Raw genomic sequence first — 114191 nt, forward strand, 5'->3', positions numbered from 1 at the left:
GATGATCATCATCGTGGTCTGGTCCTGCACCGGCGCGTTGATCGCGGTGCGCGGCACGTCGACCAGCACGACCCAGGTCGCGCCGACATCCGGCAGGGTGAAGGGGTAGACGATGCGGTCGAAGTTGGCGAGGTCGTCGAACGAGAGATTGGCGATGCGGTCCGGCTTGCCGGTGGCGAGCGCCTGCTTGACGACCTCGCCGCCATCCCCCTCGTAGTCCTTCATCAAGAGGTCTTCCGTCGGCCCGACGATCCATTTGCCGGACTGCGAAAGCAGCGTGACGCGGCCGGTTCCAAAGGGTTTCAACTGGATGAGCTTGTCGTGGAACGTCTTCAAGGAAATGTCGACGCCGGTCACGCCGATGAGCTTGCCGTCGGCTTTGACCGGATAGGCAATGGACGCCATGGTGAAATCGACACCGGTCGAGCTTTCCACATAGGGCTGGGTTATGTTGCCTTTGCCGGTCTTCGCGGCCAGCGCGTACCATTCGGCCGCATAGTCGGACTTGAAGGTCGAAAGCTTGGCAGAACCGTCCGTCTGCCGGGTCCAGAACAGGTTGAACGAACCGTCCGCATAGGTGCCGTTTTCAAGCTGCTCGGGCGTTTCGCGCGATTTGCCGTCGAAGGCATTCGGTTCCTCGGCAAACCACGCGCCGAAGGCGAAGCTGTTCTTGTCGAGGCTCGATCTCGTGATATCGACGACTTCCCTGCGATCGAGATGCCCGCCGGCACGCCCCAGCTCGATGACGCCCGACATGGAGCGGGCCGCGCTGACGATCTGGCCGACATCGGTCGCGATATCGGCCGCGATCGCCTTCGCCTCGGTACTGGCCTGCGCATAGACGAGATCGGAAACGCGGTTCTGCGTCTGGTCGATCAGCACGGTATTCGAGGCGAGCATCACCAGGGCGATCGTGCCGCCCGTGACCACGATGAGCTTCGTCGCGAGCGACTTGGCCATAAGCTTGAGCATGAAATCCTCACCATGAAAGACGTCTGCGGCGATGGCCGCGACGGGACACGTTCGTTGCAGAGGTCTCCATCATGGAGGGAGAAGCGCACGACCGGCGCCGGAGTGGGAGCAGCTTCCAGAAGCCTGCCGCCAAATTCGTTTATTGTCTAAAATTATTAATAAACACCAAGTTTCAGGCTGTAGAAAAGGCGGAACGCAACCGCACGCCCGCCGAGGAAAGGGGCAGCGATCGGCCGAGAACCCGCGGACATCAGCCGGAACCGTTTGGCCTTGAGGCGAGCCCCTTGCGCTTGCCTCGATAACGGCCTATAAACTGAACCATATGGTTCAGTATTCAAATCCTCCGCTCGACCTCTCCTTTGCCGCGCTGTCGGATGCGACCCGCCGCGGGATCATCGACCAGCTCGGGCAAGGCAACGCGTCGATCACCAGTCTGGCGGACAGGTTCAAGATGACGCTGACCGGCATGAAGAAGCATGTCCAGGTTCTCGAGCGAGCGGGGCTCGTCGTCACGCACAAGGTCGGGCGGACAAGGACCTGCCAGCTTGGACAACGCGGGCTCAAGGCGGAGGCGGAGTGGATCGAGGCGCATCGCCGGCTCTTCGAGGCCCGCTTCAACGCATTGGACGACATCATCCTTGAAATGAAACAGGAGGGAAGCGATGAGCCAGCAGGGTAAAGGCGCTGGTGGCGCACACAACCGCACCGCGGTCGAACGCAGAGGCGATCGCGAACTCGTCGTGACGCGGATATTCGATGCGCCGCCGAGCATGGTCTACAAGGCGTGGAGCCAGCCCGCGCTGTTCCAGCGCTGGTGGATGCCAAAATCGGTCTCCGGCATATCCCTCGTATCGTGCGACATGGACGTTCGCACCGGCGGGAAATACCGGCTGGAATTCGGCGTCGACGGTTCCGAGACCATGGCCTTCTACGGCAAGTATCTCGAAGTGGTGCCGAACGAGCGCATCGTCTGGACCAACGACGAGGGCGAAGAGGGTGCGGTCACGACCGTGACCTTCGAGGACCGGGGCGGGACGACGCTGCTGACCTTTCATGAGCTCTATCCGTCCCGGGAGGCGCTCGATGAAGCCCTCCAGGGCTCGGCCGCCGCAATGCCGGAGCAGCTCGAGCAGCTTGAAGAGCTGCTTTCCGGCATGGGCGCGTAGCGGATCGGAAACACACGCCCGGGCGCGCGTTTGCTCCCGGAGGAGCTTCTGAAAACCGGCCGCTCGCGGGCCGTTTCCCGGCCGGCGGAAACGGTCCGGAGAACATCCTTCACAAAAGCTGCCGCCTGAGCAGCGCCTCGAGCCAGTCGGCAAAAACCTGCAGCCGGCGTGAAAGATGCTGGCGATGCGGATAGAGAAGGGTCATCGGCATCGGTTCCGCGCGATAGGAAGGCATCACCTCGACGAGTTCGCCGGCGTCGAGATGGTGCCGGACGTCATAGGCGGGAATCTGGATCAGACCCAGGCCGGCCACGCAGCAGGCGATATAGGCTTCGGCGCTGTTGACGGCGACGCGGCTGCGCATCGGTCTTGTCCTGCGCGCACCGTCTTCGACCCATTCCCAGGCCTCGATACGACCGCTCGATGGCGAGGCGTAATTGATCGCCAGATGATCGTGCAGCGCGTCCGGCATTTCTGGCACGCCATGGCGCCGGAGATAGGCGGGGCTTGCGACATTGATCAAGGGAAGGTCGCCAAGCGTACGCGCGATCAGGCCGGAATCGGCGAGCGGCCCAACGCGCAGCACGCAATCGACACTGTCCTCCACCAGGTTCACCGCGCGGTCGGTGACGCCGAGATCGATATCGATCTCGGGATAGGCATCGAGAAATTCCGGAAGGGCCGGTGCAAGGACAAGCCGTCCGATGCGGCCCGGAACATCGATGCGAAGCCGGCCCGAAGGGGCGGCGGTCTGGCGGAAGACGTTCTCGGCCTCCTCGACATCCGCGATCAGCCGCAGGCAGCGCTCATAGAAGGCCGCGCCGTCCTGCGTCGGCGAGACCACCCGTGTCGTCCGGTGCAGCAGCCTCGCGCCGACACGGCCTTCCAGCTCCTGCACCGCCGCGGAGACGGACGAGCGGGGCAAGCCCAGCATATCGGCTGCGCGCGTGAAGCTCGAACAATCGACGACACGGACGAAGATGCGGAACAGGTCGATACGGTCCAAGCAAGGCCCCCTATTATCCAGAAATGACGACAGGTGATTTCAGAACGGTTGGCTTTATAGGACTGTTCTAGACGATATCGTGCAGCCTCGAAAGCGGTCGCATTGGCGCGACCGCAGACAGCACGGAGGCGCACGCCATGACCGACCACAGCATCAAGGGCAAAACCGTTATCATCGCCGGAGGCGCAAAGAACCTCGGCGGGCTGATCGCGCGCGATCTCGCTGCGCACGGGGCCAAGGCAATCGCCATCCACTACAACAGCGCCGCCACCAAGGCCGACGCGGACGCAACCGTCGCCGCCGTGAAGGCCGCGGGCGCAGAGGCGGTCGCCTTCCAGGCCGATCTCACCACGGCCGGCGCAATGGAAAGGTTCTTCGCCGACACGCGCGCCGCCATCGGCAAGCCGGATATCGCGATCAACACCGTCGGCAAGGTGTTGAAGAAGCCGATGGTTGAAATCTCGGAAGCCGAATATGACGAGATGAGCGCGGTCAACGCCAAGTCGGCCTTCTTCTTCATCAAGGAAGCCGGCAGGCACCTCAACGACAACGGCAAGATCTGCACGCTCGTCACCTCGCTGCTCGGAGCCTTCACGCCCTTCTATGCCGCCTATGCCGGCACCAAGGCGCCCGTCGAGCACTTCACCCGTGCCGCGTCGAAGGAGTTCGGCGCACGCGGTATTTCGGTGACGGCGATCGGTCCCGGACCGATGGACACATCGTTCTTCTATCCGGCCGAGGGCGCCGAAGCGGTTGCCTATCACAAGACGGCGGCCGCGCTCTCGGCGTTCTCCAGGACCGGGCTTACCGATATCGAGGATATCGTCCCCTACATCCGCTTCATGGTTTCCGAGGGCTGGTGGATGACCGGCCAGACGATCCTCGTCAATGGCGGTTACACGACCAAGTGATAGTATCGGGCGGCCTGACGACGCATTGTCAGGCCGTCGACCGCACGCGATCGGGTATCAGGGGGTTCTCATGCATATGCTTCTCGTCATCGTCGGAGGCGCCGTCCTGCTTGGCGTCTTCCTCCTGTTCGGAAAACTCTGGGGCGGCGATCCTGCCGGCATGGCCACCGGGGCCAGGCTCTTTGTCCCGGCCTGGCTGGTCGTGGCGCTGGTCAATATGTGGGTCGGCGTAAACAGGGCCGGCTACACGGTCGCCGAGGAACTGCCGATCCTCCTCGTCGTCTTCGCGGTGCCGGCGGGCCTTGCCGCCCTTATCGCCTGGCAACTGGCGCGCGGCTGATCCATGGCGAGGCCGGGACGTGACACGGCGGAAAACTTCTTTCATAAGAACGGGATCCGAAGCACCTCCATCGCCGAAAGCCCCTCTTGAGCCCCGAAGACGATCCGCGCGCCGATGTGCCCACCCCGCGCATGTTCTCCTGGGCGCGCAATTCGACGATCTATCGCATCGAACGGCGCATGCACACGGAAAAGCAGCTCTTCGATGCCGTCGCCCGCAAGGCGCGGGAGAAATTCGAGGATATCAGCGACGCGCAGGTCAAGGCGCTGGCCGATGCCGCGGTGAAATTCGCCTATGACAACAAGGCCCTCGACGATACGGCCTTTGCCGAAATGAGCAGCCGCTCAGGCATGCGCAGCGGCCGGTCGAAGCGCGCGGTCGTGCAGAGGCTGTCGCAGAAGGGCATTGACCGCGAAACGGCCGCCGCCGCCGTGGCCGAAATGGACGACCTCTATGCCGCCGTCGTGCTCGCCCGCAAACGCGCCTTCGGCCCGTTCCGCAAGGTCGAGCTGGACGACAGGCGCAAGGCCAAGGAACTCTCCGCCTTCACCCGCGGCGGCTTCAGCTTCGAGACCGGCAAAAGGGTCCTTGCCATGACGCTGGAAGACGCCGAGGCGGCGCTGGACGCCGGCCGTCATCTCTGACGGCCGACGGCAGGCCTCAGGTCACGCGGTAGAAGGTCGCCCTCGCCAATGTTCCTGCCCCGTCGGTCAGCAAGGTGCCGACGAAGGCCGCATCGCGCAGCCACGCATAGGGACCGTCCGCCACTTCGAACGTCGGCACCGTGCGCCCCCGGAAATCGCCATTCTCGTCGGCGCGCACCGTGCCCGCATTGATCAGCGAGATCAGCACGCCGTCATCGGTGCGCAGCGTGTAGCGCGCCCAGATTTCACTGACGCCGTCCGGCCGGGTCAGGCACCAGTCGGCGCCGCCGGGCAGGACCGCGCCGGCAATCCCGGGTCCGGTGAAGCGCCCGCCGGTGATCGGAATGATTTCGCGCACGCCGCCGCCGACTTCGCCGACGACAAGGGCCGGCGCGATCTCCGCCTCGATGCGCATGACAAGGTCCAGCCCCGGCTGATCCGTCTCCGCCATGATCTCATCCCCCTCAAAGCCCGAGCGCTATGCCGTCCTTGCGCGATTCCGACCCGCCGGTCAGCGTGCCGTTTTCCCAGTCGACGCGGATCGCCTGCGCCCCGCCGATCGGCCCTTCGGCGGCAACGAGCGAGAAACCGCGCCGTTCGAGTTCGCTTGCCGTCGCGGCCGGCAGCGTCTGCTCGGCTTCGACAAGCGTGCCGTCCGATTTCGGAATGAGGCGCGGCAGGTCGATCGCCTCCTGCAGATCCATGCCGTAGTCGAAGACCTTGGAAATGAGATGGGCATGGCCCATGGCCTGATAGTAGCCGCCCATGACACCGAAAGGCATTTCCACGCGGCCGCCGCGTGTGACCATGCCGGGAATGATGGTGTGAAGCGGTCTCTTGCCCGGCGCGACGACATTGGGATGGCCCGGCTTCAGGGAGAAACTCTGGCCGCGATTGTGCAGCACGACGCCGGAGCGCGGCGCGACGAGGCCGGTGCCGAAACTGTCGAAGACCGAGTTGATGAAGCTGACGGCATTGCGGTCACGGTCGACGACGGAAATATAGACCGTGTCGCGGTGCAGCGGCATGTCGAAGGCCGGCAGGTCCGTCAAGGCGCGGCGAAGATCGATCATGCCGGCCAGCCGGTCGGCAAGACCGTCCGACAACAGGTCCCCGACCGGCACATGCGCCTTGTCCGGGTCGGCGATCCAGGCGTCGCGCGCGGCATAGGCAAGGCGCGTCGCCTCGATTTCCAGATGCAGTCTATCCGGCGATTGCGGATCGCCCTTGGCCTCGAAGCGGCTCAGGATATTGAGGATCAGCAGCGCGATGATGCCCTGGCCGTTCGGCGGGCATTCATGGATGGTGTAGCCCCGGAAATCCGTCGTGACGGGCGTCACGTAGTCGCCGCGCGCCTCGGCGAAATCCTCCAGCGTGTGCAGGCCGCCGAGCGAGCGGAGGTAGGACACCATGTCCTCCGCCACCGCTCCCGTATAGAACCCGTCGCGCCCTTCGGCCGCGATGCGCCTCAGCGTCGCGGCAAGCTCCGGCTGATGGTGCACCTCACCGATTTTCGGCGCACGCCCCCTGGGCAGGAAGATGCGCGCGGCGGTCGGCTCGGAACCAAGCAGCTCCTCCTCCAGCAACCAGTCGCGATGAACGCGCGGGCTGATCGCATAGCCCTCCTCGGCAAAGCGGATGGCCGGCGCCAGCACCTCGGCAAAGGGCATGCGGCCATGATCGGCATGCAGCCGCGTCCAGGCATCGATGGCGCCGGGAATGGTCACGGCCGAGGGCGATTGCCGCGGCACTTCGGCAAGGCCCCGTTCGGTGAACCAGTCGAGCGTCAGCGCCGCGGGCGTGCGCCCGGACCCGTTATAGGCGACGACCTTGTCGGACCCGCCGGGCGCGAACAGCACGAAGCAATCGCCGCCAATGCCCGTCGAGCCGGGCTCGACGACGCATTGCACGGCCGAGGCGGCAATCGCCGCATCCATCGCGTTGCCGCCGGCCTCGATGATCTGCAAGGCGGCGAGCGTCGCGGACGGGTGCGACGTCGCCGCCATGGCGTGGCGGGCGACGGCGACCGAGCGGGTCGGCCTTTCGAAATTGCGCATTCTTTTCGTCCTCCTCGAATGTCTCTTTGCGCTGCCGGTCGGCACGCCTTTTATCTTGACGGTCAGGGCACCGCGTTCACGGCAAAGCCCTTGCCGAAGCGCTCGCGGACCTTGCGGGAAAAAGCGGAGACGGTGGCGTGGTCAGCGGAGCTGGCCGTAACGAGCACGAATTCCACGTCCTCCAGCGCCGGCAGCAAGGGCGGGGCGATCTCGCGAAGGCCCGAAGGCGCGAGGCTGCGCGGCTGCACCAGCGCGCCCATGCCCGCGCGTGCCGCCGCCGTCAGCCCGCTCAGGCTCTGGCAGGAGCAGACGATGCGCCAGGGCGTGCCCGCACGTTCCAACGCTTCCATCAGCAGTATCCGCGTGAGGCTCGGCGGCGGAAAGACGATCAGCGGCAGGACGGGCTTGGCCAGGATCGCCTCGGGGTCGCTCGCCAGCCACACCAGCGGTTCGCGCAGGATGGCATCGCCGCGCTGCTCGCCGATCCGGCGTTTGGCCATGACCAGATCGAGCTCGCCGCGATCCTGCATGTCGGCCAGCGTCTTGGAGAGCGCGACGGAAAGCTGGAGATCGACGGAGGGATGATCGGCAATGAAGTCTTCCAGCAGGCCCGGCAGCTGCCCGCTTACGAGGTCCTCGGAAATGCCGAGGCGGAAGGGGCCGCGCGGCGCGTCGGCATCGAAGCGCGCCACGGTCTGCCGCTCCAGTGCGAGAAGCTGGCGGGCGTTCGGCAGCAGCGCCTCGCCATCGCTCGTCAGGCGCACGGCATGCGTATCGCGGTCGATCAGCCGCCGGCCGAGACTGCGCTCGAGGCGCTGGAGATGCTGGCTGACCGTGGACTGGCCGAGATTCAACCGCTCCGCCGAAAGCGTGAAGCTTTTGGTCTGGGCCACCATGACGAAGCTGCGGAGCTGGGCGAGGTCAAGCATATCACGTTTCTCGATAATCATTATCGATTGCATCGCAAAACAGGATAGCGCATTTTAAAGGCCTGTCGAGACCTCCCCGGACCGTGACCGATGAAACGCTTCCTCCCCGATACATTCACCCTGCTGCTTCTCGGCGCGGTGCTGCTGGCATCGCTCCTGCCGATTTCGGGCGAACCGGCGGCGTGGTTCGGCATTGCCACCAATATCGCGATCGCGCTGCTGTTCTTCCTGCATGGCGCGCGTCTTTCGACGGACACCGTCGTCGCCGGCTTCCTGCACTGGCGTCTGCAGCTCTTCATCCTGGTGACGACCTTCGCGATCTTCCCGCTGCTCGGCCTCGGGCTCGGCCTGTTCTCGCCCTGGCTGATCGACCAGCCGATCTATCTCGGCCTGCTCTTTCTCTGCGTGCTGCCCTCCACCGTGCAGTCGTCCATCGCCTTCACCTCGATTGCCGGCGGCAATGTACCGGCCGCGATCTGCGCGGCATCGACATCGAACATTCTCGGGATTTTCCTGACGCCGGCGCTGATGGCGCTGCTCTTCTCCACCAGCGGCAATGCCGGCATTTCCTTCGACATGATCTGGAAGATCATGCTCCAGCTGTTCCTGCCCTTCGTCGCCGGCCAGGTGCTGCAACCCTTCATCGGCAACTGGATTCGCTCGAAGAAGACGCTGCTCAATCCGTTCGACCGCGGTTCCATCCTGATGGTCGTCTACCTCGCCTTTTCCGAGGCGGTGACGGAGGGAATCTGGCACCGGCTGGCCATGGAGGATCTCGCACTCCTCATCCTGGTCGACGGCCTGCTGCTCGCCGCCGTGCTCCTCATCACCAGCCTCGGCGGCAAACTCCTGGGGTTCAGCCGGGAAGACCGCATCACTGCCGTCTTCTGCGGTTCGAAGAAGAGCCTTGCCAGCGGCGTGCCCATGGCGAGCGTCATCTTCGCCGGCCAGTCGATCGGCGCCATCGTGCTGCCATTGATGCTGTTCCACCAGATCCAGCTCATGGTCTGCGCCTGGCTGGCGCGCGTCTACGCCGACCGGCACAAGGCCATCACGGCCGAACCCGCCGAGGCGCGCTGACAGAGAAGCGTCAGGCGCTCAGGAAATCCGCCATTTCGGCGTGGTAGAAGGTCTTGGTGCGCGGGCCGGCGAGGATCGGGTCGATCCTGCGCACGCATTCCTGATAGTGCGGGGTCTTGCGGTGTTCGTCGAGCGCTTCCGGCGACTTGAAGACCTCGTAGATGATGAAGCTGTGGTCGTCTTCCGGGCTGCGCAGCACGTCGAAGCGCAGGTTGCCCGGCTCCTGCCGCGTGCCCTCGTAGTTGATACGGAACGCCTCCAGAAATTCGGCGGCATGGCCCCGCTTGACGTTGATGCTGACCATCTGGATGAGCATGTCTTGATCCCTGCTGTGTTGAATCTCGGGTGAAGAAGTTAGAGGCCCGGCGCTTTCCACATCGCCGTGGTGACGCCCTCGTCGACGAGCTGGCGCTGCAACGCATAGGCGCGCGCCCAGCGTTCGCCGGCTTCGTCGTAGATGGCCTTGTGCTGGGCATTCGGCTCGAAATGTTTGTCCCAGCGCACCCAGGCCCCGGCCGCCTCGACAAAATCGTGGCAAAGGCCGATGCCGATGGCGGCGGAAGCCGCACATCCGAGCGCGGTCGCCTCCTTGACAACGGGCGTCACGACCGGAAGCCCCGTCGCGTCGGAAAGAATCTGCGACCAGTGGGCCGACTTCGATGCGCCGGCGGCGAAGACGATCTTGTCCGGCGTCTTGCCGGACAGCGTGAAGATGGCCGAAAGATTGCGGGCCGCGACGATGGCGGCATTTTCCTGCAGCGCGCGGAAGATCGCGGCCTTGCCCGACTTTTCCGGATCGATGGAGAGGTTCAGCAGCGATGGAGCGGCGTGATACCAGTTGCCGTAGTGCATGACGTCGGAGAAGACCGGGATGATGCCGTAAGCGCCGATGGGCACACCCGCCGCCTTTTCCTCCAGCAGCCGATAGGCATCGCCGCCCGGCCCCGCGGCAGCCACCTCTTCCGCGCCAAAACTGTCGCGGAACCAGCGCATGACAATGCCCACGAAGAAGCTGATCGCCTCGGCCTGGTTGAGACCGGTCACGACATGCGGATTGATGCGCAGGTCCATCGACGGATCGGAGATACCGGGACCGACATTGACCACCTGCTGCCAGAAGGTGCCGCCGAGCACGGCGCAGTCGCCTTCGTTGACGACGCCGATGGCCGCCGCGCCGCTCTGGCAGTCGCCGCCGCCCATGACCACGGGCGTACCGGCGGCAAGGCCGGTCTCGCCCGCCGCTTTCTGGGTGACGCGGCCGATGACGGCGCCCGGTTCGACGCTTTCGGGAAAGATGTCGTCCCGCATGCCGGCCCTTGCCATCGCTTCGGGCAGCCAGTTGCGCTTCGCCAGACTGTAGAGCCCCGTCGTGCCGGCATTGGAGGGATCGCTGGCGATGACGCCGGAAAGGCGCGCCAGCACCCAGTCGGACAACATGCTGATCCGGTCGATGCGGGTATAGATGTCCGGCAGATTGCGCTTCAGCCAGAGAAGGCGCGGCAGCGCGCCGAGTGCGAAGGTCTGGCCGGTCTCGGCATAGAGGTCGCGTTCCAGGCCCGGGAATTCGCGCTTCAGGTCGCGGACCTCGCTGACGGCGCGGCTGTCGACATTGGCACAGGCCCAGATTTCCCGGCCGCTGCGATCGTAGGCGACGATGGCCTCGCGCATGCTGGTGGCGCTGACGGCGCGAATATCGCCCGCGTTGATGCCGGCCTCGGACATCGCCTGCCGGATGGCGCGCGACAACAGCGACCAGTTGCCTTCCACGTCGAAATCCATCGAGCCCGGAAAGCGCGGATCGGCCTTGTGCCACCATTCGTGCTGGGCGCTGGCGATCTGGTTGCCGTTCTCGTCGAAGATGACGGCGCGGCCGCTGCCGGTGCCGGCGTCGACGGCCAGCAGGTAGGAAGTCGTCATGGGTCAGTCCTTGATCTCGATGAGGCCGGCGGCCGTCGTTTCGTCGGTGATGAGAATGCCGACGAACTTCCCGCGCAGCGCCGCATGGATGGCCTGCACCTTCTGGATGCCGCCCGCCGCTGCCACGACCTTCTCGGCGCGCGACAGCGCCGCGAGCTTCACGCCGATCACCCGGTCATGCAGCGGCAGGTCGAGCGGCTCGCCGCGCTCGTTGTAGAACTGGCAGAGGATATCGCCGACCGCGCCCTTGCGGCGCAGCGGCTCCACCTCGTCGGGACTGACATAGCCGGACCGCACGACGGTGGACGCGGCGGAAAGCTCGCCGATGCCGACGAGCTGATAGGTGGCGTTGAGCGCCATGTCGAGCAGGTTGGCCACGGCGGGCTCGGAGGAAAGGTTGCGCGCCACATCCGGATCGCGCACGACGAGCGGCGCGGGGACCAGATGCACGCCGCTGCCCCAGTTGGCCGTGCGCATGCCGTCGACATAGGTGCCGACGCCGCCGGTGAGGCTGACGAGACCGATATTGCGTTCGTTGGCGAGATGGCCGAGCCGCTGGATAGTGTTCGAGACCGTGGCCCCCCAGCCGACCGCGAGGAGGTCGTCCGTCTGCAGCCGCTGCATGAGGAACTGCGCGGCCGCCTGGCCGAGCCGGTCGCTCGGGTCCTGATCGGGGAGCTGCGGCACGACATAGGCTTCGAGCAGCGCGTAGCGTTCCTTGATCTGCCGCTCCAGCGCAAGGCAACCCTGGTAACGCGAGTTGATGCGAACCTGGATGATGCCCGAGCGCCGGCCACTTTCGAGCAGGCGCGAGACCTTTATGCGCGACATGTTGAGCTTTTCGCCGATCTCGTTCTGCGTCAGCCCGTCATTGTAGTAATACCAGGCGATGCGGGTGAGGATCTCCTCGTCCGTATCGGCGTAGCTCCATTCCCCGTTGTCCGTCGCCATGCAAGCGGCCCCCTCGGTCAATTTCTGATCATTTGAATAACAAAAAAACTTTTGATACGTCAACGGACCCGTGCGACGAAAAATTCTTCGCGACCGCAATCCATTGATTTTCGCCGATAAATCATATTTTGCAGCGCAATATCCGCCGATCGCAGCTTTGTTGTGCGATTTGAGCATATTGACGGCCGCAGATCACTATGATCACATGATTGCCATGAATTACATATGAACAGGTGCAGCATGACGGGTAGCCCGGCGGCCGGGAGGGTCGCGAAGCTGACGGACATCTGGAAGTCCTACGGCGCCGTTCCAGTGCTGAAGGGCGTTTCGCTCGCCTTGCAGGCCGGGGAAGTGCACGCGCTTCTCGGCGGCAACGGCGCAGGCAAGTCGAGCCTCATGAAGATCATGTCGGGCATCATCCCGGCCAATTCCGGCGCGATCGAGATCAATGGCCGGGCGCTTGCCCATGCCTCGCCGGCGCATGCCCAGGAACTCGGCCTCTATCTGGTGCCGCAGGAAGCGCATATCCTGCCCAACCAGAGCGTCCTCGAAAACATCTGCCTCGGCCTCGCCGCCTCGCCAAAAGCCCTGCGCCCGCGCGTCGAGCAGCTTGTTGGCGAGCTCTCCGTCTCGCTCGATCTCGACGCCCAGGCCGCTGCCCTGGAAATCGCCGAACGACAGATCGTCGAGATCCTGCGCGGCCTCGTGCGCGATGCGCGCGTGCTGATCCTCGACGAGCCCACCTCCGCCCTCACCCCGTTCGAGACAAGCGCTCTCTTCCAGCGCATGCGCAAATTGCAGGCGCAGGGCGTCGGCATCTTCTTCATTTCGCACAAGCTGCGCGAGATCCGCGAGATCTGCGGCACGATCAGCGTGCTGCGCGACGGCGTGATCGTGCTCTCCGGCCCGCTAGACGGTTACAGCGACGCCGAGATCATCGACGCGATGAGCCGCGTGCAGATTACGGAGGCCTCCGGCAAGGACCGCAGCGGCCGCAAGGTTTCGCAAATCGGCCAGCCGCGCCTCAGCGTGCGCGGCCTCAGCGGCGAGGGTTTCCGCAACATCAGCCTCGATGTCCGTGCCGGCGAGATCCTCGGTCTTGCCGGCGTCGTCGGCGCGGGACGGACGGAATTCGCCGAAACGCTCTTTGGCCTGCGCCCCCAGTCCGGGGGCAGCGTCGTCTTCGACGGCGCGGAACTGAAGAAGCGCTCGCCGCGCATCTGCATCGACCGCGGCCTCGTCTACCTGCCGGAAGATCGCCAGCAGCATGGCCTCTTCCTCGAAGCCCCGCTCTTCTGGAACGTCTCGTCCTACCTCGTGCACCGCCTGCCGTTTTTCCTGCGCCCCGGAGCGGAGCGGAAGGCCTTCGATGACTTCCGGTCCAGCATGGGCATCAAGTGCACCGGCCCCGGCCAGGAGGCACGCGGCCTTTCGGGCGGCAACCAGCAGAAGGTGTTGCTGGCAAAATGCCTGTCCGCGCGGCCGAAGGTGCTGATCCTCGACGAGCCGACCCGCGGCGTCGACGTCGCGGCCCGCAACGACATCTACGATCTGATCCGCAAGCTCGCCGCCGAGGGTGTCGCCATCGTCCTCATTTCATCCGATTTCGACGAGATCGAACAGCTCGCCGACCGCGTCGAGGTCATGGCCTTCGGCCAGTCCGGCGGGGAGTTGACGGACGACATTTCGGTCGACGCCATCGCCCGCCTCGCCTTCGGCGCCGCGGAGGTCCGCCATGCTTGACCTTTTCGCACGCAACCGCGTCGCAACGCTCATTGCCGTTCTCGTCGTCGCCTATGCTGCGATCGGCGCCGTCGCGCCCGGCTACCTCTCCGGCGCCACGGCCTCCGTCATCCTGTCCAACAGCCTCGTTCTGATGCTGATCTCGCTCGGCACGATGATCGTCATCCTGACGCGCAACATCGACGTTTCCAGCGGCTCGGTGCTGGGGTTGAGCGCCGCCGTGCTCGGCCTCTCGCTCAATGCCGGCGCCAGCCTGCCGCTGGCCGTCGCCCTCTGCCTGGTGACGGGAGCAGCCGCCGGGGCCTTCAACGGGGTGATGGTCGCCTATCTCGGCATTCCCTCCATCGTCGCTACGCTCGGCACGCTCGGCCTTTATCGCGGCTTCATGCTCGTGCTGACCGGCGGGCGCTGGATCGAGGACCTGCCGCAGAACCTGAAGACCCTCGCCGGCAATCTCGGCCTTGGCTTTTCGGCGCTCACCGTCGTCGTGCTCGCGCTCGTGGTGGCGGTCTGGCTGGTGCTGCGCAAGACACGCTTCGGCCGCTATTTCTACGCCGTTGGCGACAACCGGGCCGCCGCGCACCATCTCGGCGTGCCGGTGAAACGCGTGCAATTCGTCGCCTTCGTCGCAACCGGCATCTGCGCCGCGCTTGCCGGCCTCGTCTTCGCCGCGCAGATCGGCTTCATTCCCAACCAGGCCGGCAGCGGCATCGAGTTGAAGGCCATCGCCGTCAACGTGCTCGGCGGGGTCAGCCTGCTCGGCGGCACCGGCTCGGTCGCGGGCGTCTTTTCGGCGGTCGTCTTCATCACCTCGATCGACAGCGCGCTGGTCTTCCTGAAGATCCCCGCCTACTGGAACGACTTCATCGCCGGCGCGATCCTGCTCTCGGTGCTGCTGCTCGACGGACGCATCCGCCAGATCATCGACCGCCGCATCCGTGCCCGCCGCTACGCCGTGCACGATCGCAGCTCGGCTCAACCCGCGGAACCGGCAACGGCGCGTAGCGTGGAGGCCGGCCGATGAAGAAGCTCATCTTCCGCTGGGAGAGCGCGCTCCTTGCCATGCTCGTCGCCGAGCTTGCCATCTTCGGCTTCGTCAACCCGCGTTTCCTCAATGTCGCCAACCTGATCTACGGCACCTCGGACTTCGTGCAGATCGGCATCGTCGCCCTGCCCTTGACCCTCGTCATCATTGCCGGCGGCATCGACGTCTCCTTCGCCTCGGTGATCGGCCTTGCCGCAATCGTCTTCGGCGTCGCCACCTTCTACGGCGTGCCGCTGCCGCTTTCGATTGCGCTGGCGCTCGTCTCCGGCGCGCTCTGCGGCCTCCTCAACGCGGCCGTCATCCATCTTTCGAAGATCCAGCCGCTCGTCGTCACGCTCGGCAGCCTCTATCTCTTCCAGGGCACGGCGACGGTCGCCTCCGGCCTCGTCGGCGCGGGCGGTTATGAGGGCATCGGCAATTTCCCGGAAGCCTTCAACGCTTTCGGCTATGCGGAATTTCTCGGACTGCCGGCCCCGCTCGCGCTGTTCCTCGCGCTCGCCGTCGTGCTGGTCGTGCTGCTGCACTTCACCCGCTTCGGTCGCGCCGTCTTCCTTTCCGGCCAGTCGGAAAGCGCCGCGCGCTTCGCCGGCATCCCGGTCGGCCGCGTCCAGACGATCACCTATGTCGTCACGGGTGTTTCGGCCGCCATCGCCGGCCTCGTCATGTCGGCCTATTTCGGCTCGGCGCGCGTCGACCTCGGTTCGGCGACGCTGCTGCCGGCCGTCACCGCAGCCGTGCTCGGCGGCGCCTCCATCTACGGCGGACAGGGCTCCATCCTCGGCACCCTGATCGCCACCTTCGTCATCGGCTACCTGCAGCAGGGCCTGCAGGCGGCCGGCGTCCCCAGCCAGATTTCCAGCGCACTTTCGGGAGGGTTGCTGGTTGTCGCGGTCGCGTTGCGCCACGCAAGCGCAATGCTGGCCGATTTCATCGCCGTCGCCCGGCAAAAGAGACAGAACCGGGCGGCAGTCACTTCAGGAGGAGAATGAGAATGATCAAGACTGTTCTGAAATCCGGCGCCATCGCTGCGGCGCTTCTTGCCGGCACCATGCTCGCCTCGGGCGCAGCACGTGCCGAAAACCAGATCGCCTTCATCCCCAAGCTGGTGGGCGTCGGCTTCTTCACGTCCGGCGGCGCCGGGGCGACCAAGGCCGGTGAGGAACTCGGTGCGAAGGTCACCTATGACGGCCCGACCGAGCCCAGCGTTTCCGGCCAGGTGCAGTTCATCAACAACTTCGTCAACCAGGGCTACAACGCACTCGTCGTTTCCTCCGTCTCGCCGGACGGTCTGTGCCCGGCGCTGAAGCGCGCCATGGAGCGCGGCGTGCTCGTCATGACCTGGGACAGCGACGTCAACCCGGATTGCCGCAGCTACTACATCAACCAGGGCACGCCCGAGCAGCTCGGCGGCCTGCTGGTCGACATGGCCGCGGAAGGCGTGACGAAGGAAAAGGCCAAGGTCGCCTTCTTCTATTCCAGCCCCACCGTGACCGACCAGAATGCCTGGGCGGAAGCCGCCAAGGCGAAGATCGCCAAGGAGCATCCGGGCTGGGAGATCGTCACCACCCAGTACGGCTACAACGACGCGCAGAAGTCGCTGCAGACGGCGGAAAGCATCCTTCAGACCTATCCGGACCTCGACGCGATCATCGCGCCCGACGCCAATGCCCTGCCGGCCGCCGCGCAGGCTGCGGAAAACCTGAAGCGTGCCGAAGGCGTCACCATCGTCGGCTTCTCCACGCCGAACGTCATGCGCCCCTATATCGAGCGCGGCACGATCCAGCGCTTCGGCCTGTGGGACGTCACGCAGCAGGGCAAGATCTCGGTCTACGTCGCCGATCACGTCCTGAAGAACGGTCCGATGAAGGTTGGCGACAAGCTGGAAATCCCCGGCGTCGGCACCGTCGAGGTTTCGGCCAACAAGGTGCAGGGCTACGATTACGAGGCCGACGGCAACGGCATCATCCTGCTGCCCGAGCGCACGGTCTTCACCAAGGACAATATCGCAAACTTCGACTTCTGATCACGCAGGAACGGCGGGCGGCTCCGGCTGCCCGCCGCACGCATTTCAAAAAGGCAGGACATCCGCATGAAAAGCCGCTGGAACGACGAAGACGCAGCCCGCTACATGGAGGCCGCGCGCGCCGCGGGACAGAACGAAGCGCTCGGTCTTCGCATCTACACGTCGCGTATCATCGGCGGCGACCCGGACCTCGTCCTGCACGGCGGCGGCAATACCTCCGTCAAGGTGACGGCACCCGATGGCACTGCGCTCATGCACATCAAGGGTAGCGGCTGGGACCTCGACACCATCGAGGCGCCGGGCCTGCCGGCCGTGCGCCTCGCCCCGCTGCTTGGCGTGCGCGACGGGCCGAAGCTCTCCGACCCCGACATGGTCGCCCTCCTGCGGGCAAACCTCGTCGAGCCGGATGCGCCGAACCCCTCGGTCGAAGCGCTGCTGCACGCCTTCCTGCCCTTCGCCCATGTCGACCATACCCATGCGACGGCCATTCTGGCGCTGGCGGACCAGCCCGACATGCAGGGCGCGGTCAAGCGCATCTACGGCGAGCGCCTCGCCTATGTGCCCTATGTCATGCCCGGCTTCGATCTTTCCATCGTCGCCGATCGCATCTACCGCGACCATCCGGGCTGCGAGGGCCTCTGGCTGGAGAACCACGGCCTCTTCACCTTCGCCGACGATGCCCGCGTCTCCTATGAACGGATGATCGAATTCGTCACGATGGCGGAAGACGAACTCGCCGGCGCCGGCGTCAAGCTCGCCGGCCCCCAGCAGAGCGACGGCAGGGAAGACACCGCGCTCACGGCACGCTTGGAGAAGGCGCTTGTGCGCGACGGCTCCCCCTTCGCCAAGGGCGTCGTCCTCGATTACCGCTCCACGCCCGCGATCCGCGCGCATGCCGGCAAGGAAAATGTGGAGGCCATCGGCCAGCGCGGCACCGTCACGCCGGACCACGTCATCCGCATCAAGCCCTGGCCGATGGTCATCGACGCGGATGCGGACGATGCGGCCATCGACGCGGCGCTCGCAGCCTATGCCGAGCGCTACCGGGCCTACTTCACCCGCAACGCCGCCCGCAGCAACGAGCCGAAGCGCATGCTGGACCTCTATCCGCGTGTCGTTCTGGTCAAGGGCCTGGGTCTCTATGCGCTGGGCGCGACCGCCAAGGCCGCGAAGATCGGCGGCGATCTTTGCGAACAGGCGACGCGGGCGATCAATGCCGCCGAGGCCTATGGCCGTTTCACCCCCATCGGCGAGGCCGATCTCTTCGACATGGAATACTGGTCGCTCGAGCAGGCGAAACTACAGGTCGCGGTCCGGTAGAACCGGACCGCGTGCCGCCAACGATTCAAGCCTTGCCTGCGGAGCCGTCAAGGTCGGAAACATCGTGTTGAAAGGACCCGGCTCAATCGCGAACCGAGTCCTCCCTGCAGCGCCCACCCCCGGATCGCTGCGGCAGGTTCGCATTGGCGGCGGTCGCTCGCTATTAAATTTGACACAGCGCATGCGTGCTGAATCCATCGCGCGCTTGCACCGGCCTGCAGCCGGATATGCCGACGCTTTCCGGCCTCAACGGCCCGGCAGCGGACAGGCTTCCCCGCCGCCAAGGATGCGCGACCGGGTGAGGAAGCGTTTCTCCCGGCCGTTGTCGAGGGAAAACATGCCGCCGCGGCCAGGCACGACATCGATGATCAATTGCGTGTGTTTCCACGCAGCGAACTGGCTTTCGCTGATATAGACCGGCACACCGCCGATCTCGCCGAGCTTCACGTCCCGGTCGCCGACGATGTAGTCGTCCTGCGGATAGCACATGGGCGAGGATCCGTCGCAGCAGCCGCCCGATTGATGGAACAGGATTTTCGGATGATCCGCCTGGATCTCCCGGATGAGAACAAGGGCGGCATCGGTCGCCACCACGCGCGGCTCGGTCAGGCCATCGGACATAAACCCCTCCATGACGATATTTCCCTCTCTCCGGGGAGTGGAGAGAGGGAGGGCGAGAGCACGGCGGACAAACCGCTCCCACCCGCAGACGCCTTCTCCGCCGCGGGCGGAGAAGGCAGGCGGTCGCGGCTCAGAAGAAGCCGAGCGCCTTGGGAGAGTAGCTGACCAGCATGTTCTTGGTCTGCTGGTAGTGGTCGAGCATCATCTTGTGCGTTTCGCGACCGATGCCGGACTGCTTGTAGCCGCCGAAGGCGGCATGCGCCGGATAGGCATGGTAGCAGTTGGTCCAGACGCGGCCGGCCTGGATGTCGCGGCCGAAATGGTAGCAGCGGTTGGCATCGCGGCTCCACACGCCGGCGCCGAGGCCGTAGAGCGTGTCGTTGGCGATGGCGAGCGCCTCCGCATCGTCCTTGAAGGTCGTGACCGAGACGACCGGCCCGAAGATCTCCTCCTGGAAGATGCGCATCTTGTTATGACCGTGGAAGACGGTCGGCTTGACGTAATAGCCGCCCGCAAGATCGCCGCCGAGATCGTTTCGGCCGCCGCCCGTCAGCACTTCCGCGCCCTCCTGCCGGCCGATGTCGATATAGGAGAGGATCTTCTCGAGCTGCTCGGAAGAGGCCTGCGCGCCGATCATGGTGGCGGTGTCGAGCGGGTTGCCCTGCACGATCTTCTCGACGCGCCGGACGGCCTTTTCCATAAAGCGGTCGTAGATCTTCTCATGCACCAGCGCGCGGCTCGGGCAGGTGCAGACCTCCCCCTGATTCAGCGCGAACATCGCAAACCCCTCGAGCGCCTTGTCGAGATAGTCGTCGTCCTCGTTCATGACGTCGGCGAAGAAGATGTTCGGCGACTTGCCGCCGAGTTCCAGCGTGACCGGAATGAGGTTCTGGCTGGCATATTGCATGATCAGCCGGCCGGTCGTCGTCTCGCCGGTAAAGGCGATCTTGGCGATGCGCGGATTGGAGGCCAGCGGCTTTCCGGCCTCGAGGCCGAAACCGTTGACGATGTTGAGCACGCCCGGCGGCAGCAGGTCGCCGATAAGCTCGGCCCAGACAAGGATCGACGACGGCGTCTGCTCGGCCGGCTTCAGCACCACGCAATTGCCGGCGGCGAGCGCCGGAGCGAGTTTCCAGGCGGCCATCAGGATCGGAAAGTTCCAGGGGATGATCTGGCCGACGACACCGAGCGGCTCGTGGAAATGATAGGCGATCGTGTTGTGATCCACCTCGCCGATCGTGCCTTCCTGGGCGCGAACGCAGGCGGCGAAATAGCGGAAATGGTCGATGGCGAGCGGAATGTCGGCGGCGAGCGTCTCGCGCAGCGGCTTGCCGTTGTCCCAGGTCTCGGCCCGTGCCAGGAGGTCGAGATTGTCCTCCATTCGCTGGGCGATCTTCATGAGGATGTTGGAGCGCTCGGTCGTCGAGGCGCGGCCCCACTTGTCCTTTGCGGCATGAGCGGCATCCAGCGCAAGCTCGATGTCGGCGGCGTCGGAGCGGGCGACCTCGCAGAGCTTGCCGCCGGTGATCGGCGTGATGTTGTCGAAGTAGCGCCCGGAAACCGGCTCCTTCCATTCGCCTCCGATGAAGTTGCCGTATTTCGCCTTGTACGGATTCTCGACGATCTTCTGATGCAGCATGTCATTCCTCCCGTGAAGGACCCAGGATGGGCCGTCGGGAAGGATGGTGCTCTGCGGCGGCGGATCGCGGTAGGGGCCGAAGGACGACGGCGGCGGCAACTGTCTCAGAATTGAGACAGGCTGACGCATGCAGGCATGCTGCGTCGCAACATCAGTTGATCGAGAGCTTCTTCATCTTCCGGTACAGCGTCGCACGGCTGACACCGAGCAGATCCGCCGCGCGGCTGACATTGCCGCTGGCACGGGTCAGGACACGCCGCAGCGCCGCCCGCTCCGCCTCGTCCAGGTCCCGGCGCCCGTCCGCCCGATCCTCCTGCAGCAGATCGGAAGCCGCGATACCCCCGGCGATACGCCGGTCATCGAGGTCGAGCGCCTGCCGAGCGGCACGGGTCGCCCCGAGCACGAGGTCGTCACGGTCGACGGCCAGCAAGGCCGGCATGGTCCGGTTTCCGCCCGGCACGAGCAGGATCCGGGCCGCGGAGAAGGCGCGACGGAAAAGCCCCGCCTCCACGCGGGCCGCGGCATCGCGCACCGCCTGCGAGAGGATCGACATGGTCATCTCGTTGGCATCGTCACGGCATGTGGAAATGTCGAGCGCTGCGGCAATGCGGCCCGTATGGTCGCGGATCGGCGCCGTCGTGCAGGAAAGGCGGGTATTCTGCGACAGGAAATGCTGGTCGCGCAGAATGACGACGGACCGCTCGTCCGCGAGCGCCGTACCGATGCCATTGGTGCCGACGCTCGCCTCGCTCCAGACCGTGCCGGACCAGAGGCCGACGCCGCGGAAATCCCGGTCGTCGCCCACCGCCCCTCGCCGCTCCAGCGCGATGCCCCTCTCATCCGTCAGAAGCAGGCAGCAGCCGCCCTTGCCGACCAGGGCGAAGAGCCGGTCGATTTCGCCGCCCGCCTCCTCGATCAGGACGCTGGCGCGCGCCCGGGCCTGCCGAAATTCAGCCTCCGTCAACCGGCCCGGCGTCCGGTCCTCCTCAGGAGAAAGACCATGAAGGGTGAGGCAGCGGCGCCATGAGGCCGCGACAGGGGAACTCGCCGCCGCCGAAGCATCGGCCGCAACGGTATGCACATGGTCCGCGTGAAACCGCATCGACATCCGCTTTCCTCCTGAACGTCCGCCAGGCCAAAAGACCGGACGAGATGTGGAGCGCTCGACGCTCTGCTGCCGGCAACCAGTCCGACAGGGAAAAACGAGGAGCTCCCGACGGGAGCAGCATTGAGGTCCCGTCCGATCGGGCAAGCGCTCGTTTCGCCAGACTAAGCCGATCCGACAGCGAAAGTCCATTGATCGAAGGTATCAGGGAGAAAGACGGACGTAGGAATGCAGGCGGCGCGGCGCGGAGACTTCAAAGTCGCACGCATGGATCGGCACCGCACGGGCGACGCCCGGCGGTGCGACAAACGCCGTTGCTTTTTGTTTTACCGCATTATCCGACGCCGAAACGACCCCGCTTCGGCTGGAAATGCTCTAGAGATCGTAACGACGCAGGATTTCCGCGATCCGGGCGTCCTGTTCGTCGTTCGGCAACAGCGCCGGCTGGCGGCTCGCCCCAACGGACGAATCCTGCAGGAAGAGGGCGCGCTTGACCATGGCGGGGGCAAAGCCGAGGGCGTAAAGGTCCGTGCGGAAGGCGGCAAAGATGGCCTGCTGCCTTTCCGCTTCTGCGAAGTCACCCGCATTCACCGCCTTCAAAATCCCCGCCAGAACCTGCGGCATGGCATTGCCGAGGCCGGAAATGCATCCCGCGGCGCCGTTCTGCAGCGCCCAGAGCACCAGGTGGTCGGGGCCGGAATAGACCTCGAAGCCATCGATGTCCCTGGCGACGGCGAGATAGGCCTCCAGTGTCTCCTTCGCGCCCCCTGAATCCTTGATGCCGGCGATGTTGCCGTGACCGGCGAGCGTGCGGGCGGTTTCGGGCTCGATGTGGTTCTGCGTGCGGGCCGGAATATCGTAGAGATAGACCGGCGTCTTCACGGTATCGGCGACCGTCGAGAAATGGCGGATCAGGCCATCCTGCGTGCAGGCGATGAAGAAGGGCGTGATGACGGCGATGCCGTCGACGCCGATGCGGTCGAATTCGCGCGCCAGCTTGATCGTCTCGAAGGTCGCGGGCATGCCGGCATTGACGATCACCCGCGAGCGGCCGCCCACCTCGTCGACGACCTCTTCCGTCAGCCGCACCTTTTCCTCGAAGGTCAGCGCGCTGAAATCGCCGTTGGTGCCGGCGCACATGATGTTGTTGCCGGCCTCGACCTGACGGCGGACCTGCGCGCGCGTCGCCGCGTAGTTGATGGTCTCGTCCGCGTTGAAGCAGGTGACGAGGGCGACGAAGGCTTGTTTGCTCATGGGTATTCCTTTGTTCTGGCGCGCTCAGGAGACGCGTTGAAGACGGGCGGCGCGATGGGCGGCCTGGACGTCGGGATCGGGATCGAGGCCGGCGGAGAGCAGGGCGCGGGTGTAGTCCTCCCGCGGCGTCTCGAAGACCTGACGCACCGTGCCGAGCTCCACGACGTTCCCCTTCTGCATGACCATCACATGGTCGGCGAAGTCGCGCACGACGGGCAGATCATGCGCGATGAAGATGAAGGCGATGCCCATCTCCTTGCGCAGCTTGTCGAGCAGCGCGATGACCTGCGCCTGGACCGAAACGTCGAGCGCCGAGACGGCCTCGTCACAGATGATGAGCTGCGGTTCCAGTGCGAGCGCCCGGGCAATGGCGATGCGCTGACGCTGGCCGCCGGAGAACTGGTGCGGATAGCGGCCCATATGTTCCGGGCCGAGCCCCACCTGCACCAGCAATTCGCCGACGCGCTCGCGCCATCTGGCCTTGGGCAGGATATCCGGGTGGATGACCCAGGCCTCGGAGATGAGCTGGTAGACCGTCATGCGCGGGTTGAGCGACTGTGTCGGGTCCTGGAACACCATCTGCAGGTCGCGGCGCAGCTTGTAGAGTTCGGCCGGCGACAGGGTGAACAGATCGCGGCCCTTCCAGTGCGCCGTGCCGCCGTCCGGCTCGTCGAGCCGGATCAGGATGCGGGCGAGCGTCGACTTGCCCGAGCCGCTCTCGCCGACGACGGCCATGGTCTCGCCGGGCATGAGATCGAAGGAAACACCCTTCAGCGCGTCGAAGGAACCGTAGCGCTTGCGCACGTCGCGCACCGACAGGACCGGCTCGGCGCGGGCGACCGGCGCATGCATCTCGCCCTTGCCGGGCGCCGCGCCGATCAGCTTCCTGGTATAGGGATGCTGGGGGTTCTTGTAGACCTCGCGCACCGTGCCGGCTTCCACCAGCACACCCTTCTCCATCACCACGACACGGTCGGCGATTTCGGCGACGACGCCGAGATCGTGGGTGATGATCAGCACGGCCATGCCGGTCTCTTGCTGCAACTCCTCCAGAAGGGCGAGCACCTCCGCCTGGACGGTCACGTCGAGCGCCGTCGTCGGCTCGTCGGCGATCAGGAGATCCGGGCGCAGCGCCAGCGCCATAGCGATCATCACACGCTGGCGCTGGCCGCCGGAAAATTCGTGCGGATACTTGCCGAGCGAGCGCTCGGGATCGGGAATGCCGACGCGGCCGAGGAGGCGCAACGCCTCGGCCTGCGCCTTGGCGGCATCCGTTCCGTGCGTGGTGAGCGCCTCGCGGATCTGCCAGCCGACGGTATAGACCGGATTGAGATGGCTCAGCGGATCCTGGAAGATCATGGCGATGCGCCGGCCGTTCACCTCCCGCCGCCCATGCGCCGGCATCGTCAGGAGATCGACGCCGTCGAGCAGGATTTCGCCCGAACTGATGCGGCCCGGCGGCATGTCGATGAGGTTCATGATGGCGGAGGAAGAGACCGACTTGCCCGATCCGCTCTCCCCGAGGATCGCCAGCGTCTCGCCGCGGTCGAGGTGATAGGAGATGTCGCGCACGGCCTTCACGACGCCGGCGGCGGTATGGAACTCGACCGAGAGGTTGCGCACTTCCAAAAGATGGTCAGCCATTCTTGCGGCCCTTCATTTCGAGGCGCCAGCGCTGCACCGGATCGAGCGCGATGCGCAGCCAGTTCGAGAGCAGGTTGAGCGACATGGTGGTCAGGATGATCGCAAGCCCCGGCCAGAAGGACAGCCACCAGGCATTGGTGAGATATTGTCGGCCCTGCGAGATCATCAGGCCCCAGGTGATTTCCGGCGGCTGGATGCCGATGCCGAGGAAGGAGAGCGCGCTTTCGGCCAGCATGACATAGGCGAAATCGAGCGTCGCCAGCGTCGTCAGCGTCGGCAGCACGACGGGCAGGATGTGGCGGAAGAGGATGCGCTTGCTCGATGCGCCCATCACGCGGGCGGCCTGCACGAACATGCGCTCGCGGATTTCCAGCACCTCCGCCCGCGTGGTGCGCAGATAGACCGGAATGCGGGTGATCGCGAGCACCAGCATCAGGTTGAGGATCGAGGAACCCAGGATGTAGAGCACGATCACGGCGATCAGCAGCGAGGGGAAGGACATGATGACGTCCGCGAGCCGCATGATGACCTGGTTGACGCGCGGCGAGGAGAAGCCCGCGACAAGCCCGAGCAGCGTGCCGATGACGGCGGACAGCGCGACGGCGCCGGCGGCGACCATCAGCGTGTTCTGCGTGGCGACGATGATGCGGGCCAGCAGCGGCCGGCCGAGCGCGTCGGCGCCCATCCACCACACCCAGCCGCGCTGCCAATCGAAGGGCGCGGCATTGCGGCCGCGCAGATTCTGCTTCGTCGCGAGATCGCCGAGCCATGCCGGGCCGACAATGGCGAGGATCAGGACGACGATGAGGAAGATTGCCGCGCAGAGCGCGAACCTGTCGGCCAGCAGCATGCGGAGCATGCGCCTGGCGAAGCTCGGCTCTTCGACAATGACGGTGTCGGAGGTCTGAAGGGTCACGGCCGCCTCCTCAATGCCGGATGCGCGGATCGAGCAGCGCATAGGCAAGGTCGATCAGGAGATTCATGAGGAAGATCGCCAGCGCCGTGACGAGGATCGCGGCGAGAACGACGTTGAAGTCGCGTTGCAGGATGGAATCGATCATCAGCTTGCCAACGCCCGGAAAGCCGAAGATGGTCTCGACGATGACCGCGCCGTTGAGAAGGCTCGCCGCCTGGTCGCCGATGACGGTGATGACGGGCAGCATCGCATTGCGCAGGGCATGGACGAAGATGATCGGGCCCGACCTGACGCCCTTGGCACGCGCCGTCTTCACATAGGCCGACGAGAGCGCGCCGATCATCGAGCCGCGCACGACCTGCACGATGATGCCGAAGGGGCGGATGAAGAGAACCGAGATCGGCAGGATCCAGTGCAGGATCGAGCCGGTGCCCGACGTCGGCAACCAGGCGAGGTTCACCGAGAAGACGACGATCGCCACGACCGCCAGCCAGAAATCGGGAACGGAGGCGCCGACCAGCGAAATGACGGAGGACAGGCGGTCGAAGAAGCCGCCGGCGCGGAAGGCGGCGAGCGAGCCGACGACGATGGCCGCGCCGGTGACGAGCGTCATGGTGATGAGGGCAAGCCAGAGGGTCCAGACGAAGGCTTCCAGCACGACATCCAGCGCCGGGCGCGCCTTGCGCAGGGATTCGCCGAAATCGCCGGTCGCGACGTCGCCGACATAGCGGACGAACTGCGTGAGCAGCGGGTCGTTCAGACCGTGCAGTTCACGGAACTGCTGCTTCATTTCCGCGGAGGCCTCGACCGGAAGGAACAAGGCGGCCGGGTCGCCCGTCAACCGCGAGAGGAAGAAGACCATGACGATCAGGCCGACAAGCGAGATCAGACTGGCCACAGCGCGTTTTCGAACGAATTTCAGCATGGCGCCCTCGGGGGAATCCGGCGGCGGGATCATCCCGCCGCCTTGATTGCTGTTGTGGCTGGCAAACGCGGCGTTCGCCAGCACCGGCTTACTTGATCTTGATTTCCGACAGCTGGAGCGTGCCGTTCGTCGCCATGGTCGGCTTGAAATCGAGGCGTTCGGAAACGCGGGAGAAGCCGACCATGTGGAACAGGAGGACGTCGGCGACGACCTCGTCATGCACATAGGCGATCACTTCCTTCCACAGCTTGGCGCGTTCCTCGCCCACGGCGGCCGAAGCGCGCTTGATCAGGTCGTCGACCTTCGGGTCGGAGAAGCCGGACTGCGTGCCCTCGGTCGCATATTTGAAGAACATCGAGAACGACGGATCGCCCTTCGCGTTGTCATGCATGGCGGCGACGATCTGCGGGCCGCGGCCTTCCTTGAAGGGCTTGGAATAGTACTGCTCGTGCTCGGCGACCTCGACGAATTTCAGTTCGACCTTGAAGCCGACATCCTGAAGCTGCGCCTGGATGGCTTCCATGATCTCGGTGACGTTCGGGAAGTTGGCCGAACGGGCGATGATGGTGATCGGCGTGTCGACCTTGACGCCGGCGGCCTTGGCTTCTTCCAGCAGCTTCTTCGCGCCTTCGGGGTCGAAGGGGAAGACCTTGACGTCGGGGTTCCAGCCGAGCGTCGGCGGCGGCACGATGGCCGTCGCCAGCAGCGCGCCCTCGGGAACCAGCGTGCCGATAAAGGCTTGGCGATCGATCGCAAGGTTCAGCGCGCGGCGCACCCGCACGTCGTTCAGCGGCTCGATATTGTGATCGATGCGCAGGTACACCGTCTCGCTGTCGAGATAGGAGAAGTCGGTCGCCGGGTTGGTGGCGTCGAGCTGCGAGATGGACGGCGAGAGATCGGCTTCGCCGGTCTGCACCATCGCGGCGCGAACGGACGGATCGGCGCGGAAGAGATAGGTCGCCTCCGTCACTTCCGGCTTCTCGCCCCAGTAGTCGTCCCGGCTCGTCAGCACGATCTGCTGGCCGGGCGTCCAGTTGGTCAGCTTGTAGGGGCCGGTACCGACCGGCTCACGCACGAATTCGAGCGGCGTTTCCTCGGGTACGATGGTGACGAGCGACATCAGCAGCGGCAGGATCGGCTGGGCCGGATCGGCCTTGAAATCGATCGTGTAGTCGTCGACGATCTCGGGCGTTACCGTCATGCCGCCGAAATAGCGGCGCGATTCACAGGCGTTCTTGTCGCTCATGATGCGGTCGAAGCTGTGCTTGACGTCCTTCGCATCGAAGCCCGTGCCATCGGAGAACTTGACGCCCTGGCGCAGGTGGAAGCGCCAGCTTCCGCCGGCGTTCTGCTCCCACTTTTCGGCAAGGCGCGGCATGACGCCCTTGTCGCCGCGCACGTCGAGCTCGGTCAGCGTCTCGCTGACATTCTGCATGATGACGCGGCCGATATTCGAGCGCGTCGCCATGCAGGGCTCCAGGAGATCGGCCTCCTCGGGCAGGACGATCTTGATGGGGCCCGACCCGGCGAAAGCGGGCGACAAGGCGGAGCCCAGCATGAGGGCACCCAGGACAAACATTCTCTTCACGGCATTTCCTCCCTAGTGAATTTCGTTCAGGCAGATGTCGGTTTTCCGGATCGCGCGGCGATCAGCGCCGCGCAACAGATGAGCCCGCCGCCGCAAAGCGTAGTGAGGGCGATGTTTTCACCGAACAGTGCGAACCCGCCGAGCGCCACCAGCGGCAGGCGCAGGAAATCGACGGGGGCGACGATGGTGGCGGGGGCGAGCGAGAAGGCATGGGTCATCATGCCCATGCAGGCGGCGCCGACGACGCCTTGCAGCGCCAGAAGCCCCATCTCCTTCGAGCCGGGCATCGTCCAGAAGGGGACGGCGAAGAGCAGCGCGATCGGCACGGTCAGAAGCAGGTTCCAGATGACCAGCGTCGCGGTCCCGTCGCCCTTCGACATGGATTTCAGGATCAACTGGATGGCCGACTGAAGCACCGCGCCGGCAAGCGCGAGCACAATGGCGAAGCTGAAGCCGGTGCCGGACGGCCCGATGACGAACAGCGCACCGACGAAACCGACCACGACCGCGACGATCATGGCCGGCCCCGGCCGCTCGCCGAGGGTCAGCGCCGCGCCCAGCACCAGGAAGATCGGTGACGTAAAGGCAATGGCCGTCACGTCGGCGAGCGGACCGGCGCTGAAGGCGGCGAAGAAGGCAACCATGGCCAGCAGCTTGAAGCCAGCGCGCACCGCATGCTGGCGCAGCGGATGCGTCGAGCGCAGCACACCGGGGCGCAGCACGATCCAGGGCAGGAGAACGAGCGCGCCGAAGAAGGCGCGGAAGAAGCCGATGACGAAGGGATGAACGGCGCCATCGAGGGCGCGAACGATCACCGCGTCGGTCGCCGCAAGGATCGCAGCGCCCACCGCAAAGATGACGGCCGCCCTGGCCCGCTCCTGCCCGCCGAATACCGGCATGAAACCCTCCTCCCAGCATCCTCTCGCCGGCTGGCCCAGACAATCTCCTTTTCCGACAAGTTTGTCAATTTCTTTCGCAATGTAAAATCATACGTTTTAATTTCGAGATTATAAATGCCATAAAAACAATATGTTAATCTTCATATCCGTCTCGATTACCAAATCAAGTAACATTCTTAAACTTGACAACTTTGGAAATTTTGCGATTTTCGAAGGCCTGCAGGAGGAGCCAATGAATCCAGAAGAAATAGCCAGCACCATGAATGGCCTGCTCACGACCGTCGCGCCCGGCCGCATGGAAGCCCTGCTGTCCTCGCCGATGATCCAGAACCATGCCGCTTTCCTGCACCTGCTTTCCGACGGTGCGCTCGCCTGTGCCTGGTTCGGCGGCACGCTGGAGGGCAAGTCCGACATCTCGATCTTCGCCTCCGTCCTGCCACAAGGCGCGGCGCAATGGGGGCCGCCGCAGCGCCTGAGCTTCGACCCCGCCCATTCGGAGCAGAACCCGGTGCTCTTCACCGCGCCGGATAGCCGGCTCTGGCTCTTCCACACCTCGCAGCCCTCCGGCAACCAGGACGAATGCCGCATCCGCATGGCCGAAATCCGGCGCGGGGCCGATCCCCTGACGCTGACCGCCGCCGAAGGCCGCTATCTCGACCTGCCGCGCGGCTGCTTCGTCCGCGCACCGGTGACGCTGCGCGACGACGGGGCCTGGCTGCTGCCGATCTTCCGCTGCATCCAGCGCCCGGGCCAGAAATGGAACGGCAGCCACGACACGGCCGCCGTCGGCGTCTCGCTCGACCAGGGCGCGACATGGCGGCTGGACGATCTCGATCAGTCGATCGGCTGCGTGCACATGTCGCCCGTCCCGCTTGGCGAGGGCCACCTCGCCGCCTTCTTCCGCCGGCGTCAGGCCGACTGGGTCTACCGCACGGAAAGCCGCGACGGTGGCCGCTCCTGGTCGATACCGGCGGCCAGCGACGTGCCGAACAACAATTCCTCCATCGCCGCCGTCCGGCTTCGGGACGGACGGGTCGCGATGATCTGCAACCCCGTCAGCGCCGCCCAGTCGGCGGAGCGGCGCGCCTCGCTCTATGACGAACTGGGCGAGGACGACAGCCGGCCCGACGCGGACCCGGCCGGCGGCTGCGTGCCCGTCTGGGGCGTTCCGCGTGCGCCGGTCGCGCTCTGCCTTTCCGAGGACGGCGGCCGGACCTTCCCCATCCGGCTGCTGGTCGAGGACGGGCCGGGCACCTGCCTTTCCAACGACTCGACCGACGGCCGCAACAAGGAAATGTCCTATCCCTGGCTGCTGGAGGGACCGGACGGCACCCTGCACCTCGCCTACACCTATCACCGCCGCGCCATCAAATATGTCTGCCTCTCCCCCGGCTGGGACGGCGCCGACGCACGGAGAATTTCATGAGCAGTATCATCGGCATAACCATGGGAGATCCGTGCGGGGTCGGCCCGGAGATCTCGGTTCGGGCGCTGGCCGGCATGTCGCCGGAGGAACGCGACGCGACCCGCATCTACGGCAATCTCGCGACGCTCGAAGCGGCGCGGGCGGCGCTCGGCATCGATATCGACCTCACGCCCCATGTCGTCGATCTTCCCGTCGAAGGCGCTCCTCTGCCCTGGGGGCAGCTCAGCCCGGTCGCCGGCGATGCGGCCTTCCGCTTCATCGAAAAGGCGGTGCAGGACGCGCAGGCCGGCACGATCGGCTGCATCGTCACCGCGCCGATCAACAAGGAGGCCCTGAACCTTGCCGGCCACCACTATGACGGCCATACCGGGATGCTGCGCAGCCTTACGGGCGCCAAGGCGGCCTATATGCTGCTCGCCTCGGACCGGCTGAAGGTCATCCACGTCTCCACCCACGTCTCCCTGCAGGAGGCGATCCGCCGCGCAACGACCGAGCGCGTGCTGGCGACCATCCGCGCGGGCGACGCCCATCTCAAGCGCATCGGCTATGCCGCGCCGAAGATCGCGATTGCCGGCATCAATCCGCATTGCGGCGAGAACGGCCTGTTCGGCACCGAGGACGACGATCAGATCGCGCCGGCCGTCGCCGCCGCGCGCGCCGAAGGTATCGACGCGCACGGCCCGATCTCGGCCGACACCGTGTTCCACCGCGCCTATTCCGGCGCATTCGACCTGGTCGTGGCGCAGTACCATGACCAAGGCCATATCCCGATCAAGCTCGTCGCCTTCGATACCGCCGTGAACGTCTCGGTGGATCTCCCGATCGACCGCACCTCCGTCGACCATGGCACCGCCTTCGATATTGCAGGCAAGGGCATCGCCAATCACGGCAACATGAATTCCGCCATCGCCTATGCCCGCAAGCTGGTGGCCGGCGGCGCAAAGCGAGGATGACGCCATGACGATCGCTCCCATCACCCTTCACCAGCCGCGCCGTCTTGCCGTCGGCGCAGGCACGATCGCAGAGGTCGGCGCCTGGGCGGCGGACGCCAAGTCCGTCCTCGTCATCGCGACGCCGGTCACCGTCGGCTTTGCCGACCGGCTGAAACTGTCCGGGCGCGTCGCCACCTTCGACGCCATCCCCGGCGAACCCGACATCGCAACGCTCGAGGCAGCCCTCGGCGCAGCGCGCCAGACCAGACCCGACCTCATCGTCGGCCTCGGCGGCGGCTCGGTGCTCGACGTCGCCAAGCTCGTCGCCGTGCTGTGGGACAGCGAACAGACGCTTGCCGATGTCGCCGGCCCGAACCGCGTCGCCGCCCGGCGAACGCGGCTCGTCCAGGTGGCGACCACCGCCGGCACCGGCTCGGAGGCGGGCATCCGCTCGCTGATCACCGATCCGGAAAAGGGCAGCAAGATCGCGGTCGAAAGCCCGCACATGATCGCCGATTTTGCCGTGCTCGATCCCGAACTCACCTATTCCGTACCGCCGGCCGTAACCGCCGCGACGGGGGTCGATGCCATGGCGCATTGCGTGGAAGCCTTCACCAACCGCCGCGCCCATCCGATGATCGACGGTTTTGCCCGCATGGGCTTCCGGCTGGTCGGCAAGTATCTCGCCCGCGCCGTGAAGGATGGCACCGACACCGAGGCGCGCGAGGGCCTGATGCTCGCCTCCTATTATGGCGGCATCTGCCTTGGGCCTGTGAACACGGCGGCGGGACATGCCATCGCCTATCCGCTCGGCACCAGGCTGCGCCTGCCGCACGGACTGGCGAATGCCGTCATCTTTCCGCATGTCCTCGCTTTCAACCAGAAGGTAGCATCGGACAAGACCGCGGAAGTGGCCGCGGCACTGGGCCTTGGCGAGAACCTCTCCGCCGGCGCGCTGCTGGACACCGCCTGTGGTTTCTGCCGGGAGCTCGGCATCGAAATGTCGCTGGCCGCCCATGGCGCGAAAGCCGACGACCTGCCGCTCTACGCCAGCGAAGCCCATGCCAACCGGCGGCTGATGGACAACAACCCCATCGACATGAGCGTCGAAGAGGTGCTCGGCATCTACAAGGCGGCCTTCTAGAGTTTGTCAGGGAAAAGTGGGAACCGGTTTTCCCGAAAAGACAAACGAAAACAAAAGAATTTAGAACACGCCTCACCGAAGCGGCATCGCTTCGGCGCCGGAGAATGCGCAAAACCCCGGCACTACAGGGGTATTCCGTTCGAGCTACCTGGTGGCCTGGAACAGGCGGTCCCGCGAACCGGTGAGGTGCTCGAGCATGAGCTGGCGCGCCTTCAACCCGTCGCGGGCGACGATGGCGTCGGCGATCGCTTCATGCTCGGCGAAGACGCGCGTCAGGCCGGCAGCCTCGCGCTTGACCGAGGCACCATGGAATTTCATGCCGACGGCGATGTGGTCCTTCAGCGCTTCCATGGCGGTGAAGAAATAGCTGTTCTGCGCGGCGCGGGCGATGGCGAGATGGAACTGGAAGTCCGCATCCTCGCGGTGGGACTGCCGGTTGGTGGCGTCCCGCATCAGTTCCAGTGCCTGGCGGATGGCGGCGAGCGTCGCCGCGTCATGCCGCTCGGCCGCCGCGGCCGCCGCGGCCGGCTCGACGGTCAGGCGGAACTCGTAGCAGTTGAGAAGATCGGCGACATTTTCGAGTTGGCCGAAGCCGAGCGGTTCGCGCATGCCGACGGCGCGCACGAAGCTGCCGGCGCCGCGCCGCGAATAGATGAAGCCCTGCTCGCGCAACCGGCGCAGCGCCTCGCGCACGATCGGCCGGGACACCTCGAATTCGATCGCCAGGTCATGCTCCGTCGGCAGGCGCTCATCCGGCTGGTAAGCGCCCGACTTGATGGCCCGGTGCATGCGCTCGAAGACGAGATCGCCGAGGCTCTTGCGTGCTGTTCCGTTCTCCAGTCCCATCTGTCATCCCGTCTTCCGGAGGATCCTGTCCGCGATCTGCGTCAGCGTGTCCGGCCCACCGAATCCGCCCGATTTCGCGATGATGCAATGTCCTTGCGCATGCGCCAAGCCCAGCCCCGGCAGGCACTCGCCCATGAGGCGGAAGCGCTCGATTCCCATCCTTGCCAGAACGGCTTCGGCCGTTGCCCCGCCGGAAAGAAGCAGGATCGATGCGCCCTCGGTCAAGGTCGGGCAGACGCTTTCGGCAAGCGCCTGTGAAACCATGTGCCCACTTGCCTCCGCCGCGCCAGGCACCGCCTGGACCAGCGTGAGCGGACTCTCGTCGGGCTGCGCATCGGAAAGCACGCCGTTCGGCGCGGGCAGGTAGCGCGGGTCGCCGGCGGCACGCAACGCGTCAATCTGGGCAAGCGTGATCGGATCGCGCGAACCGATCACGAACAGGCCGCGTCCCGGCGGGATTGCCGCGAGGCCGGGCGCCCTCCCGTCGCTCATGCGCGCGGCGAGCGCATCGGCAAGGCCCCGCGCGCCGATGAGAAGGTCGATACCCGGGATATCGAGGACCGCATCCATTGCGCTCTGGGTCGGCGTATCCGGCACCACTGCGCGCGCGGCGTGCGTGCCCAGCCGTTCAGCGACCGAGATCGGCACGTCAACCCCGAAACCCTGGACATGACCGTCCAGAACCACCCGGCCGAAATCCGGAATAGCCGGTGCGACCAGCGCGGAACGATAGCGCATCGCATCGAGCTCCGTTGCGATGTGCCCCTTGAGCCGTGAATCGACCTTTTTGAACAATCGTGCTGCCGGTGGAAGGGCAGCAAGCGCGGCGACCGTCCGCCGACGCGCCGCATCCGCGTCGATTTCGCGGGACGCGAGATTCACCGCCAGCACATCCGGTTTCTCCGAAACCGCTTGCGCGATGACCTCGATCGACAGCGCCACCTCGACATGGAAACCACGGCTGGCGAAGGGAGCGGCAGCGTCGAGCGTTCCCGTCAGATCGTCCGCTATGAGCACCAACATGCCGCCACCTCGAATTAGTTGTTATCTTTATAGCGGTATTATCGATTGAAATACCAGTATAAAATTCAAAGTTTGGACAAACTCCGCATAGTTCGTGGCTGTAGCTTGGGCAGTTCCCACCCCAGGTCGATCTGGGTACGCGATGATGATATTCGGGCTGATCGGGTTCACGGGATATCGTTGGCTGGCCGGCCCGGTGCACATGTCCGGCTGCCGCGCTCGCGGACGATGGTCCGCGGGCCGATACGCCGCCAGGTGTTGCGGGGCGCTACCGCGCCGGTCGCTTGATCTGGCTTGCAGCGACCGTCCTGTTGCGACCTTCCGCCTTGGCGGCGAGCAGGGCGGCATCCGCGCGGGCGAGAAGGGTTTCCACCGACCCATCCGCGGGCGAGGCCGAAACGCCCACCGAAACGGATACCATGCCGAGGATCTGCCCCGCATGGGAGAGCGCCGCGCCGCTGATCTTCTGCCGCAGCGTTTCCGCCAGCTCGATTGCCTGTTGCTCGCCGAAGGACGGCAACAGGGCGGTGAATTCCTCGCCACCGAAACGGAAGGCGTCGCCCGCCGTCGCGCAGGTGTCGCGCAGCGTCTGCCCGACGAACTGCATCACGAGGTCTCCGGCGTCATGGCCGAACTGGTCGTTGAAGCGCTTGAAATGGTCGATGTCGATCATCAGGCAGGCAAGCGGTTCCCCGCTCCGTTCCCCGACATGTCTGCGCAGCGCCTCATCCAGGGAGCGGCGATTGAAAAGCCCCGTCAGCGGATCGCGAGCGGCAAGGGCCGTCAGCTTTTCCCGCAGTTGCAGGTTGGCGATGGCAAGGCCGACATTCTCTGCAATCAGTTCGAGATAGAGCCGCGGCCCCGCAGGTCCCAGCGCGTCCTCCTGCCGTTCCTCCAGATAGAGAAGCCCGATCATGTCGCCCTGCGCGGTCAGGGGAACACAGAGCGCGCCGACACCGGGCGGATCGAGATGCTGGCAGGGCACGTCCACGCCGTCGTCGCTGCTGCGATGGGCGCGGCCGCGCCGCAAGCCCCAGCATTCGGTGGCCGGGAACGCCGCCGCCGAGTGCCGCGGCTCGAGCCATGCCCCGGCCCGCGCCAGCGTGGTATTGCTCTCGTTCAGGATATAGAGGCCGCCGGCAAGGCCGGGAAAGATCTCCGGCGAGAAGCGGACGATCACATCGGTCAACTCGGCCTGGTTCTGGCAGGCCTGGACCCGGTGCATCATCTGCAGGATGAGGTCCTTGGTATGCTGGTCGGCCCTGCGATCCGCATCGAGCTTCTCGCGTTCGATGAGATTGGTACGGAAGATCTCGATCGCCTCGTTCATTTCGCCGATCTCGTCCGCCCGCCGATCCAGCGGCACCTCGACGGTATAGTCCTGTCTGGCCAGCCGGCTGACAATTCCCGTCATCCGCCGCAGCGGCATCGCCACGCGCCGCCGCAGGACGAAATACAATACGGCGACGAACAGGGCTCCGGTAACCGCAAGCATGACCTTGGCGGCAAGGCTCCACCAGTCGCTGCGCGCACGGGCCCTTTCGAGATTGGATTGTGTGCGTGTTGCCGTCAGGTCGCGGAAATGGGCGATCGTCGTGAGAAGCGCGCTCTGGAGCCGCTCGTGTTCGGGGCCGAACAGCGCCGCCTGCGCGCCCGCCTTGTCGCCGCGCCGATAGGTTTCGATCGCTTCCGCCTCGATCTTGTCCAGGCCCTCCACATCCTTGACGATATCCGTCAGCACGGCCGCTTCCACCGGCTCCAGCCCGCGGGCAATGAGCTTGGCGGCGACCTCTTCCCGGCGCCGCTCCGTTTCCTCGTCCGCATGAAACGCCTGGAGGTGGCGCTCCTCGCCGCGCATCACGTAAAGGCGCGCCTCGTCGCTTCGGACCTCGGCGCCCAGCGCCAGCTCCTCGGCCAACGTATCGAGCGCGAGATGCTCCTCGACCGCGGCACGCTCCTCGAGCGCGCTCCGGGACGACAGGATGAACGACGCGCCGGAAAGTGCCGTCAGGACGACCGTGATGCCATAGGCCCAATTGGTGATGGTGGTAATTCTCATCCCCTGACAATGCCACCTTCTGCTTGAGCGAGGATTAAGGAGAGGCCTTTTGCCGATTCGGCAACATCTCGCATCAATTCGCCCTTAATCCGGAAATTTTCGGCACGATTGGCACGCTACGGCTGAAATATTCTTGACATAATTCCGTTTCGGAAATTTACTTCCCGCAGTTGGCCGAAATGGAACCGCCCCATGACACAGCGCTACGTCGTCGACGATCTGGACCGCGAGATCATCCGCTACCTTTCCGAGGACGGGCGCCTCTCGGCAGCCGAGATCGCCGGCCGGATCGGCAGCGTGTCCGAACGCACCATCCGCAATCGCATCGCCGCCCTGCTGCAGGCGAAGATGATCGTCATCGGCGCCATCCCCGATCCCGTGGCGCTCGGGCGCGATGTGCAGGTCGAACTTCTCATCGAGGTGGAAGCAGGCAAGCTCGAGGACGTCGCCATCCAGCTCGCCGAATATGACGAGATCGGCTACCTCGCCGCGACCAGTGGGGCGGCCAATCTCAGCGCCTCGCTCTTCGTCGCCGATCATGCGGCGCTTCTCGAATTCATCGATCAGGAACTGGGCAAGCTGCCCGGCGTCAAGCGCGTGACGACCTCGGTCGTCCTGCGGCTCTACAAGGTATTCGGCACGAGGACGACCGCGATCAGCCGCGGCACGGATCTCGGCGGCAAGAAGAAAGGATAACCCATGCTGCGCATTGGGGTGGATGTGGGCGGGACCAATACGGACGCGGCGCTGCTGCGCGGCACCGAGGTTCTGGCAACGGTGAAGTCCTCGACCACGGCGGACGTGACCTCGGGCGTCGGCGCCGCGATCCGCACGGTTCTGGCCGAAGCCGGCATCGATGCGGCCTCCGTCGATGCCGTGATGATCGGCACGACGCATTTCCTCAATGCGGTCGTCGAAGGCCGCCATCTTGAAAAGGTCGGCGTCCTGCGGCTTTGCGGCGCGGCGACGCGCTCGCTGCCGCCAATGATCGACTGGCCCGATACGCTGCGTTCCATCGTCGAGGGCGGCGCGGCCATGGTGGGTGGCGGCGTGAACTACGATGGCTCCGAAATCGCCCCGCTCGATAGCCACGCCGTCCGCGCCGCCTGCCGAGAATGGCGTGCCAAGGGCATTTCGGCGGTCGCGATCTGCTCGGTCTTCGCCCTGGTCGACCCGCGCATGGAAAACGAGGCGGCCGACATCGTCGCCGAGGAAATGCCCGACGCCGCGATCAGCCTGTCGCACCGTGTCGGGCGAACCGGCCTCCTGCCGCGCGAAAACGCCACGATCCTCAATGCGAGCCTGCACAAGCTCGGACACGAGACGGTCGACGCCTTCCGCGCGGCCTTTGCCGCGCTCGGCCTCGCTTGCCCGCTCTACCTCACCCAGAACGACGGCACGCTGATGGCCGCGGACTTCGCCGAGCGCTATCCGGTCTTCACCATCGCCTCCGGCCCGACCAATTCCATGCGCGGCGCGGCCTTCCTCACCGGCCTCTCGGACGCCGCCGTGATCGACATCGGCGGCACCACCACCGATATCGGCATGCTGGTCGCCGGCTTCCCGCGCACCCGCAGCGAGGGCGCGATGATCGGCGGCGTGCCGACCAATTTCCGCGTGCCGGATGTCTATTCCTTCGGCCTTGGCGGCGGCAGCATCGTGCGCTCCGGCCCGCCCGCGACGGTCGGCCCGGATTCCGTCGGATTCCGCCTGCCGGAAAAGGCGCTGTGTTTCGGCGGCGACACGCTGACCGCGACCGACATCGCCGTGGCGGCGGGTCTCGTCGACCTCGGCGACCGCAGCCGTCTCGGCCACATCGCACCGGACTTCGCCCGGCAGATGCTGGCGCAGATGAAAGCCAGCATCGAGACGGTCCTCGACCGCATGAAGCCGAGCGCGGAGCCGATCCCGGCCATCCTCGTCGGCGGCGGATCGGTCCTTGTGGAAGGGCTGCTGGAGGGCACATCGGTATCGCTGAAACCGGAGCATTTCGGCTCTGCCAACGCCATCGGCGCGGCCATCGCACAGGTTTCCGGGGAAGTGGACAGCGTCGTTTCGCTGGAAGGCACGACGCGGGAGCTCGCGCTGGACTCCATCGTTGCGGAAGCGCGGGCCCGTGCCGTCGAGGCCGGCGCGGCGCACGAGACGGTGACGCTCGCCGAGATCGAGGAGACGCCGCTGGCCTACCTGCCCGGCAATGCCGTGCGCATCGCGGCGAAAGTCATTGGAGAACTCAGGGCATGAAGTACTGGTCGCTCACCGAAACGGATATCGACCGCATCGCCATCGGCTGCGGCATCCTGGGCACCGGCGGCGGCGGCAGCACCTATCACGCCTCGCTGCGCGCCAAGGCGTTGTTGCGCGAGGGCAAGCGCATCCGCATGGTGCGGCCCGCCGACATGTCGCCTGACGCGCAGATCATCGGCATCGGCGGCATCGGTGCGCCGACGGTCGGCATCGAAAAGATCGCCGAAGGCGCCGAGGGCGTGCGACTGCTCCACGCGCTCGAACATCATATGGGCCGCAAGGTCGACGCCCTGCTCGGCGACGAGGTCGGCGGCGGCAACGGCCTTTCGCCCATGCTGACGGCCGCCATGGTCGATCTGCCGGTGGTGGATGCGGACGGCATGGGCCGCGCCTTCCCCGAAGTGCAGATGACCACCTTCTTCATCCACGGCCAGCCGGTGCAGCCGGCGGCGCTCGCCGATGCCGACGGCAACGTGCTGATCGTCACCGAGGCGACCACGCCGAAGATGCTGGAAAAGCTGCTGCGCGCCAGCACCATCGCGATGGGCTGCACGGCGCTGATGACGACGGCGCCGATGAGCGGCGAGTTCGTGCGTCGCTTCGGGGTACCGCACACGACGAGCCAAGCCTGGACCCTGGGCGACGCCGTGCTGAACGCCCGCGCCGCCAAGGAGGACCCGGTGGAAGCGATCCTCAGGCAATCGGGCGGCGTGCGCCTGCTGCGCGGCAAGGTCACCGACATCGCCCGCCGCATCACCGCCGGCTTCAACCGCGGCACGCTCACCGTCGCCGGGCTCGACGCGGACGCGGGCCGGACGATCGCCATCGAGATCCAGAACGAATACCTGATCGCCCGCGAGGGCGAGGACATCATCACCATGGTGCCGGACCTGATCTGCATCGTGGATTCGGAAACCGGCCGCGCCATCGGCACGGAGGAGCTGCGCTACGGCCTGCGCATCGACGTGCTTTCCATGCCGGCGCCGGTGCTGCTGCGCAGCGAGATCGCGCTCGAATCCGTCGGCCCCCGCGCCTTCGGTTACGATTTTGACTTTGTGCCGGTGGGCATATCCGCCGATGCGCCGCCGGTGCCCCATTACAGAGAAGACGCCTAATCGTCCGGACCCCAACCTCCACGGGAGAACGAAATGAACCGCCGCAATTTTCTGAAGACGACAGCCCTCGCCGCCCTTGCCGCCGCGGGCACCCGCTGGAACTTCGCCATGGCAGAGGGCACCGGCAGCATCTTCACGCTCGCCTGCCCGACGAGCTTCCCCGACCTCGACCCCGCCACCTCGTTCTCCAACGACGGCGCGGTCCTCGCGAACGTCTATGAGGGCCTCGCCCGCTACATTCCGGCCACCGACACGGCGGAAGCGAAGATCGAACCGCTGCTCGCGACCGGCTGGGAGGTCAGCGCCGATGGCAAGACCTGGACGTTCACCCTGCGCGACGGCGTGACGTTCCACGACGGCAGCCCGCTCACCTCTGAAGCCGTCAAGGGTTCGATCGAACGCACCCGGAAGATCGGCGGCGGCGCGTCCTTCATCTGGGGTCCGGTGACTTCAATCGAAACGCCCGAGCCGTTGAAGGTCGTCTTCCAGCTCTCCGAGCCGCAGCCGCTCGACCTCATCGCCTCGGCGGGCTTCGCCGCCTGGATCTACGCACCGTCCGTCCTCGACAAGGACAACGCCTGGTTCAACGCCGGCAATGACGGCGGCACCGGTCCGTTCAAGATCAGCCGTTACGAGCCGGGCCAGCGCGCCGTGCTCGACCGTGTCGACGGCTATTGGGGCAAGGTGCCGGAAAACGGCTTCAAGACCGTGTCCTTCGAGATCACCGAGGACGCGACGCTGGCCCAGAACATGATCGAAAGCGGCCAGGCCGACTGGACCTACAGCCTGCCCTACGAGAATCTCGAGGCGCTGAAATCCAATCCCGACCTCAACGTCGTCGTCAACCCGTCCTTCGAAACGCTGTTCGGCCTCTACAATGTCAAGCGCGCGCCGCTCGACAAGGTGAAGGTGCGCCAGGCGCTGTCGCTCGCCTTCCCCTATGACGACGTGATCGCGGCCGGCACGAGCGGCTTCGGCACCCGCGCCAAGGGCGTCGTGCCCGCCGGCATCTGGGGCCACGACGCTGCGGCGCCGATCCCGAAGACCGACCTCGAGGCCGCCAAGGCGCTGCTCGCCGAGGAAGGCATCGAGCCGGGCCTCGAACTGACGATGACCTATTCGGCATCCCAGGCCATCGAAGCGGTTGCCGGCGAACTCTGGAAAGCCAATCTGGAGACCCTCGGCATCACGCTGACGCTGCAGCCGATGGCCTGGGAAGCCCAGTGGCAACTCGGCAAATCGGATCCGCAGGCCGCGCAGGACATCTTCGTCATGTTCTGGTGGCCGACCTTCGTCACGCCCTACGACTACCTCTTCAACCTGTTCCACAGCGAGGAGAAGCCGAACTTCAATCTCGGCTACTATTCCAACCCCGAGGTGGACGCCAGGATCGACGAGGCGGCAAAGCTCTCCGGCACCGACCGGCCGCGCGCCGAGGCCCTGTTCATCGAGGCGCAGCGCAAGGTGATCGAGGATGCAGCGGCAGTCTTCATGCTGGACCAGCCCAACGTTCACATCATCCGTGCGGATATCAAGGGCTATGCCGACAATCCGGCCTACGGGCACATCACCTTCATCAACGAGCTGAGCCGGTAGGGCGCGCGGGGGTCTGATGGAACTTCTGCGCTATATCCTGCGCCGCACGGTGCTCTCCGCCTTCGTGGTGGTGGGCGTGACCTTCCTGGTCTTCGTGGTGGCGCAGGTCGTTCCCTCGGACCCCGCCGCACTCTATGCCGGCCCTCGTCCCACGGCCGAACAGATCGAGAAGGCGCGTCAGGAGCTGAACCTCGACGCGCCCCTTCCGGCCCGTTTCGCGACCTTCGCCGTCGCCATGGCCTCCGGCGATTTCGGCATTTCCTATAAATCGCGGCGCCTCATCGCCGAGGATCTGCGGGCCTACCTGCCGGCGACCCTCGAACTTGCCGTCTTCTCCACCGGCCTTGCGCTCCTGATCGGCATCCCGCTCGGCGTCGTCGCCGCGGCCCGGCAGGGCCGATGGCCGGACAGGATCGGCAGCTTCGGGTCCATCGCGGCCGTCGCCATGCCGACCTTCTTCCTCGCCATGATCCTGCAGCTCGTCTTCGCGCAATGGCTCGGCGTCCTGCCGCTGTCCGGGCGCCTGTCGCGCGAAATATCGATCTCCGCACCGCTGCCGATGGTGACGGGTTTCAACATGATCGACGCGCTCATCGCCGGCCGTTTCGACGCCTTCGGCGATGCCTTCGCCCATCTGATCCTGCCGGCGCTGACGCTGGCCTCCTATCCGGCCGGTGTCGCCATGCGGCTGACGCGCTCGGCCATGATCGAGATCCTCGAGCGCCGCCATGTCGTGGCCGCCCGCGCGCTTGGCCTTTCCGAGCCGCGCATCCTCTTCGGCCACGCTCTGCCGAACGCCATGGGGCCGGCACTGACGGTGATCGGCCTTTCCTTCGCCTATGCGCTGACCGGCGCGGTGCTGGTCGAGATCATCTTCGCCTGGCCGGGCCTCGGCCGCTATGTCTCCGAAGCGATCCTTGCCAAGGACTTCCCGGTCATCGCCGCCGTCACCATGGTGGTGACGATCTGCTATGTCGTGATGAACCTCCTGATCGACATCGCCCAGGCCCTGGTCGATCCACGGGTGGCGCTGTCATGAAGAAACTCGTGCAACGTCTCGGCTGGCCCGGCACGCTCGCCCTCGCGGTCGTCATCCTCTTCGTCCTCGTCGCGATCTTCGCACCCTGGATCGCGCCCTATCCGGCGCAGGGGGCCGGCGCGCCGAATGTGGTCGCCAAGCTTTCCCCGCCGTCTGCCGACTACTGGCTCGGCACGGACCATCTCGGCCGCGACATCCTCAGCCGCATCATCTACGCCACCCGCATCTCGCTGACGAACGGCGTGCTGATCGTCGCCTTCTCACTGCTCATCGGCCTGCCGGTCGGGCTGGCGGCCGGCTATTTCGGCGGCTGGATCGACGAAGCGCTGATGCGCGGCACGGATGTCTTTCTCGCCTTCCCCGCCCTGCTGCTCGCCGTGTTGATGGCCGCTGCCCTCGGGCCGGGTTTCCTCAACAGCGTCATCGCCGTCGCCGTGACCTGGTGGCCCTGGTATGCCCGCCTCGCCCGCGCCGAGGTGCTTGTGCTGCGCGGCCAACCCTATGTGGAGGCCGCCCGCCTTGCCGGCGTCTCGCATCCGCGCATCATTATCCGCCACATCCTGCCGGCGACGGGCCGGCCGCTGACCGTCCAGGCCGCGCTCGACGTCGGCCCGGCGTTGCTGACCGCCGCCGCCCTCTCCTTCCTCGGCCTCGGCGTGCTGCCGCCGACCGCCGACTGGGGCCAGATGGTCGACGCCGGCCGAAAATTCTTCCCGGCGCGCTGGTGGTATTCGGCCATGCCCGGCATGACCATCTTCATCGTCGCGCTGGCCTTCAGCGTGCTTGGCGATGCCCTGCGCGACCGCAAGGGAGGTTCTGCCCGTGCCTCTGCTTGACGTTCGCAATCTCTCCGTCAGCATTCCAACGCCGGACGGCGACGTCCATGCCGTGCGCGCGGTCAGCCTTGAGATCGAGCGCGGCGAAATCCACGGGGTGATCGGCGAATCCGGTTGCGGCAAGACCATGACCGGCATGGCCACCCTCGGCCTCGTGCCGAAGGGGGCGCGCATAGACGCCGATCGCTTCCACTTCGACGGCGAGGATCTGCGCGACCATGCGGCCCGCCTGCGCGGCCGGCGGATCGGCCTCATCTCGCAGGACCCGGCCGCGGCGCTCAACCCTGTGCTTTGCATCGCCCGCCAGCTCGACGATGTGATCCGCGCCCATCGCGACCTGCCCCGGCAGGCCCGCCGCGCCGAGGCCGCTTCCCTGCTCGCCGCGACCGGCCTTGCGGACCCGGACAAGGTCCTCAAAAGCTATCCGCACCAGCTGTCGGGCGGCATGCAGCAGCGCGTCGTCATCGCACAGGCGCTGGCCACCGGCGCCGACTTCCTCATTGCCGACGAGCCCACCACGGCGCTCGACGTTTCCGTCGGCGCGCAGGTGCTGGCGCTCCTGCGCGGGCTGGTCCGGGACCGCGGCCTCACCGTGCTGATGATCACCCACGACATGGACGTGATCGCGGAGGCCTGCGATCGGGCCACCGTGCTCTATGCCGGCCGGTCCGTCGAGACGGGGCCGGTCGGCGCGGTGCTGCAAAGCCCCGGCCACCCCTATACCCGCGCCCTGCTTTCGGCCCTGCCCGACGCTGCGCCGCACGGTGCGCGCCTTGCCGCTATCGACGGCGCCATCCCGCCGCCGCGCTCGGCCATCACCGGCTGCGCCTTCGCGCCGCGCTGTCCGCAGGCGATGACGGTCTGTTCGGTGACCACGCCGCCGGAGCGCGATCGCGCAACCCATCGCTGGCTCTGCCATCTGCCGGAGGACGCGGCATGACCCCGGCTCCGATCCTCGACGTCGACAGGCTCGTCATCCGCTACCGCGCAGGCCTCTTCGCGTCGCGCCCGAAACCGGCCGTCAACGGTGCAAGCTTCCGCCTCGGAAAGGGCGAGACGCTTGGCATCGTCGGGGAAAGCGGCTCCGGCAAGACGAGCCTGTTGCGCGCCATCCTCCGGCTCCTGCCGGTCGAAAGCGGTGCGATCCGTCTTGACGGACAGGACTGGCTGGCGCTGAAGGGCGAGACGCTGCGCCTGGCGCGCCAGAAGATCGGCGTCGTCTCGCAAAACCCGTTCCTGTCGCTGAGCCCACGGCTGACCATCGAGGACATCCTTGCCGAACCCATGCTGGCGGCGGGGCAGCGAAAAGGCGCCGTCATGCGCGAGAAGATCGCGGCCCTTCTCTCCGACTGCGGCCTGCCGGCCGACTTCCTCGGTCGGCGCGCCCGCGAACTCTCGGGCGGCCAGGCGCAGCGTGTCGCGATCGCCCGCGCCCTGGCGCTGGAACCCGGCCTCCTGATCCTGGACGAACCGACCTCCGCGCTCGATGTCTCCGTGCAGGCGCAGATTCTCAACCTTCTCTCCGACCTCAAGGCGAGCCGCGGGCTCTCGATGCTCTTCGTCACCCATAACCTGAAGGTCGTCGCGCACATCTCCGACACCCTGCTCGTCATGCGTCGCGGCGACGTCATCGAGTTCGGCAGGACCGAGGACGTCATCCGCGCGCCCGCCGAAGCCTATACGCGCGAACTGCTCTCTTTCGGTCGCAATGCCGTTTCCGGGTGATCGGATTTGCGGGGTTCGAGGCCATGGCGGCCAAGGTCGCGGTGAGCCAGGGACGAGCCGAAGCGCGATGCCGTGGCGCTCGCCGCCTCGACGCCGGGAACGACGTCGACGGGGATGTTCTCCCGGTCGAGATGGGCGATCTCCTCTCCGGCACGGCCGGAGCCAGGCGTAAGCCGCACCACGCGCTGGCCGGCCTTGGCGAACCCAACCATCATGGCGTTGATGTTCTCCTGCCGGCCGCTTTCGCGGCCGCCGCGTTGTCTCACCGGCAGGCGCTTCGCTTCCCGGCGCGCCAGTTCCAGCACGTCGGCGGAGACGCGGTCGTCGAAGAGGATGACATCGGCCGCCTGCAACACGCGCACGGCCTTGAGCGTCAGGAGTTCCGCATCGCCCGGCCCCGCGCCGACAAATGTCACGCGACCGATGGCGGGGGCTTCCGCGAGCCGTTCGGCCTCAGCGAGAAGCACCCCGCCCACGCCCTCCTCCGGCGTATCCAGCGTGGAAAAGACCGCATCGGAAAACCGCTCCCAGAAGGCGCGGCGCGGCGGGCCGGGCTGCAGGCGGCGGTTGACCGTCTCGCGCAGCGACTGCGCCAGCGCCGCCCATGCCTTCAGGCTGTGCGGCAGAAGCGTCTCGATCCTGCGGCGGATCGTCTGCGCCAGGATCGGGGCTGCGCCATCCGTCGAGATCGCCACCACCACGGGCGAGCGATTGACGATCGAGCCGAACTGGAACTGACAGAATGCCGGCTTGTCGATGACATTGACCGGCACGCCCGCCGCACGCGCGGCCGCGGAAAATGGTTCCGCATCCTCCTCGCAGTCGCCGACCGCCAGCACCGCGCCGGGAAGATCCGATGGCGCCCAGAACCGGTCGTGTCGCGTCAGTTGTGCGGCCGGATGCTCCGGCCTGCGGATGAACAGCGCCTCGAAAGCCTCGCTGAAGCGCTCCGCATAGACATCGACGCGGGCGCCGCAGGCGGCCAGCAGCTCCGTCTTCCACATCGCGGCATCCGTACCGCCGGCGACGACGACACGCTTACCCTCCAGCGCCCAGAAGACGGGCAGTTTGGCGAGCGGCGCCATGCAGGATTCATTGCGCGGCAGCGGCAAGACATCCATCGACGATCCCCCTGATCTCTGCGCGGCAGGAGCCGCAATTGGTGCCGGCATTGAGCGCCTTGCCGACGGCTTCGACGCTGTGACAACCGCCCCGCACGGCGGCGACGATCTGGTTGACGCCGACGCCGAAGCAGGAACAGACGGTGGCGCCGGGATCCGGTTTGTCCGCACCCGGCCGGCCGGCGACGAGTGCGAACCGCCTGCGCAGGTTGGCGTGTTCGGCGGCAAGCTGCGCGATCGCCCAGTTGCGGGCGACGGCCACGGGCTCGCGCGCCAGGAAGAACGCGGCAAGGAGCCGCGTGCCCTCGAAGAAGGCAAGCCTGACATCGCCGGTCCGCGCATCCGCATAGCCGAGCGGCTCGACATGCGCGGGGATGGCAAGGGTGCGGCGACACCAGTCCGTCCAGGCTTCCACCGGCGCAACGAAGGCCAGTTCCAGCCGCCAGCCGCCATCGGCCCTGGCAACCGCCCAATAGGCTGCGTCCAGCTCGACCGGCTTTGTCCGCGAAACGGCGAAGGCATAGTGCTGCGCCTTGAACCGACGCGCCGCGACAGCGACGTTCTTCGAGGCCGGCTGGCCGGAAAAACGGTCCGTGATGGCAGGCACGACGGCGTCGATGCGCGCCCTTGCAGCGAACTGGTCGTTCCAGTGCATGGGGGCAAAGATGCTGCCCCGCGCCTGGCGCTCGGTGATGAGAGCGCGCACGACCACCCTTCCCTGCGGGCTCTCGATCTCGACCAGCCCGGCATTGCCGACACCGATCTCCATCGCATCGCGCGGATGCAGTTCCGCGAAGGGTTCGGCGATATGGGACGAGAGGCGGGCGCTTTTGCCTGTGCGCGTCATGGTGTGCCACTGGTCGCGGATGCGGCCGGTGTTCAGCGTGAAGGGATGGTCGGCATTCGTGCGGTCGCTTTCCACCGGCTCGACGGCAACGAAACGGGCCTTGCCGCCGGCATGGTAGAAGCCGCCATCGGCGAAGAAGCGGGTTTCCGTAGGCGCCTGCCCTGCCGGCTGCGGCCACTGGAAGGGCGCAAGTGCATCATAGGCATGCTGCGCGATGCCGGCATGCGCGCCGATATCGAAATCCCGGCGGCCGGCGTTCTCGAAAGCCGAAAGGGCCGCATGTTCGGAAAAGATCTTCGCCGGCGCGGTATAGGCGAAGGCCTCCGCAAAACCCATTCGGCGCGCGACTTCGGCAAGCTGCCACCAGTCCGCCCTGGCCTGGCCGGGGGCATCGAGGAAGGCGCGCTGGCGGGAAATGCGGCGCTCGGAATTGGTGACCGTTCCGCTCTTCTCCCCCCAGCCGAGCGACGGCAGCAGCACATGGGCGAGCCGGGCGGTGTCGGTTTGCCGGAGGATGTCGGAGACGGCGACGAAAGGACAGGCCTTGATCGCCGCCGCGACGGCGTCGGCGTCGGGCATTGAAACCGCAGGGTTCGTCGCCATGATCCAGAGCGCCTTGATGCGCCCCTCGGCAACGGCCTGGAAAAGATCGACGGCCTTGAGGCCAGGCTTCTCCGCAATGACCGGCGAAGCCCAGAAGCGCTGCACCCGGTCGCGGTCATCTGCGCTTTCGAGGGTCATATGGGCGGCGAGCATGTTGGCGAGCCCGCCGACCTCGCGGCCGCCCATGGCGTTGGGCTGGCCGGTCAGCGAGAATGGCCCCATGCCCGGCCGGCCGATCCGGCCGGTGGCGAGATGGCAATTGAGGATCGCATTGACCTTGTCGGTGCCCGAGGACGACTGATTGACGCCCTGGCTGTAGCAAGTGACGACCTTCTCGGTCGTCGTGAACAGACGGTAGAATTCGCGGAGCTGCATGGCCGGAAGGCCGGTCCGTTCCAGCACGTCGCGGAAGGAAACGCCCGCGGCGGCCGAAAAGGCTTCGGCAAAACCTGACGTATGCGCGGCCACATAGTTCTGCTCGACGGCATTGTTCGAGACGAGATGGGCAAGCAGGCCGACAAACAGCGCCACATCCGTATCGGGACGGATGGCGAGATGCAGGTCGGCGATGTCGGCCGTCATGGTGCGGCGCGGATCGATGACGACGACCTTCATGCCCGGACGCCGCTGTTTGGCCGCGACAAGGCGCTGGTAGAGCACGGGATGGCACCAGGCGAGGTTCGAGCCGGTCAGGATGACGAGATCGGCCAGTTCCAGGTCTTCGTAGGTTCCCGGCACCGTATCCGAACCGAAGGACCGGCGATGACCGGCAACGGAGGAGGACATGCAGAGCCGGGAATTGGTGTCGATATTGGCCGAGCCGAAAAACCCCTTCATCAGCTTGTTGGCGACGTAATAATCCTCCGTCAGCAATTGGCCGGACACATAGAATGCCACGGAATCGGGGCCGTGCTCGGCAATCGCACCGGCGAATTTCGCGGCGATGAGGTCGAGCGCCGCGTCCCAGGACGCCTGCCGGCCATCGATCTCCGGGTGGAGGAGGCGACCGTCAAGATCGATCGTCTCGGCAAGCGCCGCCCCCTTCGAGCAGAGCCGGCCGTAGTTCGACGGATGGTCCGGATCGCCCTTGACGGAGACGACGCCGTCTTCGGCGACCGTCGCGACGACGCCGCAGCCGACGCCGCAATAGGGGCAGGTTGTCTTGACCGCCTGTTCCATCCTATTCGGCCGCCATCATCAGGCTTTCGAGCGCGATGAACAGTGCGCCGCCGTCGTTCTTGAGCGCGATCGTCTTCACCGCACCCTGGTCCGCACCGAGCGCCTTGCCGGTTTCGAGCGAGATGACCCAGTTGTGCAGCGGGCAGGTGACGGCTTTCGCATGGACGATGCCCTGGCTGAGCGGCCCGCCCTTGTGCGGGCAATGGTCCTCGATGGCGAAGACCTCGTTTTCCGCGGTGCGGAACACGGCGATCCTGCCCTGCGGGGTTTTCACGCAGCGCGCGCCGCGCAGGGGAATGTCGGCGATATCTCCGATGGCAAACCAGTTCATGTCCGACCTCCTATTCCGCAGCGTCCGGGTAGCCGATGGTCGCCATCGGCCGGAATTCATGTTTGTCCTTGCCGGAGACGCGCTCCGACCAGGGATCGACCTGGGCAAATTTCTGGGAGAAGACGAAGCGGTCGTAATAGGCCTTGCGCTTGTCCGCATCGTCCATGATCTGGCGGCGGATCTCATCGAGGCCGATGCGCTTTGCCCACTTGTAGATGCGTTCGAGATAACGCGCCTGCTCGCGGTACATCTGCGTCAGCGCCACGATGTGCTCCAGCGCCTCGTCCTCGCTCTTCACCAGGCCGAGCACCTCCGTGCCCTTGATGTCGAGACCGGCGGCACCGGCAAAATGGATCTCGAAACCGGAATCCACGCAGATGACGCCGATGTCCTTGCAGGTCGCTTCCGCGCAGTTTCGCGGACAGCCGGAAACGGCCATCTTCAGCTTGGCCGGCGTCCAGGACCCCCACATGAATTTTTCGATGCGAATGCCGAGCCCGGTGGAATCCTGCGTGCCGAAACGGCACCAGTCGGAACCGACGCAGGTTTTCACCGTCCGCAGGCCCTTGGCATAGGCCTGGCCCGAGATGAAACCGGCCTGGCCGAGATCGGCCCAGACGGCCGGCAGATGCTCCTTCTCGATGCCGAGCAGGTCGATGCGCTGGCCGCCCGTCACCTTCACCAGCGGAATTGCGAACTTGTCGACCACATCGGCGATGGCGCGCAGCTCGCCCGCATTCGTCACGCCGCCCCACATACGCGGCACGACGGAATAGGTGCCGTCCTTCTGGATATTGGCGTGCACCCGCTCGTTGATGAAGCGGGACTGATAGTCGTCGGCATAGGCATCCGGCCAGTCGCAGACCAGGTAGTAATTGAGCGCCGGGCGGCACTTGGCGCAGCCGCAGGAGGTTTTCCATTCCAGCTCCTGCATGACGGCCGGAATGGACTTCAGTCCCTTGGCCTTGATCAGGCGGCGCACGTCGTCATGGCCGAGATCGGTGCAGCCGCACATCGGCAGAACGGCGGCGGGATTGTAACTGTCGCCGAGTGTCAGCGTCATCAACTGTTCGACGAGCCCGGTGCAGGAGCCGCAGGAGGCGGATGCCTTGGTATGGGCCCGCACGTCGTCCAGCGAGGTCAGCCCCTTGCCGGTGATCGTCGAGACGATCTTGCCCTTGCACACGCCGTTGCAGCCGCAGATTTCCGCATCATCCGGCAAGGCTGCAACGGCCGCCATAGGGTCCAGCGGAGCGCCCCCCTGATAGGCCTGGCCGAAGATCAACGTCTCACGCATCTGCGAGATATCGGTCTGCTTCTTCTTCAGGTCGTTGAACCAGGCGCCGTCGGCGGTTTCGCCATAGAGCACCGTGCCGACGATCCTGTTGCCCTTCAGCACGAGGCGCTTGTAGACGCCGGCCGACGCGTCGCGCAGCACGATCTCCTCGCGGTCGTCGCCATCGGCGAAATCGCCAAGCGAAAAGAGTTCGATGCCGGTGACCTTGAGCTTGGTCGGCGTATCCGAATGCACGAAGGCGGCGCCATGCTCGCCGGCAAGGTGCGAGGCCATGACACGCGCCATCTCGTAGAGCGGGGCGACGAGGCCATAGACCATGCCGCCGACCTCGGCGCATTCGCCAAGCGCCCAGATGCTGCCGTCGGAGGTCTGCATGCCATGATCGACGACGATGCCCCGATTGATCGCAAGCCCCGCCTCCCGCGCAAGCCCGACATTCGGGCGGATGCCGACGGCCATGACGACGAGCGTTGCCGGAACGATGCGGCCATCCTCCAGCTCGATGCCTTCGACCTTGCCGTTGCCGACAATGGCTTTCGTGTTCGCCTTGCAGATGATCTTGATGCCACGCCCTTCCAGCTCTTTCTGCAGGAGATAGCCGGCGGCCGGGTCGAGCTGGCGGTCCATCAGGGTCGGCATGACATGGAGCACGGTGACATCCATGCCGCGGCCGGCGAGGCCGGCGGCGGCTTCGAGCCCCAGGAGGCCGCCGCCGATGACGACGGCCTTTTCCCGCGACTGGGCCGCCAGCAGCATGGCCTGCACGTCATCGAGATCGCGGTAGGTGATGACGCCGGGCAGGTCCTTGCCCGGCACCGGCAGGATGAAGGGCACGGAGCCGGTGGCGATGACCAGCTTGTCATAACTTTCCGTCACGCCGTAGTCGGACGTGACGGTCCTCGCATCGCGGTCGATGGCGACGATGCGATGGCCCTTGTAGAGCGTGATGCCGTGCTTGATGTACCAGCCGTCGCCGTGGATGATGATTTCCTCATAGTCCTTCTCGCCCGACAGCACCGGCGAAAGCATGATGCGATCGTAATTGACGCGCGGCTCGGCGTTGAAAATGGTTACGTCGTATTGGCCCGGCGCCTTTTCGAGGAGATGCTCCAGCATGCGCCCCGGCGCCATGCCATTGCCGATGATGACGAGTTTCTCGGTCATGGTGTTTCCTTGCAGTTACGCTGCGACAGCCGGAACGGAGACGCGCTCCATCTGGCGGATGGACAGATGCATCCAGAAAAGCGAGATGGTGACGACGGCGAAGAGCAGGATGAAACAGCTCGACCACAGGCCCGTCGCGTCCTTGAGGAGGCCGAAGGCGATGGGCAGGAGGAAGCCGCCAAGCCCGCCGACCATGCCGACGATGCCGCCGACAGCGCCGATGCTTTCGGGATAATAGGCCGGGATATGCTTGTAGACGGCCGCCTTGCCGAGGCTCATGACGAAGCCGAGAACGAAGACCGCGAGGATGAAGATGGCCGGCGGCAGGGCGGCCGGTACGGAGAGGACCAGCGTTGCGGCCGCCGAAATCCCGAACACCCAGTACATGACGCTACGCGCGCCCTTCCGGTCGGACAGCATGCCGCCGAGGGCCCGGAAAATGCTGCCGGGGACGGAATAGGCCGCCGCGATCATGCCGGCCGTGGCGATGTCGAAACCGTAGACGCCGACGAGATAGCGCGGCAGCCACAGCGACAGGGCCACAAACCCGCCGAAGGCAAAGAAATAGTACAGCGAGAAGCGCCAGACCTGGGCGTTCTTCAGCGGCGCGAATTCCTGCAGCATCGGGCGGCGCGGCGCCTTGCCTTCCTTACGGCTGCGGAAGGCGGGATCGTCGGAGGTGGTGAACCAGAAAAGCACGGCGGTCAGGAACAGGGCCGCCGCCCAGTATTCCGCCACCATCTGCCAGCCTGCGGCGACGAGCACGACGGGCGCCAGGAACTTGGTCACCGCCGCGCCGACATTGCCGGCGCCGAAGATGCCGAGCACCGTCCCCTGCTTTTCGGCCGGAAAGAACGGCGAGACATAGGCGATGCCCACGGCGAAGGAGCCACCCGCAAGCCCGATGCCGAGACCGGCCAGCAGCATTTGCGGATAGGTCGTGGCATGCGACAGCAGGAGCGTGGCGAAGGCTGCCGCCAGCATGGTCAGCGTATAGACTAGGCGGCCGCCATAGCGCGTCGTCCAGACACCGAGCACGATGCGCACCAGCGATCCGGTGAGAATGGGCGTGCCGACGAGAAGACCGAACGCGGCTTCGCTGAGCCCCAGCTCTTCCTTGATGCGGATGCCGATGATCGCGAAGATCGTCCAGACGGCGAAACAGATGGTGAAGGCGAAGGTTGACATCCACAGGGCGATTGCCGGTTCGCTGGCGGATAGAGGTTTGCTGGTCGCAGACATGGCTTCTCCGTGGCCCGACAAGGTCGTGCCGCTCCATCTTGAGGGGTGAAAACAAAAAGCCGCAGGCCAGGGCATGCGAGACGGATGGTCCGTCGTCACAGATCCTGATCAGCGGCTTTGCTGGTGAGGCGCCCGTCGTTGGACGCCGATTTCGTGACCCGAAGGCCCGAGCAATAAAAAGCAATCGGCGTGCCAGTTTCGACAAGCCATTGATTTACAAAGAAGATAAAAGCCTATGCAGTGCCGACACTTGCCGGGTGGCTTTCAGCCCGTGCATTGCAAAGTCATTTTTTGTGCAGTGCGCATAAATTAAGCGCCGCGCATCAACCGGCAGATTGCGCGGCGATATAGGCGTCGACGTCGTCGGGATCGAAGCGTCCGCCATCGAAGAACCCATCCGGTCCCAGCGTCAGCGCGCCGGAAGAGCCGACCGGCGTTGCGGCCGTCAGCGCCCCCTCGACCTTGGCGCTGGCGGATGGCATGGCAATGCCGAGGTCCTTCAGCGCGGCCCGGTAGATGTCCGGGCGGTAGGTCTCCGCCGCGATGTGCTGGTGTTTCGCCGTGTGTTCGATCTGCCGCCAGCGAACCATCTGGGTGTAAAACCAGAGCGCATGGCTCTTCCACGGAAAAGTCGCCGCCCTGGCATTCGGCACGAAGAAATCGTCGATGGACCGCACGGCGCCGCCTCCGACCGGCAGCTTGCCGCTGAGCGCCGGCAGAAGCAGCTCCACATCGCGCCCGACATAGGCCGGCTGCGCCAGAAGCACGGCAAGCGCCGCACGATTGTCCGGCCGGGCGCACCACAGCGAGGCCTGATGCAGCGCCACGAGCAGCGCGGCCATCGCCTCGGGATTGGCTTCGCCCCAACGCGCGTTGACGCCCAGCACCTTTTCCGGGCTCGACTGCCAGATCGCCGCCTTGACGGTCGCAAGATGCCCGCCTCGGCGCAGCACGCCGAACGCGTTCCAGGGTTCGCCCGCACAATAGCCGTCGATCACATGCTCGGCGAGCGCATCGCCCATATCCGGCGGCGGCAGCACGACGATCTCGATCTCGCGGTCCGGATCGATACCGCTCGCCGCCAGCCAGTACCGCAGTTCGTAATTGTGCCCGGAATAGGGATGCACGACGCCGAAGCGCAGCGGCCGCCCGGCCCGCGCCGCGATCACCGCACGGAGCGCGGCCCCATTCCCGCGCGCGTCAAGATCATCCGTCGCGCCCTTGTCCGCCATCGCCTGCCAGAGCGCCGACGAGACGGTGACGGCGTTGCCGCCAAGACCGAGCGCCATGGGCACGATCATGTCGGGTGCGGGAACATTCAGGCCTAGATTGCCGGCGATCGGCATGGGGCCGAGAATATGCGCGACGTCGATATGGCGCACCGCCAGCCGGTCCCGGATGCTTGCCCAGGAGCGCTCGCGCAGCAACGTGAGCGCGATCCCCTGCTCCTCGGCAAAGCCCATCTCTCGGGCGACGACGAGGAGCGCGCTGTCGAGCAACGGCACGAAGCCGGCGGTGATGGCGTGGCGCGTCGTCATTCCGTTCCTCCGGGATCGAGCAAGCCGGCCGCCGTGACAAGGCTTTGCGCTATCTCGGCGATCTTGCGGTTCTGGTTCATCGCCGTGCGGCGCAGCAGCGCATAGGCCTCGTCCTCCGAGAGCCCGCGAGAGCGCATCAGCAGCCCCTTGGCGCGGTCGATGACCTTGCGGTTCTCAAGCTCGCCACGCGTCTCTTCCAGTTCGCGGGTGAGGCGGGAAAAGGCGTTGAACCGGCTGATCGCCATCTTCAGGATCGGTCGCACCCGCTCCTGCTTCAGTCCGTCGACAATATAGGCCGACACGCCCGCTTCGACCGCCGCCTCGATGGAGGCCTCGTCGGATCTGTCGACGAACATGGCAATGGGACGCCTGACGGCGCGCGAAAGCTGGAACATGCTTTCCAGCATGTCGCGGTTCGGGTTTTCGAGATCGATGACGACAATATCGGGATTGAGATCGGCAATGCGGCGCGCCAGACCCTGCATGACGTCGATAACCGTCACCTGGTCATAACCGGCATCCCGCAGCCCGTCTTCGATGATGGCGGCGCGGATGCGATTCTCGTCGATAACAAGTACGTTCAGTCCATTCGGCTTCATATGGCGACCGCATCGAAACCGCGCTGCTGAATTGCCGCGTCGTCATTTTGCAATGCAGCATTATGCAGACGATATCAAGCCATGCGGCCCATAGGGATGGGCGATGCGTGTTCGGCTCTTGGGCGCGCGCGGAGACAGCGCCGGCTGTTTCAGGAGAAGGCAAAGTCCCCGTGGAAGCCTGCAAGCAGCCATGAAACGAACGTGTCGAGGGCGGGCGATATCTCGGCCGATGGCGAGCGAATGATACCGTAGTGCGAGCCGTCCGGCAGGAAGCCCAGGGGCGCGACGAGGCGCCCCCTGCGGATATCGTCGATGGCCATGATCTTCGGACACATGGCGACGCCGAGCCCACTGGCAGCGGCTTCCACCATCAGGAAATGCTGATCGAGAAAGCGCGTCGACCTTGGCTTCGGTGCCTCCCGGCAGTCGGCAGACCATTTGCTCCAGGCATTGGGCCGGGTCTTCGCGGCAAGCGCGACATAGGCGCCGGCAGAAAACCTCTCGACCATATCGGGATGCATGACCGGCCCGACCTCCTCGGCAATCAGCTGTTCGACGTGCCAACTCGGATCGATTGCGAAGTCCAGCCGACGGATGGCCAGCGTGATCCGGTCACGCGCAAAGTCGAAACTGCCGCCGCCGACGGACAGATGAAGGTCTATGTCCGGATGGCGATCCTGAAACTCCGAGAGCCGCGGAATGAGCCAGCGCATAGCGACAGATCGCTCGCTGGAGACGACAATCGGCGGCGACAACTCGACTTCACGGATATCCTCCAGCGCGGCCGAAACGAGCGACAGGGCATCCGTTGCCGCCTGCGCCAATCGCGCGCCCTCCTTCGTCAACCGCAGACCACGGCCGTCGGGCTCCAGCAGAATGACGCCCAGGTGATCGGACAGTTTCGATACGCGCCGGCTCACAGCACCGTGGGTGAGATTGAGGTCGGCGGCAGCCGCACGCACGGATCCAAGCCGCGCCACGACCTCGAATGCACGCAAGTCATCGAGAGAGGAGATTTCCGATCGCTTCATTGGTGATCATTTATCACCAATAAACGTCAAATCATATCGATTTTTATCCCCGAAGTCCGCTGGTATTCAGGAGCCATGAGAGAGATCATTGACCAAATCGAACGGGTCGGCATTGTTGCCGACGACCTGACGAGCGCGGCGGACGGCGCTGGCGCATTTCTGAAATCCGGCTATCAACCCCGGGTCTGCCGGTCGAAACAGGAAACCGGTAGCGCGCAGGTGACGGCCATCGACACGGGCAGCCGGCTCATGATCGAAGTGGACGCCGTGCGCGCCACCGCCCAGGCGATCGCTTCGCTTGCCGGCTGCCGGCACCTCTACAAGACGATCGATTCCACCCTGCGCGGCCATGTTCGCGCGGAGATCGCCGCTGCCTTCCAAGCCAGCGGCCGGGCACGGCTGGTTGTCGCTCCGGCATTTCCGGCAGCGGGACGCACCACGATCGACGGCGTCCAACGTCTGCATGGCGAGCCAGTCGCGCAGACCGCCTATGGTCACGACCCCGTTCATCCCGCGCGCACGTCGCGGATTGCAGACCTGATCGCACCCGATCTTGGCCGACCGGCGATGGTTCCCGTTAGCGCGACCGACGACGATATCGGGAAGCACATTGCCGGCGCTTCGGTCATCGTCGTCGACGCATACAGCCAGATCCTGCTGAACCGCCGGATTGCGGAGATTGCGAAACACGGCCCGGCTCTATGGGTCGGATCTCCGGGCATGGCCGAGGCCCTGGCCGCGGTCGTCGGCCGATCGCCCGATCGCCAGACCTTCACGCCCCCGAACACTCCGCGTCGCGTTCTCGTCCTCGTCGGCAGCGCAAACCACGTCAGCCACGCCCAATGCGAGGCGCTGGCCGCGGCCGGCGCCTCGGTCGCCGATAGAGCAGAAGGCATCGCTACCACGGCGTCCATCGCGTGCCTCCCTGCCCCGCGCACCCGCACGGCGGATCCGTCGAAGGTTCTCTCCGCACTGGTGGACGAGGCGGAAGTCGCGCTCTCGCGGCAATGGTACGACGCCATTATCGCGACAGGCGGCGAGACGATGAGCGCCCTTATGGACCGCCTCTCCATCCACACCTTCACCTTGACCCATGAGCTTGAGCCCGGCTTTCCGCTCGGTTGCACACGTCTGGCAAATGGACGAACGATGCTGCTTGCCATGAAGGCAGGCGGTTTCGGCTCGGTCATGACCTTGTGCAATGCCGCCAATGCCATCCTTCAGATCGGAGGGAAGCCATCATGAAAACCATACTGCGCCCCCTCGCCATTACCATGGGCGACCCGTCGGGCATCGGACCGGAGATCGTCGCGAAGACGATCCTTGCCCGTGCCGATTTGCGTCACAACGTCATTGTCGGCGATCCGGCTGTTCTGGCGAACGCGATCGCCAGACTGAGTGGCGGGCTGTGCCTGAACGAAATCGGCACGGTCGCCGATGCAAGGCCGGAAGGCTTTCTGAACGTCCTCGCCTCGTCCAGGGTCGAGACGCCGCCCCCGCTCGGCACGGTCAGTGCCGCCAGCGGCCGCATGGCCTATGACGCCATCGTTGCGGCGATCGATCTCGCCAGATCAGGCGCGGTCGCCGGGATGGTCACGGCGCCGATCCACAAGGAAGCGCTGGCCGCCGCCGGGCTTTCCTATCCCGGCCATACGGAAATCCTCGCGGAGAGGGGCGGCGCGGACCGTGTGGCGATGATGCTCGCCAACGACGACATCCGCACCGTTCTGGTAACGATCCACTGCGCGCTGGCCGAAGCCATCCGCCGAGCCGATTTCGCGGCGCAGATGTCCGCAATACGCCTCGCCCATCAGGGCGGCTGCGCCCTCGGCATCGCCCATCCCCGTATCGCCGTCGCGGGGCTCAATCCACATGCCGGCGAAGGCGGCCTGTTCGGCGACGAGGAGATACGCATCATCGCCCCGGCCATTGCCGCAGCGCGCGCGGAGGGCATCGACGCCAGCGGTCCCTGGCCCGGCGATACGGTGTTCATGCAGGCGCGGAACGGCCGTTTCGACGTGGTCGTCGCGCAGTATCACGATCAGGGGCTCATCCCGGTCAAATATCTGGGCTTGGAGAAGGGCGTGAACATCACGCTCGGCCTGCCCTTCATACGCACCAGCCCCGACCACGGCACCGCCTTCGATATCGCGGGCCGGGGCATAGCCGATCCGAAAAGTCTCGAAACAGCCATCGATTACGCTCGCCGACTGGCAGACGCGCCATCCGAACAGGAGAACTGACATGTCCGCCACGGACTTCATCTTCATGCTGACCCGCAACGACCGGACGATCCCGGATGCACGGGAGCAGTTGCCCGCCGTGCTTTCGGCGGGTGTTCGGCACATCGGCTTCAAGGATATCGGTCTGCCCCTGGCGGCGCTTGCCGACCTGAACCGGGAAATCCAGCGGGCGGGTGCGAAAAGCTACCTCGAGGTGGTTTCGCTCGACAGGGAAAGCGAGATCGCCTCGGTGCGCGCCGCCCTCACGCTCGGGGTCGACTATCTGCTGGGCGGCACCCATGTGGACGACGTGCTTCCCCTCATCGAGGGAAGTGGCGTCCGGTACTATCCGTTCCCTGGTCGCATAACCGGGCACCCGAGCATTCTCGAGGGGTCCATGATGGAGATCGTTGCAAGCGCCAGGGATCTTGCCAGTCGCGAGGGCGTGCACGGCCTCGACCTCCTTGCCTATCGCGCCGATGTCGATGTCGCCGATCTGATCCAGGCCGTCTGTAGCGCCGTTGCCAAACCCGTCATCGTCGCGGGGTCTATCGACCGTGCCGAGCGCATCCATGCCGCCGTCAGTGGCCAGGCCGCCGGCTTCACGGTCGGAACCGCGGCTCTTGACGGGCGGTTTCCGGCGGCGACGGCCGGCCTGACCCACCAGCTTCTGGCGATAGGCGCGATCAAGAAACAAGCCGAGCGGCTCATCGAAGGGTGATCCGGACGGCGCCTCCCTCTCCGTCAATCGAGCAGGCGCCTGGTGCCCTTTTCAGGCGCTTGCATGGCAACGATCTTACCGATGGACATGCCCTTGTCGATGACGCGCTGATGCCAGCGCGCAAACAGGATACCGTCGACGGCAGAGACAATCTCTGTCCAGGCACTCCGTGCATCCTTCTCCGCCGGATCGAAGATCCGCTGCCCCCGCAGGAAACACTCCTTCAAGACATGAGGAAAGCCGCCTTTAGACCAAGGAGCGGCGTCGCGTTTGTTCCTGAAGCCGGCCCCGCGTCAAAGGACCCGGAGGCTGCTTTCGGGGCGATCGCGACGCTTATCGATGGGACGCCCAGGGCACCAGCGACCGCTCGATGAGACGCACCACATATTCCAGGACGATTGCGATCAGCGCGATGACGACAATGCCGGCGATGACGATGTCGGTGACGAGGAACTGCGCCGCCGACTGGATCATGAAGCCGATGCCGCTCGTCGCGGCCACCAGTTCCGCTGCCACGAGTGTCGTCCAGCCCGCGCCAAGCGCGATGCGGATGCCGGTGAGGATCGAGGGAACGGCGCTCGGCAGGACCACTTCGCCAAGGACCTGCCGCTTGCTCGCACCCAGCGAGCGGGCCGCGTTGACATGATCCTTCGAGACGGCGCGCACGCCGGCGGAGGTGGACAGTATGATCGAGGGCAGCATCGACAGTGCGATGACGGTGATTTTCGAAGCCTCGCCGATGCCGACCCAGATGATGACCAGCGGCAGATAGGCGAGCGGCGGCAGCGGGCGCAGGAACTCGACGATGGGATCGAGGATGCCGCGACCGACCCGGCTGGTGCCGATGGCGATACCCGCGGGTATGCCGATCAGGATCGAGGCAATCAAGGCGCCGAAGATGCGGTAGAGGCTGGCGCCGACATGTTCGGCAAGCGTCGCATCGACGAAGCCTGTGACGATGAGATTGTAGAGGGCGATGGCGACCTGGCGCGGAGAGGGCAGGAAAACGGGTGAGACCATCGCATAGGCGGAGGCAAGGCCCCACAGGCCGAGGATCGCGCCGATGGTGAGCGTGGAAATGGCGGCGACCGGCAGGCGGCGCGCCGGTCGAGCGGGTGCCGTGTCGTTCGTTTCGATGGGCAGCGTGTCGAGTTCGGCAAGAAGTGTCATGCGGCAAGTTCCTCTTCGCCGGCGTGGATGAGGTCGGTAAGCCCCGCATGCGTGCGCTTGAAAAGCGGCGAGGCCTTCACGGCGGCGACCGAGGCGCCGTTCAGCACTTCCGCCTGGAATCCGGTCTCGATCTCCGCCGTGAAGCGGCCTGGATTGGGGGAAAGCACGACGACGCGCGTGCCGAGCAGCAGTGCTTCCTCGATGCTGTGGGTGATGAGGATGGCGCCCGCGCCACTCTCGGCCTTGATGCGCAGGAGGAACGCCTGCATGCGGGTGCGGGTCAGCGCATCGAGCGCGCCGAACGGCTCGTCAAGCAGCAGGAAACGCGGTTTGGCGGCGAGCGCGCGGGCAATGCCGACACGCTGGCGCATGCCGCCCGAAAGCTCCCAGATATGCCGGTCGCCGGCCTCTGCCAGGCCGACACGCGCAAGCAGGGCCTCCGCCCGTGCACGGCGTTCGGCAAGCGGCACGCCCTTCAGCTTCAGCGGAAAGGCAATGTTGTCGCGCGCATCGAGCCAGGGATAGAGCGCGTCGTCCTGGAAGACGACGGCGCGGTCGGCGCCCGGCTCGGTGAGGGGGACGCCATCGACGGCGATGGTGCCCTTGCTGGGCGCAAGGAAACCGGCGGCAAGGTTGAGAAGGCTCGTCTTGCCCGAGCCCGAACGACCGATGATCGCCACCAGTTCGTCGGAGCCGACCTGCAGGTTGATGCCGTCGAGAACGCGCTTTTCGTCCGTGCCGCCTCGGCCGGGTCGGGCCGGATAGGTGAGCGAGACGTTGCGGAATGTCAGGATGCTCATGGGACCTCCGAGGATGGGGTGCGCCGGGTTGGCGATGACCGGTTGGCGATGACCCGGCGGCGCTTGTCGCACCGCCGGGCCGTCTCCGCCGCAAGCCTGTTCGAGGGATCAGTAAGCGAGCTTCGTCGCGTCCGTGACCCAGCGGGTCGAAACGTAGGGCTTGTAATCGGTCAGCGCGGCGGGGATCTTGCCCTGCTCGAGGAGGAAGGCCGAGGTGTCGGCAACGGCCTTTACCGTGCCGCCGCCCAGCAGGGCTTCGCCGGCCTGCTCGTCCAGCGTCGGGAAGATGTAACCCTTGAGCAGCGCGGGTACCTCGTCCTGCTTTGCGCCGGTGAGGCGCGCAATCTTCTCGGCTTCCGGCGAAGTGGCGTTCCAGGCGTCCGGGTTGGCGCGGTAGGCGGCGGTCGCCTCCCCTGTCACCTTCACGAAGGCCGTCACGACGTCAGGATGCGCCTCGGCGAACTTCTTGCTGACGATCCAGGCGTCGAAGGTCGGACCGCCCCAGTCGGCAACATCGGCCGAAGTCGCCAGAACCTTGGCGCTCTTCTTCAGTTCGGCCAGCACCGGATCCCAGACGTAAGCGCCGTCGAGGTCGCCGCGCTCCCAGGCGGCTGCGATTTCCGGCGGGCGCAGGTTGAGGATCTCAACCGACTTCGGATCGACGTTCCAGTGCTTCAATGCCGTCAGCAGGCTGTAGTGGGCGGTGGATACGAAGGGCGTCGCGATCTTCTTGCCGGCGAGATCCTCGGGCTTTTCGATGCCCTTCACGGCGAGCGCCTCGGCTTCGCTGATGAGACCGACGATAAAGATCGCCTCGATCGGCAGTTCGCGGCTGGCGGCAGCGGCGAGCGGCGAAGAGCCGACATAGCCGATATCGAGCGAGCCGGAGGCAATCGCCGCGATCACGTCGGCGCCGCCGTCGAATTTCTGCCAGTTGATCTTGGCGCCGGTCACCTTTTCATAGGTGCCGTCGGCCTGTGGCACGCGCGAGGGCTCGACGATCGGCTGGTAGCCGATGTTGAGCGTCACGTCCTCAGCGAAAGCGGTGGTGAAGGATGCTGCCAGCGTCAGCGTTGCAGTGGCCGCGAGCAAGGTTCTGCGGGTGATGGTCATGGGCTTCTCCTCAAGTTGCCGTCGTCCGAGGTCTCGTCGGCCGGTCATTCAAGGCTATATAATCCATAAATTTAGTAGAGAAATTTTCGCCTCAATTTGCAACCAAGTCGGCAATTGGTTTTGCGTCGATCCGCAGCGGAAGCGGAATGGTCCGCCGCAGGCGCCGGAAGACGAAGGTGCTCAGCGTCGCGAGCGGCAGTCCGTAGCGCGTGAGATAGCCGCGGAGATCGGACAGGACCGCCTGGTCCGGGTGCGGAGCAGCAACGGCACCGTCAGCGCCAATGCGCCGGAACGACAGCAAGAAGGCCCGAAGACACGCCGATGTCGGTTTTCGGGGCGAGATGCGGACGCGACCTGGACGCATAAATCCTCGGCTTTACTAAACCGTCCAGACGGTATAGTAATTGCCTTGTGCTTAACGCAGTGTGGGAGGAAACACAGTGCAGCTGAATGGATTTTTGAGAACGACGGCGCTTGTCGGCGCGGTCCTGTGGGGTGGCTCGGCGGCAGCGGCGGAGGTTTCGATCTTCTGCAGTTCGGCCGGCGCCGAGCTTGAGCTTTGCCAGTCGGCCTCCGAGGCCTGGGCGAAGGAAACCGGCAACACGGTCAAGATCAACAAGATGCCGGCGAACTGGGGCGAGGCCCTGCCGCTCTACCAGCAGCTTCTGGCCGGCAAGTCGGGCGATATCGACGTGCTGACGCTCGACAATATCTGGGTCGGCGCCCTCGCCGCCCATCTCGTCGACCTCAAGGAGAAAGTGCCGGCGGAAGAGCTTTCCGAACATTTCGAGGCGGCGCTCGCCGACTCGACCATCGAGGGCAAGCTGCTGGCGATGCCGTGGTTCGTCGATGCCGGCCTGATGTTCTACCGCAAGGACCTGCTCGAAAAATACGGCAAGGCCGAGCCGAAAACCTGGAAGGAGCTGACCGAAACGGCCAAGTCCATCCAGGAACAGGAGCGTGCGACCGGCAGCAAGGACCTGTGGGGCTATGTCTGGCAGGGCCGCGCCTATGAAGGGCTGACCTGCGACGCGCTGGAATGGGTCGCGTCCTATGGCGGCGGCACCTTCATCGCGCCCGATGGTACGATCACCGCGAACAATCCGAAGGCTGTCGAAGCCCTCGACCTCGCCCGGTCCTGGATCGGCGGCATCAGCCCGGAAGGCGTGCTCAACTATGACGAGGAAGGCTCGCGCGGCGTCTTCGAGGCAGGCAACTCCATCTTCCATCGCAACTGGGGCTATGTCTGGGGCACCAGCCAGGCGGAAGGCTCCTCGCTGCTGGGCAAGGTCGGCGTCATGGCGCTGCCGGTCGGCGCCGAGGGCGAAAAGTCCAGCGGCTGCTACGGCGCGGGCCTGCTCGGCGTCTCCAAATATGCCGACGACGTCGATGCCGCCGTCAGCCTCGTGCGCTACCTCACCAATGCCAAGGAGCAGAAGCGCCGCGCCATGCAGGGCTACAGCCCGACGCTGAAGACGCTCTACAAGGATGAGGAAATCCTGGCGAAGAACCCGTCGCTGCGCTTCGCCGAAAAGGCCTATGCGGAAAGCGCCTCGCGGCCGTCGCAGGTGACGGGCGCCTCCTACAACCGCGTCTCGCAGCGCATCTTCAACGGCGTCCACAATGTCCTCAGCGGCAAGGAAACCGCAGGCGATGCGCTCGCCAAGGTGAGTGCCGATCTCGAGCGGCTGAAGAAGCGCGGCTGGTAAGCAGAGCGAGGAAAAGACAGTGAATATCGCGATTGCACCCTGCTGCTGGGGCGTCTACTGGCCCACGGGCAACGATCTCGTCTGGACCGATTATCTCGACCGCATCGTGGCGGCCGGATACCGGCATACCGAGCTTGGCCCCTACGGCTACTTCTCCACCGACGCCACGGTGCTTTCGCAAGAACTGGATCGCCGCGGCCTTGCCGTGGTCGCGGCGGCCCATGTCCATACGCTGGCCGACCCGGCCACGGCGGCGGCGCTGGAAGAGCGCACGCACCGGATCTGCGCGCTGCTTTCCGCCGTCGGCGGCACGCATTTCATTCTGATGGACGAATCCGAATTCTATCCCAAGGACCAGATGGGCGTGGTCGATGAGGCCGGATGGCGCAGCCTCGTCGATCTGACCATGCGGGCCGCCCGCATCGCGCAGGACCATGGACTGCAATTCAGCTTCCACCCCCATGTCGGCACCTGCGTCGAACACGAGCCGCAGATCGAGCGGCTGCTGGCGGAAACCGACCCCGACCTCGTCGGCCTCTGCCTCGATACGGGCCATCACGCCTATTGGAAAGCCGATCCGAAGGCCTTCTTCCTGCGTCACAAGGCGCGCATCAACGCCATCCACCTCAAGAATGTCGACGGCGCCTTCCGCGAGCAGGTGCTGGCGGAAGGCATTCACTGCGACCGCGCCTTCGAGGATGGCATCATGACCGATCTCGACCGCGGCGTGGTCGACATCGCCGATTTCATGCGGGCGCTGCTGGCGAGCGGCTATGACGGCCCGCTGGTCATCGAGCAGGACCTTGCGCCGAAGCATCCCGAGACGCCGGAGGCGATTGCCGCACGCAACTTCGCCTTCGTCTCGACCCTCCTCGAAGAGTAGGCCGGCCGATGAAGACCACGATCCACGACACGCCAGAGGCTATCGGCGACCATCTCGCCGGCCGCATTCTGACGGAGACCCGCGCCGCCAATGCCGCCGGGCGAGCCTATGTGCTCGGCTGCCCGGGCGGCCGCAGCCCGATGCCGGTCTATGAAGCCTTGGAGCGCCAACTCGCCGCCGCCCCCGTCGATTGCTCCCGCCTCGTCATCGCGATGATGGACGAATATCTGCTTTCAGACGGCGACGGCCTCATCCCTCCCCCTGCTTCCGCGCATTATTCCTGCCGCGGCTTCGGCGAGCGGGAGATCGTCGGACGCATCAACCGCGCGCTGCCGGAAAATCTGCGCATGCCGGTGGAAAACTTCCGCATGCCCACCATCGTGGAGCCGGAAGCCTATGACGCGGAGCTTGCCGCCCTCGGCGGCATCGACCTCTTCCTGCTCGCCTCCGGCGCCGGCGACGGCCATATCGCCTTCAACCCGCCGGGCTCGGCACGCGACAGCCGCTCGCGCATCGTCGCGCTCGCCGAGCAGACGCGGCGCGACAATCTCGCGACCTTCCCGGATTTTGCCGGGATCGAGGAGGTGCCGGCCCACGGCATCACCATCGGCATCGGCTCCATCGCCGCGCTTTCCAAGGCCGTCGCGATGATCGTCTGGGGCGACGGCAAGCGCGAGGCCTTCCGCCGTCTTTCGAGCGCAGACAGCTACGATCCGCGCTGGCCGGCGACCATTCTCGCGGAATGCCGCAATGGCGAACTTCACGCCGATGCGGCGGCCGGAGCCCGGCCATGACACAGCACGCGATCGGCATCGATGTCGGCGGCACCAAGACGAAAGCCTGCATTGTCAGGCTTTCGGACGGAGCCGTCGTCGCCGAGCGCACGGAAGCGACGTCCTGCCAGAATGGCGGCGGCGCCGTGCTCGATCTCGTCTGCGAGCTTGCCGCGGCCATGCAGGCGCGCGCGGGCGCGGAAGGGATCGATGTCGATGCCCTCGGCATCTGCCTGCCCGAGCTCGTGACGCGCGAGGGCGAACCGGCCTCGGCCTGGAACTTCGACTGGCGCGGTCTCGACTACCGCAGCCGGCTCGGCGTCTTCGCCCCCTTCCACATCGATAGCGACGTGCGCGCGGCGGCCTTTGCGGAAGGCTGGATGGGGGCGGGAAAAGGCGTCGATCCCTTCGTCTACGTCACCATCTCCACCGGTCTTTCCCACTCGCTGGTCATCGGCGGCACGCCCTATGAAGGCGCCCGTGGCTTCGCCATCCATTTTTCCGGCAGCGATATCGTCGCCTTCGATGCCGACGGCCGCGAGGTGCGCCACAATCTGGAGCTCTTTGCCGGCGGCAAGGCGCTCGGCGAACGCTACGGTGCTCTCACCGGCAATCCGAACAGCTCGGCGCTGAGTCTCTTCGAAGCGCAGGCCACCGACCCGAAAGCGGCGGACATGGTCGCCGGCGCGCTTCTTTCGCTCGCCTCCTATCTCGGCCAGCTCATCAACACGCTGGATCCCGCCGTGCTCGTTCTTGGCGGCGGCATCGGCAGCGACCCCGAAGTGACGCCGCGGCTTGCCGCGCTGACGCGCGAATTCATCTGGGCGGACGGAGCGCGGGACATGCCGATCGTACCGAGCCTCATCGGCGACACGGCCTGCGCCATCGGCGTGGCCGCACTCGCCGCAAGGGCGCACCCTGGAACCACAGAAAAGACAACCAGCAAGATGGAACGGCCATGAGCGGAATAGATCTTGTCAACGTCGTCAAACGCTTCGGTGCGCTGACCGTCATCGACGGCGTCGATCTCAGCATCGCCGAGGGCGAGTTCGTCGTCTTCGTCGGCCCATCGGGCTGCGGCAAGTCCACGCTGCTGCGCATGATCGCCGGCCTCGAGGAAATCTCCGACGGAGAGCTGCGCATCGCGGATCGCCGGGTCAACGAGACGCCGCCGGCAAAGCGCAACATCGCCATGGTGTTCCAGTCCTATGCGCTCTATCCGCACATGAATGTCGAGCGCAATCTCGGCTTCGCGCTGGAGACCGCGCGGCTGCCCGCCGCCGAAATCCGCGAGCGCGTCACGAAGGCCGCGCAGTTCCTCAAGATCGATCATCTGCTCGACCGTCGCCCGGCGCAGCTTTCCGGTGGCCAGCAGCAGCGCGTCGCCATCGGCCGGGCTCTCGTCCGCCAGCAGAAGCTCTTCCTGTTCGATGAACCGCTCTCCAATCTCGATGCGGACCTGCGCATGGAGATGCGTGTCGAGATTGCCCGCATCCACCGCGAGGTGAAGGCGACGACGGTCTATGTCACGCACGACCAGATGGAGGCGATGACGCTCGCCGACCGCATCGTCGTGCTGAAGGACGGTTCCATCGCGCAGGTCGGCACGCCCATGGAACTCTACGAACGTCCGGCCAACCGCTTCGTCGCAAGCTTCATCGGCTCGCCGCGCATGAACCTCCTGCCGGGCACGCTGGCAGGCGAAGGCGAGGAAAGCATCCTGTCGCTTTCGGGCGGCAGCTATCGCCTTCCCGCCCATGACTATGCCGGCGACGTCAGCCTCGGCATCCGGCCGGAAGACCTGATCCTCGGTGATGGCGACGCGACGCTGGAGGCCGAAGTGCTGCTCGTCGAGCCGCTCGGCGGGGAATCCCTTGTCCATCTCAATGTCGGCGGCGGCCGATCGATCGTCGTCAAGGCACAGGGAAAACCGGACATCCGTCCGGGCGCGGCAACCCGCGTCGGCTGGAAGCACGAGCGGGCGCATCTCTTCGGCAAGGACGAGCGAACCCTAAGCCCGAGGGGGGCGTAACATGGCGACGGGAGCAATGCGCATCGGCCTCAATGCCAAGCGGGCGCGCACGGCCTGGCTGTTCCTCGCGCCCAGCCTCGTGGTGCTCTTCGCCGTGGCGCTCTGGCCGCTCGGCCGGACGTTCCTCTTCTCCTTCACCGACGCCTTCCTGACCGAGCCCGACATCTACGACTATGTCGGCTTCGACAATTATTTCACGCTGTTCGAGGATCCGCTCTGGTGGCAGTCGGTCCGCAACACGCTCTATTTCACCACCATCTCGGTCTCCATCGAAACGGCGCTGGGGCTTGCCATCGCGCTCCTGCTGAACGCCCATATTTCCGGCCGTGGCTTAATGCGCGCGGTCATCCTCATCCCGTGGTCCATTCCCGTCGTCGTCAGCGCGCGCATGTGGCAGTGGATGCTGCACGACCAGTTCGGCATCCTCAACCATGTGCTCAAACTGATGGGCGTCATCGACAACGGCATCGCCTGGACGGCCAATCCGGACCTCGTCATGCCCGTCATCATCGCCGTCGATGTCTGGATCACCACGCCCTTCATGGTGCTGCTCATCCTCGCTGGCCTCCAGATGCTGCCGAAAAGCATCTACGAGGCGGCCTCCATCGACGGCGTGTCGGAATGGCGGCAGTTCACGGCGTTGACGCTGCCGCTGCTGGCGCCCAGCATCGCCGTCGCCGTGCTCTTCCGGTTGCTCGATGCGCTGCGCATGTTCGATCTCAGCTTCGTGCTCTCCTCCAACAGCGACGACACCAAGACCGTCTCGATCTATGCCCGCGAGGTTCTCGTGAACTTCCAGGACATGGGCGTCGGCTCGGCGGCGAGCGCTGCCATCTTCCTGATGATCGCCGTGGTGACGGCGATCTACGTGACCGTCTTCCGGCTCAACCGCAGGCTTCTGGGAGTGTGACATGGTACGCAGCGCGACAGGCAGACGCCTTCACCGCATCGCGATCTACGGGCTTTTCACCGTCGTCGCGCTCTATACGCTGTTCCCCTTCTACTGGATGATCGCCTCGTCGATGAAATCCGGCCAGGCGATCTTCGACGTCACCTTCCTGCCGGACCTGAAGTTCAACAATTACGCGGCGATCCTGTCGGACGGCGTGTTCCTGCGCAGCCTCCTCAATTCGCTGATCGTCGCCGCCTCCGTCGTGGCGCTTTCGCTGGGGCTGGCGATCGCGGCGGCCTATGCACTCGGCCGCATCGACTTCCGCGGCCGCTCGCCCATCATGTTCCTCTTCCTCGCCGTCTCGATGTTCCCGCAGATCGCCCTGCTTTCCGGCCTCTTCGAGATGATCCGCTGGCTCGGCCTCTACAACACGCTCGGCTCGCTGATCTTCGCCTACATGATCTTCACGCTGCCCTTCAACATATGGGTGCTGACGACCTTCATGCGCAGCCTGCCGCGACAGATCGAGGAAGCGGCCATCATGGACGGCTGCTCGCCGCTGCGCATCGTGCGCTGCATCTTCCTGCCCATGATGGGGCCGGCGCTGATCTCCACGGGCCTTCTCGCCTTCATCGCCTCGTGGAATGAATTCCTCTTCGCGCTCACCTTCATCCTGACGGACGAGAACCGCACGGTGCCCGTCGCGATCGCCCTCATTTCCGGCTCCAGCCGCTTCGAGTTCCCCTATGGCGCGATCATGGCCGCGTCGACCATCGTTACCGTGCCGCTGATCGTGCTGGCACTGCTCTTCCAGAAATACATCGTCTCCGGCCTCACCGCCGGCGCGGTCAAGGGTTAGGCCCCACAGGGGCAGAAAGGTCTTTTCCATGCGTATCGTCCGTGTCGGCCTCATCGGCCTTGGCGAGGTGAGCCAGCTCATGCACCTGCCGATCCTCGCCGATCACCGCCACCTGTTCGACGTGGCCGGCGTCTTCGACGTTTCGCCCAGCCTGACCGCGCATTGCTCGGCCCGGTATCCGGGCGCGCGCGCCTATGAGAGCGCCGAAGCGCTGCTCGCCGCGCCGGATATCGACGCCGTCTTCATCCTGACGCCGGACCAGACGCACCGGCATTATCTCGATCTCGCGCTGAAAGCCGGCAAGCACGTCTTCCTCGAAAAGCCGGCCTGCCTGACGCTCGGCGAAATCGACGGCGTCATGCCGCTCGCCCGGCAATCCGGCTGCCTCGTCTTCGTCGCCTATATGCGCCGCTATTCGGCAAGCTTCCTGAAAGCGAAGGAGATGATGCCGGCGCAGGAGGACCTTCGCTACGTGCGCGTTCGCGACCTCATCTGCGAAGGCCCGTTCTTCATCCGCCAGACGCGCAACATCTTCTATCCGAATGATCTGGACGAGGCCTTCCTCGCCCAGTCCCGCGCGGAGACCGCAACGCTCCTGCGCGACGTCGCCGGCAAGGATGCCTCTCCCAGCCTGATGCGCGCCTACCAGGTGCTCACAGGCCTTTCCTCGCACAGCCTTTCGGCCATGCGCGAGCTGATCGGCCTGCCGAAGCGGGTCATCGCGGCCCACCACAAGCAGAACGGCGAGCAGATCGTCGCGCTCTTCGACTACGGGCACTTCACCGCCATCTACGAGGCCTTGATCGACAATGTCGCGCGCTTCGACGCCCGCATCGAGGTCTATTCCGACCGCCGCCGCCTCAGCTTCGGCTACGACACGCCCTATATCCGCAACCTGCCGACCGCGCTGGAAGTGACGGACTCGACCGACACCGAGACCGAAACCCGTGTCTTCGGCCCGAATTACACCGATCCCTTCGCCATCGAGCTGCGCGCCTTCCACGACCATCTCGTGAACGGCACGACGCCGAAGACGACGCTCGACGACTCCCGCCAGGACCTTGCCCTGATGGCGGAAATCGTCGGTCGCCTGCGCGAAAGTTCGTCGCTATAGCGGGAAGATCAGCACAACAACATCGGGGTTCGACATGGCAAGACGGGGCACGGCACGGGAACGCATTCTCACCGCCGCAGAGGAAATCGTCGTCAACGAGGGTGTTTCCTCGCTCACCTTCGACAAGGTGGCGGAGGTGACGGGGCTCTCCAAGGGAGGCATCCTCTATCACTTCGCCAGCAAGGACGCGCTCGTGCGCGCCATGGTGGAGCGTTTCGTCTACCGTTTCGAGACAGGCCTTTCCGGCCTGGAAGGCGACGACGACGAGCCGCATGGCCGCTACACCCGCGCCTATGTGAAGGCGACCATGGGCGATGCGGCCAGCACCGGCGACCAGTACGACCGCCTCGGCGCCAGCATCACGGCCGCCCTGTCGAATTTTCCCGACATGCTCGAGATCGTTCACCAGCAGAACATCCGCTGTCAGGCCGCCGTCGAGAAGGATGGCCTGGATCCGGTCGACGCCACCATCATCCGCCTCGCCATCGAGGGCATGTGGATGGCCGAGGTGTTCAACGTCATGCATCTCGACCCCGCCATGAAACAGGCGGTCATCGACCGCCTGATCGACCGCACCCGTCCCGGGAATGCAAAACCATAGCGTTTCATCCAGAGAGGAGTTTTCCATGGGCTACAAGCCTTCCCCCCGCCCCGTCTTCGACCGGCCAAGCCACATCCCCTATGCCGGCGTGACGCGCCATCTCTGGGGTGAGGAGAATGCCGGCCTCGTCGACGACTGGATCTATGCCTCCACGGAAAACATCCACCAGATCGTCTTCGGCATGCAGCCGGGCGGCTGCTTCAAGCATACCGACGCCTTCCGCACCATCTTCGGCGCCGACGAACTGCTCTACGTGATCAGCGGCACGCTCGGCCTCGCCAATCCCGAGACGGGCGAGGTCTGCGTCGCCAAGCAGGGCGAAGCGCTGTTCTTCCGCAAGGACACCTGGCACCACGGCTTCAATCTCGGCGAGGAGCAGGTGCGCGTGCTCGAATTCTTCGCCCCGCCGCCGGCCAAGGGCACCTCGGGCCCCTATGCCCGCACCAAGCCGCTGATCACGGAAAACCGCTACATGCAGCAGGAATTCCTCGGCCGCTGGCCGATGGAGGCGGACGCGCAGAAGGAGGCCCGCACCATTCACCCCAAGCGCGACGCCGACATGCTCTGGAGCCTCGATGCCCAGACGCAGGGCGCCTATACCGGTTTCTACTGCGCCACGGACCAGTTGACGGTGGGCAAGACGACGGTGCTCGGCGGCAAGCGCACGGGCATCGAGCGCCACAAGGGCGACGAATGCCTCTATGTCGTCTCCGGCGTGCTCAACATCCACATCCCCGACGCCGAGGGGCAGGCCTGGTTCGAACTCAACCCGCGCGACGGCTTCTACATCCCCGCCGGCTTCGACCACCAGTATTTCAACATGTCCCACACGCCCTGCGAATTCGTCTTCGGCGTCGCACCGGACTTTTGACACGCGGATGGGCCGCCGAAACCGGCGGTCCTTCCCGCTTCGACGGACGGAAACGGCTAGAGCATGTCAGGTTCAGATTGAACCAGACATGCTCTAAATTCTTTGTTTTCGTTTGTCTTTTCTGGGAAACCGGTTCCCACTTTTCCCTGACAAACTCTAGCGAACCTGCCACCACCGCAATCCGAAAGGCCGCCGGCAATCGTCAGATCATGCAATTGCCGGCGCCGCGCACGATAACCTCGGGCAGGACGCGGGACTGTCGCTGCGCGAGATCGAAATAGACGGAAACGGCGTGCAGCTCGGCGCAGAGCACACCGTCTGCCTTGTCGGTCAGACGGTGGCAGGTCGTCAGCGATGTTCGTCCGATCTTGCTGATGCCGCTGTGGACTTCGAACAGGCTGCCGACCGGCAATTCCCTGAGGAAATCGATCTCGTAGCGGCGATCCGCCCAGCCTTCCCGGCGTTCCCCGATCCAGGCCGCGGAATATCCCGCCGCCGCGACGAGATGCCAGAACGACTGGTCGAAAGCCGCGATGTAATATTGCACGTTCATATGCCCCATCGCATCGCACTGGGCCGGATAAACGACCCCCTGATAGGTCAGAAGCGCCACGGTGAACCTCCTTTGCGCGGTTGAAAGCTTCAAGAGCCGGATGCCCTATGCAATAGTCGCGGGCGGAAGCATGATTTTAGGGAATGATACGCGTGGCACAGCAAAGACGCCGTTTCGTCTGGGAAATCGACTGGAACCTGCTGAGAACCTTCATGGTGATTGTGCAGGAGCGCGGACTGACCGCCGCAGGCGAAAAGCTTTCGCTCAAGCAGCCGACCGTCAGCAATGCGCTGAAGCGGCTTGAGACCCATATGGGTTGCCGCCTGGTCGAGCGTAACGCCTCGCATTTTGCAGTGACGCCCGCCGGCCAGCGGCTTCATAGCGAGTGCGTCGCGCTGTTCGAGATCGTTTCCGGCCTGCCGCAGCACATGGAGGAGCAGCCCGGAGACCTGACCGGCCACATCGAGATCGCGCTTGCCAGCCATGTGGTCTGCCCGTTCCTCGACGAGGTTCTGGCCGGCTTCCACCGGACCTTTCCGCAGGTCACGCTGTCGCTCTCGGTTGCTTCCAGCCAGGAGGTGATGGCGGCCGTGCTCAACCGGGACGCGGGTTTTGGCATTTGCCTGATCCAGGAGCGTCACCCCAAACTCGAATATGACCTGCTCTACCGGGAAAGCTTCGGCTACTTCTGCGGGGCCCGCCACCCGCTGTTCGGCGTCAAGAACCTGCCGATCTCGGCCCTTCGGCAGGAGCCCTATGTCTCCTTCAAGACGGACCAGATGTCCGGCGCGCTGTGGCCGGTCGCCCTGCTGCGCCAGCAGGAAGGCTTCGAAGGTCAGACGGTCGGCACCTCCTCGAACCTTGAGGAGGTCAAGCGCCTCATCGTCGCCGGCTTCGGCTTCGGCCCGCTGCCGATCCATGTCGTGGAGGAGGATGTGCGGGCCGGTCGCCTCTGGCGCCTGCCACCCTACGACAACCCGCCCGTCATCGACGTCCATCTGGTTTATGACGGCACCGCGCGCCGCAGCCGCGCGGAAACGATCCTGCTGGCCGAACTGCGCCAGGCGATTGCCGCCATCCCCTTTCCGCAACGGACCTATCCTTAGGCCCGTGCGCCGAAACCGGAGAGGAAGGACGTCAGGTTGTCGCCAAGCGCGTCGCAGAGATAACCGCCTTCCTGCACGATGACCGTCGGCAGGCGCAGCGCCCCGATCGCCTCGGCGATGCGGGCGAAGCCGGGCGTCGAGACGGAAAGGCCGCCGAACGGATCCTTTTCGAAGGCGTCGAGACCGAGCGCCACGACGAGCGCATCGGGCGAAAAGGCCGAAACGCGGCGGATAGCGGCAGCGAGCGCTTCGAGATAGATCGCGTCGCCGGATTTGCGGGCCAGCGGCAGGTTGAGGTTATATCCGAGGCCGAGGCCCTCGCCGCGCTCGTCCGCATGGCCCCAGAAGAACGGATAGAAGCGCACCGGATCGGCGTGGATCGACACCGTCAACACGTCGGCGCGCTCGTAGAACATGCCCTGCGTACCGTTGCCGTGATGGAGATCGACGTCGAGGATGGCGACGCGTTTTGCCTGCTGCAGCAGATGTTGCGCGGCGATGCCGGAATTGTTGAAGAAGCAGAAGCCTCCGGCGACGTCACGGAAGGCATGGTGACCTGGCGGGCGGCAGAGGGCGTAGGACCAGGCATCGCCGGCCATGACGGCTTCGGCGGCCGAGACGGCGGTCGAGGCGCTCCAGCAGGCGCTTTCGAAGGTGTGTTCGGAAATCGGGCAGGACGTATCGGCCATGTGATAGCCGGCCTGTCCGACGGCGGATGCCGGATAGCTGCCGGTGCGGGCGATTGGATGGATGTTCGGGATGACCTCGGCCGAAGCGCCTTCGATACGCTGCCAGCGCTCATAGATGCGGCAAAGGAAATCGAGATATTCCGGGGTGTGAACGGCGGAGACCGGTCCGAGACCATGATCCCTCGGCCGCAGGATTTCCGTGCCCGCTGCCCGCGCGCCGGATAGCAGGCGCTCCACCCGTTCCGGCTGTTCCGGATTCGGCTGCGGCGCGCCGCTCGACAGGAAGAAGGTGGGGTCGTGGCGCTTCTGTTCTTCGGCAAAAAAGGTCTTCATGGTCGGTCCTTGGCGGCGAAGGCGTCGAAATCCACGCCCTTGATCATATGGATCAGTTCATCCCGGGAGTGACGGATGCCGATACGGTCGTAAAAGGCCTGCGCGCGCGGGTTCTCGACATCGACCGAGAGCCGCATGTAGCGCGCGCCTTTCTCCCGCCCCCGACTGGCCGCCGCCTGCAGAAGCCGCTCTCCGATACGCCGGCTGCGAAAGGCATCCGCGACGAACAGGTCCTGCACATAGATGCCGGGCGTGCCCATCCAGGTCGAAAAGCTTGCAAATGTCAGGCAGAGGCCGGCGAAACCCTCGTCCGTCTCCGCGATCAGCACCTCGAAGGCCGGCGCCGCGCCGAAGCCGTGACGCCGGATATCCTCGACGGTCGAAACGAATTTCGGCCCGGCCTTCATGCCGGCGGCCATGTCCTTCAGAGCCGTGTGTATGGTTTCGGCATCGCCGACGACGGCGGGTCGAATCCGGATTTCGTCCTGCATGGTCTCTCCTCAGAATGCGACGCGATCGCCGCCCTTGAGACCGAGCATAGCGCGCGCCTCGTCGGGCGTCGCGACCTCCAGCGAAAGACCTTCGAGGATCGCGCGGATGCGGCGAACCTGCACGGCATTGGAGGTGGCAAGCTCGTGGCCATCGAACAGGCTGTCTTCCAGCCCGACACGCACGCTGCCGCCCAGGGTCGCGGCCATGGTGATCATCGGCGTCTGCTTGCGTCCCGCCGCCAGCACGGAGAAGCGATAGTCGTCGCCGAACAGTTTGTCGGCGATGCGCTTCATATGCATCAGGTTCTCGGGGTCGGCACCGATGCCGCCGAGGATGCCGAGCACGAACTGGATGAAGGGCGTGCCGGAGATCAGGCCGCGATCGCGGAAATGCGCGAGCGTGTAGAGGTGCCCGACATCGTAGCATTCGAATTCGAAGCGTGTGCCGCAGCCCTCGCCGAGACGCTTCAGGATCGTTTCGATGTCACCGAACGTGTTGCGGAAGATCGTGTTGCGCGTGGCCTCCAGAAGCTCCGGCTCCCAGGCATGCTGCCATTCGCGGGGACGGTCGAGCATCGGGTAGAGGCCGAAATTCATCGATCCCATGTTGAGCGAGCACATTTCCGGCTCGGCCGCCACGGCCGCCGCCGTCCGGTCTTCCAGCGTCATCACGGAGGAGCCGCCGGTGGTGATGTTGATGACGGCATTGCTCGCCTGCTTGATGACGGGCAGGAAGCGCATGAAGACCCGGGGATCGGCCGTCGGGCGGCCGTTTTCCGGATCGCGCGCATGCAGATGCAGGATCGAGGCGCCGGCCTCCGCCGCCTCTATGGCCTGGGCCGCGATGTCTTCCGGCCTGTAGGGCAGATGCGGCGACATGGACGGCGTGTGCACCGAGCCGGTGACGGCGCAGGTGATGATGACTTTCCTGGATTTCATGGCCCGTCCCTTACTTTCGCACCGGCAGCGACAGCTCGCCGGCAAGCTGCGCCAGCGTCGCATCAAGGATCGTGACGATCTCGCCGACCTGTTCCTCCGTCGTGATCATCGGCGGGCAGACGAGGAAATGGTCGCCCTCCACGCCGCCGCGCGTGCGGCGCGAATAGATGATGAGGCCGCGTTCATAGGCGATGTCAACGACGCGCTGGTGGGCGTCGAGCGCCTTCGGCAGCGGCGCCATGGTCTGGCGGTCCGCGACGAATTCGGCGGCGAGCAGCAGGCCCTTTCCGCGCACGTCGCCAATGAAGGGATAGCGCTCCGCCAACCCCTCCAGCTCGGCCTTCATCAGGTCGCCGATGCGGGTGGCGTTGCCAAGAAGATCCTGCCGCTCGATCTCGTCGAGCACGGCAAGGCCCGCGGCGCAGGCAAGCGGATTGCCGGCATAGGTATAGCCGTGCGCGAAGCCGCCGCGGTCGAGCACGGGCTTGACCAGCTTCGAATGGGCGATCATCGCGCCGAGGGGGCAATAGCCGGCGCCAAGCCCCTTGGAGAGCGCGATGATATCCGGCCGGCAGTTCCAGTGGTCGCCGCCGAGATAGCGGCCGGTGCGACCGGCTCCGCTCATCACCTCGTCGTGGATCAGCAGGATGCCATATCTGTCGCAGATTTCGCGGATGCGCGGATAGTAGCTATCGGGGGCGACGAGCGCGCCGGTGGAGGCGCCGCCGATCGGTTCCATGATGAAGGCGAGCACGCTTTCGGCCCCCTCCTCCAGGATTTTTTCCTCCAGCATGTCGGCATAGCGGAGCCCGCGCTCTTCCATCGAAAAATTGTCGCGGTCGAGATAGGCGGTCGGGGCCTTGATATGCGGCATGTCGCGCAGCATCGGCAGAAAGGGCTTTTTCAGCGCGTCGTAGCCGGTGACGGCAAGCGCCCCCAGCGTCGAGCCGTGATAGGAGGGAAAGCGCGAAATGACCTTCCAGCGCTCCGGCTGATCGGTGGCGAGCGCCCATTGCCGGGCGAGCTTCAGGCAGGATTCCACCGCTTCGGAACCGCCGGAGACGAAGAACACCCGGTCGAGCCCCTCGGGCATGTGACCGGAAAGGCGGCGCGCCAGGTCTTCCGCCGGCTGGTTTTCGAAATGCAGGCGATAGGCGAAGGTCGCCTTGTCCATCTGCCGCTTCATGGCGTCGAGCACATTGCGGTTGGAATGACCGATATTGACGACCATTGCCCCGCTCGAGCCGTCGATGACCTTCCGGCCGTGCTCGTCCCAGATATAGATGCCCTCGGCGCGGTCGGCGAGCGGCCGGCGCATGCGGGACTGGTAGAAGAGGTGCGATGCCGGGCGTTCGCCGGGCGCAGTCGATTGCTGGCTCATGATCGATCCATTGAAGAAAAACAAAGATGCAGCGGCCGGAGGCAGTCTAGCCGTTGAGGAACTTCCTGAGGAAGCTGCGGGTGCGTTCCTGCACCGGATTTCGGAAGAGGTCGTCGGGCTTGCCCTCTTCGACGACCGCGCCATCCGCCATGAAGATCACCCGGTCGGCGACCTCTGCGGCAAAGCGCATTTCGTGGGTGACGATGACCATCGTCATGTGTTCGGCCGCCAGTTGCTTCATGACGAGGTTCACCTCGTCCACCAGTTCCGGATCGAGCGCCGACGTCGCCTCGTCGAACAGCATGACCTTGGGCTGCATGGCGAGCGCCCGGGCAATGGCGACGCGCTGTTTCTGGCCGCCGGAAAGACGGGCCGGGAAGGCATCGATCTTGTCGGCCAGTCCCACCTTGTCGAGCACCCTCAGCGCCAGCGTCCGCGCATCCGCCTTCGCCATGCCCTTCAGCTTCATGGGCGCGATGGCGATGTTCTCCGCCACGCTCAGATGCGGGAAGAGATTGAAGTGCTGGAACACCATGCCCATCTGCTGGCGCACGCTGTTGATATGCTTTTCGAAGGCCCGGCGCGGCAGCGTCTGGTTGACCTGCACGCCGTCCAGCCAGACCTCCCCGCCATTCAGCGTTTCCAGATGGTTGATCGAGCGCAGCAGCGTGCTCTTGCCCGAACCGCTCGGGCCGATCACGGCGACGATCTGGCCGCGCGCAACGGAGAAGTCGATGCCCTTCAGCACCTCCAGCGGCCCGAAGAATTTGCGCGCGCCGCGCACCTCGATCATCGGACGGACATCGTTCATCGCGAGAGCTCCACTTTCCGTTCGATCCCGCGCAGGACCGCTTCGAGGATGAGATTGAGGACGTAATAGAGGGCGGCCGCCGTCAGGTAGAATTCGAAGGGCCGATAGGTCTCGCTGATGACGAGCTGGGCGCTGTGAACCAGTTCGGCGATGCCGATCATCGAGACGATCGAGGATTCCTTCAGGAGTGCGATCATCATGTTGCCGACGGCCGGCACCGTGTTGCGGAGCGCCTGGGGCACGACGATGTAGAGCCGCGTCTGCCAGGCGCCGAAGCCGAGCGAACGCGCCGCCTCCGTCTGCCCCGGATCGAGCGAGGCGATGCCGGCGCGGAAGATGTCGGCATTGTAGACGGCGAAGTGCAGGCTGAGGGCGACGATGCCGGACCAGACGGCGGGAATGTCAATGCCGACCTGCACGAGGCCGAAATAGATGAGGAAGAGCTGCAAAAGCAGCGGTGTGCCCATGAAGAGCCACATGAGAAGGCGCACCGGCGCCCGCACCACGGGCGAGGCATAGAGCACGACGAGGGCGAAGCCCATGCCGGCGACGATGCTGAGAAGCGCTGACGTGGCGGAGATGATGGCCGTCCACCAGAGGCCCGTGCCGATCAGCGACCAGTATTCCGGAACGATGGAGAAATCGAGACCCTGCATGGCTCAGGCCTCCCCTGCATAGGCGCGGTCGAGCCTGTCGACGATGAGCGTCAGGCCGTAGACCATGATCATGTAGAGCACCGCCGTCACCGCGAAGATCTCGAAGGGCTTGTAGGTGGTGCCGATGAAGCGCTGCGCCGTATAGGTCAGTTCCACGACGGAGATGGTGGCGACGAGAGCCGTGCCCTTGACCAGCGCCACGGCATTGACGCCGAGCGGACGGATCATCAGCTTGGCGGCCTGCGGCAGCACGATCCAGCGCATGGACTGGCTTTCGCCGAAGCCGAGCGAGCGCGCCGCCTCCATCTGACCGCGGTCGACCGACAGCACGCCGCCACGGATCGACTCGGCCATATAGGCTGCGATGTTGAGGCCGAGCGCGATGGTTCCCGCCGCGAAAGGCTCAAGCTGAATACCGACCTGCGGTCCGCCGAAGTAGAGCAGGAAGATCTGGATCAGCGCCGGCGTGCCGCGAAAGACGCTGACATAGGCCGCCCCGGCAAGGCGCAGCGCCGCCACATGGGAGAGCCGCATCGCCGCGACGAGCGCTGCGACGGCAAGGCCGAGGGCGAGCGAGAGCAACGATATCTCGACGGTCGTCCAGGCCGCCTGGACGAAGACAGGGATGATGCGGCCGATGAGAGCGACGTCCATTCGCGGGTCCCTAGAGCATGTCAGGCTCCGATTGAACCAGACATGCTCTGAATTCTTTTGTTTTCGTTTGTCTTTTCGGGAAAACCGGTTCCCACTTTTCCCTGACAAACTCTAGCGATCGATCGGGCCACCGGCGGATGCTCCCGCCGGGGCCTTCTCAAGAGGCGAAACGATCAGCGGATGTCCGCACCAATCCATTTCATGGCGATGGCCTCGTAGGTGCCGTCGGCCATCATCTCGTCCAGCGCCTTCTGCATGGCGGCCTTCAGCTCGGGATTGCCCTTGCGGATGGCGATGCCGATCTTGTCCTCGGTGCCTGCGAATTCCGCCACGTCGAGTTTCGTCACCTTCTCGCCGGTCGCCTTGACCGCGATGGAGACCGGAACGGCGTCGGCGATCATCGCCTGGATGCGACCGGCCTTGAGTTCCAGGAAGAGTTCCGGCAGCCCCTTGTAGGTGCGGATTTCCCAGCCGCCGCGCTCGCGCGCCCATTTCTCGTGGGTCTCGCCCAGCGTCACGCCGATCGTCTTGTCCTTGAGCTCGTCGAGCGACTTGATGTCGGAGCCGTCCACGACGAAGACGCCCCGGCCCGACTTGTAATAGGGACCGACGAAATCGACAGCCTTCTCGCGCTCCGGCGTGATGGTCATGCTGCCGATGACGGAATCGTACTTGCCGGCCAAGAGGCCTGCGATGATGCCGTCCCAGGCCGTGCTGATGCCCGTGCCCTTGACGCCGAGGCGCTTGGCGATCTCGTTGCCGATATCGACGTCGAAGCCGACCGTCTGGTTGCTGTCGTCGACGAAACTGAAGGGCGGGTAGGCGCCGCTGTTCGCGAACTTGAATTCGCCCGCGGCCTTTATGGTCTCCAGATCGTCGGCGCTCGCCGCGACAGGCGCAGCCAGAACGGAGAAGGCAAGGCCCGCGGCCATGGCGCAGGATAGAATGGTCTTCAACATGATCGTTCCCTTGTTTTTAAAGGACCACCGCTGAGGCGATGCGCCTTGAAGGGAACTATGTCGGCCACGGTGTGCATTTAGCAAATAGATATGTGCAATGCATTGCATAGTATTCTGGAATGCTTCAGGCACGGCCTGCAACCCGCCGCCGCCCTCGGCCGGGACCGTGCGATTCTAGCCGAAATTGCGCTTGTAGGTGGAGGCGATGAGGGTGGTGGCGGCGGCAAGCGCAGCCTCTCCTTCCCGCCGTTCGATTGCGGTGAGGATCGCCTCGTGCTGGTTCAGCGACGCACCGAAACCGCCGGAGGCAGCCATGGTCCGGGGAATGCTGATCGAAAGCGCGGCCCTGACAACCGAGGAGATCGGCAACAGGAAGCGGTTGTGCGCGGCCTGCAGGATCTGGAGGTGGAAATCGATGTCGGCCTCAATGGCGTCTTCGAGCCCGACATGCGCCTGCGACATGCGGACAAAGGCCGCCCGGATGGCCGCATGATCGGCCGTCGTGCCGCGCTGGGCCGCGAGGCGCGCGGCCATCGGCTCGATGGAGAGGCGGATTTCGAAAAGCTCCTCGGCGAGCGCATCCTGGTCTTCGGCATCGCCCTGCCAGGACAGCACGACCGGGTCGAGCGTGTTCCAGTGCTCGGCCGCGCGAACGCGCGTTCCGAGCCGGGGCTTGGCCTCGATGAAGCCCTTCGTCGTGAGGATCTGCAGGGCCTCGCGCAAGGTCGTCCGGCTGACGCCGAGCGTCGCCAGCATGTCGGCCTCGCGTGGCAGGGTATCGCCGGCCTTCAACACGCCGAGCGCGATGCGCCGGCCGATATCGCCTGCAATGCGGGCCGGCAGGCCGCGATCCTCCCGAGCGATGGCCTTCATGCGCGCCTCTCCGTTACCTCTTGCGCTCGTTCATAGACGCTCAGTCCTCTTCGGGAAAGCCACCCATGGCGGCGGCATAGCGCGCGACCATCTCGATGCCGGCGGCGGTCGGCCGCTGGGCCGGGCCCCGATCGTGGATCACCATTCCCGCCCGTTCGCCGAAGAGGCGCTTGCCGTAGCACAGAAGCGTCTCGATGCCTTGCATGGTGAAGACGACGCCCGGCAGCATGCGGCGATATTCCTCCTCGGCATGCGCGTCCCAGCCGTCGCAGAAGAACTCGTAGGCCCGCACCGCATAGTCGATGGAATCGGGCGCAAGGATGAGGCCGCGACAGCCGATGCGCAGGTTCTCCAGGAGCTCCAGCCCGGCCCGACCGTTGAAGACGGGCAGCCGCCGCTCCGTCACCTCGATGAGACGCGCGATGTCGACGACCGGCCCCTCGCCCTTCACCAGACGGATATTCGGATGCTGGCGCACGAGGTCACGAATATCTTCGGCCGCAAGCCCGCGGCCCATCAAGGCCGGCGCATTCTGGATGGCAAGCGGCAGGCTGGTCTTGTCGGCCACGCGGCCGAAGAAGCGGATATATTCAGCGGCGGAATACTGGCCGACCATGGGTGGCTGCAGGATCAGCCAGTCCGCACCGGCGGCCTCCGCATGGCGCACCTGCCGGACCTGCTCCTCGACGGACGAACCGAAAATCGTCAACGCGACGGGCACACGGCCGGCCGTATCCTCGACCACCCAGTCCATCACCGCCATGCGCTCCGCCTCGGCGAGCTTGGAGACTTCGGTGGCAAGACCGAGCGCGGCCATGCCGTGTACACCGCTGGCAAGACAGATTTCCACCTGCCGCCGCATCGCTGCCCGGTCGAGCTTCTCCTCTCCATCGAAGAGCGCATAGAGGATGGCGTGGATGCCGTGGAGATCCTCGACGTGAAAATTCCGCACCGCTGCCTCCTCAATGGCTTTCGCGGGGGACCGCGTGGCCCCGGCCGCCGACGAGGAAATCGAGGTCCGCACCGGTGTCGGCCTGCATGACACGCTCGACATAGAGGCCCTGATAGCCGCCGACCATCTCCGGCACCGGCGCGATCCATTCCGCCCGGCGACGCGAAAGTTCGGCCTCGCCGACATCAAGATGCAGCCGGCGACCGGCGACGTCGAGCTCGATCCAGTCGCCCTCGCGCACCAGCGCCAGCGTGCCGCCCACCGCGGCTTCCGGGGCGGCATGCAGGACCACCGTGCCGAAGGCCGTGCCCGACATGCGGGCATCGGAAATGCGCACCATGTCGCGCACGCCCCTCTTCAGCAGCTTCTGCGGCAGCGCCATGTTGCCGACCTCCGCCATGCCGGGATACCCCTTCGGGCCACAGTTCTTGAGCACCATGATGGAGGTCTCGTCGATATCGAGATCCGGATCGTCGATGCGCGCCTTGTAGTGGTCGATCGTCTCGAAGACGACGGCGCGGCCTCGGTGCTGCATCAAGGCCGGCGTTGCCGCCGAGGGCTTGATGATCGCACCGTCAGGGGCAAGGTTTCCGCGCAGCACCGCGATGCCGCCACTGGCCGTCAGGGCCTTTTCCCGCGGCAGGATGACGTCGTCGTTGAAATTCTCCGCCTCCGCGATGTTCGCGCCGACGCTCCGTCCCGTCACGGTCAAGGCATCGCGGTGCAGGAGGTCATCGATCGCCTTCATGACGGCGGGCAGACCGCCGGCATAGTAGAAATCCTCCATCAGGTAGCGGCCGGAAGGCATGAGATTGAGGATCGTCGGCACGTCGCGGCCGAGCCGGTCCCAGTCGTCGAGTGACAGTTCCGTGCGGATGCGGCCGGCAATGGCGAGAAGATGCACCACCGCATTGGTCGAGCCGCCGATGGCGCCATTGACGCGGATGGCGTTGGCGAAGGCGTCGCGGGTGAGGATCTTCGACATGCGAAGATCTTCGTCGACCATTTCCACGATCCGCCGGCCGGTCAGCCGGGCGAGCCGGGCGCGCTGCGCATCGACGGCCGGAATGGCGGCGTTGCCGGGAAGGGCAAGGCCCAGCGCCTCGACCATGGAGGCCATGGTCGAGGCCGTGCCCATGGTCATGCAGTGTCCCGGGGAGCGTGACATGGCGCTTTCCGCAGCGGTGAAATCCTTCTGCGACATCACGCCGGCGCGCACATCCTCGGAGAATTTCCAGACATCCGTGCCCGAGCCGATGGGGCGGCCGCGGAAGCGCCCGTTCAGCATCGGTCCGCCGGAAATGACGATGGAGGGCAGATCGCAGGAGGCCGCGCCCATGACGAGCGAGGGCGTGGTCTTGTCGCAACCCGCCATGAGCACGACGCCGTCCATGGGATTGCCGCGGATCGCCTCCTCCACGTCCATCGACGCGAGGTTGCGGAAGAGCATGGCCGTCGGGCGCAGATTGGATTCGCCGCAGGAGAAGACCGGGAACTCCAGCGGCAGGCCGCCCGCCTCCAGCACGCCCGCCTTGATGTGCTCGATCAGGCCGCGGAAATGGGCATTGCAGGGCGTGAACTCGGAGAAGGTGTTGCAGATGCCGATGACGGGCCGGCCGTCGAAGGCATCGTCAGGAAGGCCGTTGTTCTTCATCCAGCTCCGGTGAATGAACGCATCCTTGTCCAACCCACCGAACCAGTGCTGCGACCGCAATTTCCGCGACATCTTGCTCCCTCCAATCGACGATACCGGCGTGCCCGGCTTAGTATTCTCATATAATCAGAGTTATTATTGGTCAACAACGGGGAGACCTGGCGACAAAGAAAAACCTCCGGGGCGCGGGCACCGGAGGCGTGAAGAGGGCGGGAGGTCGCAGGCTGGTCGATCAGGGATGGTGCAGCACGGTCATGCCGCCATCGACCGTAAGGCAGGTCGCATTCATGAAGGGGCATTCGTCCGAGATCATGAAAAGCGCGGCCCTGGCGATCTCTTCCGGCGTCGCGATGCGCCCGCCGGGATGGAGCCGCATCGTCGCGGCCTCCGCCTCGACCGGATCGGGGAAACTGTTCCAGTACTCGACGGCCTTCTGCGTGCGTACATAGCCGGGTGCCAGCGCGTTCACGCGCACGCCCTGCCCGGCATATTCGAGGCCGAGCGCCTTGGTCATGCCGAGCAGCGCATGCTTGGCGACGGGATAGGGGAAGGTATGCGGGATGATGGTGAAGGCATGGGTCGAGGCGATGTTGAGGATGACGCCGCCGCCCGCCTCGATCATGCCCGGCAGCACAGCCCGGCTGCAGTTCCACGCGCCCTTGAGGTTGATGTCGAAGCAACGCTGCCAGTCGGCGTCGGACAGCTTCAGCGGCTCGAAGAAAACGTTGACACCGGCATTGTTGACCAGCGCATTGGGCCGGCCGATCTCGGCCGTGGCCGCAAGGACCGCCCGCTCGATGGCGTCTGCATCCGTGATATCGGCCGCCATGTGACCGACCCTGCCGCCGGCAGCCTGCAGGCGCCCGGCTTCTCGTGCAAGAAGATCCCCGTCACGGTCGATCAGGAAGAGGCCTGCGCCTTCAGAAAGAAAGACCTCGGCAATGGCAAGGCCGATGCCCTGGGCCGCGCCGGTGACGACAATCCGCTTGCCTTCAAGACGTCCAGTCATGCCGGTTCTCCTCAGCGCTCGGCGGGATGATTGCGCACCGCAATGGCGATATCGCGCGCAGCGATGTCCAGCATGCGATGCGAGCATTCTCGCGCCGCCGCCTTGTCACGCATGCGCAGCGCCTCGACCAGCCGCTTGTGGATTTCCACCGCCTCGCCTCGGGTATCGGCCGCCTCGTTGGAAGCGTGCAGGGAAAATTCGAGCGCCGCCTGAATGATGCTGGCAAGCTGCATGAAGACCTGGTTGTGGCTGGCCTTCAGCAGCCCGGCATGGAAGGCGACGTCCGCTTCGGTAAAGGCCGAGAGGTCGCCCTCGGCATCACGCATGCGCTCCCACGCCCGCTCGATCTCCGCCACCTCCTGCACCGTCGCCCGCTCTGCCGCGAATTCCGCGGCGAAGGGCTCGATGGCGCGGCGCGCATCGAGCACGCAGGTCAGAAGATCCAGTTCGAAAATACGCGGCCCGATCCATTCCAGCACCTGCTGGTCGAGGATGTTCCACTCCTCCTTCGGGCAGACGACCGTGCCAACCCGCGAACGCCCGCGCACCAGACCCTTCGATTCGAGAATCTTCAGGGATTCCCGAATGACGGTTCGGCTCACACCGTAGCGCAGGCACAATTCCGCCTCTGTCGGAAGGAAGGCGCCGATCGGAAAGACGTCGGCACAGATATCCGAGGCTATCGTCCGCGTGACGTTCTTCTGTACACGGGGCCGGCGCACCGCCCCTTCGCCTTCAGCCGCGTCCACACGCTCTCCCTGTTCCTGCACGGCCATTCTCCATCCCATTTTCGCTGCCGACGCGCCGCCAGCGATCCATATCCCGTTTCGCGCCCGATGGCGACGACCGGATTCGCCTGCCCGGCAATCCTATCATACACAGATATTCAATTCATCATACAAGATCAATTGACGAATATGATGAAAGACCTTACACCTTTGAGCACTGCAGGCGCAGTTATTTTGGGAGAGAGACAATGGGCTTTATCAAAGCAGCCATCCTGGCTGGCACCGTCGCCGTATTCGCCGCAACCTCCGCCTTTGCCGCCGACGTCAAGATCGGCTTCATCGTGAAGCAGCCGGAAGAGCCGTGGTTCCAGGATGAGTGGAAGTTCGCCGACGTCGCCGCCAAGGAGAAGGGCTTCACCCTCGTCAAGATCGGCGCGGAAGACGGCGAGAAGGTTCAGTCGGCCATCGACAATCTCGGCGCGCAGGGCGCACAGGGCTTCATCATCTGCACGCCGGACGTGAAGCTCGGCCCCGGCATTGTCGCCAAGGCCGCCGCCAACGACCTCAAGCTGATGACCGTCGACGACCGCCTGGTCAATGCCGACGGCACCCCGATCGAGGACGTCGCGCATATGGGCATCTCGGCCACCAAGATCGGCGAGGCCGTCGGCCAGACCATCGTCGACGAGATCAAGAAGCGCGGCTGGGACATGAAGGACGTCGGCGCGATCCGCGTTTCCTACGACCAGCTGCCGACCGCCGTCGACCGTGTCGAAGGCGCGCTTTCCGTGCTGAAGGCCGCCGGTTTCCCGGAAGCCAACATTTTCGACGCCCCGCAGGCCAAGACCGATACGGAAGCCGCCCTGAACGCCGCCACCGTCGTTCTCAACAAGAATGCCGGCATCAAGCACTGGGTCGCCGTCGGCCTCAATGACGAAGCCGTTCTCGGCGCCGTCCGCGCGACCGAAAGCGTCGGCATCGCCGCCGACAGCATGGTCGGCGTCGGCATCGGCGGCGCGGATTCGGCGATCAACGAGTTCAAGAAGCCCGCCGCCACCGGCTTCTTCGGCACCGTGATCATCTCGCCGAAGCGCCACGGCTACGAGACCGCGCTCAACATGTACGAGTGGATCGCCAACGGCAAGGAACCGGAAAAGCTGATCCTGACGGCCGGCCAGGTCGCCCTGCGCGACAACTATGAAACCGTCCGCAAGGATCTTGGCATCGAATAATCATCCTCCCAAGATGATTTCATCCCGGCGGCGCTGCGCCGCCGGGTCTCCTTCGGGGTGATGACATGCAGGACTTTCTCGAATTCAAGGCGATATCCAAGGGATATCCCGGCGTGCAGGCGCTCGCCGACGTTTCCTTCTCCGTGAAGAAGGGTGCCGTGCACGGCCTGATGGGCGAAAACGGCGCCGGCAAATCGACCCTTATCCGCGTGCTCTCGGGCGACCAGTCCGCCGACACCGGCGAAATCCGCATCGATGGGCAATTGCAGCGCTATCGCTCGGTGCGCGACGCCTTCGATGCCGGCGTCATCGTCATTCACCAGGAGCTGCAGCTCGTGCCCGAGCTGACGGTCGCCGAAAACCTTTGGCTCGGCCGCTTCCCGGGCAAGGCCGGCGTGATCGACCGCACCCGCCTCATCGGCGTGGTGAAGGAGAAGCTCGCCGATATCGGCATCGATATCGATCCGGCCGCCAAGGTCGCCTCTCTCTCCATCGGCGAGCGTCAGATGGTCGAGATCGCCAAGGCCGTGATGGCCGATGCGCGCGTCATCGCCCTCGACGAGCCGACCTCCTCGCTGTCTTCGCGGGAAAGCGAAATCCTTTTCGCCCTGATCGATCGCCTCAGGGCGCAGGGCAAGGTCATTCTCTATGTCTCGCACCGCCTCGACGAGATTTTCCGTCTTTGCGACAGCCTCACGGTCCTGCGCGATGGCAAGCTCGCCGCCCATCATCCCGATATCGCCGCGGTGACGCGCGACCAGATCATTGCCGAAATGGTCGGCCGCGAGATTTCCAACATCTGGGGTTTCCGCCCGCGCGAGCGCGGCGCCGTGCGGCTGGAGGTCAAGAATCTTTCAGGCCGCAAGCTGCGCAACCCCATCAGCTTCTCCGTGCGCCAGGGGGAAATTCTCGGCTTCTTCGGCCTTATCGGCGCCGGCCGCAGCGAAATGGCCCGCCTCGTCTACGGCGCGGACGTCCGCTCGGAGGGCGCGGTCACGGTCGACGGAAAGACCGTCACGCCCGACAGCCCGCCGCAGTCGATCCGTTCGGGCATCGTGCTCTGCCCGGAGGACCGCAAGTTCGACGGCATCGTGCAGGGCCGGAACATCGAGGAAAACATGGCGATTTCCTCGCGCCGTCACTTTTCCCCTTTCGGCATTCTCCAGCCGAAGAAGGAGGCCGAGCTTGCCGAGCGCTTCATCGCCAAGCTGCGCGTGCGCACGCCCTCGCGCAAGCAGGACATCATCAACCTGTCCGGCGGCAACCAGCAGAAGGTCATCCTCGGCCGCTGGCTTTCCGAACAGGGCGTGAAGGTCCTCATCATCGATGAGCCGACACGCGGCATCGATGTCGGCGCCAAGTCGGAAATCTACGAAATCCTCTACGAGCTCGCCGGTCAGGGCATGGCCATCGTCGTGATATCGAGCGAATTGCCGGAAGTGATGGGCATCACCGACCGCATCGTGGTCATGTGCGAGGGCCGGGTCGCCGCCGACATGGAGCGCGCCGACTTCGACGAGCGGCGTATCCTCGCCGCCGCCCTTCCCGATGTGTCCAACGCCAGCGAACTCCCCAACCAGCAGGTCCAGTCGCGATGACGTCTTTGAAAAAACTCCTCCTCGGCGAGCAAGGCCTCGTGGTCATCTTCGCCATCGCCTTCGCCATCGTGGCGCTCACGGTGCCGAACTTCCTGACCGAGCGCAACATGCTCGGCCTGCTGCAGTCGGTCGTGACGATCGGCATCGTCGCCTGCACGATGATGTTCTGCCTTGCCTCGCGCGACTTCGACCTATCGGTCGGCTCCACCGTCGCGTTTTCCGGCATGATCGCCGTCATGGCGTCGAACGCCTCGGGCTCGATCGTCGTCGGTCTTCTCGCAGCGCTGCTCTGCGGCGGCGCCGTCGGTCTCATCAATGGCGTGGTCATCGCCCGGTTCCGCATCAATGCCCTCATCACGACGCTCGCCACCATGCAGATCGTGCGTGGCTTCGCCCTGATCGCCTCGGACGGGCGCGCCGTCGGCATCAACGACCCCGGCTTCTACCAGCTCGCCCTGTCGAAGTTCCTCGGCATCCCGACGCCGATCTGGGTCATGGCCCTCTTCTTCATCCTCTTCGGCTTCGTGCTGAACCGCACCGTCTTCGGCAAGAACACGCTGGCGATCGGCGGCAATCCGGAGGCCTCGCGCCTTGCCGGCGTCAATGTCTCCAACATGCGCATCTGGATCTTCGCGCTGCAGGGTCTCGTCTGCGCGGTGGCCGGCGTACTGCTCGCCTCGCGGATCACCTCGGGCCAGCCCAATGCCGCGACGGGGCTCGAGCTCTCGGTCATCTCGGCCTGCGTGCTCGGCGGCGTCTCGCTGGCCGGCGGCCGGGCGGCAATGACCGGGGTCATCGTCGGCGTGCTGATCATGGGGATCGCCGAGAACGTCATGAACCTCCTCAACATCCAGGCTTTCTACCAGTATGTGGTGCGCGGCCTCATCCTGCTGCTCGCCGTGCTGCTCGACAACCTGCGATCCGCCGCCGCCGGCAGGCGCGGCTGATGGCATGACCGGGAATGTGGCCGGGGATGTCATCCGTCTTGAAAGGGACGGGCTTGCCGTCGCGGTGAGCCCGCAGGGCGGCGCCATCCTGTCGGCGCACTGGAAAGGCATCCCCATCCTCGCGCCGACGCCCTCCCCGGGCCTGGCCTCCCGGGTTTTCGGCGCGGAAGCGTGTTTTCCCCTCGTGCCCTTCGGCAATCGCATCGAGCACAACGGCTTTCGCTTCGAGGGACGCGACCATTCCCTGTCCCCCAACACCGCCGATCCCCTCGTCCTGCACGGCGACGGCTGGCTGCGGCCCTGGGCAATCCTGCGGCAGGACCGGCACAGCATCGTTTTCCAGTACCGTCAGGACGCCAGCGACGCCTCCCCCTTTGCCTATGAGGCGACGGAAACGATCGCGATCGGCGACGATAGCCTGATCCTTTCGCTCAACGTCGTGAACCGTGCGGGCCGCACGCTTCCCTACGGCCTCGGTTTCCATCCCTACTTCCCGCGGACGCCAAAGACGCGGCTCTTTGCCCGTGCGAAGCGCTACTGGCCGGAGCGGGAGAAACACCTGCCTGGCGCCGCCGCCCCCCTGCCGGAGGACCTGAACTTTTCAGAGGGCGCCATGCTACCCGAGCGCTGGCTGAACAACGCCTTTGACGGATGGGACGGAACGTCCCGGATCGAGTGGCCGGAGACCGGCCTTTCCGTATCCATCGAGGCCAGCACCGGCCTCGATCATTTCGTGCTCTACGCCCCATCTGCGACCGACGGCTTCTTCTGCTTCGAGCCGATGAGCCACCGCCCGAATGCGCATCACGCGCCCGACGGCGGCCTCGTTTCGCTGGCCTCCGGGGAGACACTCGCCGGCACGATCGCGCTTCGTTGCCAGGCCGGGCGCGCATAGCAGGGCGCTTCAGGATATGCGCGCCATGCGACACGGCTTCCCGCGATGCCGGACCATGGAATGAAATCCCCATAATCCCGGCAGGTTCTCTCTTCCGTTTGACGGACCCGCATGAGAGATAATAGGCCGTTCTCGGCCAAGGGCGGCCACACCACGGGAACACGCTTTGGGAGGAGCGGCTTCATGTGCCGGTTGCACGGTCGGGCCATGGCGGATGGGCGTGGCGCCTGATGGAAACGCCACAGCTGCCAGCGCTGCGATCCTATCATTCCTGGATCGCCAACGAAACGCTCGAGGATTACTCGTTGCGCTATGCGGCCACGTCGTTCCGTCGCTGGTCGCCGTTCATCATCGCCAATACCGCGCTCGGCGGCATTTCATTCCTCGCCCTCGAGGCAATCGGCGGTGCGATCACACTCAGCTACGGTTTCGCCAATGCCTTTCCGGCGATCCTCGTAACCTGCCTGTTCGTTTTCCTGACCAGCCTGCCGATCGCCTACTATTCCAGCCGCTACAACATCGACATGGATCTGCTGACGCGCGGCGCCGGTTTCGGCTATTTCGGCTCGACGATCACCTCGCTGATCTACGCGACATTCACCTTCATCTTTTTCGCGCTCGAGGGCGTGATCATGGCGCAGGCGCTCAACTTGTTCGCCGATGTGCCACTCGTTCTCGGCTATATCGTCTCCTCGGTCGTCATCATCCCGATCACCTTCATGGGCGTGACGCTGATCAGCAAGCTGCAGCTTCTGTCGCAACCGATCTGGATCGCCCTGCATCTGACGCCCTTCGCCTATATTCTGTTCGCTCATCCCGACACGCTCGATCAATGGGCAAGCTTCATCGGGAGCGACATCAAGAGCGAAGGGTTCGACTTCCTGGCCTTCGGCTCGGCCATCGGCGTCCTGTGCGCCCTGTCCATCCAGATCGGCGAGCAGGTCGATTACTTGCGCTTCCTGCCCGACAAGACGCGCGAGAACCGCTTCCGCTGGTGGGCTGCGGTGGTTGCCGCGGGTCCGGGCTGGATCGTCGTCGGCGGTTTCAAGATCCTGTGCGGCAGCCTGCTGGCGGTGCTTGCGATCCAGGCCGGCCTGTCACGGTCGACCGCGCTCGAGCCGATCCACATGTACATGATCGCCTATCAATATGTCAGCGCGGACCCCCGCGTCGTGCTCGCCCTTGCTGCAGCCTTCGTGCTGATCTCGCAGGTCAAGATCAACATCACCAATGCCTATGCCGGTTCGCTGGCATGGTCCAACTTCTTCTCGCGCGTCACCCACTACCACCCCGGCCGCGTCGTCTGGCTGGTGTTCAATATCCTCATTTCGCTGCTGTTGATGCTGCTCGGCATATTCCAGACACTGGAACTGGTGCTGGCGGTCTATTCGATCATTGCGGCCGCCTGGATCGGCTCCATCTTCGCCGACCTCGCCATCCTGAAGCCGCTGGGCGTAAGTCCGGCCTATCCCGAGTTCCGGCGCGCCTATCTCTACAATTTCAACCCCGTCGGCTGCGGCTCGATGGCGCTGGCCTCGTTCGTCGCCCTCACGTGTTTTTCCGGTCTCTTCGGCGTGATGATGCAGGCCTACGCCGCACCGATCGCCTTTGCGACGGCACTTGGCAGCGCCGTGGCAATCGGCATTGCCACCAAGGGGCGATACTATCTGGCCCGCCCGCCCGTCGCTCTGCCGGAAACCGGTTCGGACGCCAATCTTTGCGCCATCTGCGGCGTCACCTATGAAGGTGCCGACATGGTGCATTGCACCTTCTACGAACAGCCGATCTGCTCCTTGTGCTGCAGCCTGGATTCGCATTGCCACGACGTCTGCAAGTCGCCGGGCGGCGTCGTGGAAAGCTCGCGCTATTTCAGCCAGGCGCTGCCCCATATGCGCGACAAGATCGCACCCCGCATGGGGCAGCGTCTGTTGAAGGTGGCGGGCGTATTGTTCGCACTGACGGTGATTGCCGGCGGCGTGTTCCTGCTGACCTATCGGTTGATCGAGCCGGGGTCCGAACAGCCCCATCTGGCAAGCGGCCAGCTCCTTCTCAGGGTCTTCCTCGCGCTGCTGCCGCTGCTGGGCATCGGAGCCTGGTGGATCGTGCTGGCGCAGGAAAGCCGCGAACTTGCCGAGCGCGACCTTGTCGCTTCGCTGGAGAAGCTGAGGCAAACCCAGAGAGACCTTGCAAGCAACGAACGGCTCGCGGCCATCGGCCAGATCACCGCGACCGTCAGTCACGAACTGCGCAACCCACTGGGCACGCTGGTGACCTCTGCCGACGTCCTGCGCCGTTCGCTGAAAAGCGCGGAGGAACCCGTGCTCTCCGAACTGCAACGCGTGCAACGAAATGCCTGGCGCTGCGTTCGCATCATCGAGGATCTGCTCGATTTCTCACGCCGCTACACACTGGCGCTGAAGCCGATCCCCATCGATTCCTGGATTGCCCACCAGGTCGCCGAGCAGAACGCCGCGCGGCCGATCCGGCTGGAACTTGACGCCGGGTGCAAGGTGTCCGCTGACGGCGAGCGGCTCCGGCAGGCCTTCAGCAATGTCCTGGCCAATGCCGTGCAGGCCTGCGAGGGACATGCGGCGGAGAACGCCTCCATCACCGTTTCGACCCGCTGCGAAGCCGACAATGCCATCATCTGCGTCGCCGACAATGGCGTGGGCATGTCACGCGAGACGGCGGCGCGGGTGTTCGAACCGCTGTTCAGCACTAAGGCATTCGGCGTCGGATTGGGCATGCCGCTGGTCAAGCGCATCGTCGAGCAACATGGCGGCTCGGTGCTGATCGACAGCGAACCGGGCGTGGGCACCCGCGTATCGATCCTGTTGCCACGCGCGGGCGCTGCCGCGTCATGACGGATCACACCGACCTTGTGAACGACCGCATTGGCGACGATCTCGTCCCGCAGGACACGGGTTCGACAGAGAGAAAGCGCGTCCTCATCGTCGACGACGATGAGGATTTCGCCGCGAGCCTCGCCGGTCTGCTTGAACTTGAAGGCTATCAGGCGATCATAGCCCATGATCCGTCCTCCGCCCGGGATGCCCTGGCCTCCTGCCGGCCCGCGGTTGCCCTCGTCGACGTGCGGCTGGGCATCGGCAACGGCGTCGAACTGGTCCACGCCTTTCGCCAGCAGAGCCCGGATCTCATCTGCCTGATGGTGACGGCCTATGCCTCGGTCGAGACGGCGGTGGAGGCGTTGCAGGCCGGTGCATACGACTACCTGTGCAAGCCGTTCCACAGCGGCGATCTCCTCGCGACCCTCGAGCGCTGCTTCGAACGCACCCGCCTGATCGAGGAAAGACGCATGGCGGCCGAGCGGCTCGGCCAGATGCAGCGCATCGAGGCGATGGGCCAGTTGACCGGCGGCATCGCGCACGACTTCAACAACATTCTCGCCGTCCTGCTCGCCAATTTGCGGTGGCTGCAGGAGCATGTGCGGGCCGAACCCCATCTCGCCGAAATGGTCGACGATGCACTGGGGGCCGTGAAGGCGGGTACGGACCTGACCTCGCGGCTGCTCAATTTCGGCCGCCGGGAAGGAAGCGATACGACCCGCATTCGTCTGGATGACGCGCTGCCGGACCTGATGCGTGTGCTGCGCCGTACACTGGACGACAAGATCGAACTGGCGCTGCAGCTGGCGGGCGACCTGCACGAAGTCGAGGTTCACCCCGCGCAGCTGGAGACCAGCCTCATCAACCTTGCCCTCAATGCACGCGATGCGATGCCGGAGGGCGGCATGCTGCGGTTCGAAGCCTGCAATTTTGTCCTCGGGCCGGACGATGCCCGCATCGCGTCGGGCCTGCCACCCGGCGACTATGTGGTCATTTCGGTCGTCGATACCGGGCATGGAATGCCCGCGGAGGTGCAGCGCCAGGCACTGGAACCGCTCTTCAGCACCAAGCCAGCAGGAAAGGGAAGCGGTCTGGGGCTGTCGATGGTCGACGGCTTCGCGCGCCAGTCCGGCGGGCGCCTCGGCATCTCCAGCAAGCCGGGCAACGGAACCCGGATCAACCTCTATCTGCCGCGCGCGCTTCAGTCTCTCGCGTGAGAGGCGAGCACGTAGCCAACGCCGCGAATGGTCTTGATGATCTGGGGATCGCGCGGATTGTCCCGCAATTTGCGGCGTATCTTGCCGATCAGCACGTCGATGCTGCGGTCGTAGGGCGTCCAGTTCCGGTTGGCGACGATGTCGAGGATCTGTTCACGCGACAGGATACGCCCACGCCGCGCGACGAGTGCGGAGAGAATCTGGAACTCCTGGCTGGTAAGCCGGACATTCTCGCCGTTCGGCGACGAGAGCTTGTGGCGCGCATGATCGAGCTGCCAACCATCGAAACAGACGGCATCCGAAGCATCGGTCTCCAGCTCGGACGGAGGGATGCGCCTCGCGAAACGACGCATCACCGTGCGCACGCGCGCCAGGAGTTCGCGTGGCTCGAAGGGCTTGGTGATGTAGTCGTCGGCGCCCAGCTCAAGACAGACGACCTTGTCGATCGTGCTGTTCTTGCCCGATAGCATGATGAGCGGCAGGTCGTATTGCGAACGCATGCTGCGCGCGAGCGTCACGCCATCCTCGCCGACGGGAAAACCGAGATCGAGGATGACGAGATCGAATGCCTCGTCGGCCAAGGCACGCCGCATCGAACGCCCGTCATGGGCGCTGACCGTCGCGTAGCTCTCGCTCGCGAGGAATTTTTCCAGAAAGCTGCACAGCCGACGGTCATCGTCGACAATGAGGATACGCGATCTGAGTTCGGCAACGGACATGCCGCTACGATAAGCGCAATTCGGGGCCTCGGTCGAGGAGGGAAGAAGACAATCCGTCGCAACCTGCCCTCTGTGTAAGCATGCCATGGCGGCTTTACAGAACGCAGGCATGAGACAGAGCGTCTAACCAATTGAAAATAATTATCAAAGGCGAATCAGCGCACCCGCGTCCTTGCGCCTGTCTCGCGTATTCCGGTTACAAAAAATTACAAGGCGGCCTGCATTTCGGAGCGTTGCGATTACACGCGGTTCCTATCCTCGCATCGCGCGGTGATGCCGGGCAGCGCTGCCCGGTGCAAGAACGAGGAGGCGAAAACGCCGCCTCTTGCACGCCGGCATTGAGGAGGAACAGCCCATGCCACAGACAGTATTCTCAGTCGATCTGAACAAGGCGCCCGAAGACCATGCCATCAAGACGCACAATCGGTGGCATCCTGATATTCCCATGGTGGATCACCTCAAGCCCGGACACACCTACCGGGTGGAATGCCACGACTGGACGGGAGGCCAGATCGGCAACAACGACAGCGCCAACGATGTCCGCGACGTCGACCTGACCCGCGTGCACTATCTCAGCGGCCCCTTCGGCGTCGATGGCGCCGAGCCCGGCGACCTGCTGGTCGTCGACATTCTCGACCTCGGCGCGAAGCCGGACTCCGAATGGGGCTTCAACGGCCTCTTCGCCAAGGAGAACGGCGGCGGCTTCCTGACCGAGCACTATCCTGAGGCCAGCAAATCCTGCTGGGACTTCCACGGGATCTACACGACGTCACGCCATATTCCGGGCGTGCGTTATCCCGGCATCATCCACCCCGGCCTGATCGGCTGCCTGCCGGACCACAAGCTGCTTGCCGAAGCCAACCGGCGCGAAGCCGAGCTGGTGGCAACCGATCCCGGCCGCGTTCCGCCCCTGGCGGCGCTGCCTTACGCCGATACCGCCCTGATGGGCCAGCTGAAAGGCGACGCGGCCAAGAAAGCCGCAGCCGAGGCCTGGCGCACGGTTCCGCCGCGCGAACACGGCGGCAACTGCGACATCAAGAATCTGTCGCGCGGCTCGAAGGTCTATTTCCCTGTTTATGTGAAGGGCGGCGGCCTTTCGATGGGGGACATCCACTTCTCGCAGGGCGACGGCGAGATCACCTTCTGCGGCGCCATCGAAATGGCCGGCTGGGTCGACATCAGCGTCGATGTCATCAAGGGCGGCATGGCGAAATACGGCGTCATCAACCCGATCTTCAAGCCCAGCCCGATCGACCCGCATTTCGACGACTATCTCATCTTCGAGGGCATCTCGGTCGATGAACATACGGGCGAGCAATATTATCTCGACGCGCACGTCGCCTATCGCCGGGCATGCCTCAATGCGATCGAGTATCTCAAGAAGTTCGGCTATTCCGGCGAGCAGGCCTACATGATCCTCGGAACGGCGCCGGTGGAGGGGCGCATTGCCGGCATCGTCGACATCCCCAATGTCTGCGCCACATTGGCAATCCCCACGGCAATCTTCGACTTCGACGTCAATCCCAATGCGCTCGGGCCGAAGAAGCAGAACTTCAAGGCAGACGTCGCCAAGACAAGCTGATCGGGCCGCACAACAACAATGAAGCGGCGGTCAGGCCCTGTCTTGACCGTCGCTCTCCTGGGAGGGGATTTCATGCTGCTTGGATTTGCCTTGCTTTACGTCGGTGCGGTCCTGTTTCTGAACGGCCTCTGGCTTCTCGGAAAGATCGAAGACCGGGAAATCGTCGTCATCAACGTCGTCTCCGGCGTCGTGACGCTGTGCACATCGTTTGCCTGGGCGTTCGGCCCGAATGCCGACGCGGCCTCCATCGAGGGCGCCGCGCTGACGATCCTGTTTTCGACGACCTATTTCTGGGTGGCCTATAACAGGGTGGTCAAGGTCGACGGGCGCGGTCTCGGCTGGTTCAGCCTGTTCGTTGCCATCACCACCGTTCCGGTGGCTGTCGGCAAGCTTTCCGCGGCCCAGACATCGACCGATTTCTGGCTTGCCTCCAATTGGGTCATCTGGGGCGTCCTGTGGTTCCTGTATTTCCTGTTGCTGGCGGTGCAGCGGCCGATCCTGCGCCTCACCGCGATCGTCACGCTCCTTGCCGGGATCGTCACCGGCTGGCTGCCGGGCTTCCTGCTTCTCGACGGCAAGCTGTGATGCCGGCTCGACGGACCGCGCGACGACACGCTTGATCGCCTGCGGCGGGCGAGGATCGACTTCGCCCGTCGCGTTTTCTCGACACATGGCTTTTCCGGAGGCTGGCAATGCCGCTCTACAACTATGTTTGCAACGATTGCGGACCCTTTGAAGAATGGGTTCCGATGCAGGATGCGCTCAAGGCATGCGCGTGCCCGCAATGCGAGGAGCAAAGCGGCCGGGATATGGCCGCACCGCGCCTGAGCCTGATGAACGGCAAGCTGCGCGGCGCGCTGGCGCGCTCGGAGGCAAGCGGCACCGAGCCCAAGGTGGTGAAGAAGGCGCATCTCAGCGGTTGCGGCTGCGCGCTCTGCAAGATCGGCAACAAACCCACGCCGACACGCAAGAAATGGATGATCGGCCACTAGCCTTGCCCTGCCGCGCGGACCCCAATCCGGGGGCAAGCGGCAAGATCAGGATACCGCGTCGCGTCCCGATCTAGCGAATCTTCGAAATCCCGATGGGCCATGGCTTCAGCTCGCCGTTCAGCTTGACGCGACTGGCGGCGAAGCCAGACGGATGCCGAACCACACACGCCGTCGCAGTCGCCGGCCTCTTCACTGGAAGCGGTCAGGCCTTGAAGCGCTCAAGAGCGGTAAGACGCTTGAGCGGGGGATCGGCCTCAGGCCAGCGGTAGATTTCGGTGCGCAGGTAGCGGAGTTCGTCATCCAGCGCATCATCGGCGACCTCGACCCACCAGGATTTCGGCCGTCCGTCGCTGCCGTCCGACCATCGGTAGCCACGAGCCTTGAGATGATCCTTCATCTCGAAGGGACTGTGCTCGGCAAAGATGCGGACCCGCGAGCGCTGGCTCGCGGCGAAGAGTTCGGCAAAGGGGGCAGCGCTCTGCTCCGGTCCGTCCTGGGCCAGGACCTCGAGCAGTGCGTAGCAGTCGTCGACGGCGCGGTGTCCGTCATGGAAGTAGCCTGCCTGCCCGACAAGGTAGCCAAGCTTCGTTCCTTCGAAACCCCGCGCCGACCAGTCGATTTCGGAGACCGAGCAAGCCCATGCCTTCGGCGCGAAAGCCGAGGAGAAGGTTTCGCAGAAAGGCCGGTCAAAGCCGGCATTGTGGGCGATGATCAGATCGGCCGGCTCGATAAGGGCCTGCACCCGCGCAATGTCGATCGTCTGGCCGACCACCATGGCGTCCGTGATGCCGGTCAGCCGCGTGATGTCGGCGGGAATGGCGACACTTGGCTGCCGCAGTCCACCGTAGACGTCCGTGACATCGCCGATATTTCCAGCCGCGTCGAAGCTGAAGGCGACGATCCCGATCTCGATGATTTCATCCTTGCGGGCATTGAGGCCCGTCGTCTCCGTATCGACGATGACGCCCCGCAGGGGAAAGCCGGGCCGGGGTGCATCCGCGATGGCGCGAGGCTCCAGTTTGCGCAGAACGCGATAACGGCCGGTTCCTTCGAGCCGGCGGACCATCTCGATCTCCTCCTCGATCCCGCGCACATCGCGCCTGGTCGGGGATCGGACCTTGGCCTCCGGCTCCGTCGCCTCCCCCGTCCCGAACAAATCGAACTGCCGCTTCATCACCTGTCTCGCCTCTGCCAGCGCGTCACGCCACGCGCTTGAGGGCTCTTATAGAGAGTCAAGGGAAAACGGGAAGACAATGTCGCCCGCCCACGCCTTCATCGGAGACCGAACGGCTCCGGTGCTGCCAGCCGCCGGCGACGAAGACGATCTTATAGGGGCGGTCACGGGGGTCTCCCTGCGGGTCGTGATCAAGAGGTCGATACGAAACTCGCCGAAGATGATGTCAGCGAGAAAGGGAAAGCATTCCCAAGCCTGAAGCGGGCCGAAGGGCATCGGGACTAGGGGCCAGCATCGAAGTTGGGTGCCCTGCTCGGCTGCGCGCTCGACCAGCCAAGCAGGGCAATCGCATTACGCCTTCACCCGCATTGCCTTCGGATCATAGGCTGCCGATAGATGCACGGTCACGGCATGTTTTTCTCCGGCGAGATCGACCTCGAAGCGCCCGGTTTCCAGGAATTTCCTGTCGACCCCGAGAGGGCTTTCCACAAGGGCGAGGGCGACCGAACGCCCCAGCGTATGCCCATAGGCCGCGGACCGGACCTCGCCCACCGGCTGCCCGTCCCGAAGGATCAATTCACCGCCCCAGAGCATCGGCTCCGAATCATCGACGGTGAACTGGACGATCCGCCGGGACTGTACTCCTTTCGCCCTCGCCTCCAGAAGCGCCTCCCGGCCGATGAAGCCGCCGGGCTTGTCGAGGGCGACCGCGAAGGCCAGACCCGCTTCGAACGGCGTGATATCGGGCGTCAGCTCCCGGCTCCATGCCCGGTACCCCTTCTCCAGGCGCAGTGCCTCCAGCGCATAGTATCCACAATCGGCCAAGCCGAGATCGGCGCCCGCCGCATGCAAGGCCTCATAGACGCCGACCGCAAATTCGGCCGGCACGATCAGTTCCCAGCCGAGTTCGCCGACATAGGTCATGCGGTTGGCGAAAGCCGTTGCGTAGCCGATATCGATCTCGCGGATGGTCGCGAAAGGGAAACCTTCATTGGAAAGATCGGCAGAGGTGAGCCTGCCGAGAATCTCACGCGACCGCGGGCCCATCAGCGCCAGCACGGCATAGGCCGATGTGACATCGGTGAGCGTGACATGGGCATCGGCGGGAATGTTCCTGCATATCCAGTCCGCATCGTGCACCGCCTGCGCCGAGCCTGTAACGAGGAGAAAGCGGTCGGAAGAAAGGCGCATGACCGTCAGGTCGCTTTCATAGCCGCCCCGCGCATTGAAGAGGCCCGTGTAGACGGAGCGGCCAACGTCCACGTCAATGTCGGCGGCACAAATCCGGTTGAGCGCGGTTGCGGCATCGCGGCCCTGTACCAGCAGCTTGGCGAAGGAGGTCTGGTCGAAGATGCCAGCCGCCTCGCGCGTCGCCTTCATCTCGCGTTTTACCGCGTCATGCCAGTTCTGCCGGCCAAAGGCATATTGTGTCACCGGGCGTGCGCCTTCCGCCGCGAACCAGTTGGCACGTTCCCAACCCATCTTTGAACCGAAGCAGGCGCCTTTCGCGGCCAGCCGGTCGTAGAGCGGCGAACGGCGGAAGGGCCGCGCCGTGTCCAGCTCCCGGTTCGGCCAGGGCATGGCATAGTGCAGGCCGAGCGTTTCCTTGACGCGGTCGTGCAGCCAGCGCGGATTGTTGTTGAAGGTCGCGAAGCGGCGGATATCGACCGGCCAGAGATCCATGGTCGCCGCGCCGTTGACGATCCATTCGGCCAGCGCCCGCCCGGCGCCGCCGGCGCTGGCGATACCCATGGAGTTGAAGCCGGCACCGACATAGAAATTCTTCAGCTCCGGCGCCTCGCCGAGTATGAAGTTGTTGTCGGGCGTGAAGCTTTCAGGACCGTTATAGAACTTCTTGACCTCGCTGGTTGCAAGCTGTGGCACGCGCTGCAGCGCGCTCTGCATGAGAATCTCGAACTGGTCCCAGTCGTCAGGCAGAAGGGCGAACTCGAAATCGTCCGGAATGCCCGCCATGCCCCACGGCTTTGCCTCCGGCTCGAAACCGCCCATGACGAGGCCGCCAACCTCCTCCTTGAAATAGATGTAGCCATCGGGATCGCGCATGACCGGCAGGTCCGGGTGAACACCCTCGATCTTGCCGGTGACGATATACATGTGCTCGGCCGAATGGAGCGGCACGCTGACGCCGCACATCTGGCCGACTTTGCGCGCCCATTGCCCGGCGCAATTGACCACGATCTGCGCGCAGATCGCACCGCGGTCCGTCTCCACGCCGGTGACCGCGCCATTGGCCACGGAAATGCCGGTGACACGCACGCGTTCGAAAATGCGCGCACCGCGGCTGCGCGCGCCTTTCGCGAGCGACTGCGTCAGATCGGTTGGATTGGCCTTGCCGTCGCCCGGCAGCCAGACCGCGCCGACGAGATCCTCGATCGCCATGACGGGCCAGAAATCCTGCGCTTCCCGCGGGGAAATCACCTCGATCGCCACGCCCTGAGCGCGCGCGGAAGCGGCAGTGCGCTTCAGCACTGTCATGCGATCGGCCGTGCGCGCCACGGAAAGCGAGCCGCAATTCTTCCAGCCGGTCGCGAGCCCCGTCTCCGCCTCGAGCTCGCTATAGAGCTGGGTCGAGTATTTGATGAGACTGGTCATGTTGGCGTGGCTGCGAAGCTGACCGACGAGGCCGGCGGCATGCCAGGTGGTGCCACCGGAAAGCTGGCCTTGTTCCAGCAGAACAACGTCCCGCCAGCCGAGCTTCGTCAAGTGATAGGCGACCGAGCAGCCGATGATGCCGCCACCGACGATGACGACTTGAGCCTGTGTTGGAAATTCCTGCGCCATGAACGACCTCCCGAAACCATGGAAGGCCGCACGGTAGCAAAACGCCACCAAAGAACAAGACAAAAGATTACATAAAGTTACATTTTATTACGTTGCCACGATCAGGCTCGGTCCTCGCCGCTCCAGGGCCTCCCCAATCGCCGCCGGCGGCGCCCGGTCGACGATCACGCCCGTCGCCAATTCAAAGCGCGGAATACGCAGAGGCGTCAGCCGGCCGAATTTCGAACTGTCGAGCACGAAATACGCCTTGCCCGCCGCGCCGGCCATTCGCGAGCGCTGTTCCGCACCGCTTCGGGTGAAATCCGTCACCTCACCGTCCGGCGAAAGTCCACCGCCTCCCAGAAAGGCGGCATCGATGCGGAAATGACCGATCGCCTCCAGCGCGTCGATGCCGACGGCGGCTTCTTCGGCCGGATCGATCTCGCCGCCCAGCATGTGCACCCGCACCTGCGGCTGGCGGCACATGAGAAGCGCGATGGAAAGGGAAGTCGTGCAAATCGTGAGGTTTTTTCGCTCGGACAGGGCCTGCGCCACCGCCAGTGTCGTGGTGCCGGAATCGAGAAAGACGACCATGCCGTCGCGCACAAGGCTGGCGGCGGCGCGGCCGATCGCCGCCTTTGCCCCGGCATTTTCTTCGCGACGCTCGGTAAAGGCCGCCTCGGTGGGCTCGAAGAGCGTGGCCCCACCGTGCACGAGATCGAGCTGACCACGGTCGGCGAGCGTTTTCAGATCGCGCCGGATCGTCTGCCGCGACACATCAAAGAAATCCGCGAGCTCACTGATGCTGACCGTTCCGTCCGCGGCCAGGCGGCGCAGGATCTCACCATGGCGGCGAGGAGCGAGGGCACGAGAGTTTTGAGCGTCTGACATATCGATATCTGCGACCATTTTTGTCACCTTGACAAGCTGGGCGGCGTATTTTGCCTCCTGGCCCGGCCAGGCGCCGCGAAATGGTCATCCGATTTGATGGGGAAAGGTCATGCGACGGGCGGCATTTGTTATTTTATGTTGCATAATGTAATCTTTCTTTTCATTCTGTGGCGACAGGCTTTCATGACCGGGAGAAAACGATGCAACAGGCGCATAGGGACGGTGGCCATTTCACCTTCTATCTCCTCGACGGATTCACGCTACACACCTTCTCTGCGGCACTTGAAGCCCTGCGCGTTGCCAACGCGGTCGCCGGCCGCACGATCTACGACTGGATCGTCGTGACGGGGGACGGCCATCTGGCACGGTCCGCCTGCGGAATGCGCGTTGCCGCCGGCCGCTCGCTTGCGGAGGAACGGGAACGGCTCCACCGGCCGGAGGCAAACCGCGTCGTCGTTGTCTGCGGCGGAAGCGGCATACCCGCATCGAACAAGGCGCTGGAGGCCTGGCTTCGGCAATGCCGTCGCCAGCGCATCGATCTGGCCGGCATTGCCGGCGGTCTTTATCCCCTCGCCCGCGCCGGCCTTCTCGACGACAGGCACTGCGCTGTCCATTGGGAACATTTTCCGGACTTCTGCGAACGCTTCTCCGCGGCCAAAGCGCGTCAGACGGTCTTCGAGGTCGATAAAGACATTCATACCTGCGCCGGCGGAAATGCGTCCTTCGACATGGTCATGAGCATCATTGAAGGCGCATTGGGCGAGGACGTCACCAACCGCATCTGCGAGATCAGCCTTTGCGAGCGTCGTCGAGAGGCGGGAGAGCGTCAGCGCCTGCCCCTGCAGGCCCGCCTCGGCATCGACAATGTCTCCCTTATCCGTGTCGTGCAGCAGATGGAAGCCAACCTGTCCGAGCCGCTCAGACTGGCTGAGATGACGCCGGCAAGCGGGCTTTCGCGCCGTCAGATGGAGCGCCTGTTTCGCCGGGAGATGGGGCGGACGCCAGCCCGCTACTATCTCGACCTGAGGCTGGAGCGTGCGCACCTCCTGCTCGTCACATCATCCCTTCCCGTCATCGAGGTCGCCATTGCCTGCGGTTTCTCGACCGCCTCGCACTTTTCCCGTGCGTACCGTGATCGCTATGGGCGCACCCCGCAGAACGCGCGCCGTGCGGAAGCAGAACGGCGGAACAACACCGGTCGACCGGCCGCCTATACGCAGAATAGCGTCGATGAGCAGCATGTTGCCTGATGGCGCCAACAAGCAAGGCCCCCCGCTCCGTTGCCTGAAGAGGGGGGCTTTGCCGCGACGACGAAACGCCGTCAGCGCCAGGCCTGGGTGCGCGCGAGCAGGCCGCGGCTTATTCCCGCGTGGATGAGCTTGGCGGCAACGTTCGTATAGAAGATCATCATGCCCATGGCCGCCGCCGGGGCGATATCGCCGGCGTCGTCCATGTTGAGGACGGCAACGGAAGCGAGTTTGGTATCCGTGGAATAGAGGAAGACCACCGCCGAAACAGTCGTCATGGCATTGACGAACAGATAGATCGCGATGTTGAGGATGGCGGGCAGGCAGACCGGCACCGTGACCCGGAAGAACAGTCGGTGGAAGGGCTGCTTCAGCGAGGCGGCAACGGATTCGAACTCGGGATCCATCTGCTTGAGCGCCGTCAATGCCGTCAGGTGAGCGACCGTGTAGAAATGCGTCACGGTGCAAACGACAAGGATCGTCATCGTGCCGTAGATCGAGTTCAGCGGATTGGCGGGATTGTTGAAGAAGAAGATGTAGGCAAGGCCAAGCACCATGCCGGGCACCGCCATCGGCATCATCGCCAGGAAATGGAAGAGACTGCGGCCGAAGCGGAAACCGTCCGTCTTCTCGACCATGTAGGCGCCGGCGAAAACAACGAGCGAACCGAAGAGCGCCGTCAGCAATGCCAGTTTGATCGAGTTGCCATAGGCCGCCCAGCCACCGCCGTCCATCAGGTCGAAAGCGAAGTTCTTCGTCGTCAGCGTCAGGTCGTAGGGCCAGAATTTCACGATCGCTGCGATCTGGCACATGGCGATCATGCCGAGGATGAAGAGGCTGATCAGGCAGGCGAAGGCGAAGCAGACCCTGTCGATGGCGGCATTGGGCTTCGGCGTGTAGGGCACGGCGCGAGCCGACAGCAGCGCAACCTGCCGCTTCTGCATGCGCCGGTCGACGGCGAAGGCAAGGATGGCCGGCACGAGCAGGATGACGGAAACGACCGCCCCCATTTCGAAATTCTGCTGGCCGATCACCTGCTTGTAGATATCGACGGCGAGCATGCCATATTGGCCCCCGATCACCTTGGGCAGGCCGAAATCCGTGATGACCAGCGTGAAGACGACGAAGGCAGCCGAGACGATGCCGTAGCGCGCGCCCGGTATCGTCACCGTCCGGAACGTGCGCCACTTGCTGGCCTTGAGGGACGCCGCCGCCTCATAGTGCCGCGCATCGGCGACGGACAGTGCCGTCAGGATGATGAGGAAGGCATGCGGCAGGGTGAAAAAGATCGAGCCGATGACGATGCCGATCGGACCATAGATGGAATAGCCGAGCAGCCAGTCCTTGAAGACGCCCTGGTTGCCGAAGAGATAGACCAGCGCGATGCCCGGCAGCAACGATGGCACAAGGATCGGGATCGTCAGGACGCCGCGGAACAGACCTTTCAGCGGCATGCAGCTGCGTGTCAATCCATAGGCCAGCGCGAAGGCGATGGAGACCGTCGCCACCATGCTGATGAGCGCCATCAGGACCGAGTTGATGATCGATTGGGCCAGCGCCGGCGTTGAGAAATAGGTCGTGAAATTCTCGACGCCGAGGCTGCGGGCCGGTCTGAGAACGACCCGCCGGAAGGCGCCGGAATCGTATTCGCGCCACTCCGTACCTTTTTCCAGCGTGGAGCCGGCGAGGAAAGCCACATCCGCCGTCGTGCCGCGGATGCGATACTTCACGGGGCTGCGGAACTTGAACTCGGGGAAGAATTTCGTGGCGGAGAGCCGGCCGTCGGAATTGGTGGCGAGTTCCGCATCTCCGACGGCGCCAAGCGTGCGATTGAGCGTCTCTGCGCTCACCACCGGTCCCCAGGTCGTCCCGGCCTCATCGCTCACCTGGAACTCGAAGGCAGCCAGATCGAACTGGTAGGTCGAAAACGATTTCGACAACATAAGGGCGAGCGGTGCGCCGAGCGCGATGACGAGATAGAGACCGATGACCGCCATGAAGCCGAGCTTGACGCGGTCATCCCCGGACGTTTCCTGGCGCAGCCGCCTGCCGAGGGGCGGCATGTAGGGGGCTTCGAGGGCGATGTTCATCAGGCAGCCCTCGGATAGAGCAGCAGGCGTTCGCGGGGAATTTCCACCTGGATGACACCGCCCGTCTCGATGTTGAGGCGGCGCACCGCATTGACGGAGAAATCGGCGATAAGCGTGCGTTCACCAAGCCGCGGCGCCGTCAGCCGCGTGCGCCAGAACATGCCGAGGAATTCCATCTCCTGCACTTCAGCGTCGATCAGATTCTGCGGCGTCAACGGACGGTCGACCGCGTTGACAGCATGAGCGTCGGCACCGTGCGGGATGATGTCGACCGGGCGCACGACGGCTGTCGCCGCATGGCCGGCGACAAAATCCTCCGTCGAGCAGCAGAAGGCCGAATGGCCGATCTCCACCTCGCCGTGCCGCAAGACCTTTGCGGGAAACTGATTGGTCTCGCCGATGAAATCCGCAACGAACAGCGTGTCGGGATGACGGTAGATCTCCGTGGGCGAGCCGACCTGTTCGATGACGCCATGGTTCATCACGACGATCCGATCGGCCATGGCCAGTGCCTCTTCCTGGTCGTGCGTGACCATGATCGTCGTGACGCCGAGCTTGCGTTGCAGCGCCTTGATTTCGTGGCGCAGGTGCACGCGCACCTTGGCGTCGAGCGCGGACAACGGCTCGTCAAGCAGCAGAAGCCCCGGCGAAATCGCAATGGCGCGGGCAAGCGCGATACGCTGCTGCTGGCCGCCGGAAAGCTGGGCGGGATATTTCTTGCCCTGCGCCGTCAGCCCGACCGTAGCCAGAAGGTCGGCGACACGGGTGGCGATCTCCGGCTTCGAGCGGCCGGTATTTTCAAGGCCGAAAGCGATGTTCTGCTCGATCGTGAGGTTCGGGAAGAGCGCGTAGGACTGGAAGACGATCCCGTAGTCGCGCCGCGAAGGCGGCAGGGTCGAGACGTTGCGGCCGTCCTGCAGGATGGAACCGTGCGTCTGCAGGTCCAGGCCGGCGATGGCGCGAAGCAGCGTGGTCTTGCCGCAGCCCGACGGGCCGAGGAAACAGATGAACTCACCCTTGGCGATGCTGAGCGATATGTCGCGCAGCGCGACGAAATCGCCGTAGCTCTTCCATAGATCGCTGATCTCGAGATAGGGCGCCGGTTGGATATCCGGCTCCATAGCGCCACGGGCTATGCTTGTGGGTATCGGTTCGATCGACATGGCATGTCTCATCTGCAAGCTCCGCTGGCTGTCAGGCAATGGTCGCGAATGCGAAAGGCGGAGCGCGAAGGCGCCCCGCCCGGTCGATCGGGATCAGCTCTTGGGTTCCGACTTGGCGTCGTACCGCTTCTGCCATTCCTTGAGGATGGCGCCGCGGTTGTTGGCGGCCCATTCGAAGTCGTTGTCGATCATCTTGGAGGCGATGTCGGCCGGCAGATGTTCCACCTCCTTCGCGACGCCGGGATAGGCGACGACGGCATAACCGGCATTGTACATCTCGTTGGCTTCCCGGGTGACGGACCAGTCGACGAGCGTCTTGGCCGCATCCAGATTTGCCGTGCCCGCGATGATCGCGGTCGCTTCCGCCTCCCAGCCCGATCCTTCGGACGGGAAGATGATGTCGATCGGCGCGCCGGCGCTCTTGGCCTTGGCGCCGGGGAATTCGAAGGAAACGCCGATGACCGCCTCGCCGGCACCCGCCATCTTGCAGGGCTTCGAACCGGAATGCGTGTAGGCCGAGATGTTCTCGTGCAGCTTGTCCATGAAGGACCAGGCCTTCTCGTCGCCCCACATCTGCATCCAGCCCGAAACATCGAGGAAGCCGGTACCGGAGGATGCCGGGTTGGGCATCACGATGTGGCCCTTGTATTCCGGCTTCGTCAGGTCCTCCCAGCTCGTCGGCGCCTTCAGGCCGAGCTTTTCACCTTCCACCGTGTTGTAGCAGAGAGCGGCGACATAGGCGTCCATACCGACCCAGCTCGGCGGCGTGTCCTTGTCGACGAATTTCTTGTCGAGTTCCGCAACGCCCTTGGGCTCATAGGCCTCGAGCATGCCCTCGGTCTTGAGGAGAAGCAGCGAGGTCGCGGCAAGGCCCCAGACGACGTCGGCCTGCGGGTTGTCCTTTTCGGCAAGCAGCTTGGCTGTCATGACGCCGGTGGAGTCGCGCACCCAGTTGATCTTGATGTCGGGATGGGCCTTTTCGAATGTCGCCTTGTAGCGGTCGAGATCGACGGCTTCGACGGCGGTGTAGACCGTAAGCTGGGTTTCGGCGAAAACTATGGTGGGAAGCGCGGTGGTGAGCGCGCTGGCAAGCAGAAAAAGCATGCGTCTGTTCATGATTGAAAATCTCCTCTGAAGGCCTGGAAAAACCGGGGAAGCGCGGCGGACGATCTAGGCGTCGTCCTTGGATGATCGGCTTCAGGGGACATTCTGCGCAGGGGTTTTTGGTAAGTAAAATTTATTATTCTTATCGTTTGGAAGATAAAAACTATAGGATAATTGCTGAAAAAACAGGCATTTGCGTGGGAGGAACACCAAGCAAAAAAGGAGCCGCGCGGAGCGGCTCCTGAAAAAGGTGATCTCGCAGGGGATTGCTTCAGATCACCACGGCAGGGAAAAGGTCTTGACGTTGGTGAAGCTCTTCATCGCTTCGATGACGCCCTCCTTGTAGCCGTTGCCGGAATCCTTGATGCCGCCGAACGGGCTCATCTCGATGCGATAACCTGGCACCTCCCAGATGTTCACCGTGCCGACCTTCAGTCCCGCGATGTATTTCTGCATGCGCCGGAAATCGTTGGTGCAGACCCCGGAGGAAAGGCCGAAAGCGGTCGAGTTGGAAAGGGCGATCAGCGCATCGTCGTCGTCCGGCGCCCGGACGATCGGGATGATCGGCGCGAAGGTCTCTTCCATGACGAGCTCGCTTGCGTGAGACACGCGATCGATGACGATCGGCGGCAGCAGAGCGCCCCGCCGGCCCGGATTGTAGAGGACGTCCGCCCCCTCTTCCGCCGCCTTGTGCACGCGGCCTTCGAAGATCTCCGCGGCCCTGGCATGCACGACGGTACCGAGTTCCGTCGCCCGATCCATGGGATCGCCGAACCTCAGCTTCTTCGCGCGTTCCAGCACCAGTGGCACGAAACGGTCGGCGACGCGCTCCTGGCAGAGGATGCGTTTGACCGCGGTGCAGCGCTGGCCGGAATTCTTCGTGGCGCCCGCAACCGCAAGATCGGCGGCTCTCGCAAGATCGTCGTCCGACAGATCGTTGAGGATGATCAGGGGATCGTTGCCACCGAGTTCGAGGATCTGGCGCTTGTAATGCGCATGCGCCGCGATCAGCTTGCCGACCGGCACGCTGCCGGTGAAGGTAATGAGGTCGAAATTCGGATTGGTGATCATCTCCATGCCGATATCGCCCGGCCAGCCGGTAACGACGGACAGCATTTCCGGCGGCAGGCCAGCCTCGTAGAGGACATCGGCAAGAACCAGCGCCGTCATCGGCGTCAGTTCGGTCGGCTTCAGCACCACGCAATTGTTGGTGGCGATCGCCGGCGCCACCTTGTGCGCCACCATGTTGAGCGGGTGGTTGAAGGGGGTGATCGCCGAAATGGCGGTCAACGGCTCGCGGGTGGTGAAGATCTTGCGTGCCTTGCCGTGCGGGGTGAGGTCGCAGGAGAAAATCTCACCGTCGTCGTGGATGCACATCTGCCCGGACAGCGTGAAGACATCGAAGGCGCGTCCGACCTCATAGAGCGAGTCCTGCTTGGAAATGCCGAGTTCCAGGGTGATGAGATCGGAAATCTCCTCCTTGCGGGCGACCAGGAGGTCGGCCGCCTTCAGCAGGATGCGCTGGCGCTCGTAACGCGTCAGCTTCGGCTGGTAAGCCGCCGCGATCTCGAACGCCCTGCGGGCGTGTTCCGCACGGCCGGCCGGCACGGTACCGATGACGGCATCGTTCCAGGGATAGTGCACCTCGACCACGCCCTCGGTGTCGACCTTCTTGCCGGCGATCCGCATGGGTTCATGACGGATCGCGAATGTCGTTTCTGCCTTGGTCATTGTCCGCTCCCTATTGTGCCGGTTGTGCGGCCGCGACGAGCGCGTAGTAGAAGGCATCGAAGTTGCGCAGCGTGTCGGCCGTGTGAAGCTCGGGCAATGTGCGATTGGCGATGAACGGCACTTCCTGCTCGGTCAGGCCGCCATGCGAGCGCAATGGCTCGTTGAGTGCAGCAAGATCGTGCCGATGTTCGCTCGTGCCGAGCGTCTTGTTCTCCGAAGAGACGAGCACGATGTCGCCGATGCGATCGTCCGGCAATTCGAAGCGCACGCAGGCTTCCGGGCGCGACAGGACCACATCGATACCCTCTATCGCCTTCAGCCGCTCGATGATCTCCTCCTTGTCCGTGCCCTCGGGCAGATAGGCCGTGGCGAAGGAGCCGAGCGCGCCGTGATGGACGACATAGGGGTCGGTAATCGGCAGGATGACGCGGGCAGCGTCCTTGCCGAGCCATTGGTCGAGCAGGTCCTGCACATAGATGACGTCCGGCGACCCGTCCGCCTTGTGCTTCGGCTTCATGCCGTGGTCGGCGGTAACGACGATCGCCGCACCGAGTGCGTCGAGCTCGGTGAGGTACTTGTCGAACATCTCGTAGAAGGCATTGGCCTGCGGCACGCCGGGGGCATATTTGTGCTGAACGTAGTCTGTCGTCGTCAGATACATGACATCAGGACGGAACTCCTTGAGGAGCTTCACACCGGCCGCAAAGACGAACTCGGACAGTTCCGCGGAATAGACTTCCGGCACCGGCCGGCCAAGCCAGGCCGACGCGTTGTCGATACCATGTTCCGCCTTGGTCGACGTGTCGGACTTTTCCGAGGAAAAGCAGACGGCCCTGCCCTCGTCGAACTTCAGGCCATGACCGAGCAGCGCGCGAAGCTTGTCCTTCGCGGTCACCACGGCGACCCTAGCCCCGGCATCGTAGAAGGCCTTGAAGACGGTCGGCGCGCGGAGGAACCGCGGGTCGTTCATCATCACTTCCTTGCCGGTCGCCGGCTCATAGAGATAGTTGCCGCAGATGCCGTGGATCGCCGGCGGGCGGCCAGTCGCGATGGACAGGTTGTTCGGGTTGGTGAAGCTCGGGATGACACTGAGCGCGGTGCGTTCCGTGCCGGTCTTGCGGATGCGGGCCAGCGTCGGCATCAGGCCGGCTTTGATGGCCTCGTCGAGATAGGCAGGCTCGCAGCCGTCCAGGCAGATGGCAATCGCCGGAACGTTCGGCCAGGGATAGGTGCGCCGGTTGGCGGTGACGGTGATCTTGGACATCTGGTTCATCGGAGTTTCCATTCTTCGTTGGGCGGCCGGTCAGGCGGCAAGGCGGCTGCGTTCTTCAAGGGCGATGGCCGGCGGCGCGGCACTGTCGACGCCCATCTCGGCGAGCGACGAACGGGCAGCTTCGACCACGCGGCGCATGACGTGTTCATCCATGCGGCCGATGCAGCCGACGCGGAAACTGTCGACCACCGTGAGCTTGCCGGGATAGATGATGAAGCCCTTGTCCTTCATCAGCGCATAGAAGCGATCGAAGGCGAAGGCCGGATGGGCCGGGCTGAAGAAGGTGACGATGATCGGCGACAGCCACTGGTCGGCGAGCAGCGTCTCGAAGCCGGCTTCGCGCATGCCCGCCACCATGACGTCGCGGTTGCGGGCGTAGCGCGCGCCGCGCGCGGCCACACCGCCTTCCTCCCTGTGCAGGCGCAGCGCTTCCAGAAAGGCCGCGACAACGTGGGTCGGCGGCGTGAAACGCCACTGACCGGTCTTGTTCATGTAGTCCCACTGGGCGTGGATATCGAGGCTGAGGGAATGGCTCCGGCCCTTGCAGGCCTCGAGTTCACTCTTGCGGGCGATGACGAAGCCGAAACCGGGCACACCTTCAATGCACTTGTTGGCGGAAGAAACGATCGCCTCGTAGCGGAAGTCGGCAAGGCCGGCCGGCACGGCGCCGAAGGCGCTCATCGAATCGACCAGCAGCTTGCGGCCGTGGGCGTAGACCGTATCGGAAATTTCCTTGAGGGGATTGAGGATGCCGGAACTGGTTTCGCAATGGACGACGACGACATGCGTGATGGCAGGATCGGCATCGAGGGCGGCGGCGACTTCGGGACCCCGCGGCGGCATGTAGTCACCCTTGTCGATCGTCACATGGTCACGGCCGAGATAGGACAGCGTTTGCGCGATGCGCTTGCCATAGGCGCCGTTGCTCAGCACCAGGACCTTGCCGTCGCGGGGAACGAAGCTGCCGAGCAGCGCCTCGACCGAGAACGAACCGCTGCCCTGCATGGGAACGCAATCGAATTCGCCCTTGGTGTCGCCGGCGATCTCAAGAAGCTGGCGGCGCAGGTCGGCGGTCATGGCGCGAAAGTCGCCGTCCCAGGAACCCCAGTCCCGCAGCATGGCTTCCTTGACGGAATAGGCGGTCGTCAGCGGGCCTGGCGTCAGCAGGTAAGGCTCGCCGAGTTTCGGCGATTCCAGCGGCGCGATGGTTTTCTCAGAAGCGGTGTTTGGCATGGTCCGTCCTCGCGTTTGGCTTGTCCGAGGTCGACAATGCGGTGGAAACACATATCTGTAAAATCGTTCTTTTGTATCAATCTATAGACTGTAATTATACTTTATGCCGCCGGTATCAGACGGCTTTCCAGCAGGTCGCCGGTTTCGCGCAGGCGTGGATAGGCCATGGTCGTGACCAGCGAATTGACCTCCTTCAGCGCGCGCACAATCTCCAGATGCATGTCGCTGGACTGGATGCTCGCGGCGACGCCCTGCCGCAGCCGCTCCAGATGGTTCTTGCTGCTCTCTTCCATCAGGCGGCGCACATGCTCCTTCTGCCGCACCATCTCCCGGGCGATGACCGGGTCGGGCGAGACGAGGAGGTTGGCGGCGAGCCGGACATTGGAGAACACCGCAGCGTGGAGCAGCAGCAGTTCGCGCCATCCGTCCTGCGAGAACGCGCCGGCCCCGGCAAGCCGCTCCTCGGCCATCTGCAGAAGGCTTTTCGCCACCACGTCGCCGGCATATTCGAGATGGATCGCCGCCTCGGTGAGTTCGATGCCGCGTCGGGCTTGCTCTTCCGTCAGCACACCGCGATTGACGGCGGCGACGTAAAGCTTGATCTCGCTATGCGCCCGGTGGATCTCGCCGTCGATGCGGCGGAGCGCATCGACCGCTCCCCGCGTCGGCGATTGGATGACCGTCATCACCGGCTCGAGCATGCGGGTCGTCAAATTGCCCATATGCAGCACTTCACGCGCCGCCGCGGCGAGCGCCTGCGCCGGCTTGTCGATCAGCGCGCGATCGAGCGCGCTGATATGGGCCGTCAGGTCCCCCTCTCCCGCCGCATCCGGCGTCAAAAGCCTGACAAGGCGTCCCATCGCACCGCAGGTGACCAACCCCACGAGCACCAGCATGGCATTGAAGAGGAGATGCAGATTGACGAGCTTGCCAGCCACCGTCCCGCCGGGAAGCCAGGCAAATGGCGCGTGCAACGCGAAGACCGCGAAAGCCGCCGCACTGAACAGGGCACGGAAAAGCAGATTGCCGAGAGGCAGGCGCCGACCTTCCACCGGCAGGCCGCGGGTCAGCCAGAGCGCAATCAATCCGCCGCCGAGATTGACGCCGAGGACGAGCGGAACGCCGACGTCGAGCGGCACCAGCCCCTTCGTCGCGAAGGTGAGGATCAGAAGGATCGCCGCAACGCTCGAATGGAGCGCCCAGGTGAAGAGCGCGGCGAGGATCATCACCGTCAGCGCATCCCCACCGATAAAGGCGATGGCGGACGGCAGAAGCGGGCTTTGTGCCAGAGGCAACGTCGCGTGACCGATCATCTGAAGTGACAGCAGCAGCAGGCCGATGCCGAGCACGGCGCGTCCGGCTTCGACCGCCTTGCGCGTGTGCGCCTTGAGATGCAGGAGCCCCCCGCCGACAATCAGCAGCGGCGCCAGCCAGTGCAGGTCGAAGGACAGGATCTTGACGACCAGGGCCGAGCCCAGATCGGCGCCAAGGAGCACGGCCAGCCCGACATCGAGCGCCATGGCGCCGCTGATGGCGAAGCCCGCGGTGAGCATGGCGACGGCAGTGGAACTTTGCAACGCGATGGCCACAAGGCAGCCATAGACGGCCGCACGCGGCCGCCCGCCGGCGCCGCCGACCGCGCGCGCGACCAGATCTCCCCACGCCGTTTCGACACCCTTCTTCACAAGGCTCACGGCATAGAGCATCAGGACGGTTGCGGCGGCAAGTTCTAGGGCGACGGCCGGCAGGTTCATAGGCGCGCTCCGCGATGAGGCAGGGAATCCGAAAATCATCCTTCATCGCTTTACATCAATCAAATCGTTCGTTTTAATGAATGCATAGCCTCAGCCTATAAAAGCAGGAGTCGCCCATGCGCTATGTCCAGCTTCGCGCCTTCCACAATGTCGCCATTCACGGCGGTTTTTCGCGCGCGGCGGAGGCGCTGTTCCTCACCCAGCCGGCCGTCTCCGATCAGGTGCGAAAGCTGGAGGAGGAATACGACGTCCTGCTCTTCAACCGGAACAAGAAGCAGGTGACGCTGACCCAGGCCGGCCAGCAGCTTCTGGAAGTCACCCGTCGCATGTTCGACATCGAGCAGCAGGCGCTCGACCTCTTGTCGGAGTCTCGGGCGCTGCGTGCGGGCAAGCTGCGCATCGTCGCCGACGCCGCTCATCATCTCCTGCACATCCTTGCCGCCTTCCGCCGCGCCTATCCCTCCGTGCAGGTCTCGATCGACGCCGGCAACACGGAGTCGGTCATCACCAGCCTGCATGCTTACGAGGCGGATATCGGG

104 protein-coding genes and 2 pseudogenes (1 of these 106 running past the window's edge) are annotated in these 114191 nt (G+C 64.9%); 48 read left to right on the forward strand and 58 right to left on the reverse strand.

The window, feature by feature from the left end:
- Positions 1-972 (reverse strand): cache domain-containing protein (locus V8U06_RS16580; protein WP_427141585.1); only part of this gene is annotated, 972 nt, incomplete at its 3' end.
- Between the two features lie 322 nt (positions 973-1294).
- On the opposite strand from V8U06_RS16580, the gene V8U06_RS16585 reads away from it, so the two are divergent.
- Together V8U06_RS16585 and V8U06_RS16590 are read left to right on the forward strand one after the other, a co-directional pair.
- Positions 1295-1651, forward strand: a complete 357-nt coding sequence (locus V8U06_RS16585) for an ArsR/SmtB family transcription factor (protein ID WP_226923585.1) — start codon at positions 1295-1297, stop codon at positions 1649-1651.
- Positions 1635-2138 (forward strand): SRPBCC domain-containing protein, encoded by a 504-nt coding sequence (locus tag V8U06_RS16590; RefSeq protein WP_427141586.1) that lies wholly within the window; start codon positions 1635-1637, stop codon positions 2136-2138. The genes V8U06_RS16585 and V8U06_RS16590 overlap by 17 nt, the downstream gene beginning before the upstream one ends.
- A 109-nt stretch (positions 2139-2247) precedes the next feature.
- Here V8U06_RS16590 and V8U06_RS16595 read toward each other — a convergent pair whose 3' ends face one another.
- Positions 2248-3144 carry a LysR family transcriptional regulator gene (locus tag V8U06_RS16595; protein ID WP_427141587.1) on the reverse strand — a complete coding sequence of 299 codons (897 nt, stop codon included), beginning with the start codon at positions 3142-3144 and terminating at the stop codon, positions 2248-2250.
- 137 nt (positions 3145-3281) lie between these two features.
- On the opposite strand from V8U06_RS16595, the gene V8U06_RS16600 reads away from it, so the two are divergent.
- From V8U06_RS16600 to recX, 3 genes are all read left to right on the forward strand, one after another.
- Positions 3282-4055, forward strand: coding sequence for an SDR family oxidoreductase (locus tag V8U06_RS16600; RefSeq protein ID WP_427141588.1), 774 nt, complete (start codon positions 3282-3284; stop codon positions 4053-4055).
- A 70-nt stretch (positions 4056-4125) separates the two neighbouring features.
- On the forward strand, positions 4126-4395 hold the full coding sequence (locus V8U06_RS16605) for a hypothetical protein (RefSeq protein WP_427141589.1): 270 nt from the start codon (positions 4126-4128) through the stop codon (positions 4393-4395).
- Positions 4396-4481: 86 nt separating this feature from the next.
- Positions 4482-5039, forward strand: a complete 558-nt coding sequence (recX, locus tag V8U06_RS16610; protein WP_427141590.1) for a recombination regulator RecX — start codon at positions 4482-4484, stop codon at positions 5037-5039.
- Between the two features lie 16 nt (positions 5040-5055).
- Here recX and V8U06_RS16615 read toward each other — a convergent pair whose 3' ends face one another.
- From V8U06_RS16615 to V8U06_RS16625, 3 genes are all read right to left on the reverse strand, one after another.
- Complete coding sequence (locus tag V8U06_RS16615; protein WP_427141591.1) at positions 5056-5490, reverse strand: DUF3237 domain-containing protein; 435 nt, start codon at positions 5488-5490, stop codon at positions 5056-5058.
- A gap of 13 nt (positions 5491-5503) precedes the next feature.
- The gene (gene ggt / locus V8U06_RS16620; RefSeq protein ID WP_427141592.1) at positions 5504-7096 is read right to left on the reverse strand and encodes a gamma-glutamyltransferase; all 1593 of its coding nucleotides are present in this window, start codon (positions 7094-7096) and stop codon (positions 5504-5506) included.
- A gap of 62 nt (positions 7097-7158) precedes the next feature.
- Complete coding sequence (locus V8U06_RS16625) at positions 7159-8025, reverse strand: LysR family transcriptional regulator (protein WP_427141593.1); 867 nt, start codon at positions 8023-8025, stop codon at positions 7159-7161.
- A 90-nt stretch (positions 8026-8115) separates the two neighbouring features.
- Between V8U06_RS16625 and V8U06_RS16630 the strand changes: the two genes are divergently transcribed.
- Positions 8116-9105 (forward strand): bile acid:sodium symporter family protein, encoded by a 990-nt coding sequence (locus tag V8U06_RS16630; RefSeq protein ID WP_427141594.1) that lies wholly within the window; start codon positions 8116-8118, stop codon positions 9103-9105.
- A 10-nt stretch (positions 9106-9115) separates the two neighbouring features.
- Here the strand turns inward: V8U06_RS16630 and V8U06_RS16635 are convergent, their stop codons facing one another.
- From V8U06_RS16635 to V8U06_RS16645, 3 genes are read right to left on the reverse strand one after another with little or no spacing between them, the layout of a single operon-like run.
- Entirely contained in the window at positions 9116-9421 is a 306-nt protein-coding gene (locus tag V8U06_RS16635; RefSeq protein WP_226922827.1) for an antibiotic biosynthesis monooxygenase, read from the reverse strand.
- A gap of 38 nt (positions 9422-9459) precedes the next feature.
- A complete protein-coding gene (gene lsrK / locus V8U06_RS16640; protein WP_427141595.1) occupies positions 9460-11022 on the reverse strand; it encodes an autoinducer-2 kinase in 1563 nt (520 codons plus the stop codon).
- Positions 11023-11025: 3 nt separating this feature from the next.
- Positions 11026-11973: a sugar-binding transcriptional regulator gene (locus V8U06_RS16645; RefSeq protein ID WP_427141596.1), complete on the reverse strand. Its 948-nt coding sequence runs from the start codon at positions 11971-11973 to the stop codon at positions 11026-11028.
- A 240-nt stretch (positions 11974-12213) separates the two neighbouring features.
- Here V8U06_RS16645 and lsrA point away from each other — a divergent pair, with 240 nt between their 5' ends.
- The 5 genes from lsrA to V8U06_RS16670 all read left to right on the forward strand — a co-directional run bounded on the left by lsrA (position 12214) and on the right by V8U06_RS16670 (position 18104).
- The gene (gene lsrA, locus V8U06_RS16650) at positions 12214-13716 is read left to right on the forward strand and encodes an autoinducer 2 ABC transporter ATP-binding protein LsrA (protein ID WP_427141597.1); all 1503 of its coding nucleotides are present in this window, start codon (positions 12214-12216) and stop codon (positions 13714-13716) included.
- Complete coding sequence (gene lsrC / locus V8U06_RS16655; RefSeq protein WP_427141598.1) at positions 13709-14740, forward strand: autoinducer 2 ABC transporter permease LsrC; 1032 nt, start codon at positions 13709-13711, stop codon at positions 14738-14740. Before lsrA ends, lsrC begins: the two co-directional genes overlap by 8 nt.
- Positions 14737-15750 carry an ABC transporter permease subunit gene (locus V8U06_RS16660; protein ID WP_427141599.1) on the forward strand — a complete coding sequence of 338 codons (1014 nt, stop codon included), beginning with the start codon at positions 14737-14739 and terminating at the stop codon, positions 15748-15750. Before lsrC ends, V8U06_RS16660 begins: the two co-directional genes overlap by 4 nt.
- Before the next feature lie 2 nt (positions 15751-15752).
- Complete coding sequence (lsrB, locus tag V8U06_RS16665; RefSeq protein ID WP_226922831.1) at positions 15753-16784, forward strand: autoinducer 2 ABC transporter substrate-binding protein LsrB; 1032 nt, start codon at positions 15753-15755, stop codon at positions 16782-16784.
- 66 nt (positions 16785-16850) lie between these two features.
- Positions 16851-18104 (forward strand): class II aldolase/adducin family protein, encoded by a 1254-nt coding sequence (locus V8U06_RS16670; RefSeq protein WP_427141600.1) that lies wholly within the window; start codon positions 16851-16853, stop codon positions 18102-18104.
- 246 nt (positions 18105-18350) lie between these two features.
- On the opposite strand, the gene V8U06_RS16675 is transcribed toward V8U06_RS16670, so the two are convergent.
- The 9 genes from V8U06_RS16675 to V8U06_RS16715 form a co-directional block, all read right to left on the reverse strand.
- Positions 18351-18725, reverse strand: a complete 375-nt coding sequence (locus tag V8U06_RS16675) for a DUF779 domain-containing protein (RefSeq protein WP_226922833.1) — start codon at positions 18723-18725, stop codon at positions 18351-18353.
- Between the two features lie 130 nt (positions 18726-18855).
- The gene (gene adh / locus V8U06_RS16680) at positions 18856-20364 is read right to left on the reverse strand and encodes an aldehyde dehydrogenase (protein ID WP_427141601.1); all 1509 of its coding nucleotides are present in this window, start codon (positions 20362-20364) and stop codon (positions 18856-18858) included.
- A 151-nt stretch (positions 20365-20515) separates the two neighbouring features.
- The gene (locus V8U06_RS16685; RefSeq protein ID WP_226922835.1) at positions 20516-21472 is read right to left on the reverse strand and encodes a helix-turn-helix domain-containing protein; all 957 of its coding nucleotides are present in this window, start codon (positions 21470-21472) and stop codon (positions 20516-20518) included.
- A 372-nt stretch (positions 21473-21844) separates the two neighbouring features.
- On the reverse strand, positions 21845-22723 hold the full coding sequence (locus tag V8U06_RS16690; RefSeq protein WP_427141602.1) for a dihydrodipicolinate synthase family protein: 879 nt from the start codon (positions 22721-22723) through the stop codon (positions 21845-21847).
- A gap of 24 nt (positions 22724-22747) precedes the next feature.
- Positions 22748-24367, reverse strand: a complete 1620-nt coding sequence (locus V8U06_RS16695) for an ABC transporter ATP-binding protein (RefSeq protein ID WP_427141603.1) — start codon at positions 24365-24367, stop codon at positions 22748-22750.
- Entirely contained in the window at positions 24360-25325 is a 966-nt protein-coding gene (locus tag V8U06_RS16700) for an ABC transporter permease (RefSeq protein ID WP_427141604.1), read from the reverse strand. Before V8U06_RS16700 ends, V8U06_RS16695 begins: the two co-directional genes overlap by 8 nt.
- Positions 25294-26208: an ABC transporter permease gene (locus V8U06_RS16705; RefSeq protein WP_427141605.1), complete on the reverse strand. Its 915-nt coding sequence runs from the start codon at positions 26206-26208 to the stop codon at positions 25294-25296. Before V8U06_RS16705 ends, V8U06_RS16700 begins: the two co-directional genes overlap by 32 nt.
- An 88-nt stretch (positions 26209-26296) precedes the next feature.
- Positions 26297-27787, reverse strand: coding sequence for an ABC transporter substrate-binding protein (locus tag V8U06_RS16710; protein ID WP_427141712.1), 1491 nt, complete (start codon positions 27785-27787; stop codon positions 26297-26299).
- Positions 27788-27822: 35 nt separating this feature from the next.
- Positions 27823-28695, reverse strand: coding sequence for a DMT family transporter (locus V8U06_RS16715; protein ID WP_427141606.1), 873 nt, complete (start codon positions 28693-28695; stop codon positions 27823-27825).
- Positions 28696-28927: 232 nt separating this feature from the next.
- Here V8U06_RS16715 and V8U06_RS16720 point away from each other — a divergent pair, with 232 nt between their 5' ends.
- The 3 genes from V8U06_RS16720 to V8U06_RS16730 are packed head-to-tail and all read left to right on the forward strand — an operon-like array spanning position 28928 to position 32197.
- The gene (locus V8U06_RS16720; RefSeq protein ID WP_427141607.1) at positions 28928-30121 is read left to right on the forward strand and encodes a sialidase family protein; all 1194 of its coding nucleotides are present in this window, start codon (positions 28928-28930) and stop codon (positions 30119-30121) included.
- On the forward strand, positions 30118-31074 hold the full coding sequence (gene pdxA, locus V8U06_RS16725; RefSeq protein ID WP_427141608.1) for a 4-hydroxythreonine-4-phosphate dehydrogenase PdxA: 957 nt from the start codon (positions 30118-30120) through the stop codon (positions 31072-31074). Before V8U06_RS16720 ends, pdxA (V8U06_RS16725) begins: the two co-directional genes overlap by 4 nt.
- 4 nt (positions 31075-31078) lie before the next feature.
- A complete protein-coding gene (locus V8U06_RS16730) occupies positions 31079-32197 on the forward strand; it encodes an iron-containing alcohol dehydrogenase (protein ID WP_427141609.1) in 1119 nt (372 codons plus the stop codon).
- Between the two features lie 144 nt (positions 32198-32341).
- On the opposite strand, the gene V8U06_RS16735 is transcribed toward V8U06_RS16730, so the two are convergent.
- The 3 genes from V8U06_RS16735 to V8U06_RS16745 all read right to left on the reverse strand — a co-directional run bounded on the left by V8U06_RS16735 (position 32342) and on the right by V8U06_RS16745 (position 36125).
- Positions 32342-33043, reverse strand: coding sequence for a FadR/GntR family transcriptional regulator (locus tag V8U06_RS16735; protein WP_427141610.1), 702 nt, complete (start codon positions 33041-33043; stop codon positions 32342-32344).
- A 3-nt stretch (positions 33044-33046) separates the two neighbouring features.
- Positions 33047-34066 carry a four-carbon acid sugar kinase family protein gene (locus V8U06_RS16740; RefSeq protein ID WP_427141611.1) on the reverse strand — a complete coding sequence of 340 codons (1020 nt, stop codon included), beginning with the start codon at positions 34064-34066 and terminating at the stop codon, positions 33047-33049.
- Between the two features lie 268 nt (positions 34067-34334).
- Positions 34335-36125, reverse strand: coding sequence for a diguanylate cyclase (locus V8U06_RS16745; protein ID WP_427141612.1), 1791 nt, complete (start codon positions 36123-36125; stop codon positions 34335-34337).
- A gap of 192 nt (positions 36126-36317) precedes the next feature.
- Here V8U06_RS16745 and V8U06_RS16750 point away from each other — a divergent pair, with 192 nt between their 5' ends.
- The 9 genes and pseudogenes from V8U06_RS16750 (at position 36318) to V8U06_RS16790 (ending at position 44683) form a co-directional block, all read left to right on the forward strand.
- Positions 36318-36821, forward strand: coding sequence for an Lrp/AsnC family transcriptional regulator (locus tag V8U06_RS16750; RefSeq protein WP_427141613.1), 504 nt, complete (start codon positions 36318-36320; stop codon positions 36819-36821).
- 3 nt (positions 36822-36824) lie between these two features.
- Positions 36825-38369, forward strand: a complete 1545-nt coding sequence (locus V8U06_RS16755; protein ID WP_427141614.1) for a hydantoinase/oxoprolinase N-terminal domain-containing protein — start codon at positions 36825-36827, stop codon at positions 38367-38369.
- Entirely contained in the window at positions 38366-39487 is a 1122-nt protein-coding gene (locus tag V8U06_RS16760; RefSeq protein ID WP_427141615.1) for a DUF917 domain-containing protein, read from the forward strand. The genes V8U06_RS16755 and V8U06_RS16760 overlap by 4 nt, the downstream gene beginning before the upstream one ends.
- A 30-nt stretch (positions 39488-39517) precedes the next feature.
- Positions 39518-39580: pseudogene (locus V8U06_RS16765) on the forward strand (twin-arginine translocation signal domain-containing protein); the annotation flags it as partial.
- 15 nt (positions 39581-39595) lie between these two features.
- Positions 39596-41083 (forward strand): ABC transporter substrate-binding protein, encoded by a 1488-nt coding sequence (locus tag V8U06_RS16770; protein WP_427141713.1) that lies wholly within the window; start codon positions 39596-39598, stop codon positions 41081-41083.
- 16 nt (positions 41084-41099) lie between these two features.
- Positions 41100-42122: an ABC transporter permease gene (locus V8U06_RS16775; protein WP_226922852.1), complete on the forward strand. Its 1023-nt coding sequence runs from the start codon at positions 41100-41102 to the stop codon at positions 42120-42122.
- The gene (locus V8U06_RS16780) at positions 42119-42958 is read left to right on the forward strand and encodes an ABC transporter permease (RefSeq protein WP_427141616.1); all 840 of its coding nucleotides are present in this window, start codon (positions 42119-42121) and stop codon (positions 42956-42958) included. The genes V8U06_RS16775 and V8U06_RS16780 overlap by 4 nt, the downstream gene beginning before the upstream one ends.
- The gene (locus V8U06_RS16785; protein ID WP_427141617.1) at positions 42945-43898 is read left to right on the forward strand and encodes an ABC transporter ATP-binding protein; all 954 of its coding nucleotides are present in this window, start codon (positions 42945-42947) and stop codon (positions 43896-43898) included. The genes V8U06_RS16780 and V8U06_RS16785 overlap by 14 nt, the downstream gene beginning before the upstream one ends.
- Positions 43895-44683: an ABC transporter ATP-binding protein gene (locus V8U06_RS16790; protein ID WP_427141618.1), complete on the forward strand. Its 789-nt coding sequence runs from the start codon at positions 43895-43897 to the stop codon at positions 44681-44683. Before V8U06_RS16785 ends, V8U06_RS16790 begins: the two co-directional genes overlap by 4 nt.
- A 35-nt stretch (positions 44684-44718) precedes the next feature.
- Here V8U06_RS16790 and V8U06_RS16795 read toward each other — a convergent pair.
- The 8 genes and pseudogenes from V8U06_RS16795 to V8U06_RS16830 all read right to left on the reverse strand — a co-directional run.
- Positions 44719-45804, reverse strand: a pseudogene (locus tag V8U06_RS16795) (SAM-dependent methyltransferase); the annotation flags it as partial.
- Entirely contained in the window at positions 45776-48433 is a 2658-nt protein-coding gene (locus V8U06_RS16800) for a molybdopterin-dependent oxidoreductase (RefSeq protein ID WP_427141619.1), read from the reverse strand. The pseudogene V8U06_RS16795 and the gene V8U06_RS16800, both read right to left, overlap by 29 nt.
- Position 48434: 1 nt before the next feature.
- A complete protein-coding gene (gene nirD / locus V8U06_RS16805; RefSeq protein ID WP_427141620.1) occupies positions 48435-48764 on the reverse strand; it encodes a nitrite reductase small subunit NirD in 330 nt (109 codons plus the stop codon).
- Positions 48765-48774: 10 nt separating this feature from the next.
- Positions 48775-51225 (reverse strand): nitrite reductase large subunit NirB, encoded by a 2451-nt coding sequence (gene nirB / locus V8U06_RS16810; protein ID WP_427141621.1) that lies wholly within the window; start codon positions 51223-51225, stop codon positions 48775-48777.
- A gap of 15 nt (positions 51226-51240) precedes the next feature.
- Positions 51241-52467 carry an MFS transporter gene (locus V8U06_RS16815; RefSeq protein ID WP_427141622.1) on the reverse strand — a complete coding sequence of 409 codons (1227 nt, stop codon included), beginning with the start codon at positions 52465-52467 and terminating at the stop codon, positions 51241-51243.
- A gap of 323 nt (positions 52468-52790) precedes the next feature.
- The gene (locus V8U06_RS16820) at positions 52791-54005 is read right to left on the reverse strand and encodes a CmpA/NrtA family ABC transporter substrate-binding protein (protein WP_427141623.1); all 1215 of its coding nucleotides are present in this window, start codon (positions 54003-54005) and stop codon (positions 52791-52793) included.
- Positions 54002-54604 carry an ANTAR domain-containing response regulator gene (locus V8U06_RS16825; protein ID WP_427141624.1) on the reverse strand — a complete coding sequence of 201 codons (603 nt, stop codon included), beginning with the start codon at positions 54602-54604 and terminating at the stop codon, positions 54002-54004. Before V8U06_RS16825 ends, V8U06_RS16820 begins: the two co-directional genes overlap by 4 nt.
- Positions 54605-54753: 149 nt before the next feature.
- Positions 54754-55635 (reverse strand): LysR substrate-binding domain-containing protein, encoded by an 882-nt coding sequence (locus tag V8U06_RS16830; RefSeq protein ID WP_427141625.1) that lies wholly within the window; start codon positions 55633-55635, stop codon positions 54754-54756.
- 75 nt (positions 55636-55710) lie between these two features.
- Between V8U06_RS16830 and V8U06_RS16835 the strand changes: the two genes are divergently transcribed.
- The 3 genes from V8U06_RS16835 to V8U06_RS16845 are packed head-to-tail and all read left to right on the forward strand — an operon-like array spanning position 55711 to position 58578.
- Complete coding sequence (locus V8U06_RS16835; protein ID WP_427141626.1) at positions 55711-56880, forward strand: four-carbon acid sugar kinase family protein; 1170 nt, start codon at positions 55711-55713, stop codon at positions 56878-56880.
- Complete coding sequence (pdxA, locus tag V8U06_RS16840) at positions 56877-57878, forward strand: 4-hydroxythreonine-4-phosphate dehydrogenase PdxA (RefSeq protein ID WP_427141627.1); 1002 nt, start codon at positions 56877-56879, stop codon at positions 57876-57878. Before V8U06_RS16835 ends, pdxA (V8U06_RS16840) begins: the two co-directional genes overlap by 4 nt.
- A 1-nt stretch (position 57879) precedes the next feature.
- Complete coding sequence (locus V8U06_RS16845) at positions 57880-58578, forward strand: 4-hydroxythreonine-4-phosphate dehydrogenase (RefSeq protein ID WP_427141628.1); 699 nt, start codon at positions 57880-57882, stop codon at positions 58576-58578.
- Positions 58579-58601: 23 nt separating this feature from the next.
- Here the strand turns inward: V8U06_RS16845 and V8U06_RS16850 are convergent, their stop codons facing one another.
- The 5 genes from V8U06_RS16850 to V8U06_RS16870 form a co-directional block, all read right to left on the reverse strand.
- The gene (locus tag V8U06_RS16850; RefSeq protein WP_427141629.1) at positions 58602-58805 is read right to left on the reverse strand and encodes a hypothetical protein; all 204 of its coding nucleotides are present in this window, start codon (positions 58803-58805) and stop codon (positions 58602-58604) included.
- Positions 58806-58911: 106 nt separating this feature from the next.
- Positions 58912-59748 carry an ABC transporter permease subunit gene (locus V8U06_RS16855; RefSeq protein ID WP_427141630.1) on the reverse strand — a complete coding sequence of 279 codons (837 nt, stop codon included), beginning with the start codon at positions 59746-59748 and terminating at the stop codon, positions 58912-58914.
- The gene (locus tag V8U06_RS16860; RefSeq protein WP_427141631.1) at positions 59745-60548 is read right to left on the reverse strand and encodes a taurine ABC transporter ATP-binding protein; all 804 of its coding nucleotides are present in this window, start codon (positions 60546-60548) and stop codon (positions 59745-59747) included. Before V8U06_RS16860 ends, V8U06_RS16855 begins: the two co-directional genes overlap by 4 nt.
- A gap of 108 nt (positions 60549-60656) precedes the next feature.
- Entirely contained in the window at positions 60657-61661 is a 1005-nt protein-coding gene (gene tauA, locus V8U06_RS16865; protein WP_427141632.1) for a taurine ABC transporter substrate-binding protein, read from the reverse strand.
- 91 nt (positions 61662-61752) lie between these two features.
- Entirely contained in the window at positions 61753-61962 is a 210-nt protein-coding gene (locus V8U06_RS16870) for a hypothetical protein (protein WP_427141633.1), read from the reverse strand.
- A 145-nt stretch (positions 61963-62107) separates the two neighbouring features.
- Here V8U06_RS16870 and V8U06_RS16875 point away from each other — a divergent pair, with 145 nt between their 5' ends.
- From V8U06_RS16875 to V8U06_RS16920, 10 genes are read left to right on the forward strand one after another with little or no spacing between them, the layout of a single operon-like run.
- Positions 62108-63370 (forward strand): ABC transporter substrate-binding protein, encoded by a 1263-nt coding sequence (locus V8U06_RS16875; RefSeq protein WP_427141714.1) that lies wholly within the window; start codon positions 62108-62110, stop codon positions 63368-63370.
- A 19-nt stretch (positions 63371-63389) separates the two neighbouring features.
- Positions 63390-64253, forward strand: a complete 864-nt coding sequence (locus tag V8U06_RS16880; protein ID WP_427141634.1) for a sugar phosphate isomerase/epimerase family protein — start codon at positions 63390-63392, stop codon at positions 64251-64253.
- A gap of 8 nt (positions 64254-64261) precedes the next feature.
- Positions 64262-65047 (forward strand): 6-phosphogluconolactonase, encoded by a 786-nt coding sequence (locus V8U06_RS16885; protein WP_427141635.1) that lies wholly within the window; start codon positions 64262-64264, stop codon positions 65045-65047.
- A complete protein-coding gene (locus tag V8U06_RS16890) occupies positions 65044-65988 on the forward strand; it encodes an ROK family protein (RefSeq protein WP_427141636.1) in 945 nt (314 codons plus the stop codon). Before V8U06_RS16885 ends, V8U06_RS16890 begins: the two co-directional genes overlap by 4 nt.
- Positions 65985-67058 carry an ABC transporter ATP-binding protein gene (locus V8U06_RS16895; RefSeq protein WP_427141637.1) on the forward strand — a complete coding sequence of 358 codons (1074 nt, stop codon included), beginning with the start codon at positions 65985-65987 and terminating at the stop codon, positions 67056-67058. Before V8U06_RS16890 ends, V8U06_RS16895 begins: the two co-directional genes overlap by 4 nt.
- 1 nt (position 67059) lies before the next feature.
- Positions 67060-67968, forward strand: coding sequence for a carbohydrate ABC transporter permease (locus tag V8U06_RS16900; protein ID WP_427141638.1), 909 nt, complete (start codon positions 67060-67062; stop codon positions 67966-67968).
- A 1-nt stretch (position 67969) separates the two neighbouring features.
- A complete protein-coding gene (locus V8U06_RS16905) occupies positions 67970-68809 on the forward strand; it encodes a carbohydrate ABC transporter permease (protein ID WP_226922881.1) in 840 nt (279 codons plus the stop codon).
- Positions 68810-68837: 28 nt separating this feature from the next.
- The gene (locus V8U06_RS16910) at positions 68838-69923 is read left to right on the forward strand and encodes a Gfo/Idh/MocA family protein (protein ID WP_427141639.1); all 1086 of its coding nucleotides are present in this window, start codon (positions 68838-68840) and stop codon (positions 69921-69923) included.
- A 34-nt stretch (positions 69924-69957) separates the two neighbouring features.
- Positions 69958-70524: a TetR/AcrR family transcriptional regulator gene (locus V8U06_RS16915; protein ID WP_226922883.1), complete on the forward strand. Its 567-nt coding sequence runs from the start codon at positions 69958-69960 to the stop codon at positions 70522-70524.
- A gap of 25 nt (positions 70525-70549) precedes the next feature.
- The gene (locus tag V8U06_RS16920; protein WP_427141640.1) at positions 70550-71395 is read left to right on the forward strand and encodes a cupin domain-containing protein; all 846 of its coding nucleotides are present in this window, start codon (positions 70550-70552) and stop codon (positions 71393-71395) included.
- 202 nt (positions 71396-71597) lie between these two features.
- On the opposite strand, the gene V8U06_RS16925 is transcribed toward V8U06_RS16920, so the two are convergent.
- On the reverse strand, positions 71598-72008 hold the full coding sequence (locus V8U06_RS16925) for an acyl-CoA thioesterase (RefSeq protein ID WP_427141641.1): 411 nt from the start codon (positions 72006-72008) through the stop codon (positions 71598-71600).
- Positions 72009-72100: 92 nt separating this feature from the next.
- On the opposite strand from V8U06_RS16925, the gene V8U06_RS16930 reads away from it, so the two are divergent.
- Positions 72101-73054, forward strand: a complete 954-nt coding sequence (locus V8U06_RS16930) for a LysR family transcriptional regulator (RefSeq protein WP_427141642.1) — start codon at positions 72101-72103, stop codon at positions 73052-73054.
- On the opposite strand, the gene V8U06_RS16935 is transcribed toward V8U06_RS16930, so the two are convergent.
- From V8U06_RS16935 to V8U06_RS16995, 13 genes are all read right to left on the reverse strand, one after another.
- On the reverse strand, positions 73051-74076 hold the full coding sequence (locus tag V8U06_RS16935) for a histone deacetylase family protein (RefSeq protein ID WP_427141643.1): 1026 nt from the start codon (positions 74074-74076) through the stop codon (positions 73051-73053). The two genes, V8U06_RS16930 and V8U06_RS16935, sit on opposite strands and share 4 nt — an antisense overlap.
- Entirely contained in the window at positions 74073-74567 is a 495-nt protein-coding gene (locus tag V8U06_RS16940; RefSeq protein WP_427141644.1) for an N-acetyltransferase family protein, read from the reverse strand. The genes V8U06_RS16935 and V8U06_RS16940 overlap by 4 nt, the downstream gene beginning before the upstream one ends.
- A gap of 9 nt (positions 74568-74576) precedes the next feature.
- Positions 74577-75506, reverse strand: coding sequence for a 3-keto-5-aminohexanoate cleavage protein (locus V8U06_RS16945; protein ID WP_226922889.1), 930 nt, complete (start codon positions 75504-75506; stop codon positions 74577-74579).
- Positions 75507-75516: 10 nt separating this feature from the next.
- The gene (locus tag V8U06_RS16950) at positions 75517-76887 is read right to left on the reverse strand and encodes an aspartate aminotransferase family protein (RefSeq protein WP_427141645.1); all 1371 of its coding nucleotides are present in this window, start codon (positions 76885-76887) and stop codon (positions 75517-75519) included.
- A 46-nt stretch (positions 76888-76933) separates the two neighbouring features.
- Positions 76934-77698, reverse strand: coding sequence for an amino acid ABC transporter ATP-binding protein (locus V8U06_RS16955; RefSeq protein ID WP_427141646.1), 765 nt, complete (start codon positions 77696-77698; stop codon positions 76934-76936).
- Entirely contained in the window at positions 77695-78354 is a 660-nt protein-coding gene (locus tag V8U06_RS16960) for an amino acid ABC transporter permease (RefSeq protein WP_427141647.1), read from the reverse strand. Before V8U06_RS16960 ends, V8U06_RS16955 begins: the two co-directional genes overlap by 4 nt.
- 3 nt (positions 78355-78357) lie before the next feature.
- Positions 78358-79008 (reverse strand): amino acid ABC transporter permease, encoded by a 651-nt coding sequence (locus V8U06_RS16965; RefSeq protein ID WP_427141648.1) that lies wholly within the window; start codon positions 79006-79008, stop codon positions 78358-78360.
- A 173-nt stretch (positions 79009-79181) separates the two neighbouring features.
- Positions 79182-79967: an ABC transporter substrate-binding protein gene (locus V8U06_RS16970; protein ID WP_427141649.1), complete on the reverse strand. Its 786-nt coding sequence runs from the start codon at positions 79965-79967 to the stop codon at positions 79182-79184.
- 174 nt (positions 79968-80141) lie between these two features.
- On the reverse strand, positions 80142-80840 hold the full coding sequence (locus tag V8U06_RS16975; RefSeq protein WP_427141650.1) for a FadR/GntR family transcriptional regulator: 699 nt from the start codon (positions 80838-80840) through the stop codon (positions 80142-80144).
- A 40-nt stretch (positions 80841-80880) separates the two neighbouring features.
- Positions 80881-81792, reverse strand: coding sequence for a dihydrodipicolinate synthase family protein (locus V8U06_RS16980; protein ID WP_427141651.1), 912 nt, complete (start codon positions 81790-81792; stop codon positions 80881-80883).
- A gap of 10 nt (positions 81793-81802) precedes the next feature.
- On the reverse strand, positions 81803-83518 hold the full coding sequence (araD, locus tag V8U06_RS16985) for an L-arabinonate dehydratase (RefSeq protein ID WP_427141652.1): 1716 nt from the start codon (positions 83516-83518) through the stop codon (positions 81803-81805).
- Positions 83519-83678: 160 nt separating this feature from the next.
- Positions 83679-84455: an SDR family oxidoreductase gene (locus V8U06_RS16990; RefSeq protein WP_427141653.1), complete on the reverse strand. Its 777-nt coding sequence runs from the start codon at positions 84453-84455 to the stop codon at positions 83679-83681.
- Positions 84456-84466: 11 nt separating this feature from the next.
- Positions 84467-85231: a FadR/GntR family transcriptional regulator gene (locus V8U06_RS16995; RefSeq protein WP_427141654.1), complete on the reverse strand. Its 765-nt coding sequence runs from the start codon at positions 85229-85231 to the stop codon at positions 84467-84469.
- 200 nt (positions 85232-85431) lie between these two features.
- On the opposite strand from V8U06_RS16995, the gene V8U06_RS17000 reads away from it, so the two are divergent.
- The 6 genes from V8U06_RS17000 (at position 85432) to V8U06_RS17025 (ending at position 93918) form a co-directional block, all read left to right on the forward strand.
- Entirely contained in the window at positions 85432-86415 is a 984-nt protein-coding gene (locus V8U06_RS17000; protein WP_427141655.1) for an arabinose ABC transporter substrate-binding protein, read from the forward strand.
- A gap of 65 nt (positions 86416-86480) precedes the next feature.
- Entirely contained in the window at positions 86481-88013 is a 1533-nt protein-coding gene (gene araG / locus V8U06_RS17005; RefSeq protein ID WP_427141656.1) for an L-arabinose ABC transporter ATP-binding protein AraG, read from the forward strand.
- Positions 88010-88960: an L-arabinose ABC transporter permease AraH gene (gene araH, locus V8U06_RS17010; protein ID WP_226922901.1), complete on the forward strand. Its 951-nt coding sequence runs from the start codon at positions 88010-88012 to the stop codon at positions 88958-88960. The genes araG and araH overlap by 4 nt, the downstream gene beginning before the upstream one ends.
- Before the next feature lie 4 nt (positions 88961-88964).
- Positions 88965-89855 (forward strand): aldose 1-epimerase, encoded by an 891-nt coding sequence (locus V8U06_RS17015; protein ID WP_427141657.1) that lies wholly within the window; start codon positions 88965-88967, stop codon positions 89853-89855.
- A 230-nt stretch (positions 89856-90085) separates the two neighbouring features.
- Positions 90086-92719 (forward strand): ATP-binding protein, encoded by a 2634-nt coding sequence (locus V8U06_RS17020; RefSeq protein ID WP_427141658.1) that lies wholly within the window; start codon positions 90086-90088, stop codon positions 92717-92719.
- Positions 92716-93918 carry a sensor histidine kinase gene (locus tag V8U06_RS17025; protein WP_427141659.1) on the forward strand — a complete coding sequence of 401 codons (1203 nt, stop codon included), beginning with the start codon at positions 92716-92718 and terminating at the stop codon, positions 93916-93918. The genes V8U06_RS17020 and V8U06_RS17025 overlap by 4 nt, the downstream gene beginning before the upstream one ends.
- On the opposite strand, the gene V8U06_RS17030 is transcribed toward V8U06_RS17025, so the two are convergent.
- Positions 93903-94637 (reverse strand): winged helix-turn-helix domain-containing protein, encoded by a 735-nt coding sequence (locus tag V8U06_RS17030; protein WP_427141660.1) that lies wholly within the window; start codon positions 94635-94637, stop codon positions 93903-93905. The genes V8U06_RS17025 and V8U06_RS17030 overlap by 16 nt on opposite strands.
- Before the next feature lie 355 nt (positions 94638-94992).
- On the opposite strand from V8U06_RS17030, the gene fmdA reads away from it, so the two are divergent.
- The 3 genes from fmdA (at position 94993) to V8U06_RS17045 (ending at position 97211) form a co-directional block, all read left to right on the forward strand.
- Positions 94993-96219 carry a formamidase gene (gene fmdA / locus V8U06_RS17035; RefSeq protein WP_427141661.1) on the forward strand — a complete coding sequence of 409 codons (1227 nt, stop codon included), beginning with the start codon at positions 94993-94995 and terminating at the stop codon, positions 96217-96219.
- Positions 96220-96291: 72 nt separating this feature from the next.
- Positions 96292-96804, forward strand: a complete 513-nt coding sequence (locus V8U06_RS17040) for an AmiS/UreI family transporter (RefSeq protein ID WP_427141662.1) — start codon at positions 96292-96294, stop codon at positions 96802-96804.
- 107 nt (positions 96805-96911) lie between these two features.
- Positions 96912-97211, forward strand: a complete 300-nt coding sequence (locus V8U06_RS17045; RefSeq protein ID WP_427141663.1) for an FmdB family zinc ribbon protein — start codon at positions 96912-96914, stop codon at positions 97209-97211.
- A gap of 202 nt (positions 97212-97413) precedes the next feature.
- On the opposite strand, the gene V8U06_RS17050 is transcribed toward V8U06_RS17045, so the two are convergent.
- The 3 genes from V8U06_RS17050 to V8U06_RS17060 all read right to left on the reverse strand — a co-directional run bounded on the left by V8U06_RS17050 (position 97414) and on the right by V8U06_RS17060 (position 102057).
- Positions 97414-98385, reverse strand: coding sequence for a 3'-5' exonuclease (locus V8U06_RS17050; protein WP_427141715.1), 972 nt, complete (start codon positions 98383-98385; stop codon positions 97414-97416).
- A gap of 351 nt (positions 98386-98736) precedes the next feature.
- A complete protein-coding gene (locus V8U06_RS17055; protein ID WP_427141664.1) occupies positions 98737-101187 on the reverse strand; it encodes a GcvT family protein in 2451 nt (816 codons plus the stop codon).
- Between the two features lie 87 nt (positions 101188-101274).
- The gene (locus V8U06_RS17060) at positions 101275-102057 is read right to left on the reverse strand and encodes a DeoR/GlpR family DNA-binding transcription regulator (RefSeq protein ID WP_427141716.1); all 783 of its coding nucleotides are present in this window, start codon (positions 102055-102057) and stop codon (positions 101275-101277) included.
- Between the two features lie 200 nt (positions 102058-102257).
- On the opposite strand from V8U06_RS17060, the gene V8U06_RS17065 reads away from it, so the two are divergent.
- Entirely contained in the window at positions 102258-103307 is a 1050-nt protein-coding gene (locus V8U06_RS17065) for a GlxA family transcriptional regulator (RefSeq protein ID WP_427141665.1), read from the forward strand.
- A gap of 71 nt (positions 103308-103378) precedes the next feature.
- On the opposite strand, the gene V8U06_RS17070 is transcribed toward V8U06_RS17065, so the two are convergent.
- From V8U06_RS17070 to V8U06_RS17100, 7 genes are all read right to left on the reverse strand, one after another.
- The gene (locus V8U06_RS17070; RefSeq protein ID WP_427141666.1) at positions 103379-105394 is read right to left on the reverse strand and encodes a putative 2-aminoethylphosphonate ABC transporter permease subunit; all 2016 of its coding nucleotides are present in this window, start codon (positions 105392-105394) and stop codon (positions 103379-103381) included.
- Positions 105394-106569 carry a putative 2-aminoethylphosphonate ABC transporter ATP-binding protein gene (locus V8U06_RS17075; protein WP_427141667.1) on the reverse strand — a complete coding sequence of 392 codons (1176 nt, stop codon included), beginning with the start codon at positions 106567-106569 and terminating at the stop codon, positions 105394-105396. The genes V8U06_RS17070 and V8U06_RS17075 overlap by 1 nt, the downstream gene beginning before the upstream one ends.
- 81 nt (positions 106570-106650) lie before the next feature.
- A complete protein-coding gene (locus V8U06_RS17080) occupies positions 106651-107661 on the reverse strand; it encodes a putative 2-aminoethylphosphonate ABC transporter substrate-binding protein (protein WP_427141717.1) in 1011 nt (336 codons plus the stop codon).
- 276 nt (positions 107662-107937) lie between these two features.
- Positions 107938-109392, reverse strand: coding sequence for a phosphonoacetaldehyde dehydrogenase (gene phnY / locus V8U06_RS17085; protein ID WP_226922915.1), 1455 nt, complete (start codon positions 109390-109392; stop codon positions 107938-107940).
- 10 nt (positions 109393-109402) lie between these two features.
- Complete coding sequence (phnA, locus tag V8U06_RS17090; protein WP_226922916.1) at positions 109403-110665, reverse strand: phosphonoacetate hydrolase; 1263 nt, start codon at positions 110663-110665, stop codon at positions 109403-109405.
- A gap of 30 nt (positions 110666-110695) precedes the next feature.
- Positions 110696-111898: a 2-aminoethylphosphonate--pyruvate transaminase gene (locus V8U06_RS17095; protein ID WP_427141668.1), complete on the reverse strand. Its 1203-nt coding sequence runs from the start codon at positions 111896-111898 to the stop codon at positions 110696-110698.
- A gap of 101 nt (positions 111899-111999) precedes the next feature.
- Positions 112000-113652 carry a Na/Pi cotransporter family protein gene (locus V8U06_RS17100; protein ID WP_427141669.1) on the reverse strand — a complete coding sequence of 551 codons (1653 nt, stop codon included), beginning with the start codon at positions 113650-113652 and terminating at the stop codon, positions 112000-112002.
- A 116-nt stretch (positions 113653-113768) separates the two neighbouring features.
- On the opposite strand from V8U06_RS17100, the gene V8U06_RS17105 reads away from it, so the two are divergent.
- Positions 113769-114191, forward strand: the 5' end (the start) of a protein-coding gene (locus tag V8U06_RS17105; protein ID WP_427141670.1) for a LysR substrate-binding domain-containing protein. 453 nt of this gene lie beyond the right edge of the window; only the first 423 of its 876 coding nucleotides appear in the window; its start codon is at positions 113769-113771; the stop codon falls past the right edge of the window.

This window comes from Shinella sp. G-2 (assembly GCF_050172695.1).
GTDB lineage: Bacteria > Pseudomonadota > Alphaproteobacteria > Rhizobiales > Rhizobiaceae > Shinella.

Coding starts and splice junctions, on each gene's coding strand:
- V8U06_RS16585 (WP_226923585.1), top strand. CDS start 1,295: ATGGTTCAGTATTCAAATCCTCCGCTCGACCTCTCCTTTGCCGCGCTG.
- V8U06_RS16590 (WP_427141586.1), top strand. CDS start 1,635: ATGAGCCAGCAGGGTAAAGGCGCTGGTGGCGCACACAACCGCACCGCG.
- V8U06_RS16600 (WP_427141588.1), top strand. CDS start 3,282: ATGACCGACCACAGCATCAAGGGCAAAACCGTTATCATCGCCGGAGGC.
- V8U06_RS16605 (WP_427141589.1), top strand. CDS start 4,126: ATGCATATGCTTCTCGTCATCGTCGGAGGCGCCGTCCTGCTTGGCGTC.
- V8U06_RS16615 (WP_427141591.1), bottom strand. CDS start 5,490: ATGGCGGAGACGGATCAGCCGGGGCTGGACCTTGTCATGCGCATCGAG.
- ggt (WP_427141592.1), bottom strand. CDS start 7,096: ATGCGCAATTTCGAAAGGCCGACCCGCTCGGTCGCCGTCGCCCGCCAC.
- V8U06_RS16625 (WP_427141593.1), bottom strand. CDS start 8,025: ATGCTTGACCTCGCCCAGCTCCGCAGCTTCGTCATGGTGGCCCAGACC.
- V8U06_RS16630 (WP_427141594.1), top strand. CDS start 8,116: ATGAAACGCTTCCTCCCCGATACATTCACCCTGCTGCTTCTCGGCGCG.
- V8U06_RS16635 (WP_226922827.1), bottom strand. CDS start 9,421: ATGCTCATCCAGATGGTCAGCATCAACGTCAAGCGGGGCCATGCCGCC.
- lsrK (WP_427141595.1), bottom strand. CDS start 11,022: ATGACGACTTCCTACCTGCTGGCCGTCGACGCCGGCACCGGCAGCGGC.
- V8U06_RS16645 (WP_427141596.1), bottom strand. CDS start 11,973: ATGGCGACGGACAACGGGGAATGGAGCTACGCCGATACGGACGAGGAG.
- lsrA (WP_427141597.1), top strand. CDS start 12,214: ATGACGGGTAGCCCGGCGGCCGGGAGGGTCGCGAAGCTGACGGACATC.
- lsrC (WP_427141598.1), top strand. CDS start 13,709: ATGCTTGACCTTTTCGCACGCAACCGCGTCGCAACGCTCATTGCCGTT.
- V8U06_RS16660 (WP_427141599.1), top strand. CDS start 14,737: ATGAAGAAGCTCATCTTCCGCTGGGAGAGCGCGCTCCTTGCCATGCTC.
- lsrB (WP_226922831.1), top strand. CDS start 15,753: ATGATCAAGACTGTTCTGAAATCCGGCGCCATCGCTGCGGCGCTTCTT.
- V8U06_RS16670 (WP_427141600.1), top strand. CDS start 16,851: ATGAAAAGCCGCTGGAACGACGAAGACGCAGCCCGCTACATGGAGGCC.
- V8U06_RS16675 (WP_226922833.1), bottom strand. CDS start 18,725: ATGTCCGATGGCCTGACCGAGCCGCGCGTGGTGGCGACCGATGCCGCC.
- adh (WP_427141601.1), bottom strand. CDS start 20,364: ATGCTGCATCAGAAGATCGTCGAGAATCCGTACAAGGCGAAATACGGC.
- V8U06_RS16685 (WP_226922835.1), bottom strand. CDS start 21,472: ATGTCGATGCGGTTTCACGCGGACCATGTGCATACCGTTGCGGCCGAT.
- V8U06_RS16690 (WP_427141602.1), bottom strand. CDS start 22,723: ATGAGCAAACAAGCCTTCGTCGCCCTCGTCACCTGCTTCAACGCGGAC.
- V8U06_RS16695 (WP_427141603.1), bottom strand. CDS start 24,367: ATGGCTGACCATCTTTTGGAAGTGCGCAACCTCTCGGTCGAGTTCCAT.
- V8U06_RS16700 (WP_427141604.1), bottom strand. CDS start 25,325: ATGCGCTGCTCGATCCGCGCATCCGGCATTGAGGAGGCGGCCGTGACC.
- V8U06_RS16705 (WP_427141605.1), bottom strand. CDS start 26,208: ATGCTGAAATTCGTTCGAAAACGCGCTGTGGCCAGTCTGATCTCGCTT.
- V8U06_RS16710 (WP_427141712.1), bottom strand. CDS start 27,787: ATGTTTGTCCTGGGTGCCCTCATGCTGGGCTCCGCCTTGTCGCCCGCT.
- V8U06_RS16715 (WP_427141606.1), bottom strand. CDS start 28,695: ATGCCGGTATTCGGCGGGCAGGAGCGGGCCAGGGCGGCCGTCATCTTT.
- V8U06_RS16720 (WP_427141607.1), top strand. CDS start 28,928: ATGAATCCAGAAGAAATAGCCAGCACCATGAATGGCCTGCTCACGACC.
- pdxA (WP_427141608.1), top strand. CDS start 30,118: ATGAGCAGTATCATCGGCATAACCATGGGAGATCCGTGCGGGGTCGGC.
- V8U06_RS16730 (WP_427141609.1), top strand. CDS start 31,079: ATGACGATCGCTCCCATCACCCTTCACCAGCCGCGCCGTCTTGCCGTC.
- V8U06_RS16735 (WP_427141610.1), bottom strand. CDS start 33,043: ATGGGACTGGAGAACGGAACAGCACGCAAGAGCCTCGGCGATCTCGTC.
- V8U06_RS16740 (WP_427141611.1), bottom strand. CDS start 34,066: ATGTTGGTGCTCATAGCGGACGATCTGACGGGAACGCTCGACGCTGCC.
- V8U06_RS16745 (WP_427141612.1), bottom strand. CDS start 36,125: ATGAGAATTACCACCATCACCAATTGGGCCTATGGCATCACGGTCGTC.
- V8U06_RS16750 (WP_427141613.1), top strand. CDS start 36,318: ATGACACAGCGCTACGTCGTCGACGATCTGGACCGCGAGATCATCCGC.
- V8U06_RS16755 (WP_427141614.1), top strand. CDS start 36,825: ATGCTGCGCATTGGGGTGGATGTGGGCGGGACCAATACGGACGCGGCG.
- V8U06_RS16760 (WP_427141615.1), top strand. CDS start 38,366: ATGAAGTACTGGTCGCTCACCGAAACGGATATCGACCGCATCGCCATC.
- V8U06_RS16770 (WP_427141713.1), top strand. CDS start 39,596: ATGGCAGAGGGCACCGGCAGCATCTTCACGCTCGCCTGCCCGACGAGC.
- V8U06_RS16775 (WP_226922852.1), top strand. CDS start 41,100: ATGGAACTTCTGCGCTATATCCTGCGCCGCACGGTGCTCTCCGCCTTC.
- V8U06_RS16780 (WP_427141616.1), top strand. CDS start 42,119: ATGAAGAAACTCGTGCAACGTCTCGGCTGGCCCGGCACGCTCGCCCTC.
- V8U06_RS16790 (WP_427141618.1), top strand. CDS start 43,895: ATGACCCCGGCTCCGATCCTCGACGTCGACAGGCTCGTCATCCGCTAC.
- V8U06_RS16800 (WP_427141619.1), bottom strand. CDS start 48,433: ATGGAACAGGCGGTCAAGACAACCTGCCCCTATTGCGGCGTCGGCTGC.
- nirD (WP_427141620.1), bottom strand. CDS start 48,764: ATGAACTGGTTTGCCATCGGAGATATCGCCGACATTCCCCTGCGCGGC.
- nirB (WP_427141621.1), bottom strand. CDS start 51,225: ATGACCGAGAAACTCGTCATCATCGGCAATGGCATGGCGCCGGGGCGC.
- V8U06_RS16815 (WP_427141622.1), bottom strand. CDS start 52,467: ATGTCTGCGACCAGCAAACCTCTATCCGCCAGCGAACCGGCAATCGCC.
- V8U06_RS16820 (WP_427141623.1), bottom strand. CDS start 54,005: ATGACGACGCGCCACGCCATCACCGCCGGCTTCGTGCCGTTGCTCGAC.
- V8U06_RS16825 (WP_427141624.1), bottom strand. CDS start 54,604: ATGAAGCCGAATGGACTGAACGTACTTGTTATCGACGAGAATCGCATC.
- V8U06_RS16830 (WP_427141625.1), bottom strand. CDS start 55,635: ATGAAGCGATCGGAAATCTCCTCTCTCGATGACTTGCGTGCATTCGAG.
- V8U06_RS16835 (WP_427141626.1), top strand. CDS start 55,711: ATGAGAGAGATCATTGACCAAATCGAACGGGTCGGCATTGTTGCCGAC.
- pdxA (WP_427141627.1), top strand. CDS start 56,877: ATGAAAACCATACTGCGCCCCCTCGCCATTACCATGGGCGACCCGTCG.
- V8U06_RS16845 (WP_427141628.1), top strand. CDS start 57,880: ATGTCCGCCACGGACTTCATCTTCATGCTGACCCGCAACGACCGGACG.
- V8U06_RS16855 (WP_427141630.1), bottom strand. CDS start 59,748: ATGACACTTCTTGCCGAACTCGACACGCTGCCCATCGAAACGAACGAC.
- V8U06_RS16860 (WP_427141631.1), bottom strand. CDS start 60,548: ATGAGCATCCTGACATTCCGCAACGTCTCGCTCACCTATCCGGCCCGA.
- tauA (WP_427141632.1), bottom strand. CDS start 61,661: ATGACCATCACCCGCAGAACCTTGCTCGCGGCCACTGCAACGCTGACG.
- V8U06_RS16885 (WP_427141635.1), top strand. CDS start 64,262: ATGAAGACCACGATCCACGACACGCCAGAGGCTATCGGCGACCATCTC.
- V8U06_RS16890 (WP_427141636.1), top strand. CDS start 65,044: ATGACACAGCACGCGATCGGCATCGATGTCGGCGGCACCAAGACGAAA.
- V8U06_RS16895 (WP_427141637.1), top strand. CDS start 65,985: ATGAGCGGAATAGATCTTGTCAACGTCGTCAAACGCTTCGGTGCGCTG.
- V8U06_RS16900 (WP_427141638.1), top strand. CDS start 67,060: ATGGCGACGGGAGCAATGCGCATCGGCCTCAATGCCAAGCGGGCGCGC.
- V8U06_RS16905 (WP_226922881.1), top strand. CDS start 67,970: ATGGTACGCAGCGCGACAGGCAGACGCCTTCACCGCATCGCGATCTAC.
- V8U06_RS16910 (WP_427141639.1), top strand. CDS start 68,838: ATGCGTATCGTCCGTGTCGGCCTCATCGGCCTTGGCGAGGTGAGCCAG.
- V8U06_RS16915 (WP_226922883.1), top strand. CDS start 69,958: ATGGCAAGACGGGGCACGGCACGGGAACGCATTCTCACCGCCGCAGAG.
- V8U06_RS16920 (WP_427141640.1), top strand. CDS start 70,550: ATGGGCTACAAGCCTTCCCCCCGCCCCGTCTTCGACCGGCCAAGCCAC.
- V8U06_RS16935 (WP_427141643.1), bottom strand. CDS start 74,076: ATGAAGACCTTTTTTGCCGAAGAACAGAAGCGCCACGACCCCACCTTC.
- V8U06_RS16940 (WP_427141644.1), bottom strand. CDS start 74,567: ATGCAGGACGAAATCCGGATTCGACCCGCCGTCGTCGGCGATGCCGAA.
- V8U06_RS16945 (WP_226922889.1), bottom strand. CDS start 75,506: ATGAAATCCAGGAAAGTCATCATCACCTGCGCCGTCACCGGCTCGGTG.
- V8U06_RS16950 (WP_427141645.1), bottom strand. CDS start 76,887: ATGAGCCAGCAATCGACTGCGCCCGGCGAACGCCCGGCATCGCACCTC.
- V8U06_RS16955 (WP_427141646.1), bottom strand. CDS start 77,698: ATGAACGATGTCCGTCCGATGATCGAGGTGCGCGGCGCGCGCAAATTC.
- V8U06_RS16960 (WP_427141647.1), bottom strand. CDS start 78,354: ATGCAGGGTCTCGATTTCTCCATCGTTCCGGAATACTGGTCGCTGATC.
- V8U06_RS16965 (WP_427141648.1), bottom strand. CDS start 79,008: ATGGACGTCGCTCTCATCGGCCGCATCATCCCTGTCTTCGTCCAGGCG.
- V8U06_RS16970 (WP_427141649.1), bottom strand. CDS start 79,967: ATGTTGAAGACCATTCTATCCTGCGCCATGGCCGCGGGCCTTGCCTTC.
- V8U06_RS16975 (WP_427141650.1), bottom strand. CDS start 80,840: ATGAAGGCCATCGCTCGGGAGGATCGCGGCCTGCCGGCCCGCATTGCA.
- araD (WP_427141652.1), bottom strand. CDS start 83,518: ATGTCGCGGAAATTGCGGTCGCAGCACTGGTTCGGTGGGTTGGACAAG.
- V8U06_RS16990 (WP_427141653.1), bottom strand. CDS start 84,455: ATGACTGGACGTCTTGAAGGCAAGCGGATTGTCGTCACCGGCGCGGCC.
- V8U06_RS16995 (WP_427141654.1), bottom strand. CDS start 85,231: ATGGCCGTGCAGGAACAGGGAGAGCGTGTGGACGCGGCTGAAGGCGAA.
- V8U06_RS17000 (WP_427141655.1), top strand. CDS start 85,432: ATGGGCTTTATCAAAGCAGCCATCCTGGCTGGCACCGTCGCCGTATTC.
- araG (WP_427141656.1), top strand. CDS start 86,481: ATGCAGGACTTTCTCGAATTCAAGGCGATATCCAAGGGATATCCCGGC.
- araH (WP_226922901.1), top strand. CDS start 88,010: ATGACGTCTTTGAAAAAACTCCTCCTCGGCGAGCAAGGCCTCGTGGTC.
- V8U06_RS17015 (WP_427141657.1), top strand. CDS start 88,965: ATGACCGGGAATGTGGCCGGGGATGTCATCCGTCTTGAAAGGGACGGG.
- V8U06_RS17020 (WP_427141658.1), top strand. CDS start 90,086: ATGGAAACGCCACAGCTGCCAGCGCTGCGATCCTATCATTCCTGGATC.
- V8U06_RS17025 (WP_427141659.1), top strand. CDS start 92,716: ATGACGGATCACACCGACCTTGTGAACGACCGCATTGGCGACGATCTC.
- V8U06_RS17030 (WP_427141660.1), bottom strand. CDS start 94,637: ATGTCCGTTGCCGAACTCAGATCGCGTATCCTCATTGTCGACGATGAC.
- fmdA (WP_427141661.1), top strand. CDS start 94,993: ATGCCACAGACAGTATTCTCAGTCGATCTGAACAAGGCGCCCGAAGAC.
- V8U06_RS17040 (WP_427141662.1), top strand. CDS start 96,292: ATGCTGCTTGGATTTGCCTTGCTTTACGTCGGTGCGGTCCTGTTTCTG.
- V8U06_RS17045 (WP_427141663.1), top strand. CDS start 96,912: ATGCCGCTCTACAACTATGTTTGCAACGATTGCGGACCCTTTGAAGAA.
- V8U06_RS17050 (WP_427141715.1), bottom strand. CDS start 98,385: ATGAAGCGGCAGTTCGATTTGTTCGGGACGGGGGAGGCGACGGAGCCG.
- V8U06_RS17055 (WP_427141664.1), bottom strand. CDS start 101,187: ATGGCGCAGGAATTTCCAACACAGGCTCAAGTCGTCATCGTCGGTGGC.
- V8U06_RS17060 (WP_427141716.1), bottom strand. CDS start 102,057: ATGTCAGACGCTCAAAACTCTCGTGCCCTCGCTCCTCGCCGCCATGGT.
- V8U06_RS17065 (WP_427141665.1), top strand. CDS start 102,258: ATGCAACAGGCGCATAGGGACGGTGGCCATTTCACCTTCTATCTCCTC.
- V8U06_RS17070 (WP_427141666.1), bottom strand. CDS start 105,394: ATGAACATCGCCCTCGAAGCCCCCTACATGCCGCCCCTCGGCAGGCGG.
- V8U06_RS17075 (WP_427141667.1), bottom strand. CDS start 106,569: ATGAGACATGCCATGTCGATCGAACCGATACCCACAAGCATAGCCCGT.
- V8U06_RS17080 (WP_427141717.1), bottom strand. CDS start 107,661: ATGCTTTTTCTGCTTGCCAGCGCGCTCACCACCGCGCTTCCCACCATA.
- phnY (WP_226922915.1), bottom strand. CDS start 109,392: ATGACCAAGGCAGAAACGACATTCGCGATCCGTCATGAACCCATGCGG.
- phnA (WP_226922916.1), bottom strand. CDS start 110,665: ATGAACCAGATGTCCAAGATCACCGTCACCGCCAACCGGCGCACCTAT.
- V8U06_RS17095 (WP_427141668.1), bottom strand. CDS start 111,898: ATGCCAAACACCGCTTCTGAGAAAACCATCGCGCCGCTGGAATCGCCG.
- V8U06_RS17100 (WP_427141669.1), bottom strand. CDS start 113,652: ATGAACCTGCCGGCCGTCGCCCTAGAACTTGCCGCCGCAACCGTCCTG.